The sequence below is a fragment of the Paenibacillus lacisediminis genome (genome assembly GCF_046567315.2).
The window spans coordinates 57672-173014 of record NZ_JBKIAX020000004.1 but is presented as its reverse complement, the minus strand read 5'-3'; the positions used below and the strand labels follow the sequence as shown (position 1 = coordinate 173014).

The following is a 115343-nucleotide window of genomic DNA, read 5'->3' as shown; positions in this document are numbered from 1 at the left end:
TGAGGAGCTCAGGGACAAGGTGCTGACGCTGGAGGAACTGATAAAGTATCCGCTCATTCTGTTTTCGCGCAACAGCCGGGCGCGGATGGCCATCACGGAGCTGTTTCAAGACTATGGCTTTGAGCTGAAACCCGAAATCGAAGTCGGCAGCGTGGGGCTGCTGATCGAGATGGCGCGCAGGGGACTGGGGATTTCTTACGTGGCACGGGAATTCGTGTCCAAGGAGTTGGAGGAAGGCTCGCTGTTCGAAATTAGCTTGGACGTCAAGCTGCCGCCGTCCCAGGTCGGCATCATGAACATGCGGAATATGCCGCTTTCGCAAGCGGCCCGGCGGTTTATCGAGAGTTTTAAATAAAGAGACCGCGAAAAACTAGCTTTGAAGTGCCGTTAACACGTTTCATTAAGGGGCCCTCGCGAGGAACGGGCCGGATATACATCCGGCAGCAAACCCGCGGGGGTTTGCTGTTCTTGCAGGAAGTTTCTTCACGAACCGGCAGCCGAATAAGCACCCGATACATGGCGAATAGGAGTTAATCATAAATAATTGCATTTCTTACACTTGACATAGAGCGCTTAATCCGAAAGGGAGCGATAGTTGTAAAAAGTACAACTAAAAACAAGGGACAGAGGAATAAGCGGAATTTTGCTCAGCTTTAACTGCAGGTTTTGCAATTAAACCGGAGATAGCAAAAAATAGTCCAAAAATAATTGTATGTTTTGCACTTACCTATATAACATTTTTGCAAATTGAAGTACCCGGCCCTTTTCTGATATAATAAAAATAAAACTTAGTTTCATTTAATGAAACTAAGTGCAATAAGAGTAAACTTCAGCGAGGAGTGGTCTCCAATGCCCATCAACTTTAACGATCCCGGAAACCAAAGGTTCTACGCCGGCAGAAATGCAGACGAATCTTGGACCGGTTTTATGCGGGAAACGGTCGGGGTCACGAATCGGCGCGTTGCCGATATTGGCTGCGGAGGCGGAATTTACAGCAGGGCTTTACTCGGCATAGGAGCGGCCAGCGTTGTTGGAGTGGATTACTCCGAGGCGATGTTACAAGGAGCGGCGGAAAATTGCAGAGGGATCGACGGAGTTACCTTCGCGTACGGGAATGCTTATTGCACGGGTTTGCCCGAAAGTGAATTTGACATGGTGCTGGAACGGGCGCTGATTCATCATTTGGGCGATTTGGACGCCTGCTTCAAAGAAGCGGGTCGGGTTTTGAAACTCGGCGGGGAATTGATCGTCCAGGACCGCACGCCTAAAGACTGTCTGCTTCCGGGGGACAGCCGTCATATCCGGGGATATTTTTTCGAAAAATACCCCCGGTTGATCCAAGCCGAAACAGCTCGCCGCCATCCCTTATCCAAAGTACGGCAAGCGCTGGAGAGAAACGGATTTCATTTGAAGAAAACCGTTTCCCTGTGGGAGACGAGGCGCATCTATAACGATATCGGTGAGTTAAGCAAGGATTTGCGCGCCCGGACAGGGCGCTCCCTGCTTTTTGAACTCGACGATAAAGAGCTGTCCGAACTTATCGATTATATCATCGGCAGATTGCCGGAATCCGCGGCCCCCATTGTGGAGCAGGACCGCTGGACCGTATGGGTGGCGGTCAAAAAATAACCCGTAAAATCAGGCGCAACCTAGAAATCGGTGTTTGACGGCTGGCTATTGGAACGACTAATCATCAGTTCTGAAAATAACGGAACTTTATGGTCTTATTTTTCACAATGGAGAATGTTCATCAGCATTAGCGGTATTTTATGGTCTTATTGCCCATTGAACGGTGCGGAAAACGGTCATTTCCCTGCGATTCAAGAATATAGCGCCATAAATTTCCTCTATTTGATTCTACATGGGGGATATCGACCAAATAGCGACATTTTTTCCCTTTATGTTCTCCGCTGAGATTTTTCAACATAATCAACGAGATCCTGCAAAGGAATCTGCGCTCCGCGAATTGCCGGCCAGACCGTTTCGGTGCCGGTTCATAATGCATTATGGGAGGCCAGTTCTCCCGGATTAATGCAGGTTACGCCGATGGCGTTGGTCTCCTCGGCGATTTTGGCAATGATCCGGTTTCCCTTACGCTTGTTTTCGATCGGCAATTGACGAGAGAGTTTGCAGTAAATTATATGCGGCAAGTAACATAACCAAGGCAAAAAGAAGGCTCCGTCATAAGAGCCTTCTTAATATTGCCCCTGAATTTTCAATTACCACTCAAACTTTCAGCCCATTCTCTCACTCTCCGGGTGCTCTCTTCTTCGGATAAATCCTCAACCCTGGTCATAATGCTCCATCTCACCCCAAAAGGATCCCAAATACTTCCGAACCGGTCACCTGAAACAAAGTTAGTAACGGCTTCTCTGACTCGCGCACCTTTTGCCACAGCTTGTTCAAACACCTGATCCACGTCAGCGACATAAATGCCCAAGGAATAACAGGCATTATCCTGACCTGGCGGCAAAACCAGATTAAAGGACGGATTCGGTGCTCCCAACTGTAAAAATCCGTTTCCAAAATCCAATTCCGCATGAACCACTATTTTATTGCCGTTTTCATCCGAAAACTCCGTAATATCCTTAACCCTTGCGTGAAAAACAGATTTATAAAACTCGATGGCTTCAGCAGGATGATTCACTACGATAAACGGTGTTATTGACGTAAATCCGTTAGGCACTCCATTTTTTGTATAGTTTCCGGTTGCTCCAATGTATTTCGTCATGGTTATTCCTCCTCGTATAATTGGTCAAGCATTTTTTCGAAGCTTTCGTCATTATAAATCATTTACACTGACAGCTACTGTCAGTATTACCTGCTAAAAAAATTCCATGATGAACTCCGACGTCACCTGAGATGAATTGACAATCCGTTTACCCGGTAATGATACAGCGTTAATAAATCCGCGTTAAAGTGAAGGTAACGTCAGATGTTGGAGAACCTCGTGTTCGGCCAGGCAGAAGGCGGCCCCTAAAGCTTTTCGAAGCAATTGAATATCGGGTAGAGACAAGGAGAAAACCCTCTTTACGTTATCCGCAAGACAAATTGGACCGGATTGGTTCATGGCCTCGCGGGAGCGGAAAAGAAGGGTTTTTTGTGCTGCCCAAAAAGCTTGGGGCCGCGCCGCTTTCGCTGGACGACGGACGTTCGTTCCGCATCTTTCAACCTGTTTGAACTCGCACTATTACAAGGAGGGATACGCGAATGTACAAAGCAACAAAGCTGTTGAATATGATTGCCGTTCTGTCGCTCCTGGCCGGACTCGCGGATGTCGGACTTAGGCCCGCGCAGGTTGCGGCGGCGGAACCGGGGAGGGCGGAGATACGAGCCGCTCGGACCCTGACGGCTCCCGTGATCGACGGGAGGCTCGACGAATCGTTCTGGAACGTGAGCGAGCCGCTCGCGGCTCATACCGATCCGTCTGCAAGCGACGACAGCCGGTTTGGCATGCTGTGGGACGACACTTATTTATACATAGGTGTGCGGATTGAGGATGACACGCCGATTAGCGGAGCGTCCGGGTATTGGTTCGATCAGGACAGCCTGCACCTGTTCTTCGATCCGGCGCTGCACCGGTCGTCGCCGTTTGCTCAGAACGATATGCAGATCGGGCTCTTGTACGCGGAGGGCTCAAGCACGCCGGAGTTCCGGTTCGGCGCGGCCTTAAACAATCACGCGGGGAAAGACGAGAAGCAGGTGCTTCGTGCCATCCAGGCCACACCGGAAGGATGGACCGCGGAGCTTGCCGTGCCGTGGGATATGCTGAATACGAATCCTCGCTTGAACCGGCAGCTCGGCCTCGAGGTGGGCGTCACCAACCGTTATGATGCCGCCGATACGGCCAAACAGCGGTCAAGTTACTGGAGCGCCTACAATACGATGAGCTTTTGGAACGATACCTCGGGCTACGGGGTGGTAAACCTGGACTACGATAGTCCGGTGTCCGGAACCGTTGATCCGGTGCTGTTTCAAGAAAATTTCGATGATTTGCAGGAAGGGGTCGTGCCGCCCGGATGGATATCCGATGTCAATGCGGGCAGCCCGGCGTTCCGGGTGATTCACGAGACGGCTACCGTCACCGGAGATACTTACAGCGTAACGGACGCGGTGTATCAAACGTATCAGAACGGCAGACTGCGTTTTGACGGCAATGGGGCAGGGCTGCAGGCGCGGATTACGGCGCCGGTTCAAAGCGATAATTATACGGTGGAGGCCGATGTCCGCATTGAAAGCGTGCTGAACGGGGCGCGCTGGGCGGCCTTGATGTTCCGGGTTTCCGCAAGCGGCAAAGCCCCCTATAATCAAATGGCCGTACGCCAGAACGGCACGTACGAATTCGCCTACCGCAAGCCCGACAACAACTGGTCCGTCCCGGCGAACGGAACATGGCGGCCGCTTGAGCTGGGCGAGGATTATACGATGAAGGTTCGGGTGTTCGGCAATAACGTCAAGGAATACATCAAGGCTAAGGACGACGCGGATTTTACCTTGTTGATGGACAGGACGCTGGAGAGCGACCTGCTGGAGCGGGGGAAAGTGGGTTTTCAGGCCGACCAGATGACGGTCTCCTTCGACAACCTGAGGGTTACGCGCATCATGGCGGACCGGCTTGAGCTGAACCTGCCGGCTGCGGCGGAAGCGCTGGCCGGACCGCTGACGGTGACCGGGACCGTGTACTATTCCGACGGCTTGGAGGGGCCTGTAACGGGGGAGGAGCTCAAGTTATATTCTTCGGACGAGAGCGTGGTCAAGATCGTTGATAATCGGCCTGTTCCGTTGAAGGAAGGCGAGGCGACCATAACCGCGGTGTACCATCAGGCGGAAGCGAGCCGGGCCGTTCGGGTGACGCCGTCGCTGACCGGGGCGAAGGTGCTGAAGCTGGCGCATGATACCGGCTACCTGCTGGCGGATGCCGGAACTCCGGTTAAGCTGGCGTCAGTCCGGTTTACGGCGGAATCCAGTGATTATTCTACTGCGGAGCTAAGCGGTGACGTTGTGGAATGGTCCGCCGAAAGCGGCGGGGCGATCCGTGTAGATGGCGGGGAGTTGACGGCGGAGCATCCCGGCGTATACAAGGTGAAGGTCCGCAAAGACAGCGCCGAGCTCAGCCTGATCGTCGTGGCCAAGGCCGCGGACGACAAAGAATACGTTCTGTATGAAGAGAATTTCGATCGACTGGCGGACGGCGCGTTTCCCGAGGCTTGGACCCGCCTTCAGGGAGCATCCGAGGGCAAAGCGGGCGTACGCGGCGGAGCGTTTGAGATGCAGGCGTCCGCTTCTCCGGACAACCCGTCCCGGGTACTGCTGCCGGATTATTTGAAGCTGTTCGGCAACTATACGATCGAGGCGGACATCACGAATACGGCCGCGAATAACAGCGCGCGCTGGAATTCGATCATGTTCCGGATTCAAGGCGGGGACTATCCTTATTATCAGATGGCCGTCCGTAAAGACCCGTCCGTATACAACGGCGTTGAATTCGCGGAACGCACGGCGTCGAACCAGTGGAACGTGATGGAGCGCGGCTCCTACACGGAGCCGATGCAGGAAGGGGGGGCACTGCATTATACGGTGAAAGCCTTTGGGAACCGGGTCCAGGAATGGGTGGACGAGCTGATAATTATCGATTCGCTCAAGGCAACCGCCTACGACAAAGGCGGCATCGGGTTTCAGGCGGACGGCAGCGACATGAGAATCGACAACATCCGAGTGACGCTGCTGGAACAGCCGCTGCCCGCTCCGGCGATCGAACCGTTCATTAAGGTGGCGGAGCCGGACACCCGGATTGCTATGGCGCCGACGATTGTGACAGATATTGTGAGTCAAGGCGACCTGGACAAGCTGACGGGGAGCCAATTGCCCGCCACGGCGATTTTTCACCTGAACGCGGAGCTGAGCGTGATGGAGCCGGGCGGCGGCCAGCAAATAACAAGTCTGGAAGAGGCGCTTGCCGCGGCCGGCGATAAGGTCATTCCCGCCTTTTATGTCACCGAAGAGCTGGCCGTGGATCGGCTGGTTCATGAGCTGCGCGCTCGCGGGCTGGAGGATGTGTTTATCGTTTCGGACCGGGCGGATCTGGTAAAAAGAGCCCGCACCGCTTACCCGATGATCCGCGGCATTCTGGATTTCACCGCCACCGCCGATCCTTCCCGGGAGGAACTGCTGGACATCCGCAGGCAGACGGCCGCGAGCCAGGCTCGGATCGCGCTGCTGCCGCAAAGCGCGGCGACCCGCGAGAATGTATCCTACCTGCAGAAGCTGGCGATCATGGTCTGGAGCAAAGAAGCGCCGGACTCCACCGGCGGCGCTTTGCAACTGCATCGCATGATTACGGCTGGGGTCAACGGGCTGGTGGCCGCCGAGCCGGCCGAGGCGCATGAAGCGTTGAAGCAGTACGGACGGGATACGACACTGGTGCGGAAAGTCTATATGATCGGACACCGCGGCATGCCTTCCGTATCGCCGGAAAACACGATCGAAAGCAATACTTTGGCTTTGGACGCCGGAGCCGATTACATTGAAAACGATATGTTCCTGACCAAAGACGGCTACCTGATCATTTCGCACTCTTCCGTGCTGGAAACGACGACGGACGGCCATGGACCGGTGGAAAACTATACGCTGGCCGAGCTTAGGGCGTTTAATGCCAACAAGCCTTTTCCGCAGGGTTTTCCGGTGGTCCGGATGCCGACGCTGGACGAACAGCTGGAGCTGGCCCGCGCCAGAGGGCGGATGGTGTACGCCGAGATCAAAACCGAGACGCCGGCGGCGGTGGAGGCTTTTGTCAGCACCGTGAAAAAACATAACGCCGAGGATATCGTCAATGTCATGTCCTTTTATCCGGCGCAGTTGGACCGGTTGGCGGTTTTGATGCCGGAAATGAACGCGGGCCTGCTGACCGGCTATATCGCCAGCGAAAACAATGTGGAGGGTTCGCTGCGCGACACGCTCAAAGCGTTATCCAAGCAGAACTGGACTTATAATACCGATTATAACGGGCTGGGTCCGAAATTTATGGAAGCGGCCAAGCACCGCGGGCTCCTGATTTCCCCGTGGACGCTAAATCAGCGTGAGGATATCGTCAAGTATTTTAAAATGGGCGCGTTTGGCATTACGACAGATTATACGTATTACGCTTCCGATTGGGCCGCTTCGCTTGCCGCCCGGGAGCCGGCCATCACCTTGGACAAGGGGGAGAGCCGGACTTTAAGCGCCCGGGTGGAGACGTACAAAGGCGACAAGACGGAGGTCGAGCCTGAAGTCGTGCTGATTGCCGGAGCTGACGCGGTACAGGCGGACGGAGCGACGGTAAAGGCGATCGGAGCCGGTAAAGCCTACGCGCTGCTGCGCTATTCCGCTGCGATCGACGGCGAAGGCACCTACGACCTGTACTCCGAGCCCGTGGAAATCGCCGTTAACGGCGGTGGAGACAACGGCGGAGAATCGCCGGGAGGCGGCGATAACGGCGGAGGCAGCAACGGAGGAGGCAATAACGGAGGAGGCAACAACAGCGGAGGAAACAACGGAGGTGGCGGCAACAATGGCAACAACGGCGGGGGCAGTGGGAATGGTGGCAGCAGCAGCGGCGGTTCGCCTGGCAACGGCAACGGCGGAACGAACAGCGGAAACAGCGGAGCGTCCGGAACCGGCGGCGTTTCGCAGCCAGGCCAAGCTGAGCAGACAGGCGTAGTGGATGCCGTCGGCGGCACGGTTTCGGCCGCGGAGCTGGAGCAGGCGTTCCGGGACGGCCGGCGGGTCGGGGTCAAGTTTACGGGCGAGCGTCTGACGTTGCCGTTGTCCGTGCTGGCCGAAGCGGCCGGAACGAGTGGAGCGGAGCTGACGGTGGTAAACACCGACCTCAACGCGGGCTACAGACTGCCGCTGCGGCAGCTCGATACCACACAGGCGGCCAGGGCGCTCGGCGTTAACGCGGATGCGCTGGAGCTGATCGTCACTGTTCGCGGGCTGGACGGCCCTGAGGCGGAAGCCGTACGGAACGCCGCCGATCATGCGGGCGGAACGTTGGCCGGGCCTGTAGTGGAGTTCGGCCTGCAGGCGGCGGATAGTTCGTCCAAGTCCGCCGTACCGTTCGCGCTCCTTGGCAGCATCAAGTATATCGGCCTCAAAGGGAACGGAAACGGCATGGAAATCGCCGGCGCACGGTTCGACACGACACGGAAGGCGCTGGCCTTCACGCCGGGCGGGTATGCGGCGGACGCCTCGGAAGTCGTCCTGACCCATGGCGGCAACGGGATTTATACGGCCGTTGCCATGAATAAGGACTTCGCCGACATGAACGGCCACTGGGCCGAAGCCGCGGCCGAGAAGCTGGCGAGCCGGCTGCTCTTGAGCGGCACCGGCGGCGGAGCGTTCGAACCCGACCGCGCCGTGACCCGGGCGGAATTTGCGGCGATGCTGGTGCGCGCGTTGGGGCTAAGCGACAGCGCAAGCACGGCCGCGGCGGAGCAGGGCGCGGCGACCCCGGCGCTGTCCGATGTCGGCGCGGACGATTGGTTCGCTCCGTATGTACGGGCCGCTTCTGCGGCCGGGCTTGTGAGCGGCTATGCCGATGGAACCTTCCGCCCGGGCGCTCCCGTAACCCGCGGCGAACAGGCGGCTATGATGGCCAGGGCCATGAAGCTGGCCGGTTTTGGCGGTGAGGCTGCGGCAGCGGGAGGCTCCGGCGCGCTTGAGCGGTTCCGCGACGCCTCCGAGGTGAAATGGGGACAAGCGGAATGGAGTCTAGTCCTTGAGGCGGGCTTGTTTAACGGCATATCCGGGAACAGGCTGGCGTCAGCAAGCCCGTCGTCGCGCGCGCAGTCGGCGGTCATACTGGACCGTTTCCTCGAAGCGGCCGGGTTTCTGGAATAAGGTTATGGGACGGGCGTGAATCCTGCGCACTCTTTTGCAAACCGTTAACATAACGTTAATACCGGGATAGCACGGAAGGTTTATCTTAAGGTAAGAAGTTTGTTTTTTTCATAAATTTCATCATTTAAGGGTCGGAGACGAGGAGAAAGCCCTTATGCGGTACCGGAAGGAATGGCCTGTTTGCCAAACCTGCTTCCGTGCGCCGCATAACGGGCTTTTTTGTGTTGTCCGCACCAAAGGAGGCAGTTCATTCATTGCCGGACACGCTGTCATTTGAAACGTACTTTTTCGATTTGGACGGCACCATCTTTCTGGGTGATATCCTGCTGCCCGGCGTGCAGGAAACGCTGTGCCATTTAAGAAGCTTGGACAAACAAGTGAGGTTTTTGAGCAATACGACCATCCGCACCCGCAGGGAATGCCGGGACCGGCTGCTGCAGCTTGGCCTTGCCGCGCATGAGGAAGAAATCGTGACGGCGGGGTTTATGTCCGCCGCTTACTTTCTGGAATCGCGTGGGGCCGTGCGGGTGCTCGTTGCCGGGGAGCAGGCGCTGTGCGATGAACTCGCAGCAGTCGGAGTAGAAATGACGGACGATCCGGTACAGGCGACGCATGTGCTGGTCGGCATGGACCGGGAGTTCGACTACGGCAAGCTGCACCGCGCGATGAAGGCGGTGCGAAACGGCGCGCGCTTGATCGCCGCCAATCCGGATCCCAACTGCCCGGTGGCCGGGGATTTAATTCCCGACACCTGGTCCATGGTCAAGGCGATCGAAGCCGCGAGCATGGGGGCGGTGGGCGAGGTCATCGGCAAGCCATCCGCCTATTTCGCGGCCAAGGTGTTGGAATGGAGCGGTACGAGCGGCGACCGCTGTCTCATGGTCGGGGACCGGCTGGACACTGACATCGTGTTCGGGGCCAGCCACGGCATGCGGACAGCGCTTGTGCTGACCGGGGTCGCCTCGCTCGGGGATCTGGAACAGTTTCCGGTCATGCCGGATTATGTTTGGACCACGCTGGACGAACTGCTGGGGCAGGCCGAGCGAACTTGAATCCGCCGGCCCGAATTTAACGGCTGTTTTACCCGGTGCTAATCATGGTTATAAACGAGTTTGCTACAGTGGAAGAAGATGCCGGTTCCTAAAAGTGCGAGTTCAAAAAGTCGGCTTTTCAGCACCGATTGAACAACCTCTAAAAAAGGCGATTCTTCCGCACCAATATATGAATTATGGAGGAGATTGACGTGATGCAAAAATGGAGTACGAAAGTGCTGGCGGTTGCGCTGGGATTGTCGCTTTTGGCGGGATGCGGAGGCGGCAACGGCAGCGGCGGCAACGGCGGGGCCGTCTCCGGGGCGAATGCGGCCACGAACGGGGTGGGAACGGCGAATGCGTCCGCAGGCAAAAAAAACGAGCTTACGTTCTATTATCCGATCGCGGTCGGCGGGCCGCTGACCGCGACGATTGAGGCGATGGCGGCGGACTTTGAAGCGGAGCATCCCGATATCGACGTGACCCCGGTGTACACCGGCAGCTATGCCGACACTGCGGTGAAGACGCAGGCCGGCGTTCAGGCCAAGCAGCCGCCGGATGTGGCGGTGCTGCAGTCGACCGAGCTGTTCAGCCTGCTGGATATGAACGCGGTTATTCCGCTGGACGATTTTATCGCAAAGGAAGAGGGCGACTATCTGGCGGATTTCTATCCGGCGTTTATGGCCAACTCGCAAACGGAAGGCCATACTTACAGCATTCCGTTTCAGCGCAGCACCATCGTGCTTTACTATAACAAGGAGATGTTCAAGGAAGCGGGACTCGATCCGGAAAAAGGGCCGGAAACCTGGGAGCAAATGCAGGAATACGCGGTTAAGCTGAAAAATGACGGGCGCTACGGCCTGGAAATCCCGGTCACGGGCTTCGCCTACTGGATGATGCAGACCTTTGCCCTGCAAAACGGCGACAATCTGATGACCCCGGACGGCAAGAAGGTCATGTTCAATACGCCGGAGAACGTGGAAGGGCTGCAGTATTGGGTGGACCTGGCCGCGAAGCACAAGGCGATGCCGGAGGGTGTCACCGACTGGAGCACCGTGCCGTCCGATTTTCTGGAAGGCAAAACGGCGATGATGTATCACACGACCGGCAACCTGTCGAACGTAAAAAAGAACGCCACCTTTGATTTCGGCGTCAGCTTCCTGCCTGCGAAGAAGCAGTACGGTAGCCCGACGGGCGGCGGCAACTTTTATATTTTCAAGGATATCGCGCCCGAGAAGCAGCAGGCGGCCTGGGAATTCGTCAAGTTTATGACCGAACCCGAGCGCGCCGCCCAGTGGAGCATCGACACCGGTTATGTGGCCGTGCGCAAGTCCGCATACGAAACGGAGCGGATGAAGAAGTACGCGGCCGAGTTCCCGGCGGCGGTTGTGGCCCGCGATCAGTTGGAATACGCGGCGGCCGAGTTGTCCACGCATAACAACGGCAAGGTGATGAAAATTTTGAACGATTCCGTGCAGGCCGCTTTGACGGGCGATTTGACCCCGGCCGACGCGTTGAAGAAAGCGCAGGCGGAGGCGGACCAGGCGCTGGCGTCCTTTAACAAATAGCCATGAAAGGAATCAGACTTGGAAACAACGGATTCGCCTGGCTGCTGCTGCTGCCGTCGCTGGCGATCCTGGCGCTGTTCACATTTTACCCGATCTTTCTGACCCTACGCCTGAGCTTTTTTCAGGCCGACCTGGCTACGCCGGAGCCGATTTTCGCGGGGCTGGACAACTTCCGCCGGCTGGCGGAGGACGAGGTGTTCTGGAAGGTGATGCGCAACAATACCCTGTTTGCGGTGGGGACGGTTCCGGCGGGAATCGCCCTTGCCCTGCTGATGGCGGTTTTTGCCAACAAGGCGATCCGGGGAAAAGCGCTGATGCGGACGGGCTTTTTTTACCCGACGCTGATTCCGATGATTGCGGCAGCGAACATCTGGCTGTTTATTTACACGCCGGAATACGGCCTGGTGAGCAGGCTGTTGTCCTGGACGGGGCGGCCCGAACTAAACTGGCTGGGCACGCCGGGGCTGGTGATGTGGGCGATGATTATCATGATTATCTGGAAGGAATCGGGGTTCCTGATGATTTTTTATCTGGCCGGTCTGCAAAATATCCCGCGCGACCTTTACGAGGCCGCTCAGATGGATGGGGTCGGGGCCTTTACGGTGTTCCGCAAAATCACGTTCCCGCTGCTGATGCCAACGACGCTGTTCGTCAGCATTATCGCCTTGACGAATGCGTTTAAGCTCGTCGATCATCTGATGATCATGACCCGCGGGGGCCCCAACAATTCCAGCAATTTGCTGCTGTATTACATTTATGAGACGGCGTTCAGCTTTTGGGACCAGGGGCTTGCTTCCGCGCTGACCGTCATTATGATCGGGCTGATGCTGGTGTTTGCGGCGGTGCAGTTCTTCGGGCTCGATAAACGAATTCACTACAACTGATCCCGGATGGCCGTCCGGGAAGAAAGGCGTATTTCATGCTGCAGAAACTTGCACCGAAAATCGGCAATGTTCTCATGCTGCTCTTGGCCGCCATCTGGCTGGTGCCGCTCGTCTGGATGACGGTGACGGCGTTTCGCCCGCGGCAGGCAGCGCTGGCCGGCTTTTGGTCGGCGGATTTTACCTTGGACAACTTCGCAACGGTTTGGTCTGCCGCCCCCTTTGCGGTGTATTACCTGAACACGCTGCTCATTGTGTTTTGCGTATTTGCGGTACAGATGCTGACCGCAACCATGGCGGCCTTCGCGTTTGCCCGCGTTCCGTTTGTCGGGAGCAGTCTCGTGTTCCTGTTGTTCCTGGCGCAGATCATGATTCCCGCGGACGTGCTGATTTTTCCCAACTATAACATTTTGAAGCAATTCTCGCTGCTCGACACGAAGCTTGGGATTATGCTTCCTTATCTGGCCTCCTCCTTTGGCATCTTCCTGTTGCGGCAGGTGTTCAAGACGCTCCCTTACGAGCTTGACGAAGCGGCGCTTGTGGAGGGGGCAAACCGTTGGCAGGTGCTGTGGAAGGTGTATTTTCCCTTATCCAGGCCAACCTATGTGGCGTTTGCGCTGGTGTCCATCAGCTATCAGTGGAACAATTTTCTGTGGCCGCTGATCGTGACCAATTCCGTGGAAAACCGGCCGCTGACGGTCGGGCTGTCCATTTTCGCCCAATCGTTCGAAGTTGGCGTGCAGTGGACGGAGGTCAGCGCGGCGACGCTGCTGGTGATCGTGCCGCTCCTGATCATTTTTCTGGCGTTCCAGCGTCAGTTTATCGACAGCTTTATTCATTCCGGCATCAAGTAGACTGGTAGACGGATAAGGCGCGCCCTTTGGGAATGGCGGGGCCGGCACCGTCCCGATCGAAGCGTTGGCCGCCTGGCTGGCGGCCCGCGAATATCGGGGAGCCTGGGTGCTGGAGATGCGCAGCCCCGAGGACACCTCCGCTTAATGGGAACAATAGTAGTTCGTTTTGAGGGAACATGACACTCGCTATTGTGTCTACCCAATCCTTCTCTTCGGGAGGTTCTAAACTTGCATCTTTTAAATCGTCTTCACCGTACGTCAATATTTTTTCCTTCGGATAACCAACGTAGTTGGCCAAATCTAAAATGCCTTCGTAAGCCCATGCGATTTCCCGACCGGACCAAATAGTTCTCATCAGTTTTAAGTCGAGATTCCTGAGTGGAACATGGTAAAGTATATCCTCGCCGCCATAAAATACCAGCTTCTTTTTATCTAAGTCGACAATAGCTCCACCCTCGGCCCAAACGTCATCCAACCATCCGGATTCATCCACCTGCTTTTGCATTTCAATGAATTTGACGGCATGCTGCTCTCCCCAAAACAAATCTTGAGGCAGAGTGCTTGCGCACCAGTGGCTATAATACAACTCGTAATAATTATTTCTGACTATAATCAGATTTGCTCTTTGTCCCATGTTCCCCTCCGTCAATCTATCCTTACTCTTTCGAAATTAATATTCAACTTGTAATGGGGGAAAACCTTCAAGTGAAGGGGACGAGGTAACCAAGTGCAAAAGTGCAGTTGATTTTTCGTAAATCCCTATTATTGAGCGGCTGAGATGCAAAAGTGCATCTGTTTTGGAGCTATGCGATAAAAAAGTGACTTTTTGGCGGAAATGAACTACACTTTTGCATTTGAACAGCCCATATTGAGGAGTTTCGACAAAAATCGCCTGCACTTTTGCATTTCGTGGAATTTTACACCCCTTTTTGCCAAGTAACTTATATCTGGATCCGACAAATCGGTCACCTCTTACGTTCTCAAACCGGCTGTTTCTGCATACTTGACTCCTGTCGTGTACAAATAGCAACACAATACCCTACAGTTTAATTTCTGTATCCGGTTTTGCCGGGTTTGGCGCTGTGTTTGACTTTTGGAAACCGAAAATCGGATCATCAAACAGCGCAATTGCAAGTTGTACACTGTCCATCATCCCTTGCATGTACAAACGTTCATTTTCTAAACCGCACCTGAAGTGATGCTTGTCCTCCCAGTCCATATACTCCGGCGACTTCGTTTGATCCGTACCGGAAAACATCGCCTCAAAAGCCGAGCGTTCTTCGGCACGAAGTTTACGCAATTCGGGATGACGATTGATACGCGCTGTAATGTGGTTCAACCTTTCCTGAATCGCTTCTTGAAACCATAATGGAAATTCCATTGTTTTTCTCCTCCTCCATGCACTTGTTCTAGCGTAACCGTTGTTTACAACCCTCCATTTTCTGTTGTAGCAGGATAATCAACTTGTCTACCTTCCGGCTTTGAGCCTGAACCGCCCTATTCTTGAACAAAGGGATCTCCTGTTCAAGGGATCTGCGGCCAAGTTCGTTTAATTTTCTCTTTTCCTCCTCAAACTTGTTATGTAAATTGACCAGCGTACATCCCTCCAATCTTTTTATTGAGCAGGATTCAGTTTTTCCCAAATAAAAGCATGCCTCTTACTTTTAATGCGGAAATCGCTTTATTTTATTTTAATTCGATATTCGCATTAAAACAACAATAATGTCACATACAATTTTGTTAAATTGTGAGGTGCATATTAATGAAGCATCGAAAAGAACCGCCTGGTGACAAAAATATCATTGGCACCAAGGTTGTTGCTATTCGCAAGGAGAAGGGAATCAAACAAAAGGATTTTTTAGCCAAGCTGCAGACCGTTGGTCTCGACATCAGTCCGACCAGTCTTTCACGTTTGGAAGGGCAGTATCGGCTTGTTCAAGATTACGAAGTCGTTGCCATTGCCAAGGCGCTGGATATTTCCGTTGGTGAACTATTGGGGGAGGAGTAAGGAAAATTGATTCAACGCAGCGGCAAGAGAAATAAAAAAACGGGACGCAGGCTCCGGTAAATGGTTAGCCTTTTGTCCCGTTATTTTTGATGTTGAATCAAGGCCGGTCCTTGCTTACCGGCTCACCGTGTAGCTGACTTTTTGATTGCCGAAGTTGATGGCGTTTGGCACCGCATTAGGGTTATTTTCAAAATCGAAGAAGATATCTACCCAATATTCGGATTTTTGAAAAGCCAAATCGCCTTTATCATGCACGACAAAGGTGCTTTTGGCGCCGTAGCCGGGAAGATAAAGCGGTTGGGTCGTAGTAATGATGGAACCAAACGGAAACACGGGCGCGGAATATGGATTGTACCGGTCGGATGGATGAACTGCGGCGCTCGTATACGGAATAGGGGATATCCCCGAAGCCGTCAGGCCGCCGACAGGCGAAGTATAGGCCGTAAAGTCCTGATAGGTGTATATCTGTCCGCCGGGGTTGCCCGGATTGCCGGAATTGTCATCGACCCGGATAATATTCCATTTTTGCGCGCCGGTCCCGTTATCGGTATATATATCGACGTTCGTATAATCGGCCGTCCCGGAGGCGTACACGTCCAAAGCCTTGTTGCTGTTGGGATTGATTAATTTGTAGCTGCCGTCGCCGTTCGCTATGATATTCCATTTTTGCGCGGCAGTGCCATTATCGTCATAAATATCGACATTCGTATAATCGTCGGTTCCAGCGGCGTACACGTCAAGAGCCTTGTTGCTGTTGGTATTGATCAATTTGTACGTACCGTCCGAATTGGCGATAATGCGCCATCTCTGCGCGCCAGTGCCGTTGTCGGTGTAAATATTGACATTCGTATAATTGCTGGTGCCCGATCCTTCCACATCCAAAGCTTTGCCGCTGTTTACGTTAATCAGCTTGTACACCTGCCCGGACACGATCGGGTCCGCTGAAGCCTGTGCAGGGTGGAATATTCCAGCCGACGCCACCGTGATTAAAGCGGCCAGGACAAGGGCCAATCCTTTTTTTGAAAGCCATTTTTCAACCATAAACACACATCCTTTTTAATAAGATTAAAGCTGCTTTATTGCGTTTTTACCTTGGAACCGATATAAGTCCCGGTTCGGGAATCATAATAAACCTGTGTAAACCGGCCGTCCCCGGTAAGGCCCGTAATGATCAATGCCGTTCTTTCACCGTTGTTCATCAAGGAAAAATGGTAGCCGTTCGCCCAATCGACGCCAGGCTTTAGCGTAAAGTCACGGATCGCCGTTTCTATAAGATCGGTAGAGTCGACTTTCATGTTGTCCGGCCGGATCAAAGTATTTTCCAGCGTTTTTTCCTTGTTCTCCGCCGTGCTTATGACCGCACCGTTTTCGATAGCAACATGGAGCGTCTCCTCTGCGGACACATTGGCAAATAACAGATTCCACTTTTTGCGTTTTCCCGCAGTTCCGGCGAGTTCTTTTTCATCGTCATCCACGCTGGTGATCAAAAACAGTTGCGCCTCCGGACGCCATTTCTTGGCATCGGGCAATGCCAGCTTATATGCGTCTAGCAGCGAAATATCGGCGGCGGAAGCTGCTTCATCGGCGTCAACCGGCCATTCTGCGGGAGTGTCGTCCGAATAAAAACGAAACGCGATGAAGCCTATCAGGCAGAGCAGACACGCCGCAATCACCAAAAGCCTCTTAACCGTCGCCATTTCCCTCCTTTCTGACAAAAATATCAATTTTGAGAAATTAAAAATTTTGCTTATGTAAAATATTGTAATTTGAACTTATTATGCAATCTATGACTTCCACTGTCAACAAAAAAATGTAGAAATAGGATAATTTTAGGCGTGAATTTCTTTTCGGATAAGATACTTTTAGGGAGAATTACAGTTTTTTCAGATTGAATACAGAACGAATATTCGTATATAATACAAACATATGTTCTTAATCAAAAGGAGTGTTTAAATTGCTTCCAGACCTTGAACGGAAATTGCTTCGTATCCTATACAGCTATTCTACGCAGCGGAAACGGATGCCTACGATCGATGAGTTGGAGATTAAGACCGGCAGGAACAAGCAGGATATATTTGCCGGATTGCGTGGGTTGGTAGAGCAGCGATATATCTTTTGGCCGGACAATCCCAGATTGGATACGATAGTTATTCTGGAGGCGTGGGAACGGGATCAGCCTCAACGTTCAAAATTCAGCGCCTCGAGCGGTAATATAGATTATTGGACGAAATATTGATAACGGTATTTAGGGAGAAGAGAGGAGAGGGCAAGTAATAGCGGGATTTGGGCTTCCGACAGCCTAAGTCCCGATTTACCGCAAAAGCAACCAGTCGTAGTCTCTCCATATCCTTCACAACCAGATCACCTTCACCGTTTTTCGTTATGTCCTTATTATACTCCCTCTGCACACATACAGGGTTTTACCCAAACCGAACTTCAGCCCAATTTTGTTCATCACTCCTCACCATCGTTTGTTCTCAATGACTCACCAAAATGAAAACGGTTTATTATATGATTATTTCAGGAGGTGTTTTCAATGATGATTGATAAGCGACCTGCATTTCTGCTGAAGCACCTTTTAAAAGTAAAGAATACAACCATGAATCAGCTCATGGAGCACTCTCAATTAACCAAAAGGCAAATTGCCTATGATTTGGATAAAATCAATTATTGGTTGAAAGAGAGAGCACTTCCTGCTATTCCGTACAAAGGAATGAATTACATCAAGGTGCCGGAAGAGGTGGTGGACTTTTATCGGAAACAACAATCGGAGAACCAAAAACAAGATTTATTTTTAACGGAAGAGGAACGTTTGATTTTCATTTACCTGTACCTCTTTATACGGCAAGAGCACATTTCATCGGTTCATTTAACACAGCTTCTGCAGGTAAGTAAGAACACAGTGATTTCCGATGTGAAAAAGGCAAATGAAATGAATCAGCCTTTCTTGGTCGAAATTCGGTATTCCAGGCAGGGAGGTTATCATCTTCGGGGTACAGAGTCGGATAAGAGGACACTTGTCCAGCACCATTTAGCACAGCTGATGCAAATTCCCTATTTCGGAAAATTAATCAACTATCTCGTGCGTGATCGAAAAGAACCAATCCCGTTAGATTCTATTCACAGTGCTCTTGTGCAAGTGGAGAAGCACTTTCATCTCTATTTTGTAGAGGAACGTGTTAATCAATTTGCCTATTTTCTCATTGTCTATGCTTACCGCCATCGGGAAAGAAAATTCGTGCGGTTTCATAGTGATGAAATCGAGCTATTAAGAAAAGATCAGATGTGGTCAGTGGCAAAAGCATTATTTCATCATCTGGGTTTTGAGGAAGATGAAAATGAGCTCTGCTATTTCACCACCCAATTGTTAGGTTTGTCTTTAGGAAGCCGCTCTGTTCAAGACGGGAGCCGGGACCTGCTCTTTAACTTATGCGAACAGCTCGTAGTTGATTTTGAATATAAAGCGGCCATTGTTTTCGAAAAAAAAGACGAAGTCATTCACACCTTATATCAGCATTTGAAGCCGGCTTATTTTCGAATGAAATATCGGATTCCTATCAATAATCCGCTTCTCGATCAAATTAAAAGTGAACACAATGAGCTGTATACCATTGTAAAAGAGCTGCTTCAGCCCATTGGATCACTGCTAAGCATCAATATTCCGGAGGAAGAAATCGGCTTTATTACGATGCATTTTGGCGCACTGTTGGCTCAACCGCAGCAAGCCATGCCGAAAAAGAAAAGAGCGATTGTCGTTTGTCCAAGCGGAGTAAGCTCTTCTCTGATGGTGAAACACCTGATCGAGTCGCTTTTCTCGGAAATCACCGTAGAACAAACACTGTCTTTACAGGGATACCAAAACGAGAATATCGCTCAATATGATCTTATCTTTTCGACGGTAGAACTTGAGTCAACGCTTCCATGCTTTTATGTAAAACCAATCATGACGCCAAATGAAAAAAACAGATTAGTTAATGAAGTGTATCAGCAGCTTTTTGGTACCCAGTACCATGACATATCCCTAAAAGAGCTGATCCAGACGATTGAGCGTTATGCAAATATTTATGATGAGAAAGGATTAACGGATGCTTTAAGTCAACTGACTTTTCATAAAAAAATAGATATACAGAGGAGGAACCAACCTGTGCTAAGCGATTTATTAAAAGAAGAAACGATTCAAGTTATGGAACAACTCCTCGATTGGGAAGAGGCCATAAAAGCAGCGGCAAAGCCGTTGCTGGAAAAAGGAGCGATTGAGCCTTCCTATATTGATGCAATGATTTCAAATATTAAGACCTTAGGCCCGTATGTAGTCATTGGCAATGAAGTCGCTATCCCGCATGCACGTCCTAAAATGGGAGTGAATCAAGTAGGGATGAGCTTTTTAAAGCTAAATAAGCCGGTATATTTTTTAAATGACGAAAAGTACCCCGTCCGGCTATTATTCTGCGTTGCGGCCAATGATAATAAGACACATCTTAAGGCGCTAACTCAATTAACCAAACTTCTTAGCGATACCAAGAACATCGAGCTTTTAAAAGACGAAGAGTCCATCGAAAAAATTCTTGACTTATTTAAGCTATATTCTGCCACGGTGTAATACGCAATGGTCTTCATAAGCTGTCAAAATTAAAATTGGAGGAATTATCATGAAAATATTGGCAATCTGCGGTACAGGTCTAGGAAGCAGCTTCATGTTGGAGATGAATGTTCAACAAATCCTGTCGGAGTTTGGTTTAAGCGGTATTGAAGTAGACCATTCCGATCTTAGCTCGGCAACTCCGGATTCAGCGGATCTTTTTATCGCCGCAAAGGATATTGCCACAGGAATGGGGCATTTAGGGGAGGTTATTGTTATTGATAGCATCATAGATATGGACGGTCTTCGCGCGAAGCTTAAGGAAGTATTCCAGGAAAAGGGATTGCTTTAATCACAGAAGAAAGCTCTATTCTAAGGAAAATAAAAGGGGATATATACTATGGGCGAAAGAATACTCAAATTAATGATGGATATTTTGAGCCAGCCAGCCGTCTTGGTTGCGTTAATTTCTCTGGTGGGGCTGATTATTCAGAAAAAACCGGCAAGCGAGATCGTGAAAGGAACAACCAAGACGTTCCTGGGCTTTCTGGTCATTTCCGCAGGGGCTGGAATCATTGTTAAGTCGCTGGATCCATTCGGGAAAATGTTCCAAAGCGCCTTTCACGTAACAGGCGTTGTTCCGAATAACGAGGCCATTGTGGCCATGGCTCTAAATGAATTTGGCAGTGTCACCGCCTTTATTATGTTTTTTGGCATGATCGCGAATATCTTGATTGCGCGCTTTACGAAGCTAAAATATATATTCCTAACAGGTCATCATACCCTATATATGGCTTGTATGCTTGCTGTTATTCTAGTTGTCTCAGGTCTTAAAGGAGTCCCGCTGATTATTGTCGGTTCCCTTGCTTTAGGTCTGATCATGGCGGTCTTTCCGGCCATTTGCCAACCATTTATGCGGAAAATCACGGGTAACGACAGCGTAGGGTTCGGGCACTTTTCCAGCTTGGGTTATGTTGCTTCCGGGCTTGTAGGGAAGCTTGTCGGGAAAGGCTCCCGTTCAACAGAGGAGATTAACTTTCCTAAAGGGTTGGGATTTTTGCGTGATAGTTCTGTGACCATCTCGTTAACGATGGTAGTTCTTTATATCATCATTGCTTTCTTTGCCGGTCCATCCTATGTTGAGACAGAACTCAGCGGCGGTACGCATTACCTTGTTTTCTCCGTGATTCAGGGTGTTACCTTTGCAGCAGGGGTGTTCGTCATTCTTTCCGGGGTTCGGCTTGTATTAGCTGAAATTGTACCCGCTTTCAAAGGGATCTCTACAAAGCTTGTTCCAAACTCAAAGCCTGCGCTCGATTGTCCGGTTGTTTTTCCATATGCGCCAAATGCGGTGTTAATTGGATTCTTTAGCAGCTTCCTTGGCGGGATTGTGGGAATGGTGATTCTTGCCGCTACAGGATCCGTGATCATCCTGCCGGGCGTAGTTCCCCATTTCTTTACGGGGGCGACCGCTGGGGTATTCGGTAATGCAACAGGCGGTGTTCGCGGCGCTACCCTGGGATCCTTTGTAAATGGATTGTTGATTACCTTCCTGCCAGTATTCTTAATGCCGGTTCTCGGTAACCTCGGTTTTGCAAGTACAACGTTCTCTGATGCCGACTTTGCGGCTTCCGGAATTCTGCTTGGAAATATCGCCAAATCGTTTGGAGCTACGGGTGTTACTGTAATGGTTGTTGGATTGGTACTATTGGCCGTCGTATTCGGTTTCTTTAAGAAAAACAAGGCGAACCATGATTCGCTGGCCGATGAAGCTTAATGATTAAGCCCACCAGGGGGGTGTTTCAGTTAACGCTGAAGCAGCCCCTTGAATTTTAAGTGCAGCATTAATTTGAATTAGAAAGGTGAGAAAATGCCTTATCAGATTATTGTATTAGATATGGACGGCACTTTGCTGGATGAGCATAGCCGCGTAAGCGATAGACTAAAAAAATATTTTATGGAACTGAGAGCAAGTGGAAAATTTATTTTTATTGCAACGGGAAGGACGTTGAAAGAAGTCAGAGACGTATGGCCCCATGATTTAGAAGTAGATGGTTTGGTTACTGCCAATGGGATGTCCGTTTTCGTTGGTCAGGAACAGATTGTTGAACATACGCTTCTTCCTGGGCTTGTGTCGGAACTAGTCGAAAAGGCAAGGAATAAGGGCATTTATTATGAAGTTCATCCGAATGAAGGACCGAGCTTCGCTTTGAAGCAAGACAAAACTTATATATGCGAGCGTATAACAGACCCTAAACCGGTTACAGTCGAAGAAAATGAATGGCTGTCCAGGAAAATGTCCGTAAACGAGGGGTTGAATTGGTTAGATCGCTTGCATGCACATCATATTTTGAAAGTATATTTTTTCAGCAAAAATGTGGACCTTATTAAAGAATGGAAAATGGAGCTGGACAATTTAAAGAAACAAATAGCATTTACCAGCACTTCCTCCTCTGAGCATAGCGTAGAAGTAGCGGTGGCTAATGTCTCAAAAGCAACCGGCATTGAGCATTTGCTCGCCAAGTTCGGATTGCCTAAAGACAGCATCATGGCAGTAGGGGATGGGGAAAATGATCTTCCTATGTTTAAGTTGGCCTCCTACTCTGTTGCCATGAAAAACGCCTCTGATTTTGTTAAAAAACATGCGGATGTTATAACGGAATATTCATATAAAGCAGACGGATTATATCACTTTTTGCAGAAAACTTTTGAACCGTCCGGAAAATGCCGATTCCAGGAACAGGATTTTGTCCAAAACTAGCTTTAGCACAACTTTGTTATTCTATTCTGAACATCGTTTGTTCCCAATCACTTATCATGTTGAAAACGATTTAATATATGATTGCTTCAGGAAGTACTTCCAGTTTTGTTGACAGTATTGCGGGTATACAAAAGGGAGGAAATTATAATGAGTTTGGATTTGCAAAAATTGGAATTGTTTCGTGATGAGGTTCGTTTAAAAACGTTAAAAGAGCTGCATCACCTTGGTTTTGGCCACTACGGCGGCAGCTTGTCCATCGTTGAGGTTTTGGCCGTATTGTATGGTGGAGTGATGAAAGTCGATCCGCAAAACCCGAAATGGGAGGAACGCGATTACTTCATTTTATCCAAAGGCCATGGCGGGCCGGGGCTGTATGCCACTTTGGCGGCTAAAGGCTACTTTCCCGAAGAAGTTCTGTATACGTTAAATCAGAATGGCACGAAGCTCCCTTCGCATCCCGACAAAAATTTAACACCTGGCGTTGATATGACAACAGGATCGTTAGGTCAAGGAATTTCGGCGGCTGTTGGGGTAGCTCTTTCTCATAAACTATCAAATAAGGACAATTACACCTATTGTATTGTGGGTGATGGTGAATTGAACGAAGGGCAGTGCTGGGAGGCCTTCCAATTCGCGGCACATCATAAGCTGAATCGCCTCTTTGTTTTCGTGGATGACAATAAAAAGCAGTTGGACGGTTTGACGAAGGATATTATTGATCCGCTGGATTTTGCGGAGAAGTTTAATGCCTTTGGTTTTTACACGATGAAGGTAGACGGCAGTTCATTACAGGAAATCTATGAAGCCATTGAAAAAGGAAAAGCGCAAAAAGATAAGCCGATTGCGATCATTTTAGATACGGTCAAAGGGCAAGGCGTTCCTTATTTGGAAGAAAAGGCCGATAACCATCATATTCGTCCCAGTGAAGCAGATGAAGCCGCTATTTTAAGTGCAATTGCGGAATTGGAAACTAAACTTGGAAAGGCTGTGGAGTCATGATGAACGCAAGTGCCAAAAACTATGAATTAGAGAATGTGGAAATGCGTCAAATGTATGCCAATACGTTATTGGAGCTGGCGAAGGCAAATCCCAATGTCATCGGTTTGGAAGCTGATTTAATGAGCGCGATCTCCACGAATAAAATTATCAAAGAGATTCCGGAGCAAATCATCAATACCGGGATTATGGAAGCGAATATGATGGGGGTTGCAGCCGGCCTGTCGCTTACAGGAAGAATCCCTTATGTCCATACATTCGGCCAGTTCGCTACCCGCCGCACCTTTGACCAGCTTTTCATTTCAGGCGGTTATGCGAAAACGAATATAAAAATATTAGGGTCTGATGCCGGAGTAACAGCTGAGCATAACGGCGGTACACATATGGCATTCGAAGATCTCGGCCTTGTTCGTCTGATTCCCGGCGCTCATGTATATGAAGTGAGCGATTCCACCATGCTGCGTTACTTGCTTCGCAAGATTGAAAAAGAGCACGGGATTCATTACATCCGAACGATCCGCAAAAATGCAGTAAAGCTGTATCCTGAAAATGAGGTCTTTGAAGCTGGGAAAGGCAAGGTTCTGCGTGAAGGAGGCAATGTCACCATTATTGCCAGCGGGATTATGGTGGCGGAATCCTTAAAAGCGGCTGACCTGCTGCAAGAGCAGGGCATCGAAGCGTCAGTGATCGATATGTTCTCGATTAAACCAATTGATCAAGATTTAATCGTGAAGTACGCCGAAAAAACCAAAGCGGTCGTTACGGCGGAAAACCATAACGTGATCGGCGGACTGGGAAGCGCCGTGGCCGAGGTGCTCAGCGAACATTGCCCTACCCGAATGCGGCGGATCGGCGTCAGGGAACAATTTGGCCAGGTCGGCAAGCTCGAATACTTGAAGGAGTTCTATAAGCTCACAGCAAAGGATATCGCCGGCGCGGCGGAGGAAGTTGTTGCTCGATGATTAAAGGGCAAAAAGAAGATCAGGACATCGTGTCCTGATCTTCTTATCTATCGTTATTTTCCCGCCGATTCGCCATCGGCCTCCTCCGACTGGACCCTTGGAGTAACAATCGAAAGGAGCAGTTCGTTTTCCGAAGACAACAGCGTTACTTCGGGCGGAAGCTTTACATTTCCGACTAGAAGTGAATCGCCAATATTCAGCTCGCTAATATCGACGCTGATGGATGACGGCAACTGATGTGGCAATGCTTCGACCTCGATGAATGTGCTCTGCGTCTGCAAGATACCGCCCAGTTTCGTCCCTTTTGGGATACCGATGTAATCAAGCGTTACTTTCGCACGAACGAGTTCATCCGTCTTTACGCGGAGAAAATCCACATGAATATATTCGCGTGTCACAGCATCCCGCTGCAATCCTTCGAGCAGCACAGGGATGGTTTCGCAGCCTTCCATTTGAATCTCCAACATCCCTGATCCTCCGCCTCTGATCCAACGTTGAAATTCCTGCGATGAAATATGAATCATGTCGCTTTCTTGGTTCAATCCCATAACTACGCCCGGAAGGCGTCCGCTTTGGCGCATGCGCTTTAGGCCCGACCTGTTCATGGGTGATCTTTGTTCCGCTGCAAAACATGCTCTCATCATTACAACACTCCTTGTTGTTCTACAATAATATTTTGTGCTCCCAAAATCTCTATCCGTCAGCGAACATTGATTTCGTCCCCCAGCCAGGGGGATAAAAAGAGCACCATGACATCACCGCCTTGGTTCATCGAATGATAGTAATAAAGGCACCTCGCTCCGGCGGGAGTGAAATGCCTTGTGAATTACCATAGCACAAACCTAGTGGTCTGTCGACAACTGACAGCTGTTACGCGAGGAACGCACTGTTTCATCAATCCTGCATCATGTCAAACGCCCGAAATGCAGTTAGCGACTGGAGTGCGGTTTGTCTGTTTTTTGGATAGTCGATCTTGTAAATGCAGGAATACAGCACGTTTAGTACATATTCAAAAGCGATCTGGGAAGAGAAAGTACCGATTTTGGCATAGGACAACTCGTCATTTGGTACGTGAATGCAAATCGTACTGAGTGCGGCCAGTTCGCTCCGGGCGGAAGAGGTGATGGCCAGCATGGGGATTCCGGAATTTTTGAGATGCCGGGCGGCTTTTAAATAAATGGGAGATTTACTGTGATACGTCAGAAAAACGGCGCAATCCTCCGGAGTCATATTCACGGTATGATGGGCCCATTCCGCCAGTTCGGTGGCAATAATGGCATATTTGTTGATTTTAATCAGTTTATTTTGAAAGCTTTGGGCACGAATCTGAGAATCTCCCAAGGCAAACATAAAAATCCGCTTCGCCCGGTTCAGCATTTCGGCAGACCGGTTCAACAACTCATTGTCCAGCAAAACAAATGTTTTCTCTATGGTCTCCTTCATCAGTTCGGCCATACCTTTGGCTACCTGGATGGAAGACTCATGAACCTGGAAAGGCAAGTTCGGATCCACGCCGGAAATATGCTGAAGGGACTGCTGCAGCTCCTGGGCTAGTTTGATTTTGAATTCCTTAAAGCCGGCTAAGCCGAGCTTTTGCGTTAGACGAACCACGGCGGAATGAGAGGTAAAAGCGGCCCGGGCAAGCTCATGGATGCTTAAGGACAGACAGTTCTCCGGATTCAGCAGAACATAGGCGGCAATGCTCTGTTCGTTAGGCGTAAAACCTCGCATTTCCTTCAACGATGTTAGTATTTTCATCAATAACGTAAAGGATACTCGAGACTTTAGTCTTGAGAGGAATTTGCGTAGTCTACCTCACAGACAAGCTATATTCCTTTACTTCCTCCCTTCAAAATATTGCAAAGACATTACTACTGCTTCAAACAAGAACAAATGTTTGGTATAATGGAATGAGATAGATGTTGCTTCCTTGTATTGACTTCACCTTTCTTTGAAGTGTGGTGACAGGCTTGAAACTTACTTTAACAGCGAAAGTGAAAATACTGCCTAATGAACAACAAGCGGATTGGTTACGGCAAACCTTGTGCGCTTACCGCGATGCGAGCAACCACTTGTCTCTACTTATACATAAAGACAAAATCCTCTCCAAGACTTTACTCCACAACATGATGTATCGAGAATTGCGCAATGCTTTTTCTCTCCGGTCGCAAATGGCCCAGTCCGTTATGAGAACCGTCATCGCCAGATACAAGTCGTTACTCAGCAACAAACACCCTTGGACACGCGTCCTTTTCAAGAAGCCCGAGTACGACCTAGTGTGGAATAGGGACTACTCGCTCTCCGAACAAATCATCTCTATCAACACGCTGTATGGTCGGATTAAAGTACCCTACATGACGAAAGGTATAGAATCTTACTTTGACGGATCTTGGTCATACGGCACTGCAAAGTTGGTCCACAAGAAGGGTAATTTCTTCCTCCATATTCCAGTATCCAAAGAAATCGCCGAAATCGAAACAGGTGACATTCATCAAGTCGTGGGTATTGATCTGGGGATCAACTTTATCGCCACCAGTTATGATTCGCAGGGCAAGTGTACGTTCTTCCATGGTCGACCGATCAAAGACAAGCGGTCGAGGTACAAGCATATGCGTAAACAACTGCAACAAGTCGGCACAGCCTCCGCCAGAAGGAAACTAAAGCGGATTGGAGGACGAGAAAACCGTTGGATGCATGATGTCAATCATTGTATATCGAAGGCACTCGTCCGTAAGTATGGTGCAAACACTTTGATGGTGTTGGAGAATTTAACAGGTGTTCGTAGTAAAACGGAAAAGATTCGACTTAACGAACGTTATGAATCAGTATCTTGGTCCTTCTATCAACTAAGAAAAATGATCGAGTACAAAGCTGCATTAAATGGGGCAAAAGTGATTGCTGTGGATCCCAAGTACACCTCTCAGACCTGCCCAAAGTGCGAACATAAAAATAAAGGGAACCGGGACAAGAAGAAGCATCACTTCAAATGTAAAGAATGCGGGTATAGCTCAAATGATGATCGAGTGGCCGCCATGAATCTTCAGCGTATTGGAATGAAGTACATCACTGAAGGGATTGTATAGGTATACTTATACAATTGGGCAGATGTAACCTGCCTATAGTAACGCCATGTTAAGGAAGGAGACTTTTTGCCGCATGCACTTCCGGGCAGTTACAAGCTCGTGACTTTAATCATGAGTAGTTGACCAGACCCACCTCAAGATTTATTGTACCAAAGGCATCGCTAAGAAGTATAGAAAATGAACATTTGGTTCAGCATTAGGGGGAGCGCCATCGACACGGCTGAACATATGTACCATTCTGGCGGCAGTCTCTATGCGAGCGGGAGTTTATGTTCCTATAATGGAGTCATTAAAAGGATAAGGAGTGAGGATTAGATGAAATTGGGAATAGCGGGCGCGGGTAAGATCGTGTTGGATTTGTTGAGTTTTATTCATGAGATTCCTAACCTTTCCGTCATTGCCATCTGCGGCACGCCGAGAAGCTATGAGAAACTGGAGCATTTACAGCAGCAGTACCGGATTCCGGCGATTTACACGGATTACGACAGCATGCTGGAGGATGATTTGGATACGGTTTATATCGGACTGCCCAATCATCTGCACTATTCTTTTGCCAGAAAGGCATTGCTGCAGGGCAAACATGTGATTTGCGAAAAGCCTTTTACATCTAACTTGCGGGAGTTTCTGGAGTTGGACAAGCTGGCGCGTGAGCGGGGCTTGATGCTGCTGGAGGCGGTCACAACGATTCATCTGCCGAATTACCAATCGATAAAAGAATGTGTGGGATTGCTTGGCGATATTAAAATAGTGCAGTGCAACTTCTCCCAGTATTCTTCCCGTTATGACGCATTTAAAGCAGGGAACACGCTGCCCGCGTTTGATCCGGCAATGTCCGGCGGAGCGCTGATGGACATCAACATTTACAATATCCACTGGGTGACCGGATTGTTTGGCAGCCCGGAGCGTGTGCAATATATGGCCAATATAGAGCGGGGTATCGACACTTCCGGTGTATTGCTGCTGGATTACGGACATTTTAAGGCCGTATGCGTCGGCGCCAAAGATAGCTCGGCTACCGCCTTCTACAGCATCCAAGGAGACAAGGGCAGCATTCAGATGAACAGTCCGGCCAATATCTGCGATTCGTATACCTGTACCCTCCAACATCAAGAGCCGGAAAAAGTAGACCATAAAAATCACGCGCATCGGATGTATGACGAGTTCGTGGAATTTGAACGGATTATAGCCCAGCAGGACACGCAGGCCGCGGAGTCATTGCTGGAGCACAGCCGGAGAGTCATGGAGATCGTGCAAGCGGCGAGAGAATCGGCCGGTGTTATCTTCGCCGCTGATCATAAATGAGTGCCGCTTTAGTGCCTAACGCCGTCATGAGAGCTCATCCCATTTTACCCACATTTCTTGCGGGTTTAGCTCGTAAATTTGATTTTCCCGAAACATGAACTGGTGAATAATAAATTCCCTGCGTATTGTCGCAAAGTCATCATGATAATCCTTAATAAAATCATTTATTTCCTTCTCGCTGTACTTTCGTCCCGGCTCTAGCTTTGATACGAGGTGTTCCAATACAACAAGCTTCTTCTTAAACTGTACGGGAATGTTCTTTAACCGTCCTTCGGTTGTAAAGAAATTTTTAACGACAGAGTCTCTAAATCGCGTATGATTATTATCCAAAATGTTTGTCCTCCCTCAATCAATAAATTTAGCGGATATCAAATTAGATATTCATTAAATTAGATACTAGTCGAATGAGGGCGGGTTGTCAATTCCCGAAACGCAAAAAGACATGGAAGAACAATTCCGTGTCTTTCAACCCGAGCGGGCACGAACCCTTGTTACAGAGAAGCTCACCCCTTGCGGGAAGTCTTGCGGCTGGACTTATTTAAGGCAACAGCAGCGCTGATTAGCTCCTTAAGCGCCTCCTCGTCTCCCTCGTGGAAGTCGATGGCCCTCCTGACGTCTCCATCCAAACTTGAGTTGAAAAGCTTGTAGTTTTCTTAAAAAATACTCATTTATTAACTCGTCCTTATGTCAAGCGTGGCCCTTTGGACCATGTTTTAATTTCATTAATCTCACCCTTTGACAACCCCAATGTTTCAAGGAAAATTGTATGCTCCGAGGGCGAAATCTGCTCAAAAAGCATGTGCCATTTTTTTGATTGGTCTTCATCAAAACCGGATGAACGCATGAGCATCATCCATGTACTCATATTTATCAGTTCGGAGGTTCTTAGGAGATCATTATTCTTTAACATGCTTGCTATATAATTTTGCTGTGCTTTTAATTTTTCGATTTCATTATTGATTTGGTTAAATCTGTCCACAAGAATTTTATAATAGCCAATCTCTTCATATTCGAGTAAATGTTTAATTTCTTCCAATGATATTCCGGATTTTCTAAAATTCAATATCCTCTCAAGCCGCAATGAATCACTGTCTGAATACAGTCGATAATTTGCTCCTGTTCTTTCCGTAGGTTTGAGTAATCCGATTGAATCATAATAGAGCAAGGTGCTCCTTGATATTTTGTACATTTTGCATAAATCACTTATTCTTAACAAATTGAATCTCCTTTCAATAAAATTTATATTGACCTGTTTATAGCTTCATAGTTTTATATTCAGTATATAAAATATGAAAGGAGAATCATATGAAAAACGCACTGCGAAAAAAGTTCACGCATACTATCCATGTAAAGGGGGATTGTCGGGCAGTCTTTAAAGCCTTTTGCCCTGAAGCGGAAAAGAAGTGGATTTCCGACTGGGAGAGCACAATGCTTTATTCTAAATCGGGAATAGCTGAAAAGAATTGTGTATTTACAACCACGCAGCAAAGTATGCCTGAAACCGTTTGGGTATGTTCCGTTTACGATGTCGGCAGGGAGGTCGAATATGTAAGAACTACCCCCGGACAGCTGGTATCAGTCATAAACATAACAACCAGACAACTAGGTGAAGATACTGAATGCACGGTGAAATATGTTCATACTGCGCTTACTGCGGCCGGGACCCAATATATATTGAGCCATCTCTCAGAAGAGCAATTTATAGCACAAATAGTATCATGGGAAACAGCGATTCCAATTTATTTGGGAAAATAGATTTAAAAAGTCTTATTCTCTCCAATAATTATAAAAATATAAGAGCGTAAATAAGTTTGTGTAACCTTCAGGGTGATATAAAATAAAATCAAACTGAAGGTTTTTTTATATCTTAGAAAAGATTACCTAACGAACTTCAGGATCAGCTTATCTCATGGTTTCATGCATGTTCAATCCTCATTCTTGATAGATTTAAGCGTATTCGTTTCAAAAATGTAACGAGTCTGATCCTCCGACAGTTTGCTGCCCTCAATACGGTTGGAATTGTATGTAAGCTTAATTTGAGTCTGATGATACAGCCCCCCTTTAAGCCCCATCTTCATCTCTTCCTGCAAAAGAATCAACAAAGTTTGGTTTACCATAGCCTTTCTCCTAATCGTTCGTAAGGATTATTTATCCGAGAATCAAACTGATCCTGCACTATTACTATCAATATAGCATTCTAGCATGCAAAATATGCACCGTTTGATTCTTTGGGAGAACGGGGCACAAAGGATGTTGGTGGCTGCGTTATGGATTACTTCGCCACCAGATGGGTTAATCCTCTCCTTTATAAAATGAGTTGTTTGATTGGTAAAATCATAGATTCCTTCTTCCTTCCGGACCTAATGGGGAACAGGAACAGCCGCCACATTTCTGTAGCGGCTCTCCCTCGAAAGACCGGGATTCACAAGACCAAACTGCCACCTTGCTTTACCAGCTTGGCATAATGATCGGATAAATAACACTCATCTGTACCAAAGTAATGGTAAGCATCAATACTAACTTTTCATCACAAGATTACATGTTGAATGTTAGGGATTGCGGAAATTTCAATCCAACGTTCTTGTATTCACGAAAACGCCCAGCCCTAGATAGCTCTTATCTTAGGCTGGGCCGTTTGTTGTCTGAGCTTCTTCCTAGATTATACATCTGACAACCAAGGGGTGGTAGCCCCGCAGCGTGAATACAGTGTTATGCGCCGTTACTGTCTTCGAAGCATCACCTAAAAACCTTTGATCAAGATTCCAACACTATTTTTTACTTTGGTATAAAAACTCAACTTCACCATCTAGCAAATATCGATATTCAAATAATTGCATTGTTCTTTCCCTAATTCTCTCCCGTATAACCGTGCCTAGGCTTACCGATCCTTGTGATCCAAGGTAACCATTATTAATAAATGTCTTCTCTACAAATTTTGTTTCCCTTAAGTGATACTGTAACCATTCTTTCTGCGATTCAATTAGTGCTTCTCTTGGTTCTCTATCCAACTTAGAAAGAAGCTTTTTATATATTTGATTCAACTCTTTATCCCAAATCTCTGTATATTTGCTTTCCAAAGCCCCCCATCCCAATGTTGTAATAATCTCTTTGGAATTTTGAAATTCATTAAATTCCACTTCATAATCATGATCTATAGGATTTCGAAGCATTTCATCATAAAATTCTCCAGTCAAATCATAGTTCCCTATGTTCATGGATAACACTTCATTGTTAGAAGGATCTGATCGACCTTCAGTTATTTTTTTCGATTCTGTTCCATTACCTGTACTCACTACATCAGGAGGCAGTTCAGAATTCATTATTGATTTAGTTTCGCCGTTCAAAGTAGTCGATTGACTAATATTTTGACAAGATGAAAACATTATCGTAATAAAAAATAATAAGAGTATTTTACCTTTCATAAATTATCTCCTTAAATATTATCTTTAATATTTACCGGTAATGGCGCATAACGTCTTATTCACGAACTTCGTGAATAATCCCATATGTAGGGTATTCGCGAAAACTTTTGAACTATCCTGCCCGTAACTTTAAGAAAGGACCTTGTGCGTACAACAAATTCTTAAGCAACAAGAACAGTTAGAGAAGAATGTTCAGGGACTAATAACCCTCTTCTCAAATCAGGCTCTTACCCTTGAGCAGTTTAATGCCCAAAATCAACGCAATCAGGAAGAACAACATGTCCTTGCCAAACGCAAAACGGAATTAGAAACCATTCTAGAAACGCAAAAAGACACGGAAGAACAATTCCGTGCCTTTCAAAAGAAAATTGCGTTGTTTGCACAGCTTGACATTGATGATGAACAAGCTCTAAAACAATTGCTCCATCAGGTAATTGAAAAGATAGAAGTCCATCAAGATGGCTCTATCAAGATTCATTACAATATTGCTCACCCTCAGGAAATGAGCGAACTATTGCAAGGGGCTTAATCGGAAGCCCCTTTTAATTTAAGTAACACTGTACACTCCACATGGCTCGTCTGCGGGAACATGTCGACCGGCTGCACCCAGTCGATGGTATAGCTGCCGTCCAGCAGCACCTTGCAGTCCTTGGCCAGGGTGGAAGGGTTGCAGGAGACGTAAACGAAGCGCTTTGGCTTCGTGCGCAGCACCGCTTCGAGGAAGCGGGGATCGAGGCCGGTGCGCGGCGGATCGGCGACGATGACGTCGGGCGCGAAGCCGCTCTTCACCCAGCGGGGCAGCAGCTCCTCGGCGTAGCCGGCGTAAAAGACGGCGTTGTCCCGCCCATTGCGAGCGGCGTTCGCCTTGGCGTCTTCCACGGCCTCGGGGATCGACTCGATCCCGCGCACCTCCCGGGCGTAAGGCGCCAGCCACAGGCCGATCGTGCCGGTGCCGCAGTAGGCGTCGACGACCGTTTCCCGGCCGGTCAGCCCGGCGGCGGCGCGCACCGTCTCGTACAGCTTGACCGTCTGAATCGGGTTTAGCTGAAAAAAGGCGCGCGGCGATAACGTAAACTCCAGGTCGCCAAGCGACTCCCGGATGCTGTCTTTGCCCCAAAGAATCACCGTCTTGTTGCCGAAAACGAGCGAAGTATTTTTCGGGTTGACGTTCATCGCAATGCTTGTCAATTCAGGCATTGCCAGCCGCAGCGCTTTGATCAGATCGGCCTGGCGCGGCAGCTTGTCGCTTACTGTCACGAGCGTGACCTGGAGTTGCTCCGACTGGAACCCCCAGCGAACAACGATCGTGCGGACGAGCCCCTGATTGCTTTTTTCCCGGTAGACGGGGATTTGCAGCTGCTGCAGGACGTTGCGCGTCCGGTCCACCGCTTCATTGATCTTCGGATGCTGAATCGGGCAGCCGGTGATGTCGATCAGCTTGTGCGAGTCGGCCGCGTACAGTCCGGCGATCACGCCTTCCTGGGCCATGCCGAGCTGCAGCTGCGCTTTGTTGCGATAGCCCCAGGGATGATCCATGCCCAGCATCGGCTTGATTCGCACGTCCTGCAGCCCACCATAACGGGAGAAAGCCTCGCGCACCATGTCCTCTTTGCCGGCGAGCTGGCCTTCATAAGACAGATGCTGGATTTGGCAGCCGCCGCATATGCCGAAAACCGGACATGGCGCATCCACGCGGTAAGGGGAGCGTTTTTCGATCTCCTTGATGGTAGCGGAAATAAACTTGTCCGATACACTGGTGACTTCCGCCTTAACGACTTCCCCGGGAATGGCGCCTTCGATAAACACCGCTTTGCGGCGGTAGTAGCCGACCCCTTCGCCGTTGATCCCGAGCCGCTTGACCGTAACGATAATCCTGTCGCCGGACTTCAGCCGGTCGGCCTGCTCGCGGCTGGCGGCGGACGGCTTTGCAACCGGCCCCAAACGCGGCTTCGAATCCCGGGTTTTCCCCGGAGGACGCGATGTATTGAAACGCTGTTGTTTGTTATCCTTCATTGATCCAAAATCTCCATTTCCGAAATAGGTACAGTCCCAATATACCACGCGGGACCGGGGGAGCACCACAGAGGGCCCCTTCGGCAACCCCCTCGATCGAGAGGGCGATTTCGGCCCAACCTAAGACGCGGGCGGTGAGTTCCCCGGATCGTGGTTGCCCAATGCGGCCAAGCCCGGTAAACTTAAAGTATATGGAGTTGAGGAGAAGAGTGAGGAACAAATGATTTCACAAACAGCAAACATGGAACAAGCGCGGCAATTGCTGCAAAAATATTACGGTTACCCCGATTTCCGCGAAGGACAGCGAAAAATCGTGGAAAGCGTGCTGTCGGGCGCGGATACGCTTGGCATTATGCCGACCGGCGGCGGCAAATCGATCTGCTACCAGGTTCCGGCGCTTTTGCTGCCGGGACTCACGCTGGTTGTGTCGCCGCTCATTTCTTTAATGAAGGACCAGGTGGACGCACTCACCACGATGGGGGTCTCCGCCGCCTACATCAACAGCACGCTCACCGGCAAAGAGGTGAACGAGCGCATCCGCGCCGCCCGGCGCGGCGAGCTGAAGCTGCTGTACGTGGCCCCGGAGCGGTTGGAGCTGGACTGGTTCCGCGAGGAGATGAGCGGGCTGACCATCTCCTGCGTCGCCGTGGACGAAGCGCACTGCGTTTCGCAGTGGGGGCACGACTTCCGGACGAGTTACCTGGCGGTTTCGCCGTTTGTGCAGGGGCTGCCGCAGCGCCCGATTATCGCGGTCTTCACCGCGACGGCGACGCCGGAGGTCATGGACGACATGGTGTCGCTGCTGCGGCTTGCGGAGCCGGCCGTCTTTGTCACCGGCCTCGGCCGGGACAATCTGGCGATGTCGGTGCTGCGCGGCGAAAATAAACGCGAGTTCGTCATGAACTATGCGAACACGCACGCCCATCAGCCCGGCATCGTGTATGCGGCGACCCGCAAGGAGGTCGACGACCTGTACGACCGGCTGCGCCGCTCCGGCATTCCGGCGGGCCGCTATCACGCCGGCTTGTCCGACAAGGAGCGGGAGGAAAACCAGGAGGCGTTCCTGTATGACGATATCCGCGTGATGGTCGCCACCAACGCGTTTGGCATGGGAATCGACAAGTCGAACGTGCGGTACGTCATCCACTTCAATATGCCGAAAAATATGGAGGCGTATGTCCAGGAAGCCGGCCGGGCCGGCCGCGACGGCGAGCCGAGCGAATGCATTTTACTGTTCAGCCCGCAGGACATCATGACGCAAAAATTTCTGATCGAGCAAAATCCGCAGGACGAGAGTCGTAAGCGCAACGAATACCGCAAGCTGCAGCAGATGGTGGAATATTGCTATCAGACCAAGTGCCTGCGCTGGGCGATGCTCGATTACTTCGGCGAGGAGCATGACCACACGCCGTGCGGCATCTGCAGCTCCTGCCGGGACGAACGCGAGCTGGTCGACATGACTCGGGACGCGCAGATCGTCTTCTCCTGCATCCACCGGATGCGGGAGCGGTTTGGCGTGTCGCTGGTCTCCTCCGTCCTCAAAGGCTCGCAGAACAAAAAGGTGCTGCAGTACGGTTTCGACTCACTGCCAACCTATGGAATGATGCGGACGCGCACGGAAAAAGAAATTTCCGAGCTGATCAACGTGTTTATCGCCGAGGGTTATTTGGCCCTGTCCGAAGGGCAGTACCCGGTCGTACGCCTACAGCCGCTGGCCGTGGAGGTGCTGAAAAGCCGCCATCAAGTGATGCTGCGCGCGCCGGAGCCGGCCGCCGGCAAACAGGCCGCTTCAGGCGGCGGCTCGCGCCGCAGAGGCTACGATGATGGCCCGTCCGCGGTCAACGAGACGGTTTTCGAGCAACTGCGCCTCATCCGGCGCGATCTGGCCGAGAAGGAGCATGTTCCTTCTTATATCATTTTCAACGATGCGACCCTGCGCGAAATGAGCGTCGTCTGCCCGACGAGCGAAGCGGATATGCTGAGGATTAAAGGCGTGGGGGAAGTCAAATACCGGAAGTATGGGAAACCGTTTTTGGATTTTTTTCAAAATATGGAATAGGGTTGTGAAACATGAAGGTCATACTGGCGACTTTAAACGCTAAATTTATCCACACTTCGCTGGCCATCCGGCTGCTTAAGGCCTACAGCGGGAACGAGTTCGACATCGATTTGGCCGAATATACGATCAAGGATCCCGTGATGAACATCGTTTCCGATCTGTTTCAGCGCCGGCCCGACGTGGTCGGCTTCTCTTGTTACATCTGGAACATCGAAGAGACGATTAAAGTGATCAAGCTGCTGAAAAAGGTGCTGCCGGAAACGACGGTCGTTTTGGGTGGGCCCGAGGTGTCTTACGATTCGCAGCATTGGATGGAGCGCGTCCGGGAAGTCGATTTCATCGTCATGGGTGACGGTGAGGAGACGTTCCATCATTTGCTGCAGGAGCTGTCCGGCGATCGGAAGTTCCACTTCGTGTTTGGCGCAGCTTACCGTAAAGGCGAGGAGGTTATGATCAACCCGCCGCGGCCAAAATCCGATCTGAACACGCTGCCTTCGCCGCACCGTTTTCCCGAGGATATTTCGAACCTTGGTAAGCGGATCATTTATTTTGAAACGAGCCGGGGTTGTCCGTTCAGCTGCCAATTTTGCCTGTCCAGCATCGAGGTGGGGGTGCGCTATTACGATATCGAACGCGTGAAGTCCGACATTCTGTATCTGATCGAGCATGGGGCGAAAACGATCAAATTTCTCGACCGTACGTTTAACATCAACCGCAGCTACGCGATGGAAATGTTCCAATTTTTGATCGACAACCATCAGGGCTGCGTGTTTCAATTCGAAATCACGGCGGACATTATGCGGCCCGAGGTGCTGGATTTTTTGGCGGAAAACGCGCCGCCGGGGATCTTCCGCTTCGAAATCGGCGTGCAGTCGACCAACGATCCGACCAATGAGCTTGTCAAGCGGCGGCAGAATTTTACGAAGCTGACCCGTACAGTGACCAAAATCAAAGAGAGCGGCAAAATCGACCAGCATCTCGATCTGATCGCCGGGTTGCCGGAGGAGGATTACGCGACGTTCCGCAAAACGTTTAACGACGTGTTTGCTTTGCGGCCCGAGGAGCTGCAGCTCGGCTTCCTGAAAATGCTGCGCGGAACCGGGCTGCGAAATGACGCGGCCAAATACAATTACGTGTATATGGACCATGCTCCTTACGAGATTTTGGGCAACGATGTATTGCCGTTTTCGGATGTCGTGCGCCTGAAACGGCTGGAGGATGTGCTGGAGAAGTACTGGAACGCGCATCGGATGGATCACACGCTGGAATATTTGGTGAGCCGCGAGTTTGACTCGCCGTTTGATTTCTTTCAGGAATTCGGCGATTACTGGGAAGGGCGGGGCTGGCAGCGGATCGGCCATCAGCTTGAGGATTTGTTCGCCCGGCTGCACGAATTTCTCATCTACCGCGGGTTGAAACGGCCTGAGGTGGCGCTCGGCTTGATGAAGCTCGATTATTTGCTTGGGCATAAATACAAGCCGCGCAAAATCTGGTGGGAGGACCGGCTGGACAAGGACCGCCGCAACGGCTATTTCAAGGCGCTGGCGGAGCATCCATCGGCGTTGTCCGCCGGCTTCGCGGCCTATGGTCTGGACGAGCGCGGCCTGCAGAAATACGCCTGCCTGGAGGTGCTGCCGTTCCGGCTGGGCGACGTGCTTGCAGGAAAGGAAGTGCCGACAGAGCCTGCGGCGCAAAGCGGGGCCACAGACACAGCCATAGCCGTAGATACAGCTACAGTTGCGGATACAGCTACAGTTGCAGACACAGACACAGACTCAGCTACAGACAAAACCATAGCCACAGATACAGATACAGACGAAATCACAGTCACAGATGCAGACACAACCGTTGACACAACCATAGTCACAGATGCAGATACAATCACAGCCACAACCATAGCCACAGCCGGAGCAGGGGCAGTTTCCGATCAGCTTTCCGCCGCTTCGGAGGCGACCCTGCTGATCGTGCTGTACCAGCAGGACGAGGACGACCACCCGGTATTTTACTATGCGCCGCTGGCAATTCTGCTATCTTTGGCACCTTCTATCACCAGCCGCTAGCGTTGCATTAAAATCACAAACTATTCTAACGGTTGCCACAGTCGCTATTTGTCCCAAAAACGTTGATTTCAAATTCTAACGGTTGCCATTGCGCTTATTTCACTTAAACTCGGCTAATTCTGCTTAGATTCAGGCAAATAACGGCGATCACAACCGTTAGAATTTACAAAAGGCCTTTTTTCGGAGAATAGCCGCTGTTACAACCGTTAGATTTCCGGCGGACGATAGTTTCGATTCGAAACCTGAGCAATTGCGGGAAACCTGGAAAGTATCAGGGCTACAATTTGTCTAGTGCAAGAGTTTATGCAACGCTAGTGATCACCGGCTCAAAATAGGGGAAAAAAATGCCGTTATTTCCTTCCCGATCAGGGGTATGAGGCAATAGCGACATATAAGGGCCTTATTTTCCGCTGACCGGCTTAAATCGGGGAGAAAGAGGAGCCCGCCGTGGAAATAGAGGGAAAAAATGTCGTTATTCCTACGAAAAGTGACCGAATGACGAAAATAAGGACAAAAAGTACTGCTATTGTGCATCCCATCGAATATCGGCGGGAATCCGGCAAGTATTCCTCCGGGAATTCCATCGAGTATCTGGCGGACGTCCTACCGAGTATCTGGCGAACGTCCCACCGAGTATCGGCGAACATTCGGCGGGAAGCCAGCTGCCGATCAACCTGCGCAAGCACCAAAATCAAGCCGTTGAACTGTTCAGCGGCTTGATTGCTATGCTATGAACTGCCCTCAGCCTCCGCGCTGACAGGCAAATGGCGCTCTAGCCAATCGGCAAGATCGTTCATCACTTCGTCGCGGTTGATTTCGTTCAGCATTTCATGGCGCCCGCCGGGGTACAGCTTTACCTCGACATCCTGCAGGCCCAGCCAGGAATACATCGCGCTCAGCCGCCGGATGCCTTCACCGTGCAAGCCGACAGGGTCCTGGTCGCCGGCGAAAATATAGACCGGTGTATGCTTCGGGATATACTGCATTTGCTCCGGTTGATGGATTTCCTGCAGCAGGTCGAAAAAATCCTGAAAAAAACCGGCGCTGCACAAAAAACCGCAATGAGGATCGTTTATGTATTTATCGACCTCGCGTTCGTCGCGGGACAACCAGTCAAACGGGGTTCTGGCGGGCAGAAACTTCCGGTTGAAGCCGCCGAAGGTGAGCGCGTTCATCAGGAAACTGGGGTGATCGTCTCCTTGGAATCTCGCCTGCAGGCGGGCCAGGTTTTTGCCGATGCCGAGCAGCGCGCGCGGTCCGTTCGTTCCCGTAAGGACGAACCCGTGATAAGGCTCATAGCCGGCGTACATCACTTTTTGCGTCAAAAAAGAACCCATGCTGTGGCCGAGCAAAAACAGCGGGAGCTCCGGGTGCTCGCCCTGGATGATTCCGGCAAGTGTGCTGAGGTCCTGCACCATGCCGTTAAAGCCGTTTTCGCCGGGCCAGCCCAGTTCCTCAGGGCCTCTGGCGGTGCGGCCGTGGCCGCGATGATCGTTGGCGTAAACGACAAAGCCGCGGGCGGTCAGCACCCGGGCGAGGCGCTCGTATCTTTTTGCGGTTTCCGCCATGCCGTGGGCGATTTGCAATACACCCCGCGGCGGGGGAACTGCTTCCTCCGCGCTCCAGCGATAGACGAACACGTCTTGGCCAGCGGCGTTTCCGAACGTAAACGTTCGCTCTTCCATAACGCAGCACTCGCTTTCTCAGAATTGTGTAAGAAAACGCAACTCAATTTTCGCAGAACGAAAATCAGCTAAAAAGCAGGGGGCAAATCCCACGAAATGCAAAAGTACAGGCGGTTTTTGTCGAAACCCCTCTAAACCGATGGTTCAAATGCAAAAATGCAGTTCATTTCCGGTCAAAAGTTACTTTTTTATCAGATAGCCCCAAATGAGATGTACTTTTGCACTTCAATCGCGCTAAAATGATAATTTACGGAAAATAGAATGCACTTTTGCAGTTGATTCCATAAGGCCGTCCTTCTTCCCATGAAAAACGATCAACTCGGCTGTAGACTTTTCCAAATTTTTATGCTACGAAAGTTGAAAGCCCCCGTTCAACCCGAGGGCGGCCACTCTGTCACTCCGTCACTCGTTCTCACAATCTGCGGTACAATATGGTTTGTCCGTGGTCAAACTGGCACTCCATCACGACGTCACGGCCGGCTGAAAAAACTCGATCCGCTCGCCGTCCGGTCCGCTAAAGAAGAAAAAGCGGCCGCCACCGCCCGGGAGTGTGCGAATTTCCTCGTCGAGCCCAGACAGGCCCAGGCCGGCGATACGTGCATATTCTTCCTCGATCTCGCTGGCGGTAAAGGCGATGTGGTGAACGCGCCCTTCTCCCGGCAGATCTTCCCCGCCCTGCAAACTAACCAGTTCTACCTCCACTGACTCCTGTCCCTGAAAAGCAAGAAAAGCGAGCCGCAACGGGTCGCCGACCTCCCCGATCGTATGAAGCAGCTTCAGCCCGATGACCCGCTCGTAAAATTCGATCGAATCCTCCAGCGCGGACACGCGGATCCCGACATGCTCAATTTTGTGAATACTCATGAATAAATCCCAGCCTTTCGTTTATCGTTTACCTTTTTTCTATTGCGATCAAATAAGGCGCGGCAGGCCTTTGCAGCTGCCGGTACACGATCGCTTGTCCGTCTGCGGCGGACAGCGAAGCGGCCCAGGCTTCCACGGCCGCAGCTTCGGTCTCTCCGCCGGGATGCCCCGGGTAGAGGACGGCGGTGAGAATCCCGCGCGGCCGCAGCAGGCGCACGGCGGCCTCCAGCGCCGGGATCGTGCTGCCCGGCTGCGTGATCAGCGCCGGGTCCGCTCCTTTGGCCGGCAGGTAGCCGAGATTGAACATCACGGCGCCCAAACGGCCACGGACCTCGGCGGGCAAAGCAGCCTCCATCTCGGCATGGCTGCGCTCGATCAGGGTGACGCCGGCCAGGGAGGAGGGCTCCTCCTTGTCCAGCCGTTCCCGGGTCAGGATTAAGGCCTGCGGTTGAATATCGAAGGCGAACACCTGCCCCTTCGGTCGGCAGGCTTTGGCCAAAAACAGCGTGTCCGCCCCGGTGCCGGCGGTGGCGTCGACCGCGGCATCGCCCGGCTGCAGCCGTTCGCCCGCCAGCTTATGAGCCATGCTTAACACCGAGAGGAAACCCATGCTTCTTGCCCCCTCCAGTATTTGCCCTGCCAGGAATCGCGCCGCTTCAGCTCGGCGTCGATGGCGTTCAGCACTTCCCATTTTTTCAGGCTCCACATCGGCCCGATCAGCAGGTCGCGCGGCGCGTCCCCTGTCAGGCGGTGGACGATTATCTCCGGGGGCAGAAACTCCAGCGTATCAACGATCAATTTCACGTATTCGTCCATTTCCAGGAACCGCAGCAGCCCGGCTTCATACTGCTTCACCATCGGCGTTTTGCGCATCAGATGGAGCAGGTGGATTTTGATGCCCTGAACGTCCATAGCAGCGACGGCCCGCCCCGTTTCAAGCATCATTTCGTGGGTTTCCTGCGGGAGTCCGTAAATAATATGCGTGCAGACGCGAATGTTCCGTTGGCGCAGCTTCTCGACGGCATTAAGATAACACTCTGTATCATGAGCCCGGTTGATCAGTTCGGACGTTGATTCATGGATGCTTTGCAGCCCCATCTCGACCCATAAATAAGTTCGTTCATTCAGTTCGGCCAAATAATCAACGACGTCATCCGGAAGACAATCCGGCCGGGTGGCGATGGACAGGCCAACGACGCCGGGCTGCTCGAGGATCGCCTCGTAATATTCGCGCAGCACCTCCACCGGGGCATACGTGTTCGTATAAGCCTGAAAGTACCCGATGTACTTGGCCTGCGGCCATTTCTGGTGCTGCCGGTCGCGGATATGATTGAATTGGGTAACCAGGTCGTCCCGGCGGCTGCCGGCAAAGTCTCCCGAGCCGCGGGCGCTGCAAAAGGTGCAGCCGCCTTTGGCGATGGAACCGTCGCGGTTGGGGCAGGTAAAGCCGGCATCCAGCATCACCTTGAACACTTTTTCCCCGAATTCGCGGCGCATCTCGGTATTCCAGGTATGAAATCGCTTGTCTCCCCACAAAGCAGGAGTGTCCGCCATTAGTGTACTCATCACAAGCTCCTTTATTTTGTCAAAAATTTTTTTTTGTATATTTATTCACTGGGAAAAGCCCGTCGTTTCAGCCATTCTACCTGATTCATTGTATCAAATTTTTTAAAAAAAGGGGAATAGAGCCTGGTAGCTTCCTTGCAGTGAAATACGGATTATGCTATTTTGAATGTATTAAATTTGTTGGAACCCCAATTCCAAAATATATCGAAAAAGGAATCACTCGTTCGTCTCCCCGGCGTTCGTTTTGATTCCTTTTTCATTTTCTGCTCTTTACTTTTATGACGATGTTCGGCAAAATATTGCAAGTACGAATAACAAGAAAAGCGGAGGAATAACATGCGTTTACGCGGCAGAAAAGGCATTCGGGAGGATTTGGAGCAGCAGCGCGATTTGGTTGTGCTGGATCCCCGGGAATATAAAGGACAATGGGCCGAGCTGTTCGGCAACGGACGGCCGATTCACATCGAGCTTGGCATGGGAAAAGGGCAGTTTATCAGCGGAATGAGCGTAAAATACCCGGAGGTTAATTTCATCGGCATGGATATGTACGATGAGTTGATTCGCCGGGCGAGCGAGAAGGTGCGGACGATTTGGCGGGAGCAGGGCGCGGAGCGGCCGGAGAACGTACGGCTGGCGCTTGGCAACGTCGAATCGCTGGAAGAATTTTTTGCTCCGGGGGAAGTGGAGCGGATTTATTTGAATTTCAGCGATCCTTGGCCGAAAAAGAAACATTGGCGCAGAAGGTTGACGCACCCGAGGTTTCTCGACAAATACCGCGCCTTGCTGAACGAGCGGGGGGAAATCCACTTGAAGACGGATTCCCGCGTCTTGTTCGAGTTTTCGCTGAATTCGTTTGCCGCGTGCGGGCTGCAGATGAACGATATTTCGCTCAGCTTGCATGAAGGAGGCGTTAATGAGGAGCATGTCATGACGGAATACGAGAGCAAATTCGTCGGACAAGGCCTGCCGATTTACCGCTGCGAGGCGATCGTAGGGCAAGCGGCGCTGGAGCGGTACCATAAACACAAGATGGAGCGGTTTTGATCTGGTTTGCAAAAACAAGGCGGCGCAAAGGGATACCCTTGCGGCCGCCTTGTTTTATTTTCGGATAAAATTCGTATTTCCAAGAAGATCGATGATGGCCTGGGCGCTCTGCATCGGACGGAAGCGGGCGATATGGCTCAGCGCATCTTCACGAGCACGGACGACCTCCTCGTAATCGTCGGTCAAGCGTTTGATCCAGTTCGTGATATCGTCCAGGGAATCGATCGGAGTTCCCCATCCTTGCTGCGCGAAATAGTGGGAGTTTTCTTCCTCCTGGCCGGGAAGCGGCTTGTGGAACAGCATCGGGATGCCTTTGGCCAGCCCCTCGGAGCAAGTCATTCCCCCGGGCTTTGTAATCAGCAGATCCGATATTTCCATCAGCTTGTCAATTTCCTTCGTGAATCCGAGCAGCCGGATATTCGGATGGATGAAGCGGGGATCCTTTTTCATCTTCTCCAGCGATTTCTCGTTGCTGCCGAAGCAGAAAATGATTTGGATACTTTCCCGGTACAAGGCCAGCAGCGAGTTCACCGCCTCATCCTTCATAAACCCCCAGCCCCCGCCCATCACCAGGATGGTCGGTATTTCCTTCAAGCCGAACTGCAGGCGGATGTCTTCCTTGCGGTGGCGCTCCCAGAAATTCGGATGCACGGGAATGCCCGTGATCAGGATCTTGCTCTTCTCCACGCCGCGGTCCATCAGCTTGCGCTGCACCTGGTCGGTGGAGACGAGGTAGCAGTTCACTTCCCGGCTTACCCACGCCCCGTGTACGTCATAATCGGTAATCACGGTGCATAGCGGCACGTCAAGCATACCCAACCGCTTCATCCGCGAAATAACCGCGCTGGGAATCGGGTGGGTGCAGACGATCACATCGGGATGCAACTGGCGTATGATCTGGATGGTACGGGTATAAAAAATTCGATGAAGAGCAAGCGTCGTCAATCGGTTCATGGATTTTTTGTAATTGCTGCGGTACATCATGCGGATCAGCCTGGGCTGAGTGGACACTGTTTTTTTGTAAGCGGTGATGAACAGCGGAGCCACTCTTGGGTTCAAAAAACTGCCAAGCTCCAGGACTTTCGTTTGCACATTTGGCGCCAGCTTCCGTAAACTACTGGAGAGCGCATAGGCTGCCTGGGTATGTCCCGCTCCAAACCCTTCGGATAAAAGCAAGACTCTTTGTTTATGCACTTTGGTTTCACCTTTTCCTGCAAGGTTTTCCTACTGAACTACAATATCCCCTTTACGCCCAGAATGCAACCGTGCCGAGGGCTACGCAAGAACCGATCACCGCGCCGGCAAGGCAATCCGAAGGATAATGCAGGCCCAGGTAAATCCGCGAAACGGCGACCAGCAGCGCCACGGGCAAAAGCACTAATCCGAGCGCAGGAACGGCAGCCACAAACGGTACCGTTACCGAAAAAATCGCCGTCGTATGCCCGGAAGGAAAAGAATGGTCCTTCAGCGGATTCCTGAAGGTGTTCGTGCCCGGCAGCGTCAAATACGGCCGAACGCGCGGGTAAGTTTTTTTGACGAGTGCAACGGGAAGATGGCTGAGCGCAAGCGCAACGCATGATTGCAGGCCTACCCTGCTCCAGGGCTGGGGCGCGGCAAGCCAAATTAACAGGGAAGAGGCAATCGTAAACGTAGCCCCGCCCAAAAAAGTTAATCGATAAAGCCAGGAATTGAGAAATTTGCGGTGCCAGCGGCCGTTGATGCCCACAAAAATCCGGCGGTCCAGGTTTTTTAGTTTTTGAATGAGTTGATTCATGAGATCCCTCCGCGTTTGGTTTGCCGCATTTACGGCCTAAAACTGCCCATTTTTACGTTTTGGTTAAAAAGTAGGATGGCATTTTCAGGTTAGACTTATCATATTTTTTATCCATGGCCTTTTCAAGAACTGTTTTTTTGCCTGGGGCATATCGGCCGGTTTTTGACTTTTTGCCCGCCGTCCCTTTACAATGATTCAAATAATAGCAAAAAAGTTTAAAAAAAAGTGCAGGAATCTGTAAACTTTTTGCCGCTTTGTCACGTCTGTTTAAATGGAACGTTCCTTTTTTTGACGTAGAGAATGAAAAAAAAGTTGGAACCTGAAATAAAAAGTGCCAAAAGTGATGAAAATAAGAACAAACCGCACCTGAAAGCAGGATGCGGGGGTCCCGTATGCGAAAATAGACCGACTTCGGAAGTATTTGCGCTACGGCGGGGTTATAGTGGCTTTGACAAAAGCGGCAAAGTCGTGGAAAATCGAATGCGTTACGTTAGTTTGGTTAGAAAAAACTGCCAATCAAGAGACAAAAAAAGGAACAGTAACGAAAAAATGGGTCAGTAACTCAAAACACTCCGTACATACAGAGATAGAAAGCGGAGCAGTAAAAAGGGGGCAAGAAATCATGTTGGACATCATCTTGGTCTCACTGCAGGTGGTGCTTGCGGTGATTGGGGTGTATCAGTTCGGTCTAGCTTTATTCGGCATGTACAAGAAAAAAACGAAAAAGCAATTCGAGCCAACCAAATCTTTTGCCGTGCTTGTCGCGGCGCATAACGAAGAAAAAGTGGTCGGGGCTTTGATGGAAAATCTCAAGCTCCTGAACTATCCGAAAGAATTGTTCGACGTCTTTGTCATTTGCGATAACTGTACGGACAGCACGGCGGACATCGTCCGCAGCCACGGCATGAACGCCTGCGTCCGCAGCAATCCGAATTTGCGCGGCAAGGGCTACGCGATCGAATGGATGCTGAAGCAGTTGTGGAAAATGCCGCGCCAGTACGACGCAATCGTAATGTTTGACGCCGATAACCTGGCGCATCCGGATTTCCTGCGGGAAATGAACAACGATCTGTGTTCCGGCGCCCGCGTAATCCAAGGGTACATCGATACGAAGAACCCGGAGGATTCCTGGATTACGGCTTCTTACGGGATCTCGTACTGGTACTGCAACCGGCTTTGGCAGCTGTCCCGGCACAATTTGAATATGGCGAATTTCCTGGGCGGCACAGGCATGTGCTTTGAAACAAACCTGCTCAAAGAGATGGGCTGGGGCGCGACAAGCTTGGTCGAAGACCTGGAATTTACGATGCGCTGCGTGGAGCGGGGCGTGTATCCGGTGTTTAACTACGACGCCAAGCTGTTCGACGAGAAGCCGTTGACGTTCAAAGCTTCGGCGCGCCAGCGTTTGCGCTGGATGCAGGGCCACTTTACGGTTGCCCGCCGTTACTTCTTCCCATTGCTATGGAAGAGCATCAAGGAACGCAATATGGTCAAGCTGGACATGGCGCTTTATGGGGTCAATGTGTACATCGTGTTGCTGACGTTCCTGCTGACGGCATTGATCTGGGTAGACCAGTCCCTGCTTCAAGGACCGCATTTCGACACACTCTATCAGTACTTGCCGATGTGGGTTTCTTTTTTGGCTATCGCCGCGAACGTGTTTATTTTCCTGGCGGCCATGATTCTGGAGAAGGTGAAGTCCAAGAAGGTGTATGCTTACTTGATCCTTTTCCCGATCTATCTGATCTCCTGGTGGCCGATCACGTTCTACGCGTTCTTTACGCAAAACAACAAGCAGTGGAGCCATACGCAGCATACGCGTGTAGTGCGCCTAGAAGAAGTCCAAAGCAAACAAGGCTAATAAATGTGGTTTAAAAACCGACTTTTGATCACGAAGTAGTGCTGGCGAAGCGGGCTCGGCGTCGAATCTTGAATTCAGCCGGGCCCTCCGTGTGCTCACGTAGGTTCACCAGCTTATGCTTCCGAAGCCGTTTTCTCCGAAAACGTGTAGCTGCGCTACTCGGTCCCAGCCTCATCCAACCTTCTCGGTGCTGAAAAGCCGGTTTATAAACTTTTATTTGAAATAGAAACCCCAAAGGCCGTTTTTTAACATTATAGAATTTAAAAAAATTCGGACATGGTAGAGGGCGATGCGCAGGAAGAGAGGGGAGGAGAAGAGGAATCTGGGGGCTAAGGGACACCAGAACCGTTATTTTCGAAAAAACGGAAGATTGCAAAATGTAACGGACACAGAAGCCCTTATTTACCTCAAATCGTCCTGGATGAACGGGTTTAGAGCGAATTAGGGTCGTGTGTGTCCGTTAGGCTGGGAAATACCCGGGAAATGAGAGAATAAGGTCGCTGGTGTCCCTTAGAGCAGCGTCCAAAGTAGAAGTCAGAGTCATTAAAGGACGCCGTCAGGCATTTTTTTATCAAATCGCTTGACTTGGCGTTTATCCACGTGCTATAGTATTTGAGGTTGCAAGAAGTTTTTGGATTGCAAGCAGAGGCCCTGGCTTCTCACCTGACCGACTTTTGCGTTGGCTGGTTTTGATCCAATGATTTATGAATGATAATGTTCATGAAGAATTGACGATCAATTTGGGATGCGGGCATAAACCCTGCATCCTTTTTATGTGCCCAAGCTTTGGTCAAAGAGCTTAAGACCTTTTGGAGGTGGAGAATTATCAGTAAGGAACATTTGATCAATGATGAGATTCGTGCGAAAGAGGTCCGTCTGGTTGGCGCTGCTGGAGAACAAATCGGCATTAAGCCGCTGCGCGAAGCGCTGCAGATGGCGATCGACCTGAATCTGGATCTGGTGAACGTTGCGCCGACTGCCAAGCCGCCGGTTTGCCGGATTATGGACTATGGCAAGTTCCGTTACGAGCAACAGAAGAAAGAGAAGGAAGCCCGCAAAAATCAGAAAATTGTGGACATCAAAGAAGTCTGGTTCCGGAGCAACATCGAGGAGCACGATTTCCAAACGAAGCTTCGCAATGTGATCAAATTTTTGAAGGATGGCGACAAGGTCAAATGTTCGGTTCGCTTCCGCGGACGCGAAATTGCCCATGCCGACATCGGGAAAAAAATTCTCGACCGCGTTAAAGATGAGGTTGCGGAAATCTCAAGCATTGAGCGCCTTCCGAAGCTGGAAGGACGCAGCATGATCATGATTCTGGCACCGAAAAACTAAACGTTTGTTTTCTATATATGTGCGTTTCGCCTGTGGAATGCCTTGGATCGGGAACAATCGTCTCACAAACTTTGAGGGGGAAGTACAATGCCTAAAATGAAAACTCACAGCAGCCTGAAAGGCCGCTTCAAAATTACCGGGTCCGGTAAAGTTAGACGTTACAAAGCGAACCGCAATCACTTGCTGTCCCATAAGTCGAAACGGGCAAAACGTGTTTTGGCCAACAGCCCTGTTGCTTACGCAGGTGACGTTAGCCGTATGAAACAACAACTGGCAAACTTGAAGTAATCAAAGGTAGTTCAAAAAGTCATCTTTTGAAGATATAAGAAAGTATAGCCTCTCGGCACCAGCTTCCTTATATCGCAAGAAAAACCACCGCTTAAGGCGGTCTGGCTTCTATGCAGATGCATCGATAAAGGTTTTCTTATCACGAAGCCTGCTGAAAACCTGACTTTTTGAACGCTCATACTTAACACAACTTTTTGGGAGGTTTTTAATATGGCAAGAGTAAAAGGCGGATTCGTCGTTCGTCGTCGTCATAAAAAAGTATTGAAGCTGGCTAAAGGTTATTTTGGTTCGAAGCACCGCATTTTCAAAACTGCGAACGAGCAGGTTATGAAATCCCTGCTGTATGCGTACCGCGACCGTCGCGCGAAAAAACGCGACTTCCGCAAGCTTTGGATCGTTCGTATCAATGCGGCAGCTCGCATGAACGGTTTATCCTACAGCAAATTGATGCATGGTCTGAAATTGGCCGAAGTGAACATCAACCGCAAAATGCTGGCGGATCTCGCCGTCAACGACCTGAACGCATTTAATTCTTTGGCTGCTGTAGCCAAGGAAAAGATCAACGCTTAATTAGGTTGATAAGGCGCTGTTTCCGGTATAGACCACCGGGGCGGCGCCTTTTTTAGCAGATACAAAAACAGGCATGGAAATTTGAAAATGAGGAAGTATATAAATACGGTGAGCCGAGGGAAAAGACTTACATTATCCTTCAGATTGCCAAGGAAAGTTCGGAAGTAGACAGTTCTTGCCAGCTTAAGTTCACATGTAACGAACATTGTGTGGGAAATTTGCCAAAAGCAAGCGCTTTATCTGGAATAAACACGAAAATTATTTGACCCAAGGTCGTTAAAAGTATGGATTTTAGCTTATTTTGCAGTTATAATCTGACTATATCAAAACCTTGGATAAGGTCATAAATATTTTAAGGGGGATTATTTTTCAATGAACAAAGCCTTCAAACTTTCGCTAGTCATGATGCTCGCCTTCGTATTGGTTTTGGCCGGTTGCGGCCAGAAAGCGGCGAACAACGGCGCTGCCAATACGGGTAAATCAGGCAATGCGGCTAATACCGGAAACGCCGGGGCGGGCAACGGAGGAGATACGGCTTCCGCTTCCAATGTGAAAATCGGTCTCGTCACGGACGTAGGCGGCGTTAACGACAAGTCGTTTAACCAATCGGCATGGGAAGCGCTCCAGGCTCTGAACAAAGAAACAGGCATCCAAAACCAATATTTGCAGAGCGCAAGCAGCGCGGACTACGTTCCGAACTTGAACCAATTCGTGCAAAACGGCTATGATCTGACCTGGTCGATCGGTTTTGACCTCGGCGACGCTACGAAACAAGTGGCTGATGCGAATCCGAACGCCAAACTGGCCATTATCGACAACGTGGTTGACGCTCCAAACGTGGAATCCGTAACGTTTGCGGAAAATGAAGGGGCTTATCTGGTTGGTGTTGTGGCTGGATTGACGACGAAAACAAACAAAATCGGTTTTGTCGGTGGTGCTGATAGCCCGGTTATCAAACGCTTTGAGGTTGGTTTCCAAGCGGGCGTAAAAGCTGTTAATCCGAATGCCGAAGTCAAAATTACTTATGCCGGTGCGTATGACAAACCGGATATCGGTAAATCTCTTGCAGGCCAATTGTATGATTACGGCGCGGACATTATTTTCCCGGCTGCTGGCCAAACCGGCAACGGCGTGTTCAACGAAGCGACCGCGCGCAACAACGCCGGCGGAGCAAACAAATTGTGGGTTATCGGCGTCGACAAAGACCAATCGATTGAATTTGGGCATGAAGTTACTTTGACCTCGATGATTAAACGCGTTGATGTTGCGGTAAAGAACGTTTCCCAACAAGTTATCGACGGTACGTTTAAAGGCGGACAAGTTACCAACCTGACGCTGAAAGAAGACGGCGTTGGTTTGCCGGAGGAAAATCCGAACCTGAGCAAGGAAATTCTCGATAAAGTGGAAGAATACAAACAAAAAATCGTAAGCGGCGAAATCACGGTTCCGGCCGAATAATCAAGCAGCAATAAACATAGCAATCAAGCAGGCAAGGCCAGTGGATGAACTGGCCTTGTTGCTTGCGTATATCCCAAAATGGTGAGGGTGATTTCATGAATGCCGAGGCTCCCGTAGTCGAGTTGAAGCAAATCACAAAGCGTTTTCCCGGCATAGTGGCCAACGATTCCATCAGCCTGACCCTGAAAAAAGGGGAAATTCACGCGCTTCTCGGCGAGAATGGTGCAGGCAAATCGACGTTAATGAACATTTTGTTCGGGCTCTATCAACCTGATGAGGGCATGATCGAGATGAACGGCCAACCGGTAACGATCGACAGTCCCAATAAAGCGATCAAGTTGGGAATAGGCATGGTTCACCAGCATTTTAAGCTTGTCCAGCCTTTTACGGTGACTGAGAACATCATTCTCGGCATGGAGCCGAAAAAAGGGGTTAACATCGACTATAAATCGGCGTCCGCCCAAGTGGCGAAATTGTCGGAGCAATACGGCCTTCATGTCAATCCGAACTCGAAAATCCACGATATTTCCGTCGGGATGCAGCAGCGGGTGGAAATCATGAAGATTTTGTTCCGGGGCGCGGATATACTTATATTTGACGAGCCTACGGCGGTGCTAACGCCGCAGGAAATCGAAGAGCTGATGGCGATCATGCGCCGGCTCGTCGCTGAAGGGAAATCGATCATTTTGATCACCCACAAGCTGAAGGAAATTATGCAAATTTCCGACCGGGTGACGATCATCCGGCGCGGTAAAGTGATTGATACCGTCGAGACGAACAAAACGAATCCGAGCGAACTCGCCGAAAAGATGGTGGGCCGCGGGGTCTCGTTCAAAATCGACAAAAATGAGCCGAACATCGGACAGCCTGTTTTGCAGCTCAGTGAAATCAGGGCGAAGGACAAACACGGCATTCCCGTGCTGGACGGCTTGAATCTCGAAGTGCGGGCGGGGGAAATCGTCGGAATCGCCGGGGTTGACGGCAACGGCCAAACGGAGCTGATCGAAGCGATTACGGGATTGCGCAAGATCGAATCCGGATCGATCCGGCTTTTGGGAAAGGAACTTGCGAACCTGCCGACCCGCAAAATCATTGAAAGCGGCGTGTCGCATATTCCGGAAGACCGGCACAAGCATGGCCTCGTCCTCGATTTTTCCATTAGCGAAAATATGATCCTAGAAACGTATTATAAAGCGCCCTACAGCAAAGGTTCGCTGCTTAACCGGCGGGCGATCGACGAGCACGCCAAGGTTCTGGTCGAGCAGTTCGACGTGCGTACGCCAAGCATCGAGACCAAAGCCCGCTCTTTGTCCGGCGGTAATCAACAGAAGGCAATTATTGCTCGGGAAATAGATAAAAATCCGGACCTGCTTATCGCTGCCCAACCGACGCGGGGGCTTGATGTCGGGGCGATCGAATTTGTTCATGAACAGTTGGTGGAGCAGCGCGATCAAGGGAAAGCGGTGCTGCTCATTTCTTTCGAGCTGGATGAAATCATGAACGTATCCGACAGGATTGCCGTCATCTACGAGGGGAAGATCGTCGGCGAAGTGCTTCCGCAGGAAACAAACGATCAGGAACTCGGCCTGATGATGGCGGGAAGCCTGGAACGGGGAGGTCAGTCGATTGGATAAACTGCGCAAAATATTTACGATGGACAGCCTGATCGTCCCGCTTGTGGCGATTTTGCTCGGTCTGCTGGTTGGTGCCGTGGTCATGCTGATCGGCGGCTATGATCCGCTGGTGGCTTACGGCGCCCTGATTAAACGGGTCGTCGGCAATCCGTACGATTTCGGCGAAACGATCCGGCAAATTACACCGCTTATTTTCACCGGGTTGGCGGTAGCTTTTGCGTTCCGTTCCGGGATGTTCAACATCGGTGCGGACGGGCAGGTGCTTATCGGCATGACGACCGCCACGGCTGTCTCGTTGTCCTTTTCGGGTTTGCCGTCTGCGATCCTTGTGCCGCTCGCGGTCATCGCCGGCGGGATCGCCGGAGGACTTTGGGCCGCCATCGCCGGGTATCTCAAGGCCAAGCGGGGTATTAACGAGGTTATTACGACGATCATGCTCAACTGGACGGCCCTGTATTTATCCAATTACGTGATTCGCAACTTCTTTTTGCTGAAAGGCCAAAACCGTTCCGAGGATATCGGGGCTTCGGCTTCGATGACGTTTCTGTTTGGGATGTTCAACAATGCCCGAATCCATTGGGGAACGGTTGTCGCCCTTTTGGCGGCGGTATTTTTCTTCGTATATCTTTGGAAAACGAAACAGGGGTACGAAATGCGTTCGGTTGGCCTTAACCCCAACGCGGCTGAGTATGCAGGGATGAACGTCGGCCGAAATGTGGTGAAGGCGATGTTCATCAGCGGTGTGTTTGCCGGTCTGGCGGGCACGTTTGAAGTGCTGGGTGTTTTTCACTATCAGTCGGTATACGCCGCATCGCCGGGGTACGGGTTCGACGGTATCGCCGTAGCGCTGCTCGGGATGAATCATCCTTTTGGGGTAGTCCTCGGCGCCATTCTTTACGGCGTGCTGACTTACGGCTCCGCCGGAATGAGCTTTGCCGCCAAAGTCCCGCCCGAGCTGATCAAAATCGTCCTTGGTTCGATCATATTCTTCATTGCCGCTCAGGGCATCGTACGCTTGGTACTGAAGCCTTTCTTCCTGAAGCGTAAGAAAGAGAAGGTGTTGTGATATGGACGTACTCACGCTGCTTGGTCAACTGCTCAATTCAACCCTTGTATTTTCGACCGCGCTGATTTTTACGGCGCTGGGCGGCATTTTCTCGGAGCGTTCCGGCGTGGTGAATATCGGTTTGGAAGGTTTGATGATCTTCGGCGCGTTTGCGGCCGGGGTAGGTACTTATTATGCTCAGGAAGCCGGAATGGGAGGATTCTCCCCATGGATCGGGGTGCTGGCGGCTGTTGTCGTCGGCGCTTTGGGGGCGCTTATTCACGCGGTTGCTTCCATCACGTTCAAAGCGGATCAGACGATCAGCGGGATCGTCATCAACTTTTTGGCGGCGGGCCTGACCGTATACATCGTCAAGCTGCTGTTTGAGGGGGCGGCGGAAACACCGCTGGTCGACGTATTCCAAAAATACGCCATTCCTGTGCTCCGGGATATCCCGATCATCGGGCCGGGCGTCTTCAACTCCTATCCGACGACGTATCTGGCGTTGATCCTCGTCGTGGTCGTTTATTTCGTTCTGTTCAAAACGCCGTTTGGCCTGCGCCTTCGCGCTGTAGGCGAACATCCAAGTGCGGCCGATACGCTGGGCGTAAACGTAACCCGCATGCGTTATATCGGCGTACTGCTCAGCGGGGCGCTGGCAGGCATCGGGGGGGCTACGATCACACTGACGACAACAAGCACGTTTGCGCACAATACGATTTCCGGGCAAGGGTACATTGCGATCGCGGCAATGATTTTTGGCAAGTGGAATCCGCTGGGCGCGTTCGGAGCAGCAATGTTTTTCGGTTTTTCCCAGGCGATCCGCAATTATGTGCAGCTGTTCGAATGGTCGAGAAACATACCTCAGGAGTTCATTTTCATGATTCCGTACGTCCTGACGATTATCGTGCTTGTCGGTGCGGTAGGCCGTTCCTCGGCTCCGTCCGCGTTGGGAACGCCATACGATCCAGGGAAGCGTTAATAATCCGTAAAAAAAATAGAAGGCTATTAAGGGATGCTGCGTTGAAGCGCAAGCATCTCTTTTTTTTTGCAAAAACCCGTGGACACGGGCCTGTTTTTTAGGGGGCAAGGCGATGGTGCAGGCGCAGGAGATTGCAGGCGAATATGTTAGTTTGAACACACATAAGCCGATCAAAACGGTCGTCCCGGACGATTTGCCGGCTATGAACAAATCTGACAGGAGGAATTTAGATGGGCAGAACGGTGACGAAGAAAGACGCCGAGAAATTGCTAGGCAAGAACATTTTTGCTTACAAAAAGGATGGTAGCATTGTCGCGGGCAAACTGGTTAAAATCAGCGGTAACCGCCTGTATGTCCGCCAGAAATCCGGTAAAAAAGTGCATACGAAAGCGATTGCCCCGCTCGTTTTGTTTGATTTGCTGGCTATCGGCACATCGCCCTTTGCTTTCGGTGGCTTTGGACCCTTTGGGTTTGGCGGCTTCGGACCCTTCGGGGGATTTGGTGGCCCGTTCATTTGGTAAAGTAGTCTAAATGTAGAAATTCAGTATTTTTTCCATTTCATAGCACTTTGTTGCCTCAATGAAACGCTTCCTACGGTATCCTAATTTGCGGTAAAACAGGTGGGCTCGGGTGTTGTCCCGGTCCACCATCACTTTTGCGCGCAGACATTCGCGCGAAGCGGCAAAATGCTCTGCGTGCAGCATCAGTGTCTGGCCGTAACGTTTGCGTTGATAGGCGGGGGCAACCGCCATCATATCGATATACAGCAAATCGCCGTGCACGAGAAAATGAATAAACGCCACCGGATCGGCCTCATAATAAGGTGAGGCTACCAGCGTGACGCCATGTGAAAGCCGCTTCGGCAGTTCCTTCAGGATCTTTTCGATTTCGTGGGGAGGCAAACTCGAAAGGGGGACGAGCTCCTTTTGAATGAGATCGAAAATGACGGGATCGTCCTGCTTTGGTCTTCTGTAGCGGATCATGCGATGGTTCTCCTCCTTGCCGCGCATATGTTTGGGCGCCGCTATTTATCTTATGAGAGCAGGGGGAGAGGTGTTCCATTCAAAAGTTTTCCTTCGATAGGGTCTTGACTCTATGTGTAAAGTAATCATATAATGTTCCTAAACATTTTATGACACATACTGAATCGGCGATGATGAGGACGAAGGTTTAAGGGCTCTTTGCTCAGAGAGTGGATGGATTTGCTGAGACCACCACCAAAATCCCTTAAATGCGAGCTCACCTCGGAGCTGTTTTCCTGAAAAGCTGCAAGCCATTCCGCGGTGACGCTTGCGAACAAGGCCTATTAGGGAAAATCGTCAGGTCCGCGTTAGGGACTTCGGGTAAGGTGAAAGCGCCGTACTCGATAAGGCTTGGCACTGTGAGGTGCCGGGTGAAAATGGGTGGTACCACGAAAGGATTCAAACCTTTCGTCCCTCGGAACAGGAGACTGCTTCCGGCGGACGGAAGGTTTTTTTATTTGGGAATGTGATTTAATTAGAGTTTAATAAGAGTTCAAAAAGTCGGCTTTTTGAACAACCTTTAAAAAGGAGGATGACTGATGAGCGCGCAAACTCCAGAAGTGCGGTCTACAGAACAATTACGTGAGAAATGGATGAAGCCGGAAGTCATTACGGGCTCGGAAATACTGCTTCGCAGTTTGCTTTTGGAAGGTGTCGAATGCGTCTTCGGTTATCCGGGCGGCGCGGTGTTGTATATTTACGACGCGTTGTACGGTTTTACCGATTTCCATCACTTGCTGACCAGACATGAGCAGGGCGCCATTCATGCGGCGGACGGTTACGCCCGTGCCACCGGCAAAGTCGGCGTGTGCATCGCCACCTCCGGACCGGGGGCGACCAACCTGGTAACAGGGATCGCCACTGCATTTATGGATTCCGTACCGCTGGTTGTCATTACCGGCAACGTCGCGACCAGCCTGATCGGCACCGACGCTTTCCAAGAAGCGGACATTACCGGCATTACGATGCCGATTACGAAACATAGCTATCTCGTAAGAAACGTGGAGGATCTGCCGCGCATCATCCACGAGGCGTTCCATATTGCGGGCACGGGACGCAAAGGGCCAGTATTGATCGACATTCCGAAGGACGTGTCGGCGGCCAAAACGCTGTTCGAACCGGTGCAAACGGTCAACTTGCGCGGCTACAATCCGACGGTCGTACCGAACCGGCTGCAGCTCGACAAACTGGCGGCGGCGATCGGGGAAGCAGAGCGTCCGGTGATTATCGCCGGCGGCGGAGTCGTCTACTCCGGCGGCCATGAGCAGCTGTTCGAATTCGTGAATAAGACACAAATTCCGATTACGACGACACTGCTTGGCTTGGGCGCTTTCCCGAGCGGGCATGAGCTGTGGATGGGCATGCCGGGGATGCACGGCACCTACACGGCCAATCAAGCGATCCAGCAGTCGGACTTGCTGATCAATATCGGAGCCCGGTTCGATGACCGGGTGACGGGCAAGCTGGACGGCTTTGCGTCTCGCGCAAAAATCGTCCACATCGACATCGATCCGGCCGAAATTGGCAAAAACGTGCATGCCGACATTCCGATCGTCGGCGATGTGAAGACGGTGTTGGAAATGCTGAACCCGCTCGTATCCCGGGCGGACAAGGCGGATGCCTGGAGAGAGCAAATCCGGCAGTCCAAGCTCGATAAACCGCTGAAGTACAAAGACTCGAACACCGAGTTGAAACCGCAGTGGGTCATCGAAATGCTGAACGAAACCACGGGCGGCGAAGCGATCGTCACCACGGACGTCGGACAGCATCAAATGTGGGCGGCGCAATTTTACAAATTCAATCAGCCGCGGTCCTGGATCACTTCCGGCGGCCTCGGAACGATGGGCTTCGGGTTCCCTTCGGCGATCGGCGCGCAGATGGCGTTCCCGGACCGCCTGGTCATCTCGATCAACGGCGACGGCGGGATGCAAATGTGCTCCCAGGAGCTGGCTATTTGCGCCATCAACAACATACCGGTGAAGATCGTCGTCATCAACAACCAGGTACTCGGGATGGTTCGCCAATGGCAGGAGCTGATTTACGACAATCGTTATAGCCATATCAACCTCGAGGGCAGCCCGGATTTCGTGAAGCTCGCTGAAGCGTACGGCGTTAAAGGTTTGCGGGCCGCGAGCAAGGAAGATGCCAAACGGGTATGGCAGGAAGCACTCGATACGCCGGGACCGGTGCTGGTGGAATTCATGGTGAGCAAAGAGGAGAACGTATATCCGATGGTTCCCCAAGGTTCTACCATCGATCAAATGTTGATGGGGGACGGTGAATAAGAATGATGAAACACGCCATTTCCATATTGGTAAACGATCAGCCTGGTGTTTTGCAGCGCGTGTCCGGCCTGTTCGGCCGGCGCGGCTTCAATATCGAGAGCATCACGGTGGGCCAGTCCGAGGAGGAAGGCTTGTCCCGGATGGTTATCGTGACCCAAGGGGACGACAAGACGCTGGAGCAAATCGAAAAGCAGCTTTATAAATTAATCGATGTCATCAAGGTCGTCAATTTGAGCTCCAGACCGATGGTTTCCCGGGAGCTGGCTTTAATCAAGGTTAAAGCCGAGCCGGCCGAACGGCCTGAAATTATGGGGGTCGTGGAAACGTTCCGCGCGGCGGTCGTCGATATCGGTCCGTCCAGCTTGATGGTGCAGGTGGTCGGCGACACCGAAAAAATCGACGCGATGATCGAACTGCTCCGGCCTTACGGCATCCGGGAGCTAAGCCGCACCGGCGTGACCGCGATGATCCGCGGCAACGCTTAAAACGAAAGCCTTAAGTCCAAGTAAACAATCAGGAATGTTAACTAAGCCGTTTTACGGCGTCAGCTTCCGCCGGAGGGCGGGGGTTTGAACGGATGGACAGCAGCGCTTTACCTCGTTATGGCGTCGGTCCGTTGAAACGCCCGCTCCTCAGGCGGAGGGTTTAATATCAAGGGAAGCCAGGCGGCTATCCCGCAAATTTTAGGAGGGCATATTAAAATGGCAGTTACTTTGTACTATGAACAAGATGCAGATCTCGGCGTTTTGAAAGGAAAAACGATCGCAATTATCGGTTACGGCAGCCAAGGCCATGCCCATGCGCAGAACCTGCGCGAAAGCGGAGTGAACGTTATCGTTGGTCTTCGCGAAGGCAAATCGTTTGATAAAGCCAAGGAGGACGGGTTTGAAGTATTGTCCGTCGCCGAAGCGACGAAACGTGCCGATGTGGTGCAAATCCTGATGCCGGACGAAACGCAGGCTGCGGTTTACAACAGTGAAATTGCACCAAACCTGAAAAAAGGCGCGGCTCTTATGTTCGCTCACGGCTTTAACGTACATTTCGGCCAAATCGTGCCTTCCAAAGACAACGACGTTCTGCTCGTTGCTCCGAAGTCCCCGGGCCACATGGTTCGCCGCACTTACGTGGAAGGCTTCGGCGTTCCCGGCCTGATCGCGATCCATCAGGACGCTACGGGCAAAGCTAAAGAAATCGGTTTGGCTTATGCGAAGGGCATCGGCTGTACGCGCGCAGGGGTCATCGAAACTTCGTTCCGCGAAGAAACGGAAACCGACTTGTTTGGTGAACAAGCCGTGCTTTGCGGCGGCGTATCCGCGCTGATCAAAGCCGGCTTCGAAACGCTGGTGGAAGCGGGTTATGCTCCGGAAATGGCGTATTTCGAATGCTTGCATGAAATGAAGCTGATCGTCGACCTGATCTATGAAGGCGGTCTGGCTACGATGCGCGATTCCATCTCCAACACGGCGGAATACGGCGATTATGTAACAGGCCCGCGCATTGTGACGGAAGAGACGAAAAAAGCGATGAAAGAAGTGCTTGCGGACATTCAACAAGGCAAATTCGCCCGCGACTTCATTTTGGAAAACCAATCGAACCGTGCTTTCCTGACGGCTACCCGCCGCAACGAAGCCAGCCATCCGATCGAAGTGGTCGGGGGCGAGCTGCGCGGATTGATGCACTGGATCAAAAAGTAATAAAAATAGATAGAGATGAAGCAATGTAAAACCGATGCGGCTGCGCCTTAGCGTGGGCCGCATCGGTTTTTTTAACATAATGAATTTATAAAATTCCGGCATGGTAGAGGGCGATGGGAAGGAAGAGAGAGGGGGGAGAAGAGGAATCAATCTGGGGGGCTAAGGGACACCAGAGCCGTTATTTGCAGAAAAACGGAGGTTTACAAAATGTAACGGACACAGATGACGTTATTTACCTCAAATCGGTTCGGATGAACTGGTTTAGCGCGAAATAGGGTCGCCTGTGTCCGTTAGGCTGGGAAATACCTGGAAAATGAGCAGATAAGGTCGCTGGTGTCCGTTAGAGCAGCTCCAAAGTAAGTTTTGGCTCCAAATGTTACTTCAGCTCAGCTCTCCGAAACCGTCCGGACCAGGCGCCTGTCAGCCGGTTGATATGGGCTGTAATTCAGGTTTCTTCCAGGTATGTACAGGGGTTATCAACCCAGTATATCCTACCTTATAGGTTCAGCCTATAACGTTAATAGATTTCATATCTTTGTTTATCCTAATCAGCTATGATACAACAGAAGAAGGGCTAGTGCAAGAAGTGGATTGATTGATTCGGCGTGCGAATATAAGCCATGCCGGATATTTGTATTTTGAAATAGCTAAAAAAGGGAGCTGGAAGCAATGGCAGAAGTGAAAAAAATCGCGGTTATCGCGGGAGACGGCATTGGGCCGGAAGTGGTGGCTGAAGCGGAGAAGGTGTTGAAGCGGACGGAGGAGCTGTTTGGCTACCGTTTTGAAACCGAGCAGGCCCTGTTTGGCGGCATCGCGATCGACGAGAAAGGAACGCCGCTTCCGCAGGAGACGCTGGAAGTGTGCAAAAACGCCGACGCCGTGCTGCTCGGTGCGGTCGGCGGCCCGAAATGGGACAGCAATCCGAAGGAACTGCGTCCCGAAACCGGCCTGCTTGGCATCCGCAAAGCGCTGGGTCTGTTCTCGAATTTGCGCCCGGCGGTCGTTTTCGATTGCCTGAAGGACGCGTCCACCTTGAAGCCGGAGGTGCTTGAGGGCACTGACCTGATCGTCGTGCGGGAGTTGACGGGCGGCATTTACTTCGGCGAAAAATTCCGCCGGGATACGGATCAAGGCCAGGAAGCCGTGGATACCTGCGCGTACAACGTTAACGAAGTCGAGCGGATTGTCCGCCAGGCGTTCGAAATCGCGCAAAAACGGCGGAAAAAGCTCGCTTCCGTCGACAAAGCGAACGTGCTGGAAACGTCGCGTTTATGGCGTGAAGTGGTCATTCGGATCGCTCCGGAGTATCCGGACGTAGAGCTCGAGCATGTGCTGGTGGACAACTGCGCGATGCAGCTGCTGCGCCGTCCTGCCAGCTTTGACGTCATCGTCACGGAAAATATGTTCGGCGACATTCTCAGCGATGAAGCGGCGATGCTGACCGGTTCGATCGGCATGCTGTCATCGGCTTCCCTCGGCGAAGGAAGCTTCGGCCTGTACGAGCCGGTACACGGTTCGGCGCCGGATATCGCCGGCCAAAACCTGGCCAACCCGATCGCCACGATTTTGTCGGTTGCGCTGATGTTCCGCATGACGTTTGGTTACGCCGATGCGGCGGATGCGATTGAAAACGCCGTGGCTGAAGTGCTGGACGCCGGCCACCGGACAAGCGATATCGCGGTCGACAAAAGCAAGGCGATCGGCACGAAAGCGATGGGCGATCTGATCGTCGCAGCGATGAAAAAGTAAAAAAAAGTTCAAAAAAAATCCTTATTTATAATAATTATAAAAAAGTAACTCTTATAATATTGACTTTGAAATATGCCTTTGATACCATGAGGAATGTAAGTTTGAAATAGGTTGAAACTTACACAACAAAGGGATTAGAAACACAAAAGTGTTTCTTACATATTTTCAAAGGAGGAGTTTACAAATGGCAGAACGTTTGGTTGGAAGACCCGCTCCGGATTTTGACATGGCGATCGTAACGGGTGACGGAAAGGAATTTGGACGCAAGAAGCTGGACGATTATCGCGGCAAATGGCTGGTATTTTTCTTCTATCCGCTTGATTTCACTTTTGTTTGCCCGACGGAAATTACGGCGCTGAGCGACGCTTACGCGCAATTCCGCGACCTCGATTGCGAAATTCTCGGCGTGAGCACGGACTCCGAGCACAGCCACAAAGCATGGATCAACACACCTAAGGACAGCAACGGCCTTGGCCAGTTGAACTTCCCGCTCGCTTCCGACATCACGAAGAAAGTAGCCCGCGATTACGGTGTGCTGATCGAAGAAGAAGGCGTAGCTCTCCGCGGTTTGTTCATCATTGATCCGGAAGGCGAATTGAAATACCAAGTCGTTAACCATAACGACATCGGCCGCAGCGTAGAAGAAACGCTGCGCGTGCTGCAAGCCCTGCAATCCGGCGGCCTTTGCGCCATGAACTGGAAACCGGGCGATAAGAACCTGAACGCTTAATTTCGGGTGAATAGCGAAAAGCCCCCTGTTTGGCCATGCCAATCAGGGGGTTTTTTGCCCCTCAAAAGCGCCTTAAACCATGCTGGGTCCGGCGGCGCTTGCACGTCTGGCTGATCGGACCATAGTCCCGTTTTGTAACGAAATGGGTGAATTTTCAAGTGAGTCGCAGGAATTTCAACCCGGCTTCACGAATAAATTAATATGAAAATCCTGCATTGCGGAGAGACCGGGATCCTTGGATGAACCGAACACGCGAAAGGGTGAAGGGGAATGAGTTTTTGCTGCGGAGCAAGCATGCTGGGAACAAAGGGGACTTTAAAGCATTATCGTACGCAGGTTCATAATGTTCCCCTGTTATTTTGCCCGGTGTGCCATAGGGTTGAGGTTCACTATAAGGTGGAAAATGAATACGAAATATTAGCGGAATACGCGCATGGCGACGGTGTTTCGGAAATCGATTTTCAGGATTTCGTCATGGAGGACGATGAAGCGATTTTCGGAAATTGCGTGAACCGGGAAGATGAGGACCCGCTGTTGATCGTTCAAAGCCAAATCGATATTTCGCTGGATCTCCTTTCCGTTGCGAAGCAGATCGGCGATGAGAAATGGGAAGATGAGCTGAAGAAAAGATTGGCCGTAATGAGCAGACGCAGAGCCCGGCTTCTACACAAGTAACCGCTGAAAGAATAGGTTAAAAATGGTCTCCCGGGAGGGAGGCTGTTTTATTTTTTGGACTATGGCCATTCATTTGCGGTGATTCCATGTTTTTCGACAGTATCTCTGATTGACGGTATTTGGAAGACTTTACTATGATTGAAATAGGCAGTTTCGGACTTTACGGACAGGCTGTAGTTCATGAATAAAAAACGTTACGCGCGAGCCGATTTCGGGTAAGTTCTTCTCAGGTAGTGATCGTATGTTGTCAGTAAGGCAGGTACATAATTTATGGGAAAAGGGGGAACCAACTTGTTGAGTGAATTCCAGGAGACGCTGCTCCAATCCGTCAAAGCATTCCAATCAACCCAACTCGTCAAAAACAAATACGAAAACGTGCTCCAGCACCTAGACAGCGGAATTATGCTGTTTGACTGCGAAGGGGTTTTAACCTTCATCAACGTTCAAATGGCCAGGTTGCTCGAGATGCCGCGCCAATCACTCATCGGTTGCAATTTGCTGCAAATGCTGCGCCACCCGCACCTCAATCAATTCAAGAAGCGGAAAATTCTGCGGATCTATCGGGAAACCATTTTTCATCGAAAAAAATACCATGAGTTTATCGATGAGTACGGAAGGCATTGGCTCATTACAGTTACATACGGAGATCAGATGGACGGGGACTTCTTACTTAGCGTCAAAGACGTATCGGATTTCAAACGAATCGAGCAAACGGCGTACCAAAACGACAAGCTGGCGATGCTCGGGAAAATATCGGCGGCGATCGCCCATGAAATCCGCAATCCGCTGACCGCGATCCGCGGGTTCATTCAACTGCTCCGTCCGCATTTGGTAGAACTAGGCAAGGATGAGTACGCCCGGATTATTTTAACGGAGATCGACAGAGCGAATGACATCATTCATGAATTTTTGAATTCGTCCAAGCCTTCTGCCCCGCAGAAATCGACCGTCAGCGTGTCATCGCTGCTGAAAGAGGTTGTCCTGCTGACGGAAAGCGAGGCGTTGATGAAAGGCTGTCAAATGATGCTGCACGCTCCGGAGGAGGAGCTTCTCGTATCAATCGATGTGAAGCAGATCAAGCAGGTCCTGCTCAACATCATCAAAAACGCGATGGACGCCATCGCCGAAGTGGAGGGGGATCATAAGGGAGTCATCGATATCCGGGCGGAGATGGAGGGCAAATCGGTCAACATCTCCATCCAGGATAACGGAAACGGCATGGACAAAGGCTTGCTGAGCCGCCTGTTCGATCCGTTCTTTACGACAAAAGAGAAAGGAACCGGTTTGGGGTTGTCCGTAAGCTATCGGATTATCCGCAACCATCGGGGAAATATTGCCGTGGACAGCCTCAAAGGCGCGGGTACGATTTTCGTCATCACGCTGCCGCTCGTCTAACGTAAAGAACCTTCAATCCGCTACCGCTTTCCGATTGAAGGTTCTTTGTTTTGGGTCAAACCTGGATGTAAACTTGCCCGGCAACTCCTTTGCTCAAGGCTACTCGCGCTTCCTTCACTTTAATGATCAGGTTCCCGTCCATTTCCGAGATGACCGTAACGGGTGTTCCGGGAACAATACCTAGTCCTTCCAGGAATTTTCGGGTATCTTCCGACGCCCGGCATTCACGGATGATCGCTTCCTTGCCCGGCGTAAGCATCGTTAATGGCATACTCTACCTCCTCCCCCGAAAATAAATGCGTCAACGCTTCTTCGGTTCGCAGCATGAGTTGAATTGCTCGCAGGATCCGCTGCAGCCGGCGCAGCCTCCACCCGCCTTTTGCCGTTTAATATAGCGGTACACGGTAAAACCAATAATCCCCGCCAGGACAATAACGATCACGTAATCGATCATAACGATCCCTCCTCCTTTGTTAAGCGAGTCCGATCCCCAAAAGACGTCCGACTTGATAAACGATTAATGATATTAGCCAGGCTATGCCGCATTGATAAGCGATGGTAAACAAGGTCCATCTCCATGAACCCAGCTCTTTTTTCGCGGTCGAAATCGCCGCTACGCAAGGAGCGTACAGCAGGACGAACACCATGACGGAGAAAGCGGCCAGCGGCGTAAAATACGCTTGCAGTGCCGTGCCCAACGCGGTGGTCAGCTCCTCGGTTCCCTGGTTGATATACAGAATGCCCAGCGTGCTGACCACCGCTTCTTTGGCGATCAATCCGGTCAGCAGGGCGGCGCCGACCTGCCAGTGAATTTCCGAAGTGCCTTTAATGTATCCGAACCCGTTCCAGGCAAAAAGCGGCGCGATCAGCTTCCCGATCGAACCGAAGATGCTTTGCGAGGCATCGTCGACCATCTGCAGTGAGAAGTTGAAGGATTGCATGAACCAAATCACAACGGTCATCGACAGCAGAACGGTTCCCACCTTGATTACGTACCCCTTCGCTTTTTCCCAGGTATGGGCTACCGTGGATTTTAGGGTAGGGATGCGGTAAGGCGGAAGTTCCATTACGAACGGGGCCGAATCCCCCTTAAGTACGGTTCTGTTAAGCAGCAGGCAGGAGAGCATGGCCACAATGATGCCGAGAAAATAGATGCTGAAAACGACCAGCCCCTGGTTTGCGGCAAAAAAGGCGCCGGCAAAGACGGCGTATACGGGAATGCGCGCGCTGCACGACATAAACGGCATCAGCGTAATCGCCAGCCGCCGGCTTTTTTCATCCTCCAGCGTCCGCGTGGCCATAATCGCCGGGACCGCACATCCGTACCCCATCAGCAATGGAACGAACGCTTTGCCGGACAACCCGAAATGGCGGAAAATCCGGTCCATGACGAAAGCTACCCTCGACATGTAGCCGACATCCTCCAGAATCGAGAGGCACAGGAACAGGATCACGATTTGCGGGAGAAAGGACAAGACGTTGCCGATCCCCGTGATGACACCGCCCACGACAAGGCCTTGCATAGCTTCCGAAGCGCCCGCCCATTCCAGAAACCGCGTCGCCGCTTCCGGCAAGGTTTCGGTAACCAGGGCGCCAAACGGATCGACGATCAGGGCGCCGATCGAACCGACGGCGATCTGAAAAATGAGATACATGATCGCGAAAAAAATCGGCAATCCCAAAACGCGGTTGGTGACGATTTTATCCACTTTGTCCGAGAAGGAAAGCTCTCCGGCCCTTCTCCCTTTCTTGACATGCCCCGCAATCGCGTCGCTGATATACCTGTAGCGCAAATCGGCGATCAGGGTCTCGATTTCCCCATCGTTTTCCCGCTCGGCCTGGCTGATTAGCCTGTCGACGGAAGCCGTCAAAGCGGCGGGCATTTTCAGCACTGCCCTGATTTTTTCGTCCTTCTCCAGCAGCTTGACGGCATAAAACAACGTATTGTCGTATCCCGCGTCCGCCAGCAAGTCGCTGATGCCCTTTACAGCGCCGTACAATTTTGTTTTTTCGAGGGCGCTTTTGCCTCCAGCTTCGGGGCTGCGGTTAAAAGCGACGGCTTTTTCGAGCAGTTCTTTAATTCCCTGGTTTTTGGTGGCGATGATCGGAACGATGGGAACGCCTAACTGCCGTTCAAGGCTGGCCACATCGATTTTGTCACCGCGCAAGCTTACTTCATCCATCATGTTGAGAGCGATGATCGTCGGAATTCCAAGCTCCAGCAGTTGGGTTGTCAAATACAGATTGCGTTCTATATTCGTCGCGTCGACGATGTTGATAATGACATCGGGTTTTTCCCCGGCCAAAAAGTCCCGAGCAACAACTTCCTCGGGCGTATAAGGAGACAGCGAGTAGATTCCCGGCAAATCGATGATTACAACGTTTTCGCTCGTTTTCTTACATCTTCCTTCGCGCCGTTCGACGGTGACCCCGGGCCAGTTTCCCACATGCGCGTTATTCCCTGTCAGATTGTTGAAGAGCGTTGTTTTGCCGCAGTTGGGATTGCCCGCCAATGCAAACCGGTATACCATATTTCCTCATCCCTCATCAAAAAATTTTCACATCAATTTAATGCGACTACCTTTCCACAGTGATTTGCTCGGCTTCGGCTTTACGGATGCTAAGGTCGTAGCCACGGATATGAACTTCGATGGGATCGCCGAGGGGGGCTACCTTTTTCATGGTGATTTCGGCCCCTGGAGTAATTCCCATGTCCATCAGTTTCCTGCGAAGCGGACCGCTGGCGCCGATGCTTTTAATAACTCCGCTCTCTTTGGGTTTCAGCTCTTTCAAGGAAACGATCATCGAAAAACCTCCATTTTTTATTAGGTCAATGTTAATTTAGTGAAAGTGAGTTTAGGAAAAAAAAGGAATTGAGAATCAATCTCATTTAGATTCAAAAGTAATATATCACGCTAGTTCGTACCATACTGTGATTAACATCATATCAATCATCAATTGCTTCTTTACTTTTTGATTTCGCTTCAAGTAAGATGGGTATTAATACTATCGATGGAGAGGAACATGCTGTTATGAAGGGTAACCCGTGCAAAATCGTGGATTGTACAATACGTGACGGAGGTTTGGTCAACAACTGGGACTTCAGTGTGGAATTTGTCCAAAAATTGTACGCCGGCCTGAATGAGGCGGGTATTGATTATATGGAGATCGGCTATAAAAATTCGCCCAAGCTGCTCAAAGGCGCCGATCAGGCGGGACCGTGGCGTTTTCTTGACGATGATTTTCTCCGGAAGGTCATTCCTCAAAAAGGCCAAACGAAGCTGTCCGCCCTGGTCGACATCGGCCGCGTCGATGAAAACGACATCCTGCCGCGCAGCGAAAGCCTGCTCGATCTGATTCGCGTCGCCTGCTACATCAAAGATGTGGACAAGGCGCTTCAACTGGTGCAGCTGTTCCATGACCGAGGGTACGAAACGACCTTGAACATTATGGCGTTGTCCAACGTTATGGAAAATGAGCTGCTGGAAGCTTTCGAAATGATCCGCGAGAGCGTCGTGGACGTCGTTTATATCGTCGATTCCTACGGCAGTCTGGATTATAAAGATATGGAGTACCTGGTCAACAAGTTCAAAACGCATCTGCCGAATAAACGGCTTGGGGTACATACCCATAACAATATGCAGCTGGCGTTTTCCAATACGCTCGTAGCCGCCGAGAACGGCGTCGAGCTGCTTGACGCTTCGGTGTACGGCATGGGGCGCGCCGCGGGCAACTGCCCGACCGAACTGCTCGTTACGCATCTGAAAAATACGAACTACCGGCTGCGCCCGGTGCTCGGGGTGTTGGAGGAGCTGCTTATCCCGCTGCGCGAAAAAGAGGAATGGGGTTATTTGATCCCGTACATGATCACCGGGACGCTGGACGAGCATCCTCGTTCGGCCATGGCGCTGCGCGCTTCGGACGACAAGGATGGTGTTGTGGATTTCTACGACAAATTAACGACGCCGGAAGTCAGCTTTGACAAGAAGAAAAAATAATGCCGCGAAAAGTTCGGCCCTCTGGGCCCGAGCTTTTCTTTTTGCGTCCGACATTTTTGACCGGTAAAAGGCAGGAAATGCGCGGAATATGTTGAATAAATAGTCCTTAGGACCATAGACAGATACTTGCCACCGGAGGTTGAGGCCATTGAGAATCAGGGCAGAGACAAAATCGACAATCGTCCCAGTGGTAATCGGGCTGGCCGCGATGATCGGTGTCATCTGGTTGTCGGCAACAACCGTTTTGCCGGGGGGAACCGGCAAAACGATGCAAGCTTTGCATTTGCTGGCGGGTTTTATGTGCCTGGCCGTGTCTTATGCCATCTTTGCTCAGGGATGGATCATGTTTATCGACAAGCTGTCCAGGCAGCGGCTCTATTCCGCCGCATTGTTTGCGGTGGTAGGTATTTTGGACATGTTGTATTCCGCCGCCTATGGAGGCATTCCTCTATTGGGCTTTGAACCCGGACCGGATCTGGCGGATTGGTTTTTAACGTTGTCCCATGCGGTTGGGGCGCTTGGAATGCTGGCTATTTTCGCTTCCTCCGAGAAGCAGGTATCCGGCGGTCATAAAATTACCGTGTTTTCCGCGGTGGCCCTGGTCGCCGCTGCCGGTTTGGTATGGATGAACCGGTATGAGGGGCGGCTCGCTTCCGGTTTTGCGTCTGGTTTCCTGAACTCGGCGGCAGGCCGGCTTACGCTCGTATTCGGCGTTTCCATGCTGTACATTTTAGCCGTTGCCGCGATCTTGTACATTCACCGGGAAGAGCATCCGCCGGCCATCATGACGGTAACGCGGGCGCTGCTGTTTATGATCATGGGCCATGTGCTGCTGACGTTTCCTTTCAAGGATCCCCAAGGTATCGTGCAAGCGGCGGGCCAGTGGTATATGAGTTTATCCTATTATTTTGTGCTGAAAGGCGTTTACCGGCTGACGATCGAGGAGCCGGTCCGCGGCCGGCACCAGGCCGAAGCACGGATGAAGCACATGGCTTACCATGATGATTTGACGGGGCTGCCGAATCTAAGGCTTATGAAGGAACAGCTCGGTGAATGGCTGACCGTTTCCGGGGCGTATACCGGGGTTGCGGTCATTAATATCGACCGATTCAAAGCGATCAACGATTCGTTGGGGTACAGCGCGGGGGATAAGCTGCTCACCGAATTTGGCGGCAGGCTGCGGGAGCTGTGTTACGCCGATGAGCGGGTGTACCGCATGGGTGAGGACGAATTCGCTTTGATTTTGCCGAGGAGGGTGAACGGCGCCGAGTTTGCCGAAGAGCGGGCCAAGCAACTGCTCGATTCGGTAAATCCTGCAGTGCTGATCGACGATACGGAATACCATATTTCGCTCAGCATGGGCTTGTCGGTGTTCCCGGTTGACGGCGATTCGGTCGACCAGATGATTCAATATGCGGATATGGCGGTTCATCATGCCAAGGAACACGGGGTTCATTTTATGCGGTATACCCCGGAAATGAAGATGTATACCCAGTCCCGCGTGGAGCTGGAGAACGATATGCGCAAGGCGCTGGAGCGCGAAGAGTTTTTTCTGGAGTTTCAGCCGCAGATGAGCCTGGACAACGGAAAAATGGTGGGGATGGAGGCGCTTGTCCGCTGGAATCATCCGAAACGCGGGCTGCTTCCGCCCAGCGAGTTTATCCCGTTGGCCGAGGAAAGCGGACTGATCGTTCCGTTGGGGGAATGGGTGCTCAAAACGGCCTGCGAATACAATAAGATGTGGCAGCTTGCGGGATATGAGCCGGTGAACGTATCGGTCAATTTGTCGATGCGCCAATTCCGCCAATACAATCTGGTGGAGCGGATCGGCGCGATTTTGCGCGAGGTTGGCCTGGACCCCCGTTATCTGGAACTGGAAGTGACCGAAAGCATGACCTACGATATCGATACGGCGTTGGACCAGCTCCATCGTTTGAAGAGCCTGGGCATCCAAATCAGCATCGACGATTTCGGCACCGGTTACAGCTCACTGTATTATTTGAAAAGCTTGCCGATCGACCGGCTGAAAATCGACCGCTCCTTCGTCAAAGAGGTCATGTGCGATGGCAACGACGCGGCGATCGTCTCGACGATCACGACCATGGCGCATCATCTAAAGCTCAAGGTGACGGCCGAAGGCGTCGAAAATGAGGAGCAGCTGGAGTTTCTGAGGCTGCAAAAATGCCATGAAGGTCAGGGATATTTATTCAGCAAACCGGTATCCGCCGGCGTGCTGGAGCACGAATTCCTTAGCCGGCTTGCCGGCTAGGGGATTTTTTTACCTTAAAGTTCGTGTTCAAAAAGTTCGGTTTTCAGCACCGAAGCTTATGTTTGGCCCGGCTGAATTCAAGATTCGATGCCGAATTACTTCTTGAATTTACTTCGTGATCAAAAGCGTACTTTTTAAACAACCTCTTATAGAATTTATAAAATTTCGGGCATGGTAGAGGGCGATGTTTTTGCAGGTAGAGAGGGGAGAAGAGGGAGCTGGGGGCTAAGGGACACCAGAGCCCTTATTTGAGGGAGAACGGAGGTTTGCAAAATGTAACGGACAGAGAAGACCTTATTTACCTTAAATCGTCCCGGATGAACGGGTTTAGAGCGAAATAGGGTCGCGTGTGTCCGTTAGGCTGGGAAATACCCGGGAAATGGGCGGATAAGGTCGCTGGAGTCCGTTAGAGCAGCGTCCACTGATGCAGACTACAGATGGAAAGAGCCGAGGTACTGGGGCGCTGCTGTTCATGAAAGAAGGGGAAGGTTACTCAAAGAACCGAAGAAGGAATGGGAACCCATCCCTCCAATCGCTCCAAAGTAGAAGTCAGAGCCATTAAAGGACGCCGTCAGGCGTTTTTCTTACTTTTTCCCGGAAAATAAAAAAATCCTTACCGTGTAAGGATTCATTGCATTCATTATGGAGCGGGTGATGGGAATCGAACCCACGCTACCAGCTTGGAAGGCTGGAGTTCTACCATTGAACTACACCCGCACATTACCCACAAATGTGACGTTAAGCTCCGCAGCGAATTCCGATTACTTTTGCGGGGCCCATACCAAAACATTAATGGTCGGGACGACACGATTCGAACATGCGACCCCCTGGTCCCAAACCAGGTGCTCTACCAAGCTGAGCTACGTCCCGTAAAGCTTCGCGGATCAGCCTCTAACGCGAAGACAAAATATAATATAACACTTTTGCTGGATCGGTGCAACATAATTTTTCGTAAAGGAAGACGTTGCTGTTTGGAAGAGATTCATGAACAGGTAGGTTAGATTAAAATTAATATATTAAATTTTTAATATATGTGATTTAAATCACATATATTGTGAAAAATATCACTTATAATAAAGACATCAAAGATGATCATCCTCAAAAAACCAAAATCAACCTAACAAATCACTTAAGGAGTGGTAAAAATGTTTAACAACTTCCTGAGAACCAATAAAATCGCCATGTGGCTGCTGACCGCCATCCGGGTTTACCTCGGGTACCAATGGATTGAAGCAGGGTATCATAAAATTACCGGCGGCTTCGACGCCGCGGGTTTCCTCACCGGCGCAATCGCGAACAGCACGGGCGATCATCCCGCTGTTCAAGGCTGGTGGGCCACCTTCCTGGAACATTTCGCCCTGCCTAACGTAGGCATCTTCAACGTCCTCGTTCCTTACGGCGAGTTCCTGGTCGGCCTGGGGCTGATCCTCGGCACCTTCACCACCTTCGCCGCCCTGATGGGCCTGTTGATGAACGCAGCGTTCCTCTTCAGCGGAACGGTAAGCACAAACGCGCAAATGCTGCTGCTTGAAGTGCTGGTGATCGTCGCCGCCGCCAACGCCGGCAAAATCGGCCTCGACTACTACGTGCTCCCTTACCTGCGCAAACTGTTCGGCAAAAAAGGGGATGCGGGAACACATCTGGGAGCGCCACAACCTCCGGTGAATGTGAAACATACAGCGTAAAGTGACGGACCGGATTAATAAGAACCTTCATAGACCCTTCCAAAGGCTCTTCCTTAGTGAAGGGTCTTTTTGCTGCGTTCTTGCGGAAGCTAAGGAAATAACGGTAAAAAATGGTCCTATTTTCATCAAAAAAGGGATACAGCCAAATATAGAGGAACTTTTTACCTCTATTGTGGAAGGTTCGGGGCGAAATGGCGACTTTTCCCAACTTGGTGCAGAAATAGGGACTAAAAGTTCCGCTATTTTGTGCAAAAGGGGGGAATATCAGAAATAACGCCATAAATTACCTCTAATCTTTCGCGGGAGGTAGTGCAAGCAGCAAGCCAACACGCTACCTCTATTTCCATCGCCCCATTGCACATGCCCGCGACCAATAATCATCAGCGGCTACCGTCTTTCGCTTTTAATGGTCATGGTGTTGTCACCTTGCTGCCGGTATACTATAGCAGGGAGTTGTCGCAGTGGCTTATAGCAAGGGGGGAAGTTGGCATGCAAATGAACCGTCTGTTTGGGATCGTCTATTTGTTGATGGAACGCAAAACCGTGACAGCGGGCGAGCTTGCCGAACGTTTTGAGGTGTCGGCGCGCACGATATACCGGGATATTGATACGCTAAGCGCTGCGGGTATCCCCGTGTTTTGCAGCAAAGGCAAGGGCGGGGGGATCGGCTTGCTGCCGGATTTTGTGCTGAATAAATCGCTGTTATCCGAAACGGAGCAAAACGAGATTCTGTTTGGGCTGCAAAGCCTTGCGGTCACGAATGCCGAGCAAACCGGGGAGGTGCTGGCTAAGCTGAGCAGCCTGTTCCGGCGGGAAGAAGTGAACTGGATCGACGTCGATTTTTCGCATTGGGAAAGCGGTGAAACGGAACGGCGGAAATTCGGGATGCTGAAGACGGCGATCCTGGAGCGGCGGCGGATTTCTTTTACCTATTACAATTCGAACGGGGAACAAACGCTAAGGCAGGCCGATCCGCTGAAGCTGCATTTCAAAAACAAGTCCTGGTATTTACAAGGCTATTGCCTGCAAAAACAAACGTCCCGCACGTTCAAAATCAGCCGGATGGAGGCGGTCGCGTTTACCGGCGAGCATTTTGAGCGGAGGGAGGGCGATGTCCCCGATCTTGTGTCGTCCGCAAGGGAAGCGGCACCGCTTGTTCGTCTGGAGCTGTGGTTCTCGCCGCGTTTGGCCTTCCGTATCCATGATGAATTTGACCGGACCTCTGTGTATAAAAACGAGGACGGCAGCTTTCGGGTTACGGTCAGTTATCCGGAAAACGGCTGGGTGTATGGGTACCTGCTGTCTTTTGGCGAAGACGTCCGGGTGATCTCCCCGCCCCATATTAGGCATATCCTGAGAGACAAAGCCGAAAAAATCGCAAAAATATATCAAAACCCTCCTGAATATGACATACTGTCGTCATATTATGGTTGTTATAATGGCTCCATCAAAGAAGGGAGTGTACAAGAAATGGCGGAATTGAAGTTGAAGTATGCGGAAGAGTTTACGGTGGCAGGAAAGCTTGGCCAGGGAAAAGCGGACGAGGGACCCCAGTGGATTGTTCCCCTTTGGGAGCAGGCGAACGGAGCGTATTCCCAGATTCAGGACATCGCCCACAAGAACGAAAGCGGGGCGCCTAAGGGAATGTGGGGCCTGATGGGCCACCCCGACAACTACTTGGGACGGTGGGACGACCACGGCCTCTATCTGGCCGGCTGCGAAGTGAGACCAGACGCGAAGGTTCCGGAAGGATGGACGAAATGGACGGTTCCCGCGCACACCTATCTGGTGGGAGACTGCAGCGGAACGGCTTATGGCGAGCTGTTTCAGCAAACGATTGAACAATATTTGCCCAAGCATGGACTGCAGTTAACCGGAGCCGTGCATGAACATTATCCGGAACCGGGGAATCCGGCGCATGTGGAGCTGTATTTTCCGGTCGCCAAGGGCCAGCTGTTCTGCCAAAGCTGCGGCATGCCGCTGACCAACAACGAGGAGCTCGGCACGGAACAAGGCGGAGCGGCAAACTATGAGTATTGCGGTTACTGCTACCGGGACGGGGCGTTTACGAGCGATTTGTCCATGGAAGAGATGATCGAGCTGTGCCTGAAATATGGCGGCGAATCGGGGGCGGAATTTTTTGCGGACCGGGAACAGGCCAGAGCGCGGATGCAGGCGTGGTTTCCGACGCTGAAGCGCTGGAAGCGGGACTAGCGGGAATAAGGAGCGGGATGGACGATGGCGGAAAAACTCGATTATAAAAAGAAATACAAGGAGCTGTATTTGCCGAAACCGGAGCCGATGCTGATAGAGGTTCCGCCGATCCGCTTCATTATGGTGCGCGGTGAGGGAGCGCCCGAGGGAACGCTGTTCAAAGAGGCTCTGGAGATTCTGTACACTTTAACTTACAGCATTAAAATGAGCAAGTTAAGCGCGGCTCCCCCGGAAGGTTATTTCGAATATGTGGTGCCTCCGCTTGAAGGCTTGTGGGACTCCCGCAAGGGAGGTTACGATGCGGACCGGAACCAATGGACATGGACCGTGATGATCCGCCAGCCCGATTTCGTGACTGAAACGGTTTTTGGACGCGCCGCCGAGCAAGCGGCAAAGAAGAAGCCGGACTTGGATTTCAGCCGAGCGGGGTTGAACATTTACGAGGAAGGGCTGTGCGTGCAAATGCTGCATGTTGGTCCATTCAGTTCAGAGCCGGACTCCGTCGGTAAAATGCGCGCATATATGGCCGAACATGGCCTGAGCGAAGACCTGGGGCCCAAGCGGAGCCATCATGAAATCTATTTGTCGGACCTCCGCAAAACCGCGCCGGAAAAAATGAAAACCGTCCTGCGCCATCCAGTCGCTCGGAAATGACCGGCTGACCGTACGGATAGAGCCTCGCGGCACGGTTAGTCTGCTTTGGCCGGATGGATGACCTTCACCCGGCCCACTTGGCCGTCCTGAAGCCGCACCTTGATGCCGTGAGGATGGGTGGGCGAATTCGTCAGGATATCTTTCACCACGCCGCGGGTCAGGCGGCCGGTGGGCTGGTCTTTTTTCAGCACGATGTCGACGGTAAGGCCGGGGGAGATGTTTTTGCGTTCGTTGCCGTTCATGCAGTTGTACTCCTTGTGTGGTATAGATTGCTGAGATAAACATACCATATTTACACGGCGGCTTGCCAATGGCGGTAAGTTTGCATATAATAGCAGTTAAAGTCGAAAGCGAAAGCGCGTCCGTTACGGACGCAGCCGCGAACGATCATGAACGAAATGCGATGATGGAGAAGAGTAAGCAGAAGCCTCCTTACAGGGAGGGGAAGCCGGAGATTGAGAGCGTCCCCACGGAAACAGGCTGCCGAAGTTCGCTCCGGAGCAGTTCCTTGAACCCCGCTGCTTCCCGCCGATTCAATGGGCGAGGGCCGGCGCAGTAGAGGATACCGGTTACGATCCGTTATATCGTTAAAGTGAGAGCTGCAGGAAGCACCGGACACCGCTTGGCCAAAGTTTGCGCAAGGTTGGCGCTAATTATGCCGAGGCCCGGGAAACGCCGGACATAATGGGCTCTAACAAGGGTGGTACCACGGTCTTTTCGTCCCTTTCGGGAGAAAAGGCCTTTTTTATTTTGTCTGAGGAGGAAAAATTCATGAAAGAACGTTTGGAAGCACTCAAACACGAAGCGTTGGAGCAGCTTAGCAAAGTGGCGGATGCCGGGCAGTTGGGCGAACTGCGGGTCAAATATTTGGGCAAAAAAGGAGCACTGACGGAAATCCTGCGCGGCATGGGATCGTTAAGCGCGGAGGAGCGCCCGGTCATCGGGCAGATCGGCAACGAGGTGCGGTCGGCGATCGAGGCGCTGATCGAAGAGAAGCAGGCGTATTTCGAGCGTCTTGAGACGGAGCAGCGGCTGGCCGCCGAGAAGGTCGACGTGACGCTGCCAGGCCGCCCGCTGAAGCAGGGAGCGGTTCATCCGCTGAACCAGGTCATTCAGCAGATTGAGGATATTTTTATCGGCATGGGCTATTCTATCGCGGAAGGGCCGGAAGTGGAAACCGACTATTACAACTTCGAAGCGCTCAATTTGCCGAAAAACCATCCCGCCCGCGACATGCAGGATTCCTTTTACCTTACCGACGATTTGCTGATGCGGACGCAAACGTCGCCGGTGCAGGCGCGCACAATGGAAGCGATGAAAGGCGAAGTGCCGGTCAAAATCATTTGCCCGGGCCGGGTGTTCCGGCGCGATGACGATGATGCGACCCACTCGTTTCAATTCCATCAGATTGAAGGCCTGGTCGTCGGCAAAAACATCCGGATGAGCGATCTCAAGGGGACGCTGCTGGAATTCACGCGCAAAATGTTCGGTCCGAACACGCAAATCCGCTTGCGCCCGAGCTTCTTCCCGTTCACGGAGCCCAGCGTCGAGGTGGACGTGACTTGCATGAAATGCGGCGGCAGCGGCTGCCGGGTGTGCAAGCACACCGGATGGCTGGAAATTCTCGGCAGCGGCATGGTTCACCCGCGCGTGCTGGAGATGAGCGGGTACGATCCCGAGGAGTACAGCGGGTTTGCGTTCGGGATGGGCGTGGAACGGATCGCGATGCTAAAATACGGGGTGGACGACATCCGTTATTTCTACAACAACGATCAGCGTTTCCTGCAGCAGTTCGCCAGAGTTTAATTTTGGAAGAGGGAAGGGATTACGATGAAAGTATCAACCGAATGGTTGTCCGATTATATATCGCTGGACGGAGTTAATATCAAAGAGCTTGCGGAGCGGATTACGCGCTCGGGGATCGAAATCGATTCCGTTGAAAACCGCAACAAAGGCGTATCGAACGTGGTCGTCGGTTACGTTAAAAGCAAAGAAAAGCATCCGGATGCCGACAAGCTGAACGTCTGCATCGTCGACGCCGGGCAGGATGAGGAACTGCAGATCGTCTGCGGCGCGAAAAACGTCGCCGCCGGCCAGAAAGTCCCGGTTGCGCTCGTCGGCGCCAAGCTGCCGGGCGGGCTGGAGATCAAAAAGGCGAAGCTGCGCGGCGTCCCTTCACAGGGGATGATCTGCTCCGCCAAAGAGCTGGGCATGAACGACAAGCTGCTGCCGAAGGAGCAGCAGGAGGGCATCCTGGTGCTGCCGGAGGACGCCAAGATCGGAACGCCGATCGCGGGGCTGCTGGGCCTGGACGATCAGGTGCTCGATTTCGATTTGACGCCGAACCGCTCCGACTGCCTCAGCATGCTGGGGGCCGCCTATGAAGTTGGCGCGATCCTGGGCCGCGAGGTGAAGCTGCCGCAGCCGGAGAAAGAGCTGATTGAATTCGCTCAGCCCGCCAATGAGCGGATCGCGGTCAAAGTAGAGGCAACCGAGCTGTGCAGCCGCTATGCTGTCCGCTGCATTTCCGAGGTCAAGATCGGCCCGTCGCCGCTGTGGATGCAAAACCGGCTGATGGCCGCCGGGATCCGTCCGATCAGCAATGTCGTGGACATTACCAACTATGTCATGCTGGAGTACGGACAACCGCTGCACGCGTTTGACGCCGACAAAATCGCCGGCGGGCAAATCGGCGTCCGCCAGTCGCGCGCGGGCGAAAAGCTGGTGACCTTGGACGGCCAGGAACGCGAGCTGGAGCCCGGGGCGCTGCTTATTGTGGACGGCCACGATAAGCCGGTAGGCCTGGCTGGCGTGATGGGAGGCCTCGACTCGGAGGTGACGGACCAGACGGTCAACATCGTGCTCGAGTCGGCGAAATTCGACGGCGGATCTGTGCGGAAAACGTCCCGCACGCTGGGGCTGCGCTCGGAAGCTTCACAGCGCTTCGAGAAAGAGGTTGATCCGTCCTCCGTCATTCCCGCGCTGAACCGCGCCGCCGAGCTGATGGCCAAATATGCCGGGGGCAATGTCTGCAAGGGCATCGTAGAGGTCGTGAACCGTGAGCCGCAGGACCAGGTGGTTACTTTGTCCCTTCGCAAGCTGAACGATTACCTGGGAACGGACATCTCCACGCTGGAGACGAAAACGATTCTGACTCGGCTTGGCTTCGCCAGCGCCGATCTTCCCGAGGATGCGTTGGATGTGCGGATTCCGACCCGGCGGGGAGACATCACCCGGGATGTCGATTTGATCGAAGAGGTCGCACGCCTTTACGGCTACGACAACATCCCGACCACGCTGATCGAAGGGCCGACCACGGCCGGGGGTTACACGAAGCCGCAGGCGCTGCGGCGGGCCATCCGCGGCCTGTTGGTCCATGGCGGCTGGCAGGAAGTGCTCGGCTACTCCTTCATTCGGGAGGGGGCGGCCCGGAAGTTCCCGCAGCTTGGCGAGGGCGGCCATGAAGTTAAACTGGCGATGCCGATGAGCGAGGACCGCAGTACTTTGCGGAGCAGCCTGCTGCCGGGCATGATCGATATTGCCGTATATAACCGCAACCGCAAGCAGGAAAATCTGGCGCTGTTCGAAATCGGCGGCGTGTTCGTGACGGAGGAAGCGAAGCTGACGAAGCAGCCGGATGAAGTGCCTGCGCTTGGCCTGCTGCTGACCGGCGAGCGCGAGACGAAGCGTTGGAACGCACCGGCCGCGAAGGTCGATTTCTTCGATCTGAAAGGTGCGCTGGAAAGCCTGTTCGATTATCTTGGGCTGGGCGGCCGCGTGACCTATGCGGCGGATCAACCGCAAGGCTTTCATCCGGGGCGTTCGGCCTCCATGTATTTGCAGACGGAGGGCGGAAAACGCTGGATCGGCTCGCTGGGGCAAATTCATCCGGAGCTTCAGCGGGAACTGGATCTGGACGATACGTATGTGGCCGAACTGCTGCTGAAGCCGATTTACGAATATGCCGGAGAACCGGCCGTATACCGCGAACTGCCCCGTTTTCCGGCGATGCAAAGGGATATCGCCGTTGTCGTTGCGGACGATGTCGAAGCCGGCGCGCTGATCGCCGAAATCCGGCAAACGGCGGGCGAGCTGCTGGAAGACGTGCAGGTGTTTGACGTATTTACCGGTTCCAAACTGGGCGAAGGTAAAAAGAGTGTGGCGTTGTCCCTGGTGTATCGTCACAAGGAACGGACACTGACGGATGAAGAGGTGACGGCGGTCCATGATCGGGTCGTGGCCGGACTGACGCAAACTTTTGCCGCCGAACTTAGAAAATAGCAGGAATTGGGCAAAGTCACATCGAATCAATTGTAAGATAACCGATTCGATGTGACTTTCGTTTAATTTATTAAAGACATCTTAGATCTAAGCCCAGGACCGAAGGAGGCACATAGCTTTGAGTAACCAAGGCCGAATTAGCGTAAGTGTGGAAATATACGGCACTTCTTATAAAATCGTAGGCAGCAGTACCGATTATATGAAGCAGGTGGCCCGCCGCGTAGACGGGCTGATGCACAGCATTGCCCAGGCTTATCCGCATCTCGATATATCGCGTTTGGCGGTGCTCGCGGCGGTTCGCATGGCCGAAGAGGCGGTCAAAACGGATCAACTGCAAAGCGAACTGCAAAATGCCAAGCAGGAGAAAGCCATGATCGCGCAGGAGAACTCCGCGCTGCAGGGACTCCATGCCAAGCAGGAAGATATGTACAAAGCGCTTCAGGAGGAACATCACAGGCTGAAAGAGGAGAAGAAGCAGCTGGCCGACCAGGCGGAGAAGCTGGAGGCGGCGCTGCAAGCGCAGGACGGCGAAACGCGCAAGCAGAAGAGCCGCATTCAGGAGCTGGAGCGGCAGCTAAACGAGCAGCGGGGCAGCAACTCGCAGCTGCAGGCCAAATTACGCCAGACCGAACAGTCGACGGTAAGGGAGAAGGAGGAGCGCGAGAAGCTGCAGAAGCAGCTAAGCGAAGCGCTGCAGCGGGAGCAGTCTGCCAAAGCGGCCGAACAGCAGGCCACGCAGAACGCCAAAACGGCCGAGCAGCAGGCCGCGCAGAACGGCGCCAAGCTGGAGGAGCAGGTTAAGCGACTTAAGGAGCTGCTCCAGACGTCCGAAGCGAAAGCCCAGAAGCTCCAGCAGCAGCTGCAGGAGGCAGGCGCGCAGCAGGACAAGCTGCGTGCGGATATCGCCGCCGCGGCGCAGAACGAAAAATCGTGGCAGAAGCTGGCCGAAAAACGAAACGAAGAGCTTAGCCGCCTGGAAATCAGCTTGCTGGAGGCGGAAGGCCGCAGCGAGCAGTTGGAGGAACAGGCCCGTTCTGCCGCTGCGGATCTGGCGAATGTCCGCGAGCGGCTGCAGTCGGAAGAGGACAACGCGCGCGTGTTAACGGACGAACTGGATTCGCTTCGCCAGCGGCTTGAGGAGGCCTCCCGCGAACGGGAGACGGCGCTCCATATGGCAAGTATGGCCGAGGAAGAGAAACAGCAGATGGCAGCGGAGCTCAGCCGGCTGCATGACCGGCTGCAGGATATGAACGTGGAGCTGCAGGAACATGCCGAACGGGAAGAGCGAATGGACCAGCTCCGGCAAGCTGCGGAAAAGCGGGTAGAGGAGCTTAAGGAGCGGTGGGTTTCCACCGAGCGCGAGCTTGAGGCGTGGCAGGGGAAGGAAGCCGAGCTGCTGCGCCAGTTGGACGAGTGGCAGCAGGAAAGCGCGGCCGGCAGCGAACGCGTAGTCCAATTGTCGAACGATTACCAGCAGTTGGAGGAAGAAAAGCAGCAGCTCGAGGAAGAAAAGCAGCGGCTGGCCGAAGAGTTCCGACAAATTTCCGAGCACTACGAAATTATTTCGCATGAATACCGCCTGCTTAAGGTAGAACGCGAAGCCGAGCGCGAGACGTTTGAGCAGCGGGAAGAGGAGCACCGCCGGCTGCAGGAGGATTACGCGAAGCTGCAGACGGAATTTAACGAATGGATCGAGCTGATCGAGCAGGACCAGTCCTGACGGTTTAAACGTACCTTAAACAGCAAGAGCCCCGGCGTACGGCCGCAGGCTCTTGTTGTTTTTCGGTTATTCGACGATGATTTTGGAAATCATCGTGCTGTGTCCGGAGCCGCACATGACGGAGCAGGACATTTCAAATTCTCCGGCTTCCTTCGGGATGATGACGGCGGAGTCGTTTTTGCGGTCAAGCTGCAGCTTCAAACCCGGTACGAGTACGCCGTGATTGCCTGAGACGTTTTTGAACACGATTTTGATGGGGACGTCTTTTTTAAGATGGTATTCGGCTTGGTCAAACTGGTAATTGGACGCTTCGATCACGAGTTCAGCTTCGGGCTGAATATTGCTTTCGGCCGCACTGCCGTTTCCGGCGGAACTCCCGCTGCCACAGGCGGATAAAACCAAAAGCATAATGGCGCAAGCAAATAAAGCAATACTTTTCTTCATGATTATCCCCCGCAATTCAAATATTTTGTGACAATTTTAAGAATATCATATCGTATTTTGCGGGAGTACGCCGGGGACAGGTTTGAATAATTATTGAACAAATGAAAAGCGGCCGCCCCAGGCAGCTGTAATGCTGCATAAGGACGACCGCATTCCTGCTCCGCCATGAGCGGGGAGAGACATCAACGAGTTGCTCTGTCTTTGTCTCTGCCTGCTTCAAACGGCGTAGCCACCGGGATGAACAGGTCGATAATCCCGATCACGAGGGCAGCCAGCAGCGCTCCGATAATGGAGACGGAAACGCCGGAAATAATGAACTGGGCAAGCCAGATCACAAGCGCACTCGTTAGAAAACCGACGATTCCGCGGCCAAACGGGGTAACCCGCTTCCCGAAAATGCCTTCAATGGCCCACCCGAGAAGTGCGATTACGAGAGCCAGCAGCAAAGCGCTGCCGAATCCGCCGATGCTGAATTGCGGTACAAGCCATCCCACCACGAGCAAAACAATGGCGGAGACGATGAATCGCACGACGTGTCCCAGAAATTGCATTGGTACATAGCCTCCTTTTAAATGTAAGTACGTTTGGCTATACGTAATTATCATGTTCCGCAAGACGCTATCTTATGTGCACTCCTTTGCAAAATAGCGAAAAATGAGCGGTTTCGGTTATAATGGGATCATAGCCCGAGGGGAGTTGTGAACGTTCTTGGACGAAAAAATTTTAAAAACGATGGAATACCGAAAAATCATAGATCAGCTGATCCATTTTGCGCAAACGCCGATGGGGAAACAAGCTGCGGAGTCGCTTGCGCCCGTCAGCGACCTGGAGGACGTTAAACGGCTGCTGCAGGCGACAGATGAAGCGTTTAATGTGGACCGGCTTAAGGGGGCACCCGGTTTTGGCGGCATCGTCGACATCACGCCGGCGGTCAAGCGGGCTCGCATCGGCGGAACGCTGAATCCGCACGAGCTGTTTGGGATGGCGACGACGCTGGAGGGTTCCCGCAGGGTCAAAAAATACATTGCGGCAGTGCATGAGGAGCATGAGGTAGACCTGCTGTTTACGCTGAGCGATGGCTTAAGCGACCAGAAGCCGCTGGAGGACGCGATCAAACGCTGCATCGATGAAAGCGGCGAGGTGCTGGATTCCGCCAGCCCGGAATTGGCGCAAATCCGCCGCGAGCTGCGCGGAGGCGAGGTTCGCATCCGGGAGAAGCTGGAAGCGATGATCCGCTCCTCTTCCGTGGCCAAAATGCTGCAGGATCAGCTCATTACGATCCGCGGCGACCGGTTCGTCATTCCGGTGAAGGCCGAGTACCGGGCCCATTTCGGCGGTATCGTGCACGACCAATCGGGGTCGGGCGCTACGCTGTTTATCGAGCCCGAATCGATTGTGGCCATGAACAATAAGCTGCGGGAAACCCGGCTGAAGGAAGAGCGGGAAATTGAAGTGATCCTGCAGAAGCTGACAGCCGCGGCCGGAGAGCAGGCCGAGTTGCTGCTGTATGACTCCGATGTGTTGGGGCAGCTCGATTTTATTTTTGCCAAAGCCCGGTTGGCGCGGGAGATGAAAGGAACTTTGGCGCGAATGAACGACCGCGGTTTCCTGAAGCTCAAGAAAGGGCGTCATCCGCTCATTCCTGCCGACAAAGTCGTACCGATCGATGTGGAGCTCGGCAACCAATATACGACCATCATTGTGACCGGGCCTAATACCGGCGGGAAAACCGTCACTTTGAAGACGATCGGCTTGCTCAGCCTGATGGCGATGTCCGGCTTGTTCGTCCCGGCCGAGGAAGGCAGCCAGCTTTGTGTCTTCGACGCCATATATGCCGATATCGGGGACGAGCAGAGCATCGAGCAAAGCTTGAGTACGTTCTCCAGCCATATGACGAACATCATTTCTATTCTGTCGCAAATGACGCCGAAAAGCCTGGTGCTGCTTGACGAGCTTGGGGCAGGCACCGATCCGGCGGAAGGATCGGCGTTGGCCGTAGCGATTTTGGAGCATATTCACAGTTTGGGCTGCCGCATGGTGGCGACGACGCATTACAGCGAGCTGAAAGCTTACGCGTATGAGCGCAAGGGCGTCATCAACGCCAGCATGGAATTCGACGTCAATACGTTAAGCCCGACTTACCGTTTGCTGGTCGGCGTGCCCGGACGAAGCAACGCGTTTGCCATTGCCGAGCGGCTGGGGCTACCGGAGAGGATCCTGGATTATGCCCGCGGCGAAGTGAAGGAAGAAGACCTGCGGGTCGAAAACATGATCGCTTCCCTGGAGGAAAACCGGCTTGGCGCCGAGCAGGAGCGGGAGAACGCAGAGAAGCTGCGGCGCGAGCTGGAGGCTTTGCGCAGCCGTCATGCGGCGGAGCTGGAAAAGCTGGAGCGGCAAAAGGACAAACATCTCGAGAAGGCGGAGGCCGATGCATCGGCGATCATTGCCAAAGCGCGCGAAGAAGCCGAACGGATCATCGCCGATCTGCGCAAATTGGCGCTGGAGGAAGGAGCCGCCGTCAAGGAGCATAAGCTGATCGCGGCCCGCAAACAGCTGGATGAGGCCGAACCGCCGCGGCGGAAGAAAACCGCGGCCGAACGCAAGGCGGCCAAACCTCCTCGGCAAATCGAACCCGGCGATGAAGTGATGGTTTACAGCCTGAATCAAAAGGGCCACGTTGTGGAGCTTGCCGGCAGCAAGGAAGCCGTGGTCCAGCTCGGTATTATGAAGATGAAGGTGAGCCTGGACGACATGGAGCTGATCGCTTCGGCTCCGGCCAGCAAACCGGCGCAGCGCACGGTGACGAACGTCAAGCGGTCACGCGACGATCAGGTCCGCAGCGAGCTCGATTTGCGCGGAGCTAACCTGGAAGAAGCGCTCATTGAAGTCGACCGGTTTATCGATGAAGCGTACCTGGCCAATTTGGGCCAAATTTACATCATCCATGGCAAAGGCACCGGGGTATTGCGTACGGGAATCTCCGACTATTTGCGAAAACATAAGCATATCAAAAGCTACCGGCTCGGCAATTACGGCGAAGGCGGTACGGGAGTAACGGTTGCGGAGTTGAAATAACGTAAGAGGAGAGGGAGGACGTGAAGGAGAACATCGATCCGCTGCTGGAGCAGCCGCTGGGGCTTATGCTCGGTTATTTTTCCGTGGCGGTTGTGGAGTTGATCGTTTTTCTTTCCTGCTTTGAATCGTTGACCAAATACCGCTGCTGGCAGGAAATCAAGCGTGGGAATATGGCTGCTTCGCTGGCGACCGGCGGAAAAATTTTCGGGCTGTGCAACGTGATCCGGTTTGCGGCCAAGCAGCCGTCCATTTACGACTTTATGATTTGGTCATCGGTCGGCTCGCTGCTGCTTTTTGCCGCCTACCTGTTATTCCAGTTTTGGACGCCGGTGTTCCGGCTCGACCGGGAAATCGCCGAGGGCAATACGAGCGTCGGTTTTATTTCCTTGGTGGTGTCCGTTTCGGTGTCCTTCTTGATCGGAGCTTGTTTAGGTTAGTTTAGGGGGAGTAGACGGAAATGAAAAATCTGGTCCGGATCTTGTTTGTTGCGTCGATCCTGTTTTTGGCAGCCGGTATTATTTATTTATGGAACGCTTAATCCACATGGAAAGGACGAACATCGATGGAAACAACGATTTGCCCATGGTGTCAAACCGAAATCGTATGGGACGAAGAACTGGGACCGGAGGAAGAATGCCCCTATTGCCATAATGAACTAAAAGGCTACCGGACGCTCAGCATTGCCCTCGGCGGTGAAGAGGAGCTTGAGGACGAATACGAGGACCATCCTTTTGGCGATAGTAAGCATGGGCATCATCACGATCATGATCATGACCATGATGAACACGATCACGGCCATGACCACGATCATTATCACGGCCATGATCACGAGGATGAAGATGACTACTGGGACGACGAACAGGGCGGGCATCTCGGCGCAGTGCGCCGGCTGGAAGCCTTTACGGCCTCCGGCGGGGATTTGCTGGCGTACGAGACCGGCGTGGAAAAGCTGCTCGACCATCAAGAAGAGGTTCCGGAATGCCCGCACTGCCGGGAGTACATGATTTATGCCGGCCAGCAGGAGCTTGCGCCAGGCAGTCTGGACGCTCCGATTCCGGCCGGCCTGAAACGGCCTTTGCTGCAGGTGCCGGTCAAGCTGAACGTGTACATCTGCTCCGCCTGCTTCCATATCAGCCGCTTCTTATCCGAGGATGAGCGGATTTCCTTCATCCGCACGGTGAGCGGGGAAGAAGATGCATCTAACGAATAAAGGATTCGCCATGAAAAGACGCCGCTTAGGCGTCTTTTTCGCCTTTTTTTCAACTTATGCGGATTTGAATTCCAGCTTGGCTGAACCAATTGCAAAAGTGCATTTGATTTTCGAGATAGTGCTGATTTAAGGCGGCTGAAATGCAAAGTGCATCTGTTTTGGGTCTATTCGATAAAAAGTGGTTTATGACCGGAAATGAAGTGCACATTTGCATTTGAACCACCCATTTCGAGTAATTTCGACAGAAATCGCATGCCCTTTTGCATTTCGCTTGCGGGTGGCGGCATCGCTTGGATCAGCACGTTCCTAGTTTTAGCATACTTTCGGAGCTAAGCATAATCCGAATGGTACATTGCCTCGGGTCATCCATCAAAAAAGTCTCATGCTTCCCCCAGTTTTGGGCATCTTACAAAGTACGGTTCAAAAAAGGCCGGTTTCAGCACCGGACTTTTTGAACAACCTTTACAAGAGTAACTTTTTTGATGGCTGGAGGAACGAATTAATGAGTAAACACCGCAAACACCTGAACAGCCAATCCATGCTGCTTCTGGCGGTCAACGGACTGTTTGTGCTGGCCGGAGCCTTATCGGGGACATTTCTCAATGTGTACATTTGGAAGATGAAGCAGGATCTCCCCCTAATCGGATGGTTTACGTTTTCCCAGCAACTGGCGCTTGGCCTTACGTTTTGGATTGCCGGCAAATGGGTCAAGGAGCGCGACAAAATGATTTTTCTGCGGCTTGGCATCGTCGTATCCGGCTTGTTTTATTTGCTGGTGCTCTGGGCGGGGAAACACGCGGTCGATTACATCTGGCCGTTAGGTTTGCTGTACGGTACCGGATCAGGCTTGTTCTGGCTGGCCTTCAACGTCGTATATTTCGAAGTGACCGATGTGAAGACACGGGATTTGTTTAACGGTTGGGTAGGCGTCCTGGGATCGGTTATCGGCATTTTTGGACCCTGGATCTCCGGCTGGCTGATTACGGTCAAGCACGGGGTAGCGGGGTACCGGCTTATTTTTACAATTTCCCTTGTTGTATACGGCATTGGCATATTGCTTAGCTTTTGGCTTAAAAAAAGAAAACGGGGAGGTCCTTACGATTGGCTCGCTCCGGCGCGTAAATGGCAGCACGGCAGCCCATGGCGTCAAGCCGCTCCTGCGTCGGCGGCCCATGGTTTGCGCGAAGGGGTATTCACTTTCATTACCAATTTGCTCGTCTTTATCAGCACGTCGGCCGAATGGCGAATCGGGCAGTTTTCGTTGGTTACTTCGCTGGTATCGCTCGTCAGCTATTGGGCGGTCGGCAAATGGCTGAAGCTGAAATTCCGCTATTACGGGATGCTGATTGGCGCTGTATTGATTACGCTCGTCATCGGTCCGTTGCTGTGGAAGGTGAACTATGGCGCGTTGATGTTTATGGGCATCGGCACCTCCTTGTTTTTGCCCCTGTACCTCATCCCCGTCGTTTCTTCGGTATTCGATTTGATCGGAAATAGCCCGGAAAGCGTGGAGCGGCGCGTTGAGCTCGTCGTCCTGCGGGAGCTGAGCATCACGGTGGGGCGCCTGGCCGGAACGCTGCTGTTTATCGTTATTTATTCACTATATCCGCGTATGAGCACGATTACGTGGTTGATGTTCGGTTTGGGGGCGACGCCGATCCTAAGCTGGCTGGCGTTGCGCAAACAGCTGAAAAAGGCACCAACGCCTTCGGAGCCCGACGGCCGCCGCAAAAAAACAATCAAGCCCATTAGAGCCTAATGCCGAAAAAGGAAACGAAGACATCCATTTCACGCGTAACCGTCCAGTTCCGGGAAGCTCACCAGGTATGGACGGTTTTTCTATGCAGGAGCCTAAATTTCATGTAATATAAGTATTAAATTTAGATTCCGAATCACTGGATTGATGCGGTGAAGCGGAAGCATCGCTGGAGGATGAGGGATGAAACAACTAAGCGAATTGAAGCTGAAGGTGCTGGACCTCCTGAAAGAGGACGCCCGCCGTGATGCGAATCTGCTGGCGACCCTGATCGGGGTTCCGGTGGAGGAAGTGGCTGAAGCGATCAGGGAGCTGGAAGATGACCATGTGATCGTCAAATACGCGACGGTGATCAATTCCAGCAAGCTGGACGACGAGAAGGTAACGGCTTTGATTGAAGTCCAAATCACGCCCGAACGGGGACGCGGCTTTGAGGCGATCGCGGAGCGGGTGTATCTGTTCCCTCAGGTCAAATCCGTCTATTTGATGTCCGGCGCGTACGATTTGCTGGTCGAGGTGGAGGGCCGCAATCTGAAAGAGGTGGCCAGCTTCGTGTCGGAAAAGTTGTCGACGCTGGAGTCGGTGTTGTCAACCAAAACCCATTTTATTCTCAAAAAATACAAACAAGACGGCGTCATCTTCGAAGATCCGGAAGAAGACCGCCGTTTGATGATTTCTCCGTAAAGGAAGTAATGTTATGAGCGTTAATTCACAGCAAGCAGATCAGGCAGGACGAACGATGACTTCATATTTGGCTCCCCGGGTTCAGGAGATTCAGCCCTCCGGCATCCGCCGTTTTTTTGACCTGGCCAGCGGGAGCAAAGATATCATAACTTTAGGCGTGGGCGAGCCGGATTTTATTACACCTTGGCATGTACGGGAAGCTTGTGTCTATTCGCTGGAGCGCGGGTATACGAGTTATACGTCCAACGCCGGCACGCCTGAGCTCAGAGAAGCGATTGCGGAGTATTTATATTCCAGTTATGACGTCAAATATAATCCGAAGGATGAAATTCTCGTTACGGTAGGTGCAAGCGAAGCGATCGACCTCGCTCTGCGGGCGTTGATCGAACCGGGCGACGAGATTCTCGTGCCGGTTCCTTGTTATATCTCCTATTCGCCGATCGTTACGATCGGGGGAGGTATTCCGATAGAAATCGAAACCTACGCGGGCGACAATTTCAAGTTGAAGGCCGAGCATCTGAAGGCCAAAATCACGCCGAAGTCGAAGGTGCTGATTTTGAACTATCCGAGCAATCCGACGGGCGGGATTATGACGTACGAGGATTGGCTTCCGATCGCCAAAGTGGTGGAGGAGCACGATCTGATCGTTATTTCGGATGAGATCTACTCCGAGCTGACATACGGGGCCAAACACGTCAGCTTCGCTTCGATTCCGGGCATGAAGGATCGGACTATTCTGGTCAACGGTTTTTCCAAGGCGTTTGCCATGACCGGCTGGCGGATGGGATATGCCTGCGGCCATCCGGATTTAATATACGCCATGCTCAAAATTCACCAGTACACGGTGATGTGCGCCCCCGTCATGGGGCAGGTTGCGGCGTTGGAAGCCCTCCAAAACGGACTTGAGGAAAAAGACCAGATGGTCGAATCCTACAACCAGCGGCGCCGATTGATCGTTCAAGGGCTGCGGGACATTGGTCTGAGCTGCCATGAACCGCAGGGCGCGTTTTATGCCTTCCCGAGCATTGAATCGACGGGGCTGACGTCGGACGAATTCGCGCAGCGCCTGCTGCTCGAAGCCAAGGTTGCGGCGGTTCCAGGGAATGTGTTTGGGGCCGGAGGCGAAGGTTTCCTTCGCTGCTCCTATGCGACGGGAGTCAGCCAAATCAATGAGGCGCTGCATCGTATGGGCGAGTTCGTCCATAGGCTGAAGCAAGGCTAGAAGAAAATCCCTGAAGAAATGGTGTAATTAACATTTTTTTCATTTTTTAATTGATCTATGCCATTAGGACATGATATAATTCGAATTTGGAAGAAGGTTTTAGTTTTTCAGGGAGGGATTTCTTTTGCGCAGTGGTGGATACAACCTGCCATTCGATAACATGATAATCGCCGAAGGCAATGATACGAATCAATGGATGAACGGAGAAGATCGGCCGAATTCACCACAAGCTGTAACGTTAGAAGATGAAATTCATCTGCTGCGCAGTAAAATGGAGAAGATCTTTTTACAGGAGAAGTCCTTTACTTCGGATATTGTGATCGAAATCAGCAGTTTGCTCGATTTGAAAATTAACGAGTTTATGAAAACCCATAAAAGAACGAATAATAACGGTTAGCCGCTTGCGGCTTTGAAGGGGATCCCGGGGGATCTCCTTCTTTTGCTGTTTGGTATCCTAGAATGTACGTTGAGGGAAACCAGGCTGCCCTTAGAAACTGTTGCGAAAAACATAAGGACAAAAAATGTCGTTATTTCAGCGACGTCCGTCCATTTGAGTGATATAGAGGACATTTATGCCGTTATTTTCTCGAATCGCCAGTAAATGCCCGCAATCAGGACCATTCATGGAAAAATAAGAACATAAAATGCCGCTAATGGTGATGAACATGCCTGGCCCCGGATAATAAGAACATAAAATGGCGCTATTTGAAGGCCGGCCGGCGGTCTCGGTCGTTTCAGCAGCCGGTTGTCTAGCGCCGCTTTCTAGGTTGCCCATAAATTACCGCTGCTTTCGGCAACAGGGACTTCCGCGCCTAAAGTATGGGCTTCCCGCATGACCTCCGTTCTCCGGCGGTTTTTCTTGTGGTATCATGGAAGATGGCAAGTTCCGATAGAACGGCTGACCTAAATGCGAGACCTAAATGTGAGGCCTAAATGCGAGATCTAAATGCGAGACCTAAATGCGGCTCGAAGCGAAATGGGAGGGGTACCTATGCCAATATATACACGCACCGGAGACCAAGGGCAAACCTCGGTCATCGGGGGCAGGGTGGACAAAGATGACGACCGGATTGAAGCTTACGGAACGATCGACGAACTGAACAGCTTTGTCGGGATGGCAGCGAGCCTGGCCGGACCGGAGCTGTTTTCCGATTTGCGGGAACAACTGCTTGAGATTCAGCAGGAACTGTTCGACTGCGGTTCGGATCTGGCCTATGTCAAACTGTCCGAAAGACGATATAAAGTGGCGGCACAGCTGGCAGAGCGGTTGGAAACATGGATCGACCGGTACGAAGCGGAAAATCCGCCGCTGGAAAAGTTTATACTTCCGGGAGGAACCGAGCTGGCTTCGGCTTTGCACGTTTGCCGCACCGTCTGCCGCCGCGCGGAACGCCGGGCGGTCACGTTAAGCCGCCATACGGAAGTGAATCCGCATGTGCTAACCTACTTAAACCGGTTGTCCGATTATTACTTCGCGGCGGCCCGCGCCGCCAATGTCCGGCAGCACGTTTCCGACATCGAATACGCACGCGGCAGGAAGGTGTTCGGCAACAAGCCATGACCGAATATTACGATCCGATCAACTACCATGTTACCGAACGTGAGGACGGCTGGCAGGTTAAAAGCGTGCTGCAGCGCCGGCTGGGCGTATCCCGCAAATTGCTGTCCAAAATCAAACTGACGGAACGCGGGGTGTTGCTTAACGGCGAAAGAGTTTACATCAGCGTGCCGGTCAAAGCCGGCGATACGGTTTCTATCACCCTGGAAAAAGAAATATCGGAGGATATTTTGCCGGAGCCGCTGCCTTTTGATCTCGTTTATGAAGATGAGGCGCTGCTGGTCGTGAACAAGGGGGCCGGCGTGATCGTGCACCCGACTCATGGCCATTATACTGGAACGCTGGCCAACGGCGTTGTGCATTACTGGCAGGAAAAAGGCGAAAAGTTCCGGTTCCGCCCGGTGCACCGGCTGGATCAGGAAACGAGCGGACTCCTAGCGATCGCCAAAAACGCCTACGTACACCAGCATATCTCTGAGCAGTTGATCGCCGGGCAAGTGATCAAAAAATACACTGCGCTTGTGCACGGCTGTCCGGCGGAACCGGAGGGGATGATCGACGGGCCGATCGACCGCGATCCGGACGAGCCGCACCGGCGGATCGTTACGGAGAGCGGTTATCCGGCGCAAACCTTTTACAAGGTGCTTGATGGCCGGGAGACTGGCTCTCTCGTGGAGCTTCGGCTCGGAACGGGGAGAACGCATCAAATCCGCGTCCATATGACCTCGCTCGGCCATCCGCTGATCGGCGACAAGTTTTACCGGATGCCCGGGTTAGACCGCCTTGGGCCGGAGGAGCGCGAGGCGGTGCTGCGGTGGGATGAGGCGATCGGCAGGCAAGCGCTGCACGCCTCGGAACTTGGCTTTATCCATCCGCTGACGGGCGAGCCGGTCCATTTCACGTTGCCGCTGCCTGCGGATATGCAGGCGCTGTACGATCTTTTGCGTAACGGAAGGGGAAATTTATCATGAGCAAATTATTGGTTTATCAATATCCGCCATGCGGCACATGTCGCAAAGCGATTAAATCGCTGGAGTCCAAAGGCCACGAGCTTGACTTGCGGCACATCAAGGAGAACCCGCCAAGCGAAACCGAGCTGTCCGCGTTGGTGGAGCGGAGCGGCCTGGAATTGAAGAAGTTTTTTAATACGAGCGGCGAGGTTTATAAAGAATTGGGACTTAAGGACAAGTTGTCCGGCATGTCCAGGGAAGAGCAGATAACGCTGCTGTCTTCGAACGGCATGCTGATTAAGCGGCCGATCGTCACTGACGGAAAAACGGTCACGGTCGGGTACAAGGAAGAACAATACGAGCAAGTATGGGGCAAATAGCTCCATGCTTTTGAGGAAGGCGGTTTATATTTTTCATGAGCGAACATAAAATTCTTGTGGTTGACGGAATGGCCTTGCTTTTCAGAGCCTACTTTGCTCAGTCCTACAGTGCCAGACGTCTGGCGGACGGTACCCCGACCAATGCGATTTACGGATTCCTGCAATATCTGTTTGACGCGGTAAATACGTTTAACCCAACACACGTCCTATGCTGCTGGGATATGGGCAGCAAAACGTTCCGCAATGAGCTTCACTCGGATTATAAAGCGAATCGTCCCGAGGCTCCGGAAGACCTGGTGCCGCAGTTTTCTTTGGTCAAAGACATCGTAGCGGCGCTCGACATCCCCAATATCGGACTCGAAGGATACGAAGCGGATGACTGCATCGGCACGGTTTCCAACCGGCTGAGCCAGCTCGGCCATGTTTATATTCTTACCGGGGACCAGGATATGCTGCAGTTGGTGTCGGAACGCATTCATGTCGTGATCATGAAAAAGGGCCGGTCCAATTACGCGGTGTACGACTTGGATTTCTTAAAAGAGGACAAGGGAATTCAGCCGTTCCAGGTGATCGAGATGAAGGGTCTTACCGGCGACACCAGCGACAACTATCCCGGAGTGAAGGGGATCGGTGAAAAGACGGCGTTAAAATTGCTGGCCGAATACGAATCCATCGATGGGATTTTGGACAATTTGGAGCATTTGCCGAAGAGCGTTAAAGCCAAAATCGAGTCGGATTTGGACAACCTCCACCTGTCCAGAACGCTCGCCCGCATCAATATCGAGGTTCCGGTCGAATGCTCGCTGGAAGAATGCTTGTGGACGGTGAACCCTGACTCGGCAGCGGACTTATTTGAAAAATACCGGTTTACCTCTTTGTTGAAAATGATTGGTTAGAATCGAAGAGAAACGCTTGCAAGCCATCCCGTAACGGGATGGCTTTTTGACATATCAGAAAGTATAAAATTCCGAGGGAGGAGCAGAGGAAGCAGGGCGCTAAGGGACACCAGAGCCGTTATCTGAGGAAAAACGGAGGTTTGAAAAATGTAACGGACACAGATGCACTTATTTACTTCAAATCGGCCTGGATGAACTGGTATAGAGCGAAATAGGGTTGTTGGTGTCCGTTAGGCTGGGAAATACCGGGGAAATGGGCGGATAAGGTCACTGGTGTCCGTTACTAAAGGTGAATTTTCGGTAACATAAATTTGAAATTTTATGCAATTTACTTCCAACGGACATTTCCGGTCGGACCAGACTATAAAGCGGCAGGAAGCCGTGGTTCTGCTGTCCCGTCTGACCGGAATTTGGTTAATTCGTTAAGTTAAGAATTGTTTGACTTTTGAAAAGACGAAACTTTTGCGGCATCAGTCCGTGAAATAAGCGTCGCCAACCACCTGATACAGAAACGTGCGCATTTCTTCGGCTTCTTCTTCGTCCAGGCCGTAGACGTGTTCAAGGTAGCCTTCCTCATCCAAATCATCCGTGCCTAAGATGGCGGTTTTGCCGGATTGCAAATCCGTGACCAGCTTTTTGCCGTAAAAGCGGTTCGTTGTTGTGACGGCGAGATCGAACCGACGCAGCGAGCTCCCGATAAACGTGACGAAACGGGTCGAGGTATCCTCGGTGCTGTCGGAGAGAAAGTCCAAATCTTTATGCGGGTTCGGTTGGCTCATCATTTATGCCTCCTGTGGGTGTGGTTACATGTCTTTTTGGTTAATTATACAGGAAAAGCCGGACCGTTGGAAAAAGGAATAATCTTATTGACAGCGTTATCTATTGACAGTCTTGCTAAACATGGTATGATTAGGAATAACAGTATACGTCTGGAGGAAGCACCTCTCTTGCGATGACCGCAGGAGGGGTGCTTTTTTGCGTTCTGCCATAAACAGGCGGATTCCTCTGCGTAGCTGAAGTTAAAGGAGGAGAAAGCTTATGCGGATCGTATTTTTAAACAGTTTGGAGAAGAAAAGAAATGGCGCGTTGATGACCGAAGCCCAGGTTTGGATCGGCGAAGAGGAAGGGCAATGGCGGATGGGCTGGAACGAATTGACCGCGGACGGGGAGAAGGAGCATTTATGGTACGAGGGGGCTTCCTGGTCGGAAATGCTTCACGTTTACCGGCATCGCCTGGCGGTCAAGCTGGGGGAGGGGTTTCGCCCCGTCATGGAGGGAATCTGGGATGAAAAAGAGCGGCTGAGAGGGCGGGGAATGGCGGCTCAGAAATTGATTTGCTACAGCGAGCTGAACGCAAACGAACCATTGTATAACGAGCTTTGCGTATGGCGCAGAAAGAAGGCCGCTGCCGATCGGAAAGCGCCATATCTCATCGCGAGCAATCGGCTGCTCCGCATGATCAGCACATTTTTGCCGCATACGGCCGAGGAACTGCTGCAGCTTCCGGGCGTAGGCGAGAACAAAGCCGCCGAGTTTAGCGCCGAAGTGCTGGAAATTACGGAGAAAGCGGAGCGAACCCGTGATTTTCCGCTGGATTGGGTGGAGCGGGAGATCGACGATGAGACGTTCCGGTCCTGGCTTTACAAGCAGAAGGAAGTCAAGTTTCGCGCGGAGATGGAGAAATTCAGCGTTCGGCGCTCGTTGCTTGAGTCGCTGGCTACTGGTTCAAGCCTAAGCGACATGTGCTCCCGGGCCGGCATCGAGCGGAGGGAGGCGCTGGAACTGCTTGAATCGTTGGAAAAGGAAGGGTATGATACCGATTCCCTGGTGGATGCCGAACTGCAGGAGATGCCCGAAGAGGAGCAAATCGCGGTCTGGCAGGCGTACGAGGAACTGGGCGACGCTTTTCTTAAGCCAGTGCTCCAGAAGGTTTATGGCGCCGAAACACCTGAAGGAGCCAATCTCGATTTGCTCTACGAACGGCTGCGCCTGATCCGCCTCCGTTACCGCCGCCACCACGAAAGCGCCCGCCACGCGGGGTGACTGATTAGCTAAACAAAAAGCTCCGACTCGGCTGCATAGCCGGGTCGGAGTCACTCTCCAAAAAAAGCGGTGAAGTCCTTTGCCGCTTAATTATTGTCTATAGGTTGAAAAAAATTATATAGCAGTAGTAGGGCAAGAGGGGGAAATGATTCTGAAGAAACTCAAAGCTTTCTTTAAGAAAGCTACATCGGAAGCATATGCTTGGTCGCCTTTGCGACCGGATTTCTACAAAATTTGAATTTATACAATCATAGAAATCCGGGAACAACAGCGATCGTAAGAACATTTCACCCGTCTGCCCCTAAATCCAATCCCGCTTCCGGAAAATATAAAACATGCCCAAACCAAGCACGAGCATAATGCCCAAAACGATAAAATAGCCGTATTGCGAATGGATCTCCGGCATGTTGTCGAAGTTCATTCCGTAGATGCCGGTGATCAGCGTCAGCGGAATAAAAATCGTCGTAATCGCGGTAAAGACGCGCATGATTTCGTTGGCCCGGTTGGCGATGGCGGACTGGTAGGCCTCGCGCAAGTTGCCGACCAGCTCGCGGAAGGTATCGAAGTTTTCGGATATCTTCACGGCGTTTTCATAAATGTCGCTGAAATATTTTTGCAGTTGATCATCGATCAGCCGCAGATCTTTTTTATTTAAAATATTGATGACTTCTTTTTGCGGGCCAAGCACCTTTTTGAGCCACAAAATTTCGCTTCGCAGCCCGATGATTTCATTCAGGTGCGAACGTTTCGTATGCATGAGGATATCTTCCTCGAGCTTTTCGATCTTAACTTCGATCCGGTCGCCGACAACGAAATAATTGTCCACCACAAGGTCGATGAGCAGATACAGGAAACGGTCGGGTTCGCTGACTTCCTGTTCCCATAAAATCGGCTTGACCGCCCGCAGCTCGTTGATTTTCTGCTTGGTCACGGTAATGATGTAATGGCGTCCCAAAAAGATGTTCAGCGCCCGCAGAAAAATCTCTTCGTCATCATAACGGATGCTGTTCACTACAATAAAGTAATGGTTGTCGTATGTCTCGATTTTCGGACGCTGCTCCTCCTCGGTCAAGCAGTCCTCCACAGCCAAATCGTGCAACGAAAACAGCGGCTGCAGCAGCGCCAGATCGTCCACGTCCGCATCGATCCAATAGAAGCCTTCCTCCGGTGGGGTTGTCGTCAGTTCAACGTCTTCTACAGCAGTAAATACGCCTTCTTTAACATGACGGATTTTCATATGCCTTCACTCCCTTTCCCCTGGGCATAAATCCAGGGTTTGCTCTTGGTTGGAGCATAGGAAAGAGACCGCTGCATTCGGCCACACCGAAAGAGGCGTTTAACCAAACACCGGAAAACGGAAGTGCCCATCTCGGTCCTTGAGCACCCAGCTGATCGGTTTCCTATGCAATTGAAATTTCTGGGTTGTCCTCTGCGGACTCGGGTCGCCTTCCATTCTCGGTTTCACCTCGCAACTTTCAGAATTGAAACATTCAGTGCGCTTCAAGACCGAACGGCCTCTAAGCACTTGTCTAGTATAACGCCGCGATCGGAAATGTTTCAACCCAAAAGTATATTATGCTGCGTGATGAAAGCCGTACATGAAAAAACGGTGTGATTTTTCTCCTAAGTTCTTGACGGAAGACATCATTTACATTAAAGTGATTTCAAGGAGCAACGCTTCATGAAGGAACGCTCCAAACAACCAATTAAATACAGCGAAATCTTATCAAGAGCAGGTGGAGGGACTAGCCCGATGAAACCCGGCAACCGGCGATCTTTGATCGCAGCGGTGCTAATTCTTGCAGAATCGCCCGGCAAGTGATTGTTTGGCGGATTCTGAGAGATGAGAGAGGCGCATACTGGAACGTAATGACCTTTCTCCCGAGGAGAGAGGTCTTTCTTGTTATCGCCGGCTTTCGAATCGATATGATTTCCGACTAACTTTTAAAGGAGTGAACCCCTATGCCGATTAAAGTACCGGATCATCTGCCGGCCAAAGAAGTGCTGACCCACGAAAATATTTTCGTGATGGACGAAAGCCGGGCCTATCATCAGGACATCCGCCCCTTAAGGATCGCAATCCTGAACCTGATGCCGACCAAGGAAACGACCGAAACGCAAATTTTGCGTTTGCTGGGCAATACGCCGCTGCAGGTCGAATTCGTCTTGCTCCACCCGAGCTCCCACACCTCCAAAAATACTTCGGCCGAGCATTTGGAGATGTTTTACAAGACGTTCGACGAAATCAAATACCGCCGGTTCGACGGCATGATCGTTACGGGCGCTCCGGTGGAGCAGCTGGAATTCGAAGATGTGAATTACTGGGAAGAGCTCAAGGAAATTTTTGAATGGAGCAAAACCCACGTCACTTCCACCATGCACATTTGTTGGGCTTCCCAAGCCGGTCTTTACTATCATTACGGAGTACGGAAAATCCCGCTGCCGAAAAAATGCTTTGGCGTGTTCTCCCATACGGTCAGCGATCCGCACGTCAAACTGCTGCGCGGCTTCGACGAAATGTTCCTGGTCCCACATTCACGTCATACGGATGTGGAGCGTGCCGACATCGAACGGGTGCCCGAGCTGCAAATTTTGGCCGAATCCGAAGAAGCCGGAATCTACCTGGTGGCTACCCTGGACGGCAAACAGATTTTCGTGACCGGACATTCGGAATACGATCCCGATTCGCTCAAATGGGAGTATGAACGAGACGTAGCCAAAGGAATGGAGGTCGATCTGCCGGTCAATTATTTCCCGAAAGACGATCCTTCCCGTTCGCCGGTTTCGTCCTGGCGCGCCCATGCAAACTTATTATTTTCCAATTGGCTGAACTACTATGTGTATCAAGAAACACCGTATGATATCGATCAAGCGGCAGAAATTATGTATGAGATCTGAAGTGGAGGGATAACAGGTGGGAGAGAACAAAAATCAAGAGTGGCGCATCGAAAGCGTTTTGGCGCAAATCGGTTCCGTGGAGGAGCCGGTGACCGGGGCAGTGAATTACCCGATTTATCAGGCAACGGCTTTTCGGCATCCACGGCTCGGTCAAAGCACAGGTTTCGATTATGCCCGGACAAAAAGCCCGACCCGCAAAGTGTTGGAAGACGCGGCGGCCGTTTTGGAAGCGGGAGATGCGGGGTTTGCCTGTAGCTCCGGCATGGCGGCCCTGCAAACGATATTCACCCTGTTCGCCCAGGGCGATCATCTGATCGTATCGCTCGACTTGTACGGCGGAACTTACCGTCTGTTGGAACGGATCATGTCCAAATACGGCGTAACGGCTTCGTATGTGGACACGAACGACCTGGACGCGCTGGAAAGCGTTCGTAAGCCGAACACCAAAGCGGTGTTTATCGAAACGCCGACCAACCCGCTGATGATGGTGACCGACATCGAGACTGTCGCCAAATGGGCGCGTACGCACGGCTTGCTGACGATCGTGGATAATACGCTGCTTACGCCGTATTTTCAGCGGCCACTGGAGCTTGGAGCGGACATCGTGGTGCACAGCGCGACCAAATATTTGGGCGGGCACAACGATGTGCTGGCGGGGCTGATCGTCACCAAGGGCAAAGCGCTGTCCGAGGAAGTAGGATTTCTGCACAATTCCATCGGCGCGGTGCTGAGCCCGTCCGATTCCTATCAGCTGATGCGCGGCATGAAGACGCTGGCCCTGCGTATGGAACGCCATGAAAGCAACGCGCTGGCGATCGCCAAATACCTGCAAAGCCATCCGCAGGTGGCTGAAGTGTTTTATCCGGGGCTGGAGGATCATCCGGGATACGAAATTCAGAACAAGCAATCCAGCGGAAATACAGGGATATTCTCCTTTAAAGTGACGGACGCCCGCTATGTGGAGCCGGTGCTTCGCAACCTGCGGCTGATCGCCTTTGCGGAAAGCCTCGGCGGCGTTGAATCACTGATGACCTATCCCGCCGTGCAGACCCATGCCGACATTCCCGCTGAAATCCGCGAAGCGGTGGGTGTGGACGACCGTCTGCTACGGTTCTCGGTAGGCATTGAACACGCGGACGATTTGATCGCCGACTTGGGACAGGCGCTGGAAGCGGCGCGGATCGAAGTCGAAGGGGGACAAAAACATGAGTAATCAGGAGCATAACGAAGCAGCGGCTCAAACCGGGCATTTGGAGAAAAAGTTCGACACGAAGCTGATCCATTTCGGCAGCGAGGTCGACAGCACGACGGGTGCATCCAGCGTGCCGATTTATCAGGCTTCGACGTTTCACCATCATGATATTTTTAATCCTCCGCAGCATGACTACAGCCGGTCGGGCAACCCGACGCGGCAGGCGCTTGAGGATTATATCGCACTGCTGGAGGGCGGCGTTCGAGGCTTTGCCTTCTCCAGCGGGATGGCGGCGATTTCCACGACGTTTATGCTGCTGTCCGCCGGCGATCATATCATTGTGACGGAAGATGTGTACGGTGGTACATACCGGCTGCTGTCGAACATTTTGAGCCGGATGAACATCGAAACGACCTTCGTTGACATGACCCGGCCGGATGAGGTGAAGTCGGCCTTGAAGCCCAACACCAAAGCAGTATATATGGAAACGCCGTCGAACCCTACGCTGAAAATCACTGATATCGCGGAAATTTCCGCCTGGGCCCGTGAGCATGATTTGATCAGCATTGTCGACAACACGTTTATGACCCCGTATTACCAGCGGCCGATTGAGCTGGGAACCGATATCGTGCTGCACAGCGCGACCAAGTTTCTGGGCGGCCACAGCGACGTGCTGGCCGGTTTGGCGGTGGCCCGCACCGAGGAGCTGGGACAGCGCCTCAAATTCCTGCAAAACGGCATGGGCACCGTGCTCGGAGCGTCGGATTCCTGGCTGCTGATGCGAGGGATGAAAACGCTTGGCGCCCGCATGGCCCACAGCGAAATCAGCGCCCGGAAGCTGGCCGATTGGCTGAGCAAACGCAGCGATATCGATGCTGTCTTTTATCCCGGCCTGCCGGATCACCCCGGCCGGGAGATCCAGGAGAAGCAGTCGGCCGGCTATGGCGCAGTCGTCTCGTTTGACGTCGGCTCCGGCGAGCGGGCGAAACGGCTGCTGAGCGAAGTGAAGCTGCCGATTGTCGCCGTCAGCCTCGGCGCCGTCGAGAGCATTCTATCGTATCCAGCGATGATGTCCCACGCCTCGATGCCGCAGGAAGTGCGCAGCGAGCGCGGGATTACCGACGGCCTGCTGCGGTATTCCGTCGGGCTCGAAGATATCGGCGACCTGATCGCCGACTTAGGCCGCGCCCTTCAGCGCAGCTGATTCATTTGCCGCCCCCGGTCATCCTGGCCGGGGGCGTTCCATAGAAATCCGGGCAGGGATCCCACGGAATGCAAAAGTGCATGCGGTTTTCGTCGAAATTCCTCGAAACAGGTGGTTCAAATGCAAATGTGCAGGCGATTTCCGTCATATCGGACCCAATCGCTTCCAAGGTTGATTTTCAACTGCACTTTTACATCTCATTGGGCAAATTTACCGATTTTAGCCTTTTTCAAATGCACTTTTGCATTTGATTTGCAGTTGATTTATTCTTGATCCCACAAGGCCATCCTTCTTCCCCATCATTCCTCCGACCAGGCACTCGCTCAATAACGATGCTGTTTTTCTGCCCATGATTATGTTACGATTAATCCATAATGTTTAATTTTTCACGATTTTATTTATCTTATTTTTAATTGCAGGGAGGCAGTGGCATGACTGCGATCGACGATATATTAAACAAGGCGCTTCAGGGCGGACGGCTGGATTTGGAAGACACGATCCGTCTGTTCGAATCCGATGAAGTGGAAAAAATGGGGCACACGGCCAACATTCTAATGGAGCGGAAGCACCCCGAACCGGTGACCACCTTCGTCATCGGGCGGAACGTCAACTACACGAATATTTGCGACGTGTACTGCCGTTTTTGCGCGTTTTACCGCCGTCCGGGCTCGGAGGAAGGATATGTTCTGCCGGATGAAGTGATCTTTCAAAAAATCCAGGAAACAATCGATGTCGGCGGCACGGAAATCCTGATGCAAGGCGGAACGAACCCGAATCTGCCGTTCAGCTATTATACGGACCTGCTGAAAGGGATCAAGCAGCGGTTTCCGAACATCACGATGCATTCCTTCTCCCCGGCGGAGATCATGAAAATGAAAGAAGTGTCGGACGGCCTGTCGCTCGAACAGGTGATCCGCGAGATTCATGCTGCGGGCCTCGATTCGCTGCCCGGCGGCGGCGCGGAAATTTTGGACGACCGGACCCGCCGCAAAATCAGCCGGCTGAAAGGCTCCTGGAGAGACTGGATGGACGTTATGCAGACGGCGCATAAAATCGGCATGAACACGACCGCGACGATGGTTATCGGGTTCGGCGAATCGATGGAGGAGCGGGCGCTTCACCTGCTGCGCGTGCGCGAGGCGCAGGACGAGTGCATTCAAAACGGCTACCCGTCGGAAGGCTTCCTGGCATTCATTCCATGGACGTTCCAGCCGGACAACACGAATTTGAAGGCCGAGAGACAAACGCCGGAATCGTACCTGAAAACGGTGGCGATCAGCCGGATCGTGCTCGACAATATCAAAAACCTGCAGTCTTCCTGGGTGACGATGGGTCCCGAAGTCGGGAAGCTGTCGCTGCAATACGGCTGCAACGATTTCGGCAGCACGATGATCGAAGAGAATGTTGTGTCGTCCGCAGGCGCAACCTACAAAGTCAACATCGGAACGATATTGCAAATTATCCGCGAGGCCGGAAAAATTCCTGCGCAGCGCAATACGAAATACGAAATTTTGCGGATGTTTGACGGAGAAGCCGCGATCGAACGCGATTTTATTATGCAAAATTAATCCGCTTAAGCTGGAAGACAGCTGGCAAAACTGCCTTTCATTCCATGAACCTATTCCGTATATCCGTTTCCTTCCCGCCATATACTTGGAGAAGGAAGCGGAAGGGGGACAGGTTCATGGATTTTTTTACGATACGGGTCAAAGCCGATGAGGCCGAAACGCAAAACCGGTTCGCCGGTTACTTGCATGATGCCGTAAGCAGTCTGCATTCCCCGAAGGCCGTGCTCACGCTGAGCGTGGTTTCGGGCGGAACGTTGGAGGCTGTAGTCAACCTGCCGGGAGCGGCGGGAGAAAACAAACCGGAACGACTGATCGACCTTTTATCGCTGGGATTAGCCAAATATGTCGTGTATGTGAAAGAGGACGAACTTCTCGGGCGGATTTTAAACCGGGAATATGAGTGGACTTCACGCGAAGAAATGGAGATCGTGAAAGACATCTGCCGCGAACTGTTGGAGCAGCCCAAAGACGGAGCAAAGACCTGCTCTACGGAAAGGCGGGTTCAGATGGTTTACGATGCGCTGCGGCAATATCTGCAAAGCGAAAAACATCTGCACCTTGACGGATTTGCCGCCTTCCGGCTGAAGGAGTACGAGGCCAGTCTGCGGGAAGCCACCGAATTGGCGGTCGATGAGTATTTGCTTGATAAGCAATACGAGGAATTTATTAGTTTGCTGCAGTATTTTGTTTATTTTCAGGAACCGCTGACGCCGCTGGTTCATTTGATGCATAAACAAGGACATGAATTCGCGATTTTAAACGAGCAATTTTCGCCGATTCAACTTCCGTCCTCCGGCGGAGTCATCGCCCGAATCGCCGATCAGGAAATGGAAATGGAGGACGTTATCGTCAGCACGCTGATTTCGCTTTCCCCGGACCGCATTCTGATTCATACGCAGGATCCCGGAGCCCAGGTGATTGAAACCTTGTCTAAAATTTTTGGCGAACGCGTGGAAATTTGCCTTCTCTGTCCGCAGTGCAAGATGTTTCACCGTGAGGTCCGCCGCCTAGACCAAGGCACTTAAAATAGAGGTAGTCATCTTTTGATCACGAAGCAGGACAAGAAGCTTAATCGACATCGAATCTTGAATTCAGCCGGGCCTTCCGTTGCTCACGTACCCAAAACGTACGCTCCGCTACTCAGTCCCTGGCTTCATCCAACCTTCTCGGTGCTGAAAATCTGACTTTTTGAACTCGCATTTAAAGGGGTACCCGGTAAAATCTTGACGAGCCGGCGGCGATAGCATTATAATTACTTTCAGGTTTAAAAGCGTTGACAAAGACATGAACCAAGATGCCTGACGGTGCAGAGAGAGGGAACGCGGGCTGGAAGTCCCTCCGGTTTCGGTTTTGGTTTACCCCTTTATAGCTGCGTTCCCGAACCCGAAAGGGGATTTTCGGTACTAAGGAATGCCGGTTCATTGCCGTTACCCAATGCCGAATTAAGGGCTTATCGCCGCGGGCTGATGCTGCGGAATAAGCCGAATGAGGGTGGAACCACGGGTATAACGCTCGTCCCTTTACCGGGACGGGCGTTTTTTGATTTGTCCGTTTCCGGAAGACCTTTAAACTATTTTCGAAATAGGGAGGAAACGAACATGGCAGTATCCATTTCTTTGCCGGACGGGTCGGTCCGGGAGTACGCGGAAGGAAGCAGTTTGGAGGATGTGGCTGCTTCGATCAGCAGCGGGCTGCGCAAAAATGCACTGGCCGGGAAATTAAACGGCGTGGCGGTCGACCTGAGTGCCAAGCTGATTGATGGAGCCAAGGTGGAAATCATCACAGGGGACTCCAAAGAAGGTCTGGAGATTATGCGACACAGCACCGCGCATTTGATGGCACAAGCGGTAAAACGGCTGTTCGGCAGCAAAGAGGTGAAGCTCGGGGTCGGTCCAGTCATTGAGGACGGTTTCTATTACGATATGGATTTAGAGCATCCGCTGAATCCGGAGGATTTGCAGAAAATCGAAAAAGAGATGGAGCGCATCATCGGTGAAAACCTGCCGATTTCCCGGCGCGAAGTCAGCCGCGAAGAAGCGTTGGCGATTTTCACCGAACTGGGCGATCCGTACAAGCTGGAACTGATTCGCGATTTAGCGGAAGACAGCGTCATCTCGATTTATGATCAGGGTGAGTTTTTCGACCTGTGCCGGGGGCCGCACGTGCCTTCGACGGGGAAAATCAAAGTGTTTAAGCTGCTGAGCGTTGCCGGGGCCTACTGGCGTGGCAACAGCAACAACAAAATGCTGCAGCGCATTTACGGTACCGCGTTCATGAAAAAAGCGGAGCTCGAAGAGCATCTGCATTTCCTGGAAGAAGCCAAAAAAAGAGATCACCGCAAGCTAGGCAAAGAGCTGAACATCTTTACATTCAACAATCTGGTTGGCCAGGGGTTGCCGATTTGGCTGCCGAAAGGGGCCACTTTGCGCCGGACGCTGGAGCGGTATATTGTCGATCTTGAAGAACGTCTCGGATACCAGCACGTATATACTCCGGTCATGGGTAATGTCGAATTGTACAAAACCTCCGGGCACTGGGAGCATTACCAGGAAGACATGTTCCCGAAAATGGTATTGGATACGGAGGAGTTCGTACTTCGTCCGATGAACTGTCCTCACCATATGATGGTTTATAAAAGCGAAATGCACAGCTACCGCGACTTGCCGATTCGGATCGCCGAGCTGGGCCTGATGCACCGCTATGAAATGTCGGGCGCGCTGACCGGGTTGCATCGCGTTCGGGCTATGACGCTGAACGATTCGCATATCTTCTGTCGTCCCGACCAGATCAAAGACGAATTTGCGCGAGTTATTCATTTGATCCAACAAGTCTACGAAGATTTTGGAATCAAGGAATACCGTTTCCGGCTGTCTTATCGGGATCCGGCCGACACCGAGAAATACTTCCCGGACGACGAGATGTGGGAAATGTCCCAACGTATGCTGCGCGAGGTTGTGGAATCGCTGGGGCTTCCTTTCTTTGAAGCCGAAGGCGAAGCGGCGTTCTATGGACCGAAGCTGGATGTGCAGATCAAGACGGCGTTGGGCAAGGAAGAAACGCTGTCGACTTGTCAGCTTGACTTCCTGCTGCCGCAGCGTTTTGAGCTCGAGTATGTCGGCGATGACGGGCAAAAACACCGCCCGGTCGTTATTCACCGCGGTATTATCAGTACGATGGAACGGTTTACGGCCTTCCTGCTTGAGAACTTTGCCGGTAACCTGCCGCTGTGGCTGTCGCCGGTGCAGGCGAAAGTCATTCCGGTATCCGGTAACTTTGACGCGTACGCCCGCCAAGTGGAAGACAAGCTGCGCGCCGCCGGCATCCGGGCGGAAAGCGACCTGCGCAACGAGAAGCTAGGGTACAAAATCCGCGAGGCCCAGCTCGAGAAGCTGCCGTACATGTTCATCGTCGGTGAAAACGAGCAGAGCGGCGGCACCGTATCGGTGCGTAAACGCGGCGAAGGCGACCTGGGCGCCAAAGCTCTTGATGAAGTAATCGCCGAACTGCAGAACGAAATCCGCAACCATACGATATAATAGAGGGCGGCTTTTCAGCACCGAGAAGGTTGGATGAAGCCAGGGCCTGAGTAGCGGAGCGTAGGTGGATCCTACGTGAGCAACGGAAGGCCCGGCTGAATTCAAGATTCGATGCCGAATAAACTTCATGAATTTACGTCGTGATCAAAAGCCGCTCACGTATAAATTGAGGCGCATGTGGAAAACCTTCGACTAAGGGGGAGGTTTTCTCATGCGCCAATTTAATATCTGGCAACATATCGGCAAGTGCTTGATGCTAGGGGTGCTGTTGACCGTTACGCTCGCCGCGGATGTTTCGCCGCGGGGGATTACCGGGCTCAATCAGGCGGTATATCAACACCGGAATGATGCGCGATGGCTGGAAGCTAGATTTTTCCGGACACCCGCTAATTTGCAAAACCAGGCTTTTCACAACCGAAATACATTAAACATGCAAAAAACCGAAGCGAAGCCCGAACCCAAGAAAAAGACCGTTAAAACAATCAAAGTTCTGGCTACCGGATATACAGCAGGCTATGAATCCACGGGTAAAAAGCCAAGCCACCCGCAGTACGGCATTACGTATTCGGGAGTCAAGGTACGACGGGATAAGGATACGGTATCGACCATTGCGGCTGATCTGAAGGTGTTCCCGATCGGCACCATTTTGTATATTCCGGGCTACGGGTACGGCGTCGTCGCGGATAAAGGCTCCGCCATCAAAGGAAAAAAAATCGATTTGTATTTCGATACAACGAAGCAGGTATATAAAGAATGGGGCAAGAAGGAAGTCGAAGTGCAGATCGTCCGGGAAGGCAACGGCAAACTGACGGAAGCGATGCTGAAAGAGCTTGGCAAAGCGATGGAAGTGAGCAAGGAAATTCCGGAAGATTTGTGGGACAAGGCTATTTAATGATGAATTAACAATTTGCTCCAGGCCGCATATTTTACCTCGCCGGTCGCATAATAACCGATGTGGTCATCCTTCACGAGACCGCATCGCAGCTGGCGGTGACAGACCGCCGTGTTATGTTAAGGGAGGTGAAATCCATGCCAAATCAAAGCCAAAATCAAAAACGTGCGGCTTCTCCTGGTTACAAAACACCGAACGAGAAGTTTAACGAAGAATTTGCTGAGGAAAGCACTGCAACTGTTGCCCAAAAGGCTAAAGCTTCCCGTAATGCAACTACGCCTGTAAGCGGTACTCAAAAACAACAATAGTTAAGCAACTAAGCAAAGAGCGCCCAGCGGGTGCTCTTTTTCAATTGTAAATATTTAGATATTCCCTCGGTCTCGAGACCGAGGGAAGCTTACTTCTCCCGCCGCTGTCCTCCTTCCGCAGCTTGTTGTACACTGGCATTAACAGAGTTTGTTTGAGATATGGAGGGAAACATGATGAGACACAATATGTTCGGCAGGTTGATAGGCGGTATGTTGCTCATCGGTATCGGGGCGTTGTTTTTGCTCAACCAAATGGGAATAACCGATATTAGCATCGGCTATCTGTTCTCTACGTTTTGGCCGGTGTTTCTGATTTTTGCCGGATTGACAAGCTTGGCATCGGGCAACCGGCACGGCGGCGGACTGGCGGGCAGTCTGATTTTACTGCTGATCGGCGGTTATTTTCTTGGCAGTAATTTGGGATATATATCGCTCGATCCGGGGGACTTCTTTAAGTACTTCTTCCCGTTCGCGCTGATTATCGGCGGGATTTGCCTCATTTTCAGACCGCGGCATCCACACCGCCGGCGCCGTGAAGAGGAATTTCCGCGTCATCCGCACCGCCGTCGTCATGAGGAATTTCCGCCGCCCCCGCCGCCGGCACCGATGGATCCGCCATCGCCTCCGGCATTTCATCCGGAAATGGAGTCGCCGCTGGATTCGATTTTCGGTTCGCTGGAGAAGAAAGAGGCGGAGAAGGAAGCGAAGCCAGGGCAGGAGCAGCCCAAACAGGAACGTCCGAAATACGACCATTACTATGACATGGACAGCGCCAAGGGAGAAGTAGTCAATAAATCGGGATTTATCGGCGATGTGCATTTGGGGCAGGATTATTTTCAGCTGAGGCCAACGAATATCTCGCATTTTATCGGGGATACGATCATCGATTTGACGAAGGCGCAAATTCCGTACGGGGAAACGAAAATCAATGTTTCGTCTTTTATCGGTGACGTCAAGGTGTTTATTCCGGAGGATATGGATATCGGCATCATGGCCACCTCCAGCGCCTTTATCGGCGATCTGAAGGTGCTCAAGCAGAAACAGGGCGGATTTATGACCAGCGTTTCCGCTGAATCTCCGTATTACCGGGAAGCGAGCAAAAAAATCAAGCTGGTCGTCAGCGTTTTTATCGGCGACGTTAAAGTGAATATGGTAGGTTAGGCGGATGATCGTACAGCGTATCTTAAAAAATACGAAATGGGAGCTGCTGTGTTATTTTCTGCTTACGGGAGGGTTGACGGCAGCAGCTCTGTATATCGGCTCCAAAACCGGAGTGATTCATGTGGGCGACCCCCGTGTGTGGATTTACGACATCGCCGGAATTTTGGTGTTTACGCTGATCATCGGATATATCGCCGGCCGGCGGATTCAGGGCAAAATCGACCTGCTTCATTTAAACATGCTGCAGGTGGCCAAAGGCAATTTATCGGTTCGGATGCCCGAAACCGCGGACCAGACGTTTGCGGGCGTTTATCAGGAATTCAACGATATGCTCGATTCCATGGAAACGAAAATGCAGCTGCTGCAGCAGCTTGGGGAACAGGAAGTCATCGAAAAGGAGCAGGCGGCTGAAAAAGCGGTATTGGAAGAAAGAAGGCGCATGGCCCGTGATTTGCACGACACGGTGAGTCAGCAGCTGTTCGCGATCCACATGGCCGCCTCTTCGCTGCCTAAAGTGCTGGAGAACAATGCGGCCGGAGCTCACACGGTGCTGGAACAGCTCATCCAGATGTCGAACACGGCGCAAAAGCAAATGCGGGCGCTGATCGCCCAGCTTCGGCCGATGGAACTGGTCGGCAAATCGCTGGCGGAAGCGCTGGATCAGTGGTTTCCGGATTATTGCAGGCAAAACGGCCTGAAAGGAATCAAGGACATGGATCTGACGGGAGAGTTGTCGGAAGCGAAAGAGCATCAGCTGTTCCTGATCATTCAGGAGGCCATGGCCAACATTGTCAAGCACGCCGGGGCCCATTTGGTCAGCCTCTCGCTCCGCGAAGGACCGCGCCAGGTGGTGCTCAGCATTAGCGATGACGGTCAGGGCTTCAGCGGCACCTCCCAGAAGCAAGGCTCTTATGGGCTGACGACGATGAAGGAGCGGGCCGAAAAGCTTGGCGGTCATGTTGAGGTGATCAGCAAGCCGGGAGCGGGCACGACCATTCGGGTACATATCCCGAAATTTGAGGATAGTAGAGGGGGGAGCCGCGAATGAGCAGCAAAATCAGGGTCATGATCGTCGATGATCATGATATGGTGCGGATGGGGCTGAAAACATATTTGATGCTGGACCCGGGTTTTGAGGTGGTTGCCGAAGCGGGGGACGGTGAAGCGGTCGTCGAACTGCTGGAGCAAGGCATCCCCGGCGGTCTGCCGGATATCATTCTGATGGATTTAATGATGCCGGTCATGAACGGAGCGGAGGCGACCAAAGCGGTGCTTAGCCACTATCCGGAAATCAAAATCGTCATCCTGACCAGCTTTTTGGAGGATGAGCTTGTTGTCCAGGCGGTCGAGGCCGGGGCGGTTAGCTATGTTTTAAAAACGGTTTCGGCCGAGGAACTCATCTATGCGCTGCAAGGAGCTTACCGCGGGATGCCGGTCATGACCGGAGACGTGGCCCAGGCGCTGACGCGCGGGTTGCGACAGCGAACCGTGCAGGGGGACGATTCCGGACTTACCGAGCGGGAGAAGGAAGTGCTGCTGCTCATTGCCGAAGGCAAATCCAACAAGGATATCGCCGAAGAGCTGCATATCAGCATCAAAACCGTCAAAACGCATGTCAGCAATCTGCTGATGAAATGTGAGCTGGACGACCGCACGCAATTGGCCATCTATGCCCACCGGCAGGGTTGGGCTGCCCGGTCTTAAGGCATCGTCGGCGAACCTCCGGCTGGGCCTTGAAATAGCGGCATTTTATGCGATGGACTTATAGCTTTTATCTCCTTTTTAATTGTTTTTAAGGTACCCTTAAGGTTCCTGGTACAAAATAAAAACATGAAAACAACACCCCCTGGAAACAGGGGAAGGAGGTAAACATAGATGGACGATCAAAAAAACAAACCAGGCCAAAATTTTGGAGACAATCCAAGCGATAAGCCGCAGGAATCTCCGGAGTCGGGCTCTTCATATTATTACTCTTACGGACCTTTTCAATCCTATAGAAAAAACAATGAAGAATCCGGAGAGGACCGCTTCTATGAACGCCGTGGGCCGGAGGAAGTGGAAATCACCCGGCCGGAACCGGTAAAGCCGATTCCGATGTACGATTACCGTTCTTCGGCCCAGGCGCCCGGCGGTTCGAACGATGACGGCGGAAGGGGCGTACCAACCCTCAAAAATTCGGGCAACTGGCAGTACAGCAAGCCGCCAAAGAGAAATTCGTTCCGTTCGGTGATCGCTGGCGTTTTGGCCGGGATGCTGATCGTGACCGGAGCCATGGTGTTCGCCGACCGCGAGAATCTGTTCACCTCGAACCAGGTGGCGGCGACAACGACCGCGCCGGCGTCCGGCACGACAACGGAAGGAAGCGGCATCGCTTCATCGGGCAAGGCGTCAACGGCGTTGTATCCCGTAACCGATTCGGGGGATGTTACCAAAGTCGTAAATCAAGCGGGACCGGCCGTGGTCAAAATCGAAACGCTGGCGGATTCAAGCAAGCAAAGCAGCGGTTCGAACCCTTACAGCAATGATCCGTTCTATCGCTACTTTTTCGGCGATTCCTACGGTTCCGGCGGAGGGAACAGCAGCAACGGAGGCTCCTCTTCCGGGTCCGGCCAACTGGTACCGACCGGGATTGGTTCCGGGTTTATTTTCGACAAAACGGGTTACATTTTGACAAACGAGCACGTCATCCATAATGCCGACGTGGTCCAAGTTACGGTGCAAGGCACGGATAAACCGTATGAAGCCAAGGTACTGGGCAAGAGCTATGAGCTTGATTTGGCCGTGCTGAAAATCGACGGCAGCAGCAACTTCCCGTCGGTTCCGCTGGGCGATTCCAACAACACGCAGGTTGGCGAATGGCTGGTGGCGATCGGTAACCCGCAAGGTTTTGACCACACGGTCACCGCAGGGGTGCTGAGTGCGAAGGAGCGCAGTATCTCGATCGACGGCGAAAACGGCGAGAAAGCCCGGGAGTATGAGCATTTGCTGCAAACCGATGCTTCGATTAACCCGGGGAACTCCGGCGGTCCACTGCTGAACCTGAACGGGGAAGTTATCGGCATTAACGTCGCCGTCAGCTCCGATTCCCAAGGCATCGGCTTTGCGATCCCGACCAGCACGATCAACGAAGTGATTAACAAGCTGAAGAATAACGAGGAAATCCCGAAAAAACCAGAGCCGTTTATCGGCGCCACGTTGATGACGATGACCGATGAAGTCGCAAAACAGATGGGCACTGATGTCAAGGATGGTTCGATCGTGACCGATGTCGTCTTCAAATCGCCTGCTTACACGGCAGACCTGCGCCCTTATGATATCATCGTCGGGGCGAATGGAACCAAATTTACGACGAAGGAAAAACTGATTGAATTTATCCAGAAGCAGCAGGTTGGCGCCAAAGTTACCTTTAACGTCGTGCGCGACGGAAAGAGCGTTGATCTTCAAGTCACAATCGGCGACAAAAATAATTACCCGAACGTGGAATAGTCGATCAGCTATTCGCGGCCCAAGCGCTACTGAGGCGGCAGGTTCAAAGCCTGCCGCTTTTTTTGGTACAATAAGGTAAGGTGAATTGTTTAGATAAGGAGAGATAATCGTGAGATCGGGAATATTGGTGATTGACGATGACGAGAAAATCACGTCCATGCTGCGGCGCGGCCTGGCGTTTGAGGGATACGACGTATACACGGCGCATAATGGGGCGGAGGGGCTGTCCATGGTCATGACGGCCGATCCGGATCTGATCATCCTGGATGTGATGATGCCGAAGGTTGACGGTTTTGAGGTTTGCCGTAGGCTGCGCGAAGGAGGCAGCACGGTCCCGGTGCTGATGCTGACCGCTAAAGACGAGGTCGAGAATCGGGTGAAGGGGCTGGATCTCGGCGCGGATGATTACCTGGTCAAACCGTTTGCCTTGGAAGAACTGCTGGCCCGGGTGCGGGCGCTGCTTAGGCGCAAGGAAAGCGCCGGGGAGGCGGACAGCCAACGGCTGATTTTTGAAGATATCGTCATGGATCTCGATTCCCGTGAAGTGGTGCGCGGGGGGCATCGACTGGAATTGACGGCCAAAGAGTTCGAGCTCTTGCATCTATTCATGCAAAATCCCAAACGGCTGCTGACCCGGGATTTAATTATGGACAAAATCTGGGGCTACGATTACAGCGGAGAATCGAATGTGCTTGAGGTGTATATCGCCATGCTGCGCCAAAAAACGGAGGAACACGGCGGCAAGCGGCTCATTCAAACGATCCGCGGCGCCGGCTACATTCTGAGAGGAGACGCGTAACATGTCGATCCGGCTGCGGCTGACCGCATGGTATACCGGCATATTGGCCGTGACGCTTATTTTATTCAGCGCATCGATATACGGGTTGGTTAATTATAATACGTATCAAGAAGTGAAGAAAAGGGTTATTGAGCAAGCGGACCAGATTCTTAGCACGCAAAACATTACGCTCACACAGGGATGGGATATGCAGCTCGACCCCGATCAAATCATCAGGCTGGAGGATGCCCGCATATTTTGGCAGCTTAACAACTATGTCATCGGGACATACCGTCTCTCTCCAGGCCTGGCGGAACGAAAAATCAAATTCCCCATTCCCGAGATGAAAAATATCCAAAACGGTAAGTTTCAATCTATCACGATAAATGGAAATTCGTATATGTTATATGAAAGGGCTCTTGGACTTAACGACCATACCATCGTTGGGCTGCTCCAGTTGGCCGCGGATACGAACGCCGAAGACCGGTTGATGAAGCAGATGCGGACCGTAATCTTGTTCGGCTCGCTGTTTACGATCGTGATTGCCAGCTCGCTAGGCCTGTTCCTGGCCCGCAAATCGATGGCGCCGATCGGCAAGGTGATCGAGGCCGCAAACGGGATTCAGACGGGGAACGATTTGAGCGTGCGGATCGACTACGACGGGCCGAACGACGAAATCGGCGGCCTGATCGGCACCGTAAACAACATGCTTGAACGCACCGAAGGGTTTTACAAGGTGTTGGAGGATGCTTATTCGGCGCAGCGGCGTTTTGTTTCGGACGCCTCCCATGAGCTGAGGACTCCGCTTACCACGATTCGCGGCAATGTCGATTTGCTGAAAAAGATGTGGAGCCCGGAAGCGGAAAAACACGATGCCGCCGAAGAAGAAAGGATACGTTCCTATTCCATCGAGGCGGTCAGCGATATTTCCGCCGAATCCGAACGGATGAGCCGGCTGGTCAACGATATGCTGTCGCTGGCCCGCGCCGACGCCGGGCAAACGGTGACCAAGGAACCGCTCCTGCTGCAGCCGGTGTTGGAAGAGGTCGTTCGCCGCGCCCAATTTCTGCCGCGCAAGGCTGAATGGATTACCGGAAATCTGGATGCGCTGGGTGGCGTCGTCGTCAAGGGGAGTAAAGATTATTTGCAGCAAATGCTGTTTATTTTCATTGAAAATGCCTTCAAATATACCGAGGAAGGCAGCGTCACCATCGATGCTGTACGCGCCGGGGACCAAATCGGCATCCGCATCGCCGACACGGGCATCGGCATGGACCGCAGCGAGGTCCCGCATATTTTCGAGCGCTTCTACCGCGCGGATCCTTCCCGCGGTGTGATTCAGGGCACAGGGCTTGGCTTGTCCATCGCCAAATGGATCATCGACGAACATGATGGCTCGGTGGAGGTCATGACCAAGCTCGGTCAAGGAACGACATTTGTCATCTGGCTCCCCGCCAGCTTTAACGGCCTGCTGGAATAAGCTATAATAGAGGTAGTTCAGAAAGTCCGCTTTTGATCACGATGTGAATCAAGAAGTAACTCGGCATCGAATCTTGAATTCAGCAGGGTCTTCCGGTGCTCACGTACCCAAAACGTACGCTCCGCTCCTCAGCCCCTGCTTCATCCAACCTTCTCGGTGCTGAAAACCGGACTTTTGAACACGTACTATTTTTGAACATGCACTAATAGAGTTGCTTCCCTCCGTCAGGAAATATGGGTGCTAGAAAGCAGGGATAAAGTCATGGAAGTGATCAAAATTTCGCCGCGCGGCTACTGTTACGGCGTCGTTGATGCGATGGTGCTGGCAAGACAGGCGGCCAAAAATCTGGATCTGCCGCGGCCGATTTATATATTGGGCATGATTGTGCACAACAGCCATGTCACGCAGTCGTTTGAAGACGAGGGCATCATTACGCTGGATGGGCCCAACCGGATGGAGATCCTCGAGCAGGTGGAGAGCGGGACGGTTATTTTTACCGCCCACGGGGTGTCGCCGGAGGTCCGGAAATTAGCCCGCGACAAAGGCCTCACGACCGTTGACGCCACTTGTCCGGATGTGACGAAAACCCACGTGCTGATCAAGGAAAAGGTGGCGGAAGGGTACGAGGTCATCTACATCGGCAAAAAAGGCCATCCCGAGCCGGAAGGCGCGGTCGGCGTAGCTCCGGAGCATGTTCATCTGATCGAGAAAGAAGCAGAGATCGAAGATTTGCGGATCGCTGCGGACAAGATCGTCATTACGAATCAGACGACGATGAGCCAATGGGACATCAAGCAGATCATGAAAAAGCTGCTGGAGAAGTTCCCGGGGGCAGAGGTGCACAACGAGATTTGCCTGGCGACGCAGGTGCGCCAGGAAGCCGTCGCCGAGCAGGCGGGGCAGGCGGACCTGGTCATCGTCGTCGGCGACCCGCGCAGCAACAACTCCAACCGGCTCGCGCAAGTGTCCGAGGAGATCGCCGGCGTAACGGCGTACCGGATCGCCGATGTCACGGAGATCAAGCGGGAGTGGCTGCAAGGTGTCCGGAAGGTGGCGGTCACGGCGGGCGCTTCGACACCAACGCCGATTACGAAGGAAGTCATTCATTATCTAGAGCAATATGATCCGGAAAATCCGGCCACCTGGGACATCATCCGTACGGTGAACATGAAAAAGCTGCTGCCTCCGGTAAAAGCCGTCGCCCGCAGCAGAGAGGAATAACATCCGTTTTCCAACATTTGCGGGGTCACAGCCCCGCAAATTTCATGTTATACTCCTAGTAGATTGGTTACAAAATTGTAACTAAAAAGACTGCTAAGGAGATGACAGCATGAAATCGAATAGAATGAAACGTTGGGTATCCGGCGGCATAACGGCGCTTGTAGCCGCAGCTCTTATCGTTCCGGCTACGGCTTCGGCGGCATCGGACTCTACGACTTATCGGACTTATACGACTTATAAAACTTATACAGTGAATGTGGGTAGTTCTGCGGATTATTCTCGGACAACCTATTATACGATTCCGTGGTATTTATTTTATAATTCCCAACCGGTAACAAGCAATCCAAACAGCGGATCGACTGCCGGAAAACCACAAACCGGAACAACCCAAGGCAATACTCAATCCGGAAATACGCAAAACGGAACCGGTCAAAAAGGAACTACCGGCAACTCCGGTTCTTCGGCTCA

The 115343-nt window shown here is 51.9% G+C and carries 102 protein-coding genes, 2 tRNA genes, 1 pseudogene and 1 riboswitch (2 of these 106 cut by a window edge); of the genes and pseudogenes, 74 read left to right on the top strand and 31 right to left on the bottom strand.

All coding sequences use genetic code 11. The features are described from left to right. Together ACLD72_RS09590 and ACLD72_RS09585 are read left to right on the top strand one after the other, a co-directional pair. Positions 1 to 355, top strand: partial view of a LysR family transcriptional regulator gene (locus tag ACLD72_RS09590; RefSeq protein WP_411000222.1) — the 3' end only. 527 nt of this gene lie to the left of the window's left edge; 355 of the gene's 882 nt are visible here — the last part of the coding sequence; its start codon lies off the left edge, out of view; its stop codon occupies positions 353 to 355. A gap of 494 nt (positions 356 to 849) precedes the next feature. Continuing rightward, positions 850 to 1629, top strand: coding sequence for a class I SAM-dependent methyltransferase (locus ACLD72_RS09585; RefSeq protein WP_411000224.1), 780 nt, complete (start codon positions 850 to 852; stop codon positions 1627 to 1629). Between the two features lie 586 nt (positions 1630 to 2215). Here the strand turns inward: ACLD72_RS09585 and ACLD72_RS09580 are convergent. After that, the gene (locus ACLD72_RS09580; protein WP_411000228.1) at positions 2216 to 2731 is read right to left on the bottom strand and encodes a VOC family protein; all 516 of its coding nucleotides are present in this window, start codon (positions 2729 to 2731) and stop codon (positions 2216 to 2218) included. Between the two features lie 479 nt (positions 2732 to 3210). Between ACLD72_RS09580 and ACLD72_RS09575 the strand changes: the two genes are divergently transcribed. The 5 genes from ACLD72_RS09575 (at position 3211) to ACLD72_RS09555 (ending at position 13211) form a co-directional block, all read left to right on the top strand. Further along, positions 3211 to 8877 (top strand): glycerophosphodiester phosphodiesterase family protein, encoded by a 5667-nt coding sequence (locus ACLD72_RS09575; protein ID WP_411000230.1) that lies wholly within the window; start codon positions 3211 to 3213, stop codon positions 8875 to 8877. 254 nt (positions 8878 to 9131) lie between these two features. Then, a complete protein-coding gene (locus ACLD72_RS09570) occupies positions 9132 to 9929 on the top strand; it encodes an HAD-IIA family hydrolase (RefSeq protein ID WP_411000232.1) in 798 nt (265 codons plus the stop codon). A 194-nt stretch (positions 9930 to 10123) separates the two neighbouring features. Next, on the top strand, positions 10124 to 11476 hold the full coding sequence (locus ACLD72_RS09565; RefSeq protein WP_411000423.1) for an ABC transporter substrate-binding protein: 1353 nt from the start codon (positions 10124 to 10126) through the stop codon (positions 11474 to 11476). Positions 11477 to 11478: 2 nt separating this feature from the next. Beyond that, a complete protein-coding gene (locus ACLD72_RS09560) occupies positions 11479 to 12360 on the top strand; it encodes a carbohydrate ABC transporter permease (protein WP_411000234.1) in 882 nt (293 codons plus the stop codon). A 35-nt stretch (positions 12361 to 12395) separates the two neighbouring features. Then, positions 12396 to 13211: a carbohydrate ABC transporter permease gene (locus ACLD72_RS09555; protein ID WP_411000236.1), complete on the top strand. Its 816-nt coding sequence runs from the start codon at positions 12396 to 12398 to the stop codon at positions 13209 to 13211. Here ACLD72_RS09555 and ACLD72_RS09550 read toward each other — a convergent pair. Together ACLD72_RS09550 and ACLD72_RS09545 are read right to left on the bottom strand one after the other, a co-directional pair. Beyond that, positions 13204 to 13845: a hypothetical protein gene (locus tag ACLD72_RS09550; protein ID WP_411000238.1), complete on the bottom strand. Its 642-nt coding sequence runs from the start codon at positions 13843 to 13845 to the stop codon at positions 13204 to 13206. The two genes, ACLD72_RS09555 and ACLD72_RS09550, sit on opposite strands and share 8 nt — an antisense overlap. Positions 13846 to 14250: 405 nt before the next feature. After that, the gene (locus ACLD72_RS09545; protein ID WP_411000240.1) at positions 14251 to 14592 is read right to left on the bottom strand and encodes a hypothetical protein; all 342 of its coding nucleotides are present in this window, start codon (positions 14590 to 14592) and stop codon (positions 14251 to 14253) included. Between the two features lie 381 nt (positions 14593 to 14973). Here ACLD72_RS09545 and ACLD72_RS09540 point away from each other — a divergent pair, with 381 nt between their 5' ends. After that, entirely contained in the window at positions 14974 to 15219 is a 246-nt protein-coding gene (locus ACLD72_RS09540; RefSeq protein WP_155620523.1) for a helix-turn-helix domain-containing protein, read from the top strand. A gap of 114 nt (positions 15220 to 15333) precedes the next feature. Here the strand turns inward: ACLD72_RS09540 and ACLD72_RS09535 are convergent, their stop codons facing one another. Continuing rightward, positions 15334 to 16260: an RICIN domain-containing protein gene (locus ACLD72_RS09535; protein ID WP_411000242.1), complete on the bottom strand. Its 927-nt coding sequence runs from the start codon at positions 16258 to 16260 to the stop codon at positions 15334 to 15336. A 35-nt stretch (positions 16261 to 16295) separates the two neighbouring features. After that, entirely contained in the window at positions 16296 to 16916 is a 621-nt protein-coding gene (locus tag ACLD72_RS09530) for a hypothetical protein (protein WP_458475723.1), read from the bottom strand. A 323-nt stretch (positions 16917 to 17239) separates the two neighbouring features. Between ACLD72_RS09530 and ACLD72_RS09525 the strand changes: the two genes are divergently transcribed. From ACLD72_RS09525 to ACLD72_RS09495, 7 genes are all read left to right on the top strand, one after another. Next, positions 17240 to 17455 carry a hypothetical protein gene (locus tag ACLD72_RS09525; protein WP_458475722.1) on the top strand — a complete coding sequence of 72 codons (216 nt, stop codon included), beginning with the start codon at positions 17240 to 17242 and terminating at the stop codon, positions 17453 to 17455. 300 nt (positions 17456 to 17755) lie between these two features. Then, positions 17756 to 19819: a BglG family transcription antiterminator gene (locus tag ACLD72_RS09520; RefSeq protein WP_411000248.1), complete on the top strand. Its 2064-nt coding sequence runs from the start codon at positions 17756 to 17758 to the stop codon at positions 19817 to 19819. Positions 19820 to 19868: 49 nt separating this feature from the next. Beyond that, complete coding sequence (locus ACLD72_RS09515; RefSeq protein WP_251595774.1) at positions 19869 to 20150, top strand: PTS sugar transporter subunit IIB; 282 nt, start codon at positions 19869 to 19871, stop codon at positions 20148 to 20150. A gap of 48 nt (positions 20151 to 20198) precedes the next feature. Further along, positions 20199 to 21575, top strand: coding sequence for a PTS ascorbate transporter subunit IIC (locus tag ACLD72_RS09510; protein WP_411000250.1), 1377 nt, complete (start codon positions 20199 to 20201; stop codon positions 21573 to 21575). A gap of 93 nt (positions 21576 to 21668) precedes the next feature. Further along, positions 21669 to 22559 (top strand): Cof-type HAD-IIB family hydrolase, encoded by an 891-nt coding sequence (locus ACLD72_RS09505; protein ID WP_411000252.1) that lies wholly within the window; start codon positions 21669 to 21671, stop codon positions 22557 to 22559. A gap of 147 nt (positions 22560 to 22706) precedes the next feature. Further along, positions 22707 to 23558: a transketolase gene (locus ACLD72_RS09500; protein ID WP_411000254.1), complete on the top strand. Its 852-nt coding sequence runs from the start codon at positions 22707 to 22709 to the stop codon at positions 23556 to 23558. Next, on the top strand, positions 23555 to 24517 hold the full coding sequence (locus ACLD72_RS09495; RefSeq protein ID WP_411000256.1) for a transketolase family protein: 963 nt from the start codon (positions 23555 to 23557) through the stop codon (positions 24515 to 24517). The genes ACLD72_RS09500 and ACLD72_RS09495 overlap by 4 nt, the downstream gene beginning before the upstream one ends. A gap of 53 nt (positions 24518 to 24570) precedes the next feature. Here the strand turns inward: ACLD72_RS09495 and ACLD72_RS09490 are convergent, their stop codons facing one another. Further along, a complete protein-coding gene (locus ACLD72_RS09490) occupies positions 24571 to 25158 on the bottom strand; it encodes a 50S ribosomal protein L25 (protein ID WP_458475721.1) in 588 nt (195 codons plus the stop codon). A 253-nt stretch (positions 25159 to 25411) separates the two neighbouring features. Continuing rightward, positions 25412 to 26275, bottom strand: a complete 864-nt coding sequence (locus ACLD72_RS09485) for a MurR/RpiR family transcriptional regulator (RefSeq protein WP_411000425.1) — start codon at positions 26273 to 26275, stop codon at positions 25412 to 25414. Between the two features lie 212 nt (positions 26276 to 26487). Here ACLD72_RS09485 and ACLD72_RS09480 point away from each other — a divergent pair, with 212 nt between their 5' ends. Together ACLD72_RS09480 and ACLD72_RS09475 are read left to right on the top strand one after the other, a co-directional pair. Beyond that, a complete protein-coding gene (locus tag ACLD72_RS09480; RefSeq protein ID WP_411000260.1) occupies positions 26488 to 27600 on the top strand; it encodes an RNA-guided endonuclease TnpB family protein in 1113 nt (370 codons plus the stop codon). Positions 27601 to 27915: 315 nt separating this feature from the next. Continuing rightward, entirely contained in the window at positions 27916 to 28902 is a 987-nt protein-coding gene (locus tag ACLD72_RS09475) for a Gfo/Idh/MocA family protein (RefSeq protein WP_411000262.1), read from the top strand. Positions 28903 to 28926: 24 nt separating this feature from the next. Here ACLD72_RS09475 and ACLD72_RS09470 read toward each other — a convergent pair. Together ACLD72_RS09470 and ACLD72_RS09465 are read right to left on the bottom strand one after the other, a co-directional pair. Next, a pseudogene (locus tag ACLD72_RS09470) lies at positions 28927 to 29214 on the bottom strand (DUF2087 domain-containing protein); the annotation flags it as partial. 370 nt (positions 29215 to 29584) lie between these two features. Beyond that, entirely contained in the window at positions 29585 to 30118 is a 534-nt protein-coding gene (locus ACLD72_RS09465; RefSeq protein ID WP_411000264.1) for a MerR family transcriptional regulator, read from the bottom strand. An 89-nt stretch (positions 30119 to 30207) separates the two neighbouring features. On the opposite strand from ACLD72_RS09465, the gene ACLD72_RS09460 reads away from it, so the two are divergent. After that, positions 30208 to 30657 carry a hypothetical protein gene (locus ACLD72_RS09460; protein ID WP_411000265.1) on the top strand — a complete coding sequence of 150 codons (450 nt, stop codon included), beginning with the start codon at positions 30208 to 30210 and terminating at the stop codon, positions 30655 to 30657. Positions 30658 to 30827: 170 nt separating this feature from the next. Here the strand turns inward: ACLD72_RS09460 and ACLD72_RS09455 are convergent, their stop codons facing one another. Both ACLD72_RS09455 and ACLD72_RS09450 read right to left on the bottom strand, forming a co-directional pair. Next, positions 30828 to 31019, bottom strand: a complete 192-nt coding sequence (locus ACLD72_RS09455) for a hypothetical protein (RefSeq protein ID WP_411000267.1) — start codon at positions 31017 to 31019, stop codon at positions 30828 to 30830. A 651-nt stretch (positions 31020 to 31670) separates the two neighbouring features. Continuing rightward, entirely contained in the window at positions 31671 to 32324 is a 654-nt protein-coding gene (locus tag ACLD72_RS09450) for a lysozyme inhibitor LprI family protein (protein ID WP_411000269.1), read from the bottom strand. Positions 32325 to 32466: 142 nt separating this feature from the next. Here ACLD72_RS09450 and ACLD72_RS09445 point away from each other — a divergent pair, with 142 nt between their 5' ends. Then, the gene (locus tag ACLD72_RS09445) at positions 32467 to 32853 is read left to right on the top strand and encodes a hypothetical protein (protein ID WP_411000271.1); all 387 of its coding nucleotides are present in this window, start codon (positions 32467 to 32469) and stop codon (positions 32851 to 32853) included. On the opposite strand, the gene rlmD is transcribed toward ACLD72_RS09445, so the two are convergent. After that, positions 32850 to 34337, bottom strand: coding sequence for a 23S rRNA (uracil(1939)-C(5))-methyltransferase RlmD (gene rlmD, locus ACLD72_RS09440; protein ID WP_411000273.1), 1488 nt, complete (start codon positions 34335 to 34337; stop codon positions 32850 to 32852). The genes ACLD72_RS09445 and rlmD overlap by 4 nt on opposite strands. Positions 34338 to 34578: 241 nt before the next feature. On the opposite strand from rlmD, the gene recQ reads away from it, so the two are divergent. Next, positions 34579 to 36396: a DNA helicase RecQ gene (recQ, locus tag ACLD72_RS09435; RefSeq protein ID WP_458475720.1), complete on the top strand. Its 1818-nt coding sequence runs from the start codon at positions 34579 to 34581 to the stop codon at positions 36394 to 36396. A gap of 11 nt (positions 36397 to 36407) precedes the next feature. Beyond that, a complete protein-coding gene (locus tag ACLD72_RS09430) occupies positions 36408 to 38456 on the top strand; it encodes a B12-binding domain-containing radical SAM protein (protein WP_411000277.1) in 2049 nt (682 codons plus the stop codon). 728 nt (positions 38457 to 39184) lie between these two features. On the opposite strand, the gene ACLD72_RS09425 is transcribed toward ACLD72_RS09430, so the two are convergent. From ACLD72_RS09425 to ACLD72_RS09410, 4 genes are all read right to left on the bottom strand, one after another. Continuing rightward, positions 39185 to 40141: an alpha/beta hydrolase gene (locus tag ACLD72_RS09425; protein WP_411000279.1), complete on the bottom strand. Its 957-nt coding sequence runs from the start codon at positions 40139 to 40141 to the stop codon at positions 39185 to 39187. 462 nt (positions 40142 to 40603) lie between these two features. After that, positions 40604 to 41005 (bottom strand): VOC family protein, encoded by a 402-nt coding sequence (locus ACLD72_RS09420; RefSeq protein WP_411000281.1) that lies wholly within the window; start codon positions 41003 to 41005, stop codon positions 40604 to 40606. Between the two features lie 28 nt (positions 41006 to 41033). Continuing rightward, positions 41034 to 41615, bottom strand: a complete 582-nt coding sequence (locus ACLD72_RS09415) for a class I SAM-dependent methyltransferase (protein ID WP_411000283.1) — start codon at positions 41613 to 41615, stop codon at positions 41034 to 41036. Further along, on the bottom strand, positions 41594 to 42571 hold the full coding sequence (locus tag ACLD72_RS09410) for a TIGR01212 family radical SAM protein (RefSeq protein WP_411000285.1): 978 nt from the start codon (positions 42569 to 42571) through the stop codon (positions 41594 to 41596). The genes ACLD72_RS09415 and ACLD72_RS09410 overlap by 22 nt, the downstream gene beginning before the upstream one ends. Before the next feature lie 336 nt (positions 42572 to 42907). Here ACLD72_RS09410 and trmB point away from each other — a divergent pair, with 336 nt between their 5' ends. Then, on the top strand, positions 42908 to 43615 hold the full coding sequence (trmB, locus tag ACLD72_RS09405; protein ID WP_411000287.1) for a tRNA (guanosine(46)-N7)-methyltransferase TrmB: 708 nt from the start codon (positions 42908 to 42910) through the stop codon (positions 43613 to 43615). Positions 43616 to 43669: 54 nt separating this feature from the next. On the opposite strand, the gene ACLD72_RS09400 is transcribed toward trmB, so the two are convergent. After that, a complete protein-coding gene (locus ACLD72_RS09400) occupies positions 43670 to 44809 on the bottom strand; it encodes an MGDG synthase family glycosyltransferase (protein WP_411000289.1) in 1140 nt (379 codons plus the stop codon). A gap of 52 nt (positions 44810 to 44861) precedes the next feature. Then, positions 44862 to 45389: a phosphatase PAP2 family protein gene (locus ACLD72_RS09395; protein WP_411000291.1), complete on the bottom strand. Its 528-nt coding sequence runs from the start codon at positions 45387 to 45389 to the stop codon at positions 44862 to 44864. A 622-nt stretch (positions 45390 to 46011) separates the two neighbouring features. Between ACLD72_RS09395 and ACLD72_RS09390 the strand changes: the two genes are divergently transcribed. The 9 genes from ACLD72_RS09390 to ACLD72_RS09350 all read left to right on the top strand — a co-directional run bounded on the left by ACLD72_RS09390 (position 46012) and on the right by ACLD72_RS09350 (position 55083). Then, a complete protein-coding gene (locus ACLD72_RS09390; RefSeq protein ID WP_251596623.1) occupies positions 46012 to 47250 on the top strand; it encodes a glycosyltransferase family 2 protein in 1239 nt (412 codons plus the stop codon). 840 nt (positions 47251 to 48090) lie between these two features. Continuing rightward, entirely contained in the window at positions 48091 to 48585 is a 495-nt protein-coding gene (gene infC / locus ACLD72_RS09385; protein WP_036624935.1) for a translation initiation factor IF-3, read from the top strand. 87 nt (positions 48586 to 48672) lie between these two features. Next, positions 48673 to 48873 (top strand): 50S ribosomal protein L35, encoded by a 201-nt coding sequence (rpmI, locus tag ACLD72_RS09380; protein WP_059046389.1) that lies wholly within the window; start codon positions 48673 to 48675, stop codon positions 48871 to 48873. A 210-nt stretch (positions 48874 to 49083) separates the two neighbouring features. Continuing rightward, entirely contained in the window at positions 49084 to 49443 is a 360-nt protein-coding gene (gene rplT, locus ACLD72_RS09375; RefSeq protein ID WP_411000294.1) for a 50S ribosomal protein L20, read from the top strand. A gap of 372 nt (positions 49444 to 49815) precedes the next feature. After that, positions 49816 to 50901 (top strand): BMP family lipoprotein, encoded by a 1086-nt coding sequence (locus ACLD72_RS09370; protein WP_411000296.1) that lies wholly within the window; start codon positions 49816 to 49818, stop codon positions 50899 to 50901. A 95-nt stretch (positions 50902 to 50996) separates the two neighbouring features. Next, complete coding sequence (locus ACLD72_RS09365) at positions 50997 to 52535, top strand: ABC transporter ATP-binding protein (protein ID WP_411000298.1); 1539 nt, start codon at positions 50997 to 50999, stop codon at positions 52533 to 52535. Further along, positions 52528 to 53601: an ABC transporter permease gene (locus ACLD72_RS09360; RefSeq protein ID WP_251596617.1), complete on the top strand. Its 1074-nt coding sequence runs from the start codon at positions 52528 to 52530 to the stop codon at positions 53599 to 53601. Before ACLD72_RS09365 ends, ACLD72_RS09360 begins: the two co-directional genes overlap by 8 nt. Before the next feature lies 1 nt (position 53602). Further along, on the top strand, positions 53603 to 54562 hold the full coding sequence (locus tag ACLD72_RS09355; RefSeq protein WP_251596615.1) for an ABC transporter permease: 960 nt from the start codon (positions 53603 to 53605) through the stop codon (positions 54560 to 54562). Between the two features lie 230 nt (positions 54563 to 54792). After that, a complete protein-coding gene (locus ACLD72_RS09350; RefSeq protein ID WP_251596613.1) occupies positions 54793 to 55083 on the top strand; it encodes a hypothetical protein in 291 nt (96 codons plus the stop codon). A gap of 6 nt (positions 55084 to 55089) precedes the next feature. On the opposite strand, the gene ACLD72_RS09345 is transcribed toward ACLD72_RS09350, so the two are convergent. After that, complete coding sequence (locus ACLD72_RS09345; protein WP_411000301.1) at positions 55090 to 55545, bottom strand: GNAT family N-acetyltransferase; 456 nt, start codon at positions 55543 to 55545, stop codon at positions 55090 to 55092. A 578-nt stretch (positions 55546 to 56123) separates the two neighbouring features. Here ACLD72_RS09345 and ilvB point away from each other — a divergent pair. From ilvB to ACLD72_RS09310, 7 genes are all read left to right on the top strand, one after another. Beyond that, positions 56124 to 57869: a biosynthetic-type acetolactate synthase large subunit gene (gene ilvB, locus ACLD72_RS09340; protein WP_411000303.1), complete on the top strand. Its 1746-nt coding sequence runs from the start codon at positions 56124 to 56126 to the stop codon at positions 57867 to 57869. 2 nt (positions 57870 to 57871) lie between these two features. Continuing rightward, positions 57872 to 58354 carry an acetolactate synthase small subunit gene (gene ilvN, locus ACLD72_RS09335; protein WP_411000305.1) on the top strand — a complete coding sequence of 161 codons (483 nt, stop codon included), beginning with the start codon at positions 57872 to 57874 and terminating at the stop codon, positions 58352 to 58354. A gap of 216 nt (positions 58355 to 58570) precedes the next feature. Continuing rightward, the gene (gene ilvC / locus ACLD72_RS09330; RefSeq protein WP_036624922.1) at positions 58571 to 59563 is read left to right on the top strand and encodes a ketol-acid reductoisomerase; all 993 of its coding nucleotides are present in this window, start codon (positions 58571 to 58573) and stop codon (positions 59561 to 59563) included. Positions 59564 to 60232: 669 nt separating this feature from the next. Next, the gene (gene leuB, locus ACLD72_RS09325; RefSeq protein WP_411000307.1) at positions 60233 to 61312 is read left to right on the top strand and encodes a 3-isopropylmalate dehydrogenase; all 1080 of its coding nucleotides are present in this window, start codon (positions 60233 to 60235) and stop codon (positions 61310 to 61312) included. A gap of 184 nt (positions 61313 to 61496) precedes the next feature. Next, on the top strand, positions 61497 to 62042 hold the full coding sequence (locus ACLD72_RS09320; RefSeq protein ID WP_251596599.1) for a peroxiredoxin: 546 nt from the start codon (positions 61497 to 61499) through the stop codon (positions 62040 to 62042). A gap of 270 nt (positions 62043 to 62312) precedes the next feature. Further along, entirely contained in the window at positions 62313 to 62717 is a 405-nt protein-coding gene (locus tag ACLD72_RS09315) for a hypothetical protein (protein ID WP_411000309.1), read from the top strand. Between the two features lie 291 nt (positions 62718 to 63008). Next, complete coding sequence (locus ACLD72_RS09310) at positions 63009 to 64112, top strand: ATP-binding protein (protein WP_251596595.1); 1104 nt, start codon at positions 63009 to 63011, stop codon at positions 64110 to 64112. 55 nt (positions 64113 to 64167) lie between these two features. On the opposite strand, the gene ACLD72_RS09305 is transcribed toward ACLD72_RS09310, so the two are convergent. Genes ACLD72_RS09305 through ACLD72_RS09290 form a run of 4 tightly spaced genes read right to left on the bottom strand, consistent with a single transcriptional unit; the run spans position 64168 to position 66917 of the window. Then, positions 64168 to 64383, bottom strand: coding sequence for a FeoA family protein (locus ACLD72_RS09305; protein WP_251596593.1), 216 nt, complete (start codon positions 64381 to 64383; stop codon positions 64168 to 64170). Positions 64384 to 64413: 30 nt separating this feature from the next. Further along, the gene (locus tag ACLD72_RS09300) at positions 64414 to 64566 is read right to left on the bottom strand and encodes a FeoB-associated Cys-rich membrane protein (protein ID WP_411000311.1); all 153 of its coding nucleotides are present in this window, start codon (positions 64564 to 64566) and stop codon (positions 64414 to 64416) included. 19 nt (positions 64567 to 64585) lie between these two features. Beyond that, complete coding sequence (feoB, locus tag ACLD72_RS09295; RefSeq protein WP_411000313.1) at positions 64586 to 66643, bottom strand: ferrous iron transport protein B; 2058 nt, start codon at positions 66641 to 66643, stop codon at positions 64586 to 64588. A gap of 46 nt (positions 66644 to 66689) precedes the next feature. Continuing rightward, the gene (locus ACLD72_RS09290; protein WP_411000315.1) at positions 66690 to 66917 is read right to left on the bottom strand and encodes a ferrous iron transport protein A; all 228 of its coding nucleotides are present in this window, start codon (positions 66915 to 66917) and stop codon (positions 66690 to 66692) included. A gap of 227 nt (positions 66918 to 67144) precedes the next feature. Here ACLD72_RS09290 and ACLD72_RS09285 point away from each other — a divergent pair, with 227 nt between their 5' ends. After that, positions 67145 to 68110, top strand: a complete 966-nt coding sequence (locus ACLD72_RS09285; protein ID WP_251596585.1) for an aldolase catalytic domain-containing protein — start codon at positions 67145 to 67147, stop codon at positions 68108 to 68110. Between the two features lie 148 nt (positions 68111 to 68258). Then, positions 68259 to 70379, top strand: a complete 2121-nt coding sequence (locus ACLD72_RS09280; RefSeq protein ID WP_411000317.1) for a putative bifunctional diguanylate cyclase/phosphodiesterase — start codon at positions 68259 to 68261, stop codon at positions 70377 to 70379. A 643-nt stretch (positions 70380 to 71022) separates the two neighbouring features. Here ACLD72_RS09280 and ACLD72_RS09275 read toward each other — a convergent pair. Then, positions 71023 to 71096, bottom strand: a tRNA-Gly gene (locus ACLD72_RS09275). A 76-nt stretch (positions 71097 to 71172) separates the two neighbouring features. Next, positions 71173 to 71249, bottom strand: a tRNA-Pro gene (locus ACLD72_RS09270). A gap of 275 nt (positions 71250 to 71524) precedes the next feature. Here ACLD72_RS09270 and ACLD72_RS09265 point away from each other — a divergent pair. The 3 genes from ACLD72_RS09265 (at position 71525) to ACLD72_RS09255 (ending at position 74932) form a co-directional block, all read left to right on the top strand. After that, positions 71525 to 72064: a DoxX family protein gene (locus ACLD72_RS09265; protein ID WP_411000319.1), complete on the top strand. Its 540-nt coding sequence runs from the start codon at positions 71525 to 71527 to the stop codon at positions 72062 to 72064. Positions 72065 to 72553: 489 nt separating this feature from the next. Next, positions 72554 to 74278, top strand: coding sequence for a zinc ribbon domain-containing protein (locus ACLD72_RS09260; protein WP_458475719.1), 1725 nt, complete (start codon positions 72554 to 72556; stop codon positions 74276 to 74278). 24 nt (positions 74279 to 74302) lie between these two features. Continuing rightward, entirely contained in the window at positions 74303 to 74932 is a 630-nt protein-coding gene (locus ACLD72_RS09255) for a GyrI-like domain-containing protein (protein ID WP_411000323.1), read from the top strand. Positions 74933 to 74967: 35 nt separating this feature from the next. On the opposite strand, the gene ACLD72_RS09250 is transcribed toward ACLD72_RS09255, so the two are convergent. Beyond that, positions 74968 to 75174, bottom strand: coding sequence for a YwbE family protein (locus tag ACLD72_RS09250; RefSeq protein WP_251596577.1), 207 nt, complete (start codon positions 75172 to 75174; stop codon positions 74968 to 74970). A gap of 529 nt (positions 75175 to 75703) precedes the next feature. Here ACLD72_RS09250 and pheS point away from each other — a divergent pair. The 3 genes from pheS to ACLD72_RS09235 all read left to right on the top strand — a co-directional run bounded on the left by pheS (position 75704) and on the right by ACLD72_RS09235 (position 80933). Then, complete coding sequence (gene pheS, locus ACLD72_RS09245; RefSeq protein WP_411000327.1) at positions 75704 to 76738, top strand: phenylalanine--tRNA ligase subunit alpha; 1035 nt, start codon at positions 75704 to 75706, stop codon at positions 76736 to 76738. Positions 76739 to 76762: 24 nt separating this feature from the next. Beyond that, the gene (pheT, locus tag ACLD72_RS09240) at positions 76763 to 79213 is read left to right on the top strand and encodes a phenylalanine--tRNA ligase subunit beta (RefSeq protein WP_411000329.1); all 2451 of its coding nucleotides are present in this window, start codon (positions 76763 to 76765) and stop codon (positions 79211 to 79213) included. 118 nt (positions 79214 to 79331) lie between these two features. Continuing rightward, positions 79332 to 80933: a hypothetical protein gene (locus ACLD72_RS09235; protein ID WP_411000331.1), complete on the top strand. Its 1602-nt coding sequence runs from the start codon at positions 79332 to 79334 to the stop codon at positions 80931 to 80933. Between the two features lie 66 nt (positions 80934 to 80999). Here the strand turns inward: ACLD72_RS09235 and ACLD72_RS09230 are convergent, their stop codons facing one another. Further along, the gene (locus tag ACLD72_RS09230) at positions 81000 to 81377 is read right to left on the bottom strand and encodes a cytochrome C oxidase subunit II (RefSeq protein ID WP_411000333.1); all 378 of its coding nucleotides are present in this window, start codon (positions 81375 to 81377) and stop codon (positions 81000 to 81002) included. 182 nt (positions 81378 to 81559) lie between these two features. Next, positions 81560 to 81928, bottom strand: coding sequence for a phage holin family protein (locus ACLD72_RS09225; RefSeq protein WP_251596567.1), 369 nt, complete (start codon positions 81926 to 81928; stop codon positions 81560 to 81562). A 157-nt stretch (positions 81929 to 82085) separates the two neighbouring features. Here ACLD72_RS09225 and ACLD72_RS09220 point away from each other — a divergent pair, with 157 nt between their 5' ends. The 7 genes from ACLD72_RS09220 to ACLD72_RS09190 all read left to right on the top strand — a co-directional run bounded on the left by ACLD72_RS09220 (position 82086) and on the right by ACLD72_RS09190 (position 89721). Then, positions 82086 to 84452: an endonuclease MutS2 gene (locus ACLD72_RS09220; RefSeq protein ID WP_411000335.1), complete on the top strand. Its 2367-nt coding sequence runs from the start codon at positions 82086 to 82088 to the stop codon at positions 84450 to 84452. 20 nt (positions 84453 to 84472) lie between these two features. Then, positions 84473 to 84889: a DUF350 domain-containing protein gene (locus ACLD72_RS09215; protein ID WP_411000337.1), complete on the top strand. Its 417-nt coding sequence runs from the start codon at positions 84473 to 84475 to the stop codon at positions 84887 to 84889. A gap of 125 nt (positions 84890 to 85014) precedes the next feature. Continuing rightward, positions 85015 to 85662, top strand: coding sequence for a hypothetical protein (locus ACLD72_RS09210; RefSeq protein ID WP_411000339.1), 648 nt, complete (start codon positions 85015 to 85017; stop codon positions 85660 to 85662). Positions 85663 to 86164: 502 nt separating this feature from the next. Then, a complete protein-coding gene (locus ACLD72_RS09205; protein ID WP_411000341.1) occupies positions 86165 to 87421 on the top strand; it encodes an MFS transporter in 1257 nt (418 codons plus the stop codon). Between the two features lie 180 nt (positions 87422 to 87601). Then, positions 87602 to 88102 carry an Lrp/AsnC family transcriptional regulator gene (locus tag ACLD72_RS09200; protein WP_036624896.1) on the top strand — a complete coding sequence of 167 codons (501 nt, stop codon included), beginning with the start codon at positions 87602 to 87604 and terminating at the stop codon, positions 88100 to 88102. Positions 88103 to 88115: 13 nt separating this feature from the next. Next, complete coding sequence (locus ACLD72_RS09195) at positions 88116 to 89324, top strand: aminotransferase class I/II-fold pyridoxal phosphate-dependent enzyme (RefSeq protein ID WP_411000343.1); 1209 nt, start codon at positions 88116 to 88118, stop codon at positions 89322 to 89324. Positions 89325 to 89520: 196 nt separating this feature from the next. Beyond that, a complete protein-coding gene (locus tag ACLD72_RS09190) occupies positions 89521 to 89721 on the top strand; it encodes an aspartyl-phosphate phosphatase Spo0E family protein (protein ID WP_251597306.1) in 201 nt (66 codons plus the stop codon). A gap of 135 nt (positions 89722 to 89856) precedes the next feature. Here ACLD72_RS09190 and ACLD72_RS09185 read toward each other — a convergent pair whose 3' ends face one another. Further along, the gene (locus tag ACLD72_RS09185) at positions 89857 to 90099 is read right to left on the bottom strand and encodes a hypothetical protein (RefSeq protein ID WP_411000345.1); all 243 of its coding nucleotides are present in this window, start codon (positions 90097 to 90099) and stop codon (positions 89857 to 89859) included. 216 nt (positions 90100 to 90315) lie between these two features. Between ACLD72_RS09185 and ACLD72_RS09180 the strand changes: the two genes are divergently transcribed. Genes ACLD72_RS09180 through ACLD72_RS09165 form a run of 4 tightly spaced genes read left to right on the top strand, consistent with a single transcriptional unit; the run spans position 90316 to position 93108 of the window. After that, on the top strand, positions 90316 to 90885 hold the full coding sequence (locus tag ACLD72_RS09180; protein ID WP_411000347.1) for a cob(I)yrinic acid a,c-diamide adenosyltransferase: 570 nt from the start codon (positions 90316 to 90318) through the stop codon (positions 90883 to 90885). Next, positions 90882 to 91853, top strand: coding sequence for an RluA family pseudouridine synthase (locus tag ACLD72_RS09175; protein WP_411000349.1), 972 nt, complete (start codon positions 90882 to 90884; stop codon positions 91851 to 91853). Before ACLD72_RS09180 ends, ACLD72_RS09175 begins: the two co-directional genes overlap by 4 nt. Then, positions 91850 to 92212 (top strand): arsenate reductase family protein, encoded by a 363-nt coding sequence (locus tag ACLD72_RS09170; RefSeq protein ID WP_411000351.1) that lies wholly within the window; start codon positions 91850 to 91852, stop codon positions 92210 to 92212. Before ACLD72_RS09175 ends, ACLD72_RS09170 begins: the two co-directional genes overlap by 4 nt. A 35-nt stretch (positions 92213 to 92247) precedes the next feature. Continuing rightward, a complete protein-coding gene (locus tag ACLD72_RS09165; protein ID WP_411000353.1) occupies positions 92248 to 93108 on the top strand; it encodes a 5'-3' exonuclease H3TH domain-containing protein in 861 nt (286 codons plus the stop codon). Positions 93109 to 93578: 470 nt separating this feature from the next. Here ACLD72_RS09165 and ACLD72_RS09160 read toward each other — a convergent pair whose 3' ends face one another. Then, entirely contained in the window at positions 93579 to 93887 is a 309-nt protein-coding gene (locus ACLD72_RS09160) for a DUF3055 domain-containing protein (RefSeq protein ID WP_458475718.1), read from the bottom strand. 259 nt (positions 93888 to 94146) lie between these two features. On the opposite strand from ACLD72_RS09160, the gene ACLD72_RS09155 reads away from it, so the two are divergent. Continuing rightward, on the top strand, positions 94147 to 95151 hold the full coding sequence (locus tag ACLD72_RS09155; protein ID WP_411000357.1) for an HRDC domain-containing protein: 1005 nt from the start codon (positions 94147 to 94149) through the stop codon (positions 95149 to 95151). A gap of 301 nt (positions 95152 to 95452) precedes the next feature. Here the strand turns inward: ACLD72_RS09155 and corA are convergent, their stop codons facing one another. Then, positions 95453 to 96388, bottom strand: a complete 936-nt coding sequence (gene corA, locus ACLD72_RS09150; protein ID WP_251594680.1) for a magnesium/cobalt transporter CorA — start codon at positions 96386 to 96388, stop codon at positions 95453 to 95455. Positions 96389 to 96871: 483 nt separating this feature from the next. Continuing rightward, positions 96872 to 97001, top strand: a riboswitch (SAM riboswitch). Between the two features lie 112 nt (positions 97002 to 97113). Between corA and metA the strand changes: the two genes are divergently transcribed. The 16 genes from metA to ACLD72_RS09070 form a co-directional block, all read left to right on the top strand. Next, complete coding sequence (gene metA, locus ACLD72_RS09145; protein WP_411000359.1) at positions 97114 to 98049, top strand: homoserine O-acetyltransferase MetA; 936 nt, start codon at positions 97114 to 97116, stop codon at positions 98047 to 98049. Positions 98050 to 98065: 16 nt separating this feature from the next. Beyond that, a complete protein-coding gene (locus tag ACLD72_RS09140; protein ID WP_411000362.1) occupies positions 98066 to 99262 on the top strand; it encodes an aminotransferase class I/II-fold pyridoxal phosphate-dependent enzyme in 1197 nt (398 codons plus the stop codon). Then, positions 99255 to 100445, top strand: coding sequence for a trans-sulfuration enzyme family protein (locus ACLD72_RS09135; protein WP_411000364.1), 1191 nt, complete (start codon positions 99255 to 99257; stop codon positions 100443 to 100445). The genes ACLD72_RS09140 and ACLD72_RS09135 overlap by 8 nt, the downstream gene beginning before the upstream one ends. A gap of 431 nt (positions 100446 to 100876) precedes the next feature. After that, positions 100877 to 102013 carry a cyclic dehypoxanthinyl futalosine synthase gene (gene mqnC / locus ACLD72_RS09130; RefSeq protein ID WP_411000366.1) on the top strand — a complete coding sequence of 379 codons (1137 nt, stop codon included), beginning with the start codon at positions 100877 to 100879 and terminating at the stop codon, positions 102011 to 102013. A gap of 116 nt (positions 102014 to 102129) precedes the next feature. Continuing rightward, a complete protein-coding gene (locus ACLD72_RS09125; protein WP_411000368.1) occupies positions 102130 to 103038 on the top strand; it encodes a putative sporulation protein YtxC in 909 nt (302 codons plus the stop codon). Between the two features lie 573 nt (positions 103039 to 103611). Continuing rightward, positions 103612 to 105549: a threonine--tRNA ligase gene (thrS, locus tag ACLD72_RS09120; protein ID WP_251594670.1), complete on the top strand. Its 1938-nt coding sequence runs from the start codon at positions 103612 to 103614 to the stop codon at positions 105547 to 105549. A 211-nt stretch (positions 105550 to 105760) separates the two neighbouring features. Beyond that, entirely contained in the window at positions 105761 to 106441 is a 681-nt protein-coding gene (locus ACLD72_RS09115) for a 3D domain-containing protein (protein WP_411000370.1), read from the top strand. A gap of 137 nt (positions 106442 to 106578) precedes the next feature. Beyond that, entirely contained in the window at positions 106579 to 106749 is a 171-nt protein-coding gene (locus ACLD72_RS09110) for a hypothetical protein (protein ID WP_178075876.1), read from the top strand. A 174-nt stretch (positions 106750 to 106923) separates the two neighbouring features. Next, entirely contained in the window at positions 106924 to 107910 is a 987-nt protein-coding gene (gene liaF / locus ACLD72_RS09105) for a cell wall-active antibiotics response protein LiaF (protein WP_411000428.1), read from the top strand. Between the two features lie 4 nt (positions 107911 to 107914). After that, positions 107915 to 108958, top strand: a complete 1044-nt coding sequence (locus ACLD72_RS09100; RefSeq protein ID WP_411000372.1) for a histidine kinase — start codon at positions 107915 to 107917, stop codon at positions 108956 to 108958. Then, complete coding sequence (locus tag ACLD72_RS09095) at positions 108955 to 109614, top strand: response regulator (protein WP_411000374.1); 660 nt, start codon at positions 108955 to 108957, stop codon at positions 109612 to 109614. Before ACLD72_RS09100 ends, ACLD72_RS09095 begins: the two co-directional genes overlap by 4 nt. Before the next feature lie 171 nt (positions 109615 to 109785). Next, positions 109786 to 111396 (top strand): S1C family serine protease, encoded by a 1611-nt coding sequence (locus ACLD72_RS09090; RefSeq protein WP_411000376.1) that lies wholly within the window; start codon positions 109786 to 109788, stop codon positions 111394 to 111396. Between the two features lie 109 nt (positions 111397 to 111505). Beyond that, positions 111506 to 112195, top strand: coding sequence for a response regulator transcription factor (locus ACLD72_RS09085; protein ID WP_411000378.1), 690 nt, complete (start codon positions 111506 to 111508; stop codon positions 112193 to 112195). A gap of 1 nt (position 112196) precedes the next feature. Next, positions 112197 to 113654, top strand: coding sequence for a sensor histidine kinase (locus ACLD72_RS09080; protein WP_411000380.1), 1458 nt, complete (start codon positions 112197 to 112199; stop codon positions 113652 to 113654). A gap of 261 nt (positions 113655 to 113915) precedes the next feature. Beyond that, on the top strand, positions 113916 to 114875 hold the full coding sequence (locus ACLD72_RS09075; RefSeq protein WP_411000382.1) for a 4-hydroxy-3-methylbut-2-enyl diphosphate reductase: 960 nt from the start codon (positions 113916 to 113918) through the stop codon (positions 114873 to 114875). A 109-nt stretch (positions 114876 to 114984) separates the two neighbouring features. Next, on the top strand, positions 114985 to 115343 hold the 5' portion of the coding sequence (locus tag ACLD72_RS09070) for a CAP domain-containing protein (protein ID WP_411000384.1). The gene runs 397 nt beyond the window's last position; 359 of the gene's 756 nt are visible here — the first part of the coding sequence; its start codon is at positions 114985 to 114987; its stop codon lies off the right edge, out of view.

Coding starts and splice junctions, on each gene's coding strand:
- ACLD72_RS09290 (WP_411000315.1), bottom strand. CDS start 66,917: ATGATCGTTTCCTTGAAAGAGCTGAAACCCAAAGAGAGCGGAGTTATT.
- ACLD72_RS09320 (WP_251596599.1), top strand. CDS start 61,497: ATGGCAGAACGTTTGGTTGGAAGACCCGCTCCGGATTTTGACATGGCG.
- thrS (WP_251594670.1), top strand. CDS start 103,612: ATGGCAGTATCCATTTCTTTGCCGGACGGGTCGGTCCGGGAGTACGCG.
- ACLD72_RS09125 (WP_411000368.1), top strand. CDS start 102,130: ATGGATTTTTTTACGATACGGGTCAAAGCCGATGAGGCCGAAACGCAA.
- mqnC (WP_411000366.1), top strand. CDS start 100,877: ATGACTGCGATCGACGATATATTAAACAAGGCGCTTCAGGGCGGACGG.
- ACLD72_RS09255 (WP_411000323.1), top strand. CDS start 74,303: ATGGCGGAAAAACTCGATTATAAAAAGAAATACAAGGAGCTGTATTTG.
- ilvB (WP_411000303.1), top strand. CDS start 56,124: ATGAGCGCGCAAACTCCAGAAGTGCGGTCTACAGAACAATTACGTGAG.
- ACLD72_RS09305 (WP_251596593.1), bottom strand. CDS start 64,383: ATGCCATTAACGATGCTTACGCCGGGCAAGGAAGCGATCATCCGTGAA.
- ACLD72_RS09515 (WP_251595774.1), top strand. CDS start 19,869: ATGAAAATATTGGCAATCTGCGGTACAGGTCTAGGAAGCAGCTTCATG.
- ACLD72_RS09180 (WP_411000347.1), top strand. CDS start 90,316: ATGCCAATATATACACGCACCGGAGACCAAGGGCAAACCTCGGTCATC.
- ACLD72_RS09535 (WP_411000242.1), bottom strand. CDS start 16,260: ATGGTTGAAAAATGGCTTTCAAAAAAAGGATTGGCCCTTGTCCTGGCC.
- ACLD72_RS09565 (WP_411000423.1), top strand. CDS start 10,124: ATGCAAAAATGGAGTACGAAAGTGCTGGCGGTTGCGCTGGGATTGTCG.
- ACLD72_RS09135 (WP_411000364.1), top strand. CDS start 99,255: ATGAGTAATCAGGAGCATAACGAAGCAGCGGCTCAAACCGGGCATTTG.
- recQ (WP_458475720.1), top strand. CDS start 34,579: ATGGAACAAGCGCGGCAATTGCTGCAAAAATATTACGGTTACCCCGAT.
- ACLD72_RS09395 (WP_411000291.1), bottom strand. CDS start 45,389: ATGAATCAACTCATTCAAAAACTAAAAAACCTGGACCGCCGGATTTTT.
- ACLD72_RS09315 (WP_411000309.1), top strand. CDS start 62,313: ATGAGTTTTTGCTGCGGAGCAAGCATGCTGGGAACAAAGGGGACTTTA.
- leuB (WP_411000307.1), top strand. CDS start 60,233: ATGGCAGAAGTGAAAAAAATCGCGGTTATCGCGGGAGACGGCATTGGG.
- ilvC (WP_036624922.1), top strand. CDS start 58,571: ATGGCAGTTACTTTGTACTATGAACAAGATGCAGATCTCGGCGTTTTG.
- ACLD72_RS09560 (WP_411000234.1), top strand. CDS start 11,479: ATGAAAGGAATCAGACTTGGAAACAACGGATTCGCCTGGCTGCTGCTG.
- ACLD72_RS09420 (WP_411000281.1), bottom strand. CDS start 41,005: ATGAGTATTCACAAAATTGAGCATGTCGGGATCCGCGTGTCCGCGCTG.
- ACLD72_RS09425 (WP_411000279.1), bottom strand. CDS start 40,141: ATGGAAGAGCGAACGTTTACGTTCGGAAACGCCGCTGGCCAAGACGTG.
- ACLD72_RS09580 (WP_411000228.1), bottom strand. CDS start 2,731: ATGACGAAATACATTGGAGCAACCGGAAACTATACAAAAAATGGAGTG.
- ACLD72_RS09520 (WP_411000248.1), top strand. CDS start 17,756: ATGATGATTGATAAGCGACCTGCATTTCTGCTGAAGCACCTTTTAAAA.
- ACLD72_RS09370 (WP_411000296.1), top strand. CDS start 49,816: ATGAACAAAGCCTTCAAACTTTCGCTAGTCATGATGCTCGCCTTCGTA.
- ACLD72_RS09410 (WP_411000285.1), bottom strand. CDS start 42,571: ATGAGTACACTAATGGCGGACACTCCTGCTTTGTGGGGAGACAAGCGA.
- ACLD72_RS09230 (WP_411000333.1), bottom strand. CDS start 81,377: ATGAAGAAAAGTATTGCTTTATTTGCTTGCGCCATTATGCTTTTGGTT.
- ACLD72_RS09225 (WP_251596567.1), bottom strand. CDS start 81,928: ATGCAATTTCTGGGACACGTCGTGCGATTCATCGTCTCCGCCATTGTT.
- ACLD72_RS09540 (WP_155620523.1), top strand. CDS start 14,974: ATGAAGCATCGAAAAGAACCGCCTGGTGACAAAAATATCATTGGCACC.
- ACLD72_RS09550 (WP_411000238.1), bottom strand. CDS start 13,845: ATGGGACAAAGAGCAAATCTGATTATAGTCAGAAATAATTATTACGAG.
- ACLD72_RS09365 (WP_411000298.1), top strand. CDS start 50,997: ATGAATGCCGAGGCTCCCGTAGTCGAGTTGAAGCAAATCACAAAGCGT.
- rplT (WP_411000294.1), top strand. CDS start 49,084: ATGGCAAGAGTAAAAGGCGGATTCGTCGTTCGTCGTCGTCATAAAAAA.
- ACLD72_RS09455 (WP_411000267.1), bottom strand. CDS start 31,019: ATGGTAAACCAAACTTTGTTGATTCTTTTGCAGGAAGAGATGAAGATG.
- ACLD72_RS09350 (WP_251596613.1), top strand. CDS start 54,793: ATGGGCAGAACGGTGACGAAGAAAGACGCCGAGAAATTGCTAGGCAAG.
- ACLD72_RS09200 (WP_036624896.1), top strand. CDS start 87,602: ATGAAACAACTAAGCGAATTGAAGCTGAAGGTGCTGGACCTCCTGAAA.
- ACLD72_RS09190 (WP_251597306.1), top strand. CDS start 89,521: ATGAACGGAGAAGATCGGCCGAATTCACCACAAGCTGTAACGTTAGAA.
- ACLD72_RS09585 (WP_411000224.1), top strand. CDS start 850: ATGCCCATCAACTTTAACGATCCCGGAAACCAAAGGTTCTACGCCGGC.
- pheS (WP_411000327.1), top strand. CDS start 75,704: ATGAAAGAACGTTTGGAAGCACTCAAACACGAAGCGTTGGAGCAGCTT.
- ACLD72_RS09500 (WP_411000254.1), top strand. CDS start 22,707: ATGAGTTTGGATTTGCAAAAATTGGAATTGTTTCGTGATGAGGTTCGT.
- ACLD72_RS09250 (WP_251596577.1), bottom strand. CDS start 75,174: ATGAACGGCAACGAACGCAAAAACATCTCCCCCGGCCTTACCGTCGAC.
- ACLD72_RS09345 (WP_411000301.1), bottom strand. CDS start 55,545: ATGATCCGCTACAGAAGACCAAAGCAGGACGATCCCGTCATTTTCGAT.
- ACLD72_RS09210 (WP_411000339.1), top strand. CDS start 85,015: ATGGAAACAACGATTTGCCCATGGTGTCAAACCGAAATCGTATGGGAC.
- ACLD72_RS09430 (WP_411000277.1), top strand. CDS start 36,408: ATGAAGGTCATACTGGCGACTTTAAACGCTAAATTTATCCACACTTCG.
- ACLD72_RS09525 (WP_458475722.1), top strand. CDS start 17,240: ATGCCTACGATCGATGAGTTGGAGATTAAGACCGGCAGGAACAAGCAG.
- ACLD72_RS09155 (WP_411000357.1), top strand. CDS start 94,147: ATGCGGATCGTATTTTTAAACAGTTTGGAGAAGAAAAGAAATGGCGCG.
- ilvN (WP_411000305.1), top strand. CDS start 57,872: ATGATGAAACACGCCATTTCCATATTGGTAAACGATCAGCCTGGTGTT.
- ACLD72_RS09265 (WP_411000319.1), top strand. CDS start 71,525: ATGTTTAACAACTTCCTGAGAACCAATAAAATCGCCATGTGGCTGCTG.
- ACLD72_RS09575 (WP_411000230.1), top strand. CDS start 3,211: ATGTACAAAGCAACAAAGCTGTTGAATATGATTGCCGTTCTGTCGCTC.
- ACLD72_RS09495 (WP_411000256.1), top strand. CDS start 23,555: ATGATGAACGCAAGTGCCAAAAACTATGAATTAGAGAATGTGGAAATG.
- rpmI (WP_059046389.1), top strand. CDS start 48,673: ATGCCTAAAATGAAAACTCACAGCAGCCTGAAAGGCCGCTTCAAAATT.
- ACLD72_RS09115 (WP_411000370.1), top strand. CDS start 105,761: ATGCGCCAATTTAATATCTGGCAACATATCGGCAAGTGCTTGATGCTA.
- ACLD72_RS09485 (WP_411000425.1), bottom strand. CDS start 26,275: ATGAAAATACTAACATCGTTGAAGGAAATGCGAGGTTTTACGCCTAAC.
- ACLD72_RS09460 (WP_411000265.1), top strand. CDS start 30,208: ATGAAAAACGCACTGCGAAAAAAGTTCACGCATACTATCCATGTAAAG.
- ACLD72_RS09450 (WP_411000269.1), bottom strand. CDS start 32,324: ATGAAAGGTAAAATACTCTTATTATTTTTTATTACGATAATGTTTTCA.
- liaF (WP_411000428.1), top strand. CDS start 106,924: ATGAGACACAATATGTTCGGCAGGTTGATAGGCGGTATGTTGCTCATC.
- ACLD72_RS09545 (WP_411000240.1), bottom strand. CDS start 14,592: ATGGAATTTCCATTATGGTTTCAAGAAGCGATTCAGGAAAGGTTGAAC.
- ACLD72_RS09170 (WP_411000351.1), top strand. CDS start 91,850: ATGAGCAAATTATTGGTTTATCAATATCCGCCATGCGGCACATGTCGC.
- rlmD (WP_411000273.1), bottom strand. CDS start 34,337: ATGAAGGATAACAAACAACAGCGTTTCAATACATCGCGTCCTCCGGGG.
- ACLD72_RS09260 (WP_458475719.1), top strand. CDS start 72,554: ATGCAAATGAACCGTCTGTTTGGGATCGTCTATTTGTTGATGGAACGC.
- pheT (WP_411000329.1), top strand. CDS start 76,763: ATGAAAGTATCAACCGAATGGTTGTCCGATTATATATCGCTGGACGGA.
- ACLD72_RS09185 (WP_411000345.1), bottom strand. CDS start 90,099: ATGGGCAACCTAGAAAGCGGCGCTAGACAACCGGCTGCTGAAACGACC.
- ACLD72_RS09510 (WP_411000250.1), top strand. CDS start 20,199: ATGGGCGAAAGAATACTCAAATTAATGATGGATATTTTGAGCCAGCCA.
- ACLD72_RS09505 (WP_411000252.1), top strand. CDS start 21,669: ATGCCTTATCAGATTATTGTATTAGATATGGACGGCACTTTGCTGGAT.
- ACLD72_RS09205 (WP_411000341.1), top strand. CDS start 86,165: ATGAGTAAACACCGCAAACACCTGAACAGCCAATCCATGCTGCTTCTG.
- ACLD72_RS09390 (WP_251596623.1), top strand. CDS start 46,012: ATGTTGGACATCATCTTGGTCTCACTGCAGGTGGTGCTTGCGGTGATT.
- ACLD72_RS09490 (WP_458475721.1), bottom strand. CDS start 25,158: ATGAGAGCATGTTTTGCAGCGGAACAAAGATCACCCATGAACAGGTCG.
- trmB (WP_411000287.1), top strand. CDS start 42,908: ATGCGTTTACGCGGCAGAAAAGGCATTCGGGAGGATTTGGAGCAGCAG.
- metA (WP_411000359.1), top strand. CDS start 97,114: ATGCCGATTAAAGTACCGGATCATCTGCCGGCCAAAGAAGTGCTGACC.
- ACLD72_RS09300 (WP_411000311.1), bottom strand. CDS start 64,566: ATGATCGATTACGTGATCGTTATTGTCCTGGCGGGGATTATTGGTTTT.
- ACLD72_RS09285 (WP_251596585.1), top strand. CDS start 67,145: ATGAAGGGTAACCCGTGCAAAATCGTGGATTGTACAATACGTGACGGA.
- ACLD72_RS09195 (WP_411000343.1), top strand. CDS start 88,116: ATGAGCGTTAATTCACAGCAAGCAGATCAGGCAGGACGAACGATGACT.
- ACLD72_RS09475 (WP_411000262.1), top strand. CDS start 27,916: ATGAAATTGGGAATAGCGGGCGCGGGTAAGATCGTGTTGGATTTGTTG.
- ACLD72_RS09090 (WP_411000376.1), top strand. CDS start 109,786: ATGGACGATCAAAAAAACAAACCAGGCCAAAATTTTGGAGACAATCCA.
- ACLD72_RS09165 (WP_411000353.1), top strand. CDS start 92,248: ATGAGCGAACATAAAATTCTTGTGGTTGACGGAATGGCCTTGCTTTTC.
- ACLD72_RS09095 (WP_411000374.1), top strand. CDS start 108,955: ATGAGCAGCAAAATCAGGGTCATGATCGTCGATGATCATGATATGGTG.
- ACLD72_RS09080 (WP_411000380.1), top strand. CDS start 112,197: ATGTCGATCCGGCTGCGGCTGACCGCATGGTATACCGGCATATTGGCC.
- ACLD72_RS09100 (WP_411000372.1), top strand. CDS start 107,915: ATGATCGTACAGCGTATCTTAAAAAATACGAAATGGGAGCTGCTGTGT.
- ACLD72_RS09530 (WP_458475723.1), bottom strand. CDS start 16,916: ATGGCGACGGTTAAGAGGCTTTTGGTGATTGCGGCGTGTCTGCTCTGC.
- ACLD72_RS09415 (WP_411000283.1), bottom strand. CDS start 41,615: ATGGGTTTCCTCTCGGTGTTAAGCATGGCTCATAAGCTGGCGGGCGAA.
- ACLD72_RS09160 (WP_458475718.1), bottom strand. CDS start 93,887: ATGAGCCAACCGAACCCGCATAAAGATTTGGACTTTCTCTCCGACAGC.
- ACLD72_RS09075 (WP_411000382.1), top strand. CDS start 113,916: ATGGAAGTGATCAAAATTTCGCCGCGCGGCTACTGTTACGGCGTCGTT.
- ACLD72_RS09175 (WP_411000349.1), top strand. CDS start 90,882: ATGACCGAATATTACGATCCGATCAACTACCATGTTACCGAACGTGAG.
- ACLD72_RS09355 (WP_251596615.1), top strand. CDS start 53,603: ATGGACGTACTCACGCTGCTTGGTCAACTGCTCAATTCAACCCTTGTA.
- corA (WP_251594680.1), bottom strand. CDS start 96,388: ATGAAAATCCGTCATGTTAAAGAAGGCGTATTTACTGCTGTAGAAGAC.
- feoB (WP_411000313.1), bottom strand. CDS start 66,643: ATGGTATACCGGTTTGCATTGGCGGGCAATCCCAACTGCGGCAAAACA.
- ACLD72_RS09110 (WP_178075876.1), top strand. CDS start 106,579: ATGCCAAATCAAAGCCAAAATCAAAAACGTGCGGCTTCTCCTGGTTAC.
- ACLD72_RS09555 (WP_411000236.1), top strand. CDS start 12,396: ATGCTGCAGAAACTTGCACCGAAAATCGGCAATGTTCTCATGCTGCTC.